Here is a 115,343-nt window from a genome sequence, read left to right on the forward strand (position 1 = left end):
GACGGGACGGGTTCATGACGGCCAAGCGCGCACTGATCACGGGGGTGACGGGCCAGGACGGCGCGTACCTGGCACAGTTCCTGCTGCAGAAGGGCTACACGGTCACCGGGATCGTGCGCCGCTCGAGCCATGCCGGCGTGTTCGACCATCGGTTGAAGTGGCTCGACATCCTGGACGACGTCGAGCTGGTCGACGGCAACCTGCTCGATCAATCGGCGCTGCTGCGCATCGTCCAGGCCGCAAAGCCCGACGAGATCTACAACCTCGCCGCCCAGTCCTTCGTGACCTCGTCCTGGCAGCAGCCGCTGCTCACCGGGCAGGTGACGGGGCTCGGCGCCGTGCACATGCTGGAGTGCCTGCGCTCGGTGGCGCCGCACGCGCGCTACTACCAGGCCTCGACCTCGGAGATGTTCGGGCTGATCCAGGAGGAGCGCCAGAGCGAGACGACGCCGTTCTACCCGCGCTCGCCCTACGGCGTGGCCAAGCTTTACGCCCACTGGATGACTATCAACTACCGCGAGAGCTTCGGGCTGCACGCCTCGAACGGCATCCTGTTCAACCACGAGAGCCCGCTGCGCGGGGTCGAGTTCGTGACCCGCAAGGTCACGGACGCGGTGGCCCGGATCAAGCTCGGCAAGCAGAAGGAGCTGCGGCTGGGCAACATCGACGCCAAGCGCGACTGGGGCCATGCCCGGGACTACGTCCAGGCGATGTGGCTGATGCTGCAGCAGGACAAGCCGGACGACTTCGTGATCGCCACCGGGCGGACTACGACGGTGCGGGACATGTGCGCGATCGCGTTCAAGCATGTCGGGCTGAACATCGACGACCACCTGATCGTCGACCCGGCCCTGTTCCGCCCGGCGGAGGTCGAGGTGCTGCTCGGCAACCCGGCCAAGGCCAAGGCGACCTTCGGCTGGGAGGCGCAGACGAGCCTGGAGGCGATGATCCAGGAGATGGTCGACGCCGACATCAAGCGCCTCAGCGCCAACGCCTGAGGGGCCCTGCACCCGGCCGGGCTCGCCGCCGGCCGGGTCCCAACCCATATCGCGCGCATGATTGGGAGCCGCCCACCTCGCGACGCGATCGGGGCCGGCACTCGGTTCTTTTGACACGCTCCATGACGCCGGATCGGCATCCAGTCCGGCGGGGAGCGCTGCGGGAAAGAGGTGCGCCGTGAAGACCTATCAGCTCTACATCGACGGCCAGAACGTCGATCCGGTCGAGGGCTCTTGGTTCGAGTCGATCGACCCGTACCGGGGCGAGCCCTGGGCACGGATCCCGCGCGCCTCCAAGGCCGATGTGGACCGGGCGGTGGCGGCGGCCAAGCGCGCCATGTGGGAGGGGCCCTGGGCGACCATGACCGCCTCCGCGCGGGGCAAGGTGCTGCGCCGGATCGGCGATCTCGTGGAGCGCGAAGCGAAGGCGCTTGCCGAGGTCGAGGTCCGAGACAACGGCAAGCTCTTCGCCGAGATGTACGGCCAGACCCGCTACCAGCCGGAATGGTGGTGGTACTACGCCGGCCTCGCCGACAAGGTCGAGGGCGCCCAGGTGCCGATCGACAAGCCCGAGACCTTCGCGTTCACCCGGCACGAGCCCGTGGGCGTGGTCGGCGCGCTCACCGCCTGGAACTCGCCCTTGCTGTTCGTGGCCTGGAAATGCGCCCCCGCGCTGGCCGCCGGCTGCGCCGTCGTGGTGAAACCCTCGGAATTCGCCTCCGCCAGCACCCTGGAATTTGCCCGGCTGACCCGAGAGGCCGGGCTCCCGGACGGGATGTTCAACGTCGTCACCGGCTATGGCGGCGAGGCGGGTACGGCCATCGTGGAGCACCCGGATGTCGCCAAGATCACCTTCACCGGCTCGGACGTGACCGGCGCCAAGGTCTACGAGGCGGCCGCGCGCCAGATCAAGCGCGTGTCGCTGGAGCTCGGCGGCAAGTCGCCCAACATCGTCTTCGCCGATGCCGACCTGAAGGCCGCTGCCGCGGGCGCGATCTCGGGCATTTTCGCGGCGACCGGGCAGACCTGCATCGCCGGCTCCCGGCTGCTCGTGCAGAACAGCATCCGCGAGGAATTCGTGGCCCGGCTGATCGAGCTGGCCGGCACCGCCAGGCTCGGCGACCCGATGGCGCCGGAGACCAATATCGGCCCGATCACCACACCGCCGCAATACGCCAAGGTGCTCGACTACATCGCCCTGGCCAAACGCGAGGGCGCGCGCTGCGTGCTCGGCGGCAATCCCGCCTCCGGGCCCGGGGTGCTCGGCGGCCAGTTCGTCGAGCCGACGATCTTCACCGGCGTTACCAACGATATGCGTATCGCCCAGGAGGAGGTGTTCGGCCCGGTGCTGTCGATCATCGGCTTTGAGGACGAGGCCGAGGCGCTGAAGCTCGGCAACGACGTGATCTACGGCCTCGCCGCCGGCGTATGGACCCAGGATATCGGCCGTGCTTTGCGCATGTCTAAGGGGCTGCGTGCCGGCACGGTCTGGGTGAACACCTATCGGGCCGTGAGCTACATGATGCCGTTCGGCGGCATGAAGCGCTCCGGCATCGGACGCGAGAGCGGCATCGAATCGATCCGCGAGTACCTGGAGACCAAGAGCGTCTGGATCTCGACGAGCCGCGACGCGCCGGAGAACCCGTTCGTGATGCGGTGATGTGAGCGTCCCGTTTCGCCCGGCCGGGTCGGAGCCGAGACGGTCCGGACCGCGTGGCCGGGCGCGCCTGTTTGCGCTGGATCAAGGTTCGTCGTCCGGCGGCCGCTGAGACTGCCTTCCGAGCACGCGGTCGCGCGTTTCGAGGAGGCCGACATGAGCTACGCGAACATTCTGGTGTCCCTCGACTTCTCCGAGGCCGCGCCCGATCGCGTCCGGCTGGCCGCCCATCTGGCGAGCCGCTTCGACGCGACGCTGACCGGCGCCGCAGCCGCGGAGGTGCCGGCGCCGCTCTACGCGCGCGACATCCACGACGCGACGGCCCAGTACGACCGGTCCAAGGACGAGATCCTGCGCGAACTCGACCGGGCGCGGGATATCTTCGAGCGTTGCGCGGCCGAGGCGCCCCGGACCGAGTGGCGCAGCCTTGCAGATCGGCCGACCCTCTACTTCATCGAGCAGGGCCGCGCCGCCGACCTGCTCGTCGTGTGTGCCCCCGGAAAGGGCGGCGTCGATCCTGGACCGTTCGGCGTGGTGCCCGGCCCGGTGCTCATGGAAGCCGGCCGGCCGGTCCTGGTGGTTCCACCCTCGGTCACGCGTCTGCAGGGTTCCCGCATCGTCGTGGCGTGGAAGGACACACCCGAGGCGCGCCGCGCGGTGTCCGGGGCCCTCCCATTCCTTCGGGCGGCTGAGCAGGTCTTCATCGTCACGGCGGGCGAGGGGGCCCGGTTCGAGGGAGCGCAGGACGTGGCCTGCCATCTGGCGCGCCACGGCGCCTCGGCGACCGCGCACCTGCTGACGACGGCGGTGAGCGACGGCGACGAGCTCCTCCGATTCGCGCATAAGCACGAGGCCGATCTCATCGTCATGGGCGCGTATGGCCATTCGCGACTGCGGGAATGGGTGTTCGGGGGCGCGACCCGCGACGTCCTGGAGGCGCATTCGGTCTGCTGCCTGATGGCGCATTGATGGCCGGGGTGCCTCAGCAGGAGCGCCCAAGGACGTTCTGCTCGATCAAAGCCGTCGTGGTGCAACGGTGACGCTTTTCAGCGGGCCGGTCACCCTATCGGCCCTCGAGGCGGCGATCCTTTCCGGGCGCACCTCAGCCCTGGACGGGGGGCGGACCATGGCGCCGCGCGGCGAGCCGCATCAGGCAGCCGGGCTCGAACAACCGGACGCCGCCCGGCACGATCGGGATGGTCATCTCGCGGTCGAGGCGCCGTGGACCACGTCGCGGATGCGGTCTCGCCTGCGACCGCAGCACGAAGCGGACAGGGGACGTGGGGATTGACATGACGGCGTCCCGGAGCCTTCTCCGCGACCCGGACGAGGCGTCTGTCGCTCCGCCGATTCCTATTTCGAGAAGTGGGTGGTCGACATCCGGTCCGTGACCAGTTCGAACGGCGCCCAGTCGTATTGCTGTACCGGCTCGTGCCTGATCAGTTTCAGGGCATCATCGACGGCGCGGCGCCCCTGCAATCCCGCATCCTGATGGATCGTCACGGCCATGCGCTTGTGCTGCATCGCCATCAGGCCGTCGGGCGTCGCATCGATGCCGCCGATCAGGATCCGGCCGGACGGAAGCCCGGCCGCTTCGACCGCATCGGCCGCGCCGATCGCCATCTCGTCGTTGTTGGCGACGATCGCATCGATCGCGGTGCCTTTCGCGAGCCAGCTGGAGACGAGGGAAGCGGCCTTCTTGCGATCCCAATCCCCAGCCGCTTCCTCGACCACGCGGAGCCCGGGGAACTCCGCGATCACTTCCTTGACGCCCTGCGTACGCAGCGCAGAGGCCGAGTGGGCCGGGTGCCCCATGACGATGGCGACCCGACCGAGGCCATCCAGCATCTGCGCCAGTTTCCGCATCTGCAGCCGCCCGGCCACGAGATCGTTCGGCAGGACGAAGGCCACACGGCCGGCAATCCAGTCCTCGCGAACACCGTTGTTGACGTAGACGATGGGAATGTCGGCTTCCTGCGCGAGGCGTGTGATCGTGGCGCTCGCCGCTGCATCGACGGGCAAGACCACGAGCGCATCGACCTTTGCGGCGATGAATTGCCGGACCTGCTCGATCTGCTGCTGGCCCGCTCCTTCGGTGGCGTAGGCAAACCGCACAGACACACCCGGGAGGGACTGCGCATAGTCTTGGATCGCGTCCTGCAGCAGCCGCGTGAACCAGATCGGCGGTATCATCGCGACGCCGATGCTGGCCGCGAATGCCGGCGTCGTCAGACAGGCGAGCAAGATGCCGAAGGCTGCCGGCCGCCATCGGGTCGGGCGCATGGCGATCCGGACGGCCCGGCGCCAGTCGGAGCAGGGTGCGCTCGTCGACCCGGGATCGGTTCCGCCATCGCCCGCGGACCCCGAAAGGGGCCGCCGGGCTGAGTCGAGCTTGCGGGCGATCGCCCCCGCGCAGAGCCTTCGAATCATGGCGCTTGCACCTGCTTGGTCGGTGATGATGGCGTGCTGGCTCGCCCGGTCTCCCGGGGAGGCGGCGTCAGGCCGCCCGGATAGTCTCGAGGAACCGCTCGACCTCTTCGCCGAGGCGCGCGGCATCGCTCGACAGCGCGCTCGCCGCGGTGCGAACCTGCCCCGCCGTGGCGCCGGTATTTTCGGCAGTGCTGGCGACGGCGGTCATATGCTCCGTCACCTCGCCAGTCCCGTTCGCGGCCTGAGAGACGTTGACGACGATCGCCCGGGCGGCGGCCCCCTGTTCCTCGACGGCCGCGGCGATCGAGGCGGCGGCACCGCTCATGTCCCGGACCCGCGTAGCGATTCCCTCGATCGACGCGACGGCCTCGGCCGTGGAGCCCTGAATCACGGAGACGTGGCGCGCGATCTCGTCCGTCGCGCGCCTCGTCTCGCCCGCCAGTTGCTTGACCTCGGCAGCGACTACCGAAAAGCCGCGGCCGGCATCGCCGGCCCGCGCGGCCTCGATGGCGGCGTTGAGAGCGAGCAGATTGGTCTGGGCCGCAATCTTGGAGATCAGTCGGACCACGTCGCCGATCCGCGCCGCCGCGCCGCTGAGCGCCTGGACCAGCGCAGTGGTCTGCGCGGCCTCCGCGGCGGCGCCATCGGCCATGGCGGCGGACAGCCCGGCTTGGCGCCCGACCTGCTGGACCGACGCCCCGAGTTCATCGGCGGCAGCGGCGATCATCCGGATGCTGGACTCCGCCTGTTCGGCGGCGACCGCCACTGCGGTCGACTGGCTCGCCGTCTGTTTGGCGGCCTCGCTCATCAGGTTGGCCGTTCCCTGGAGGTCCGTGGCGGCGAAAGCGACCGTGCCGACGATGCCGCCGACCGCCTCTTCGAAGCGCGCCGCCATGTCGCGCATCGCGACCTTGCGTTGCTGTTCGGCCTCCGCACGGATTCGGGCCGCCGCGCCTTCAAGAGACTTGGCGTGCAGCAGGGTGTCCTTGAAGACCTGCACGGCCCCCGCGATGGTGCCGATCTCGTCCTGCCGGTCGCCGCCGGGGATCGCGACGGACAGGTCGTTCCCGGCGAGCCGCTCCATCACCCGGGTGATCTTCGCGATCGGCGCGGCGACCCGGCGAACGACGAACCAGCCGGTCGCCAGCGTCAGGAGGGCGGCGATGCCGAGGGCCACGCTCACCGCCAGCCGGGAGGTCGCGCCGACGGCATCGGCGGCCTCCGTCTGCGCGAAGGCTCGTGCCTGGCGATGGACCAGCACGGTGTCGACGGCCTTCGTGAAGGCCACCGCCTCATTCTGGAACGGTTCCGCGAACACCGAATCGGCCAGCTCGCGCTCGCCGGCTCGATCCAATGCGGTCGCTTCGGCCTCAACCGCCAGGAAGTGCTGCCAAGCTTGACGCAAACGGTGCGCCAGGTTCTGCTCATCCGACCCGATGATGGTCGGTGCATAGGCGCTCCAAGCCGCGGAGAACGCCTCCTGCGCCGCGAGGCTCTCGCCCAGATAGCGCCTGCGATCCTGGTCCCCGCGCGCGTTGTGAGCCAGAACGTCCAGGGCCCGCGATGCCTGACTTAGCTCCTTCATGTGGCCCAGGATCGCGACCGCTTTCATCTCGCTGGCGACGGACCGGCTCATGTCGTTGATCAGGCCGATGCGGAGGACTGCAAATGTTCCTATGGCCGCGGTTACGAGAAACAGCGCGACCGAAGATCCGATTACAACCGACCGCAAATTGATAGATAACATCAAATTTCGAACCGACAATAAATTACCCATTATAAATCACCCGGTAGAAGCATCATTATCAGTGTGCCGATTGGATAAATTTAATCACTTGTATGATACTGCGATATTTTTAATTGACGATGACAAAATATAATCTATCGCAATAAGGGCGATTCCGGAATGATTGATATTTTATTTTACGGGCGCCCATCGGTTGCATACACTTAAGTCTCGCGATCGATAATGGAATGCATTCCACCGGGACGTGGCTTCCACCCAGTGGTTCGGTTCGCTGTGCGCCCGGTCCTTTAGGCTGCCGCGACAGGCAGGCCCACGCCGGATGCGCCGAATCAGCTCGGGAGCGCAACGGCTATGCCTCGATCTGGGCTGTCGCGGAGCACCAGCCCCGCGCGGAGAGACGCCACATCGCAGGGCATTCAGCGGGCGCGGACGCGATGCGCGAGCACGACCAGGACAGTCGGCGTCTCGGTCGCGGATGCGCCGGCTGCATTTGCTAGGCCTGTACAACCGCTGGCAGACGGCCGCGCGGAGCCGCTCGCCCCGGACACGACCTACCGTCATCACAGGGCGGAGGACTGCCAAGACGGGCTGTATTCCGAACTATACGCCGAGTGATTAGAGCCCCAGACCGGATCCAGCATCTTGTCGAGTGCGCTTCTGGCAATCTTGACGCTTTGTGGTCGATCTTCCGCCGGCAGGTCGGAACCGTCAAGAAGTTCAAGACAGGCACTTAGTGATGCACGATACTGTCCGGTGTTAAGAGCATTGATCGAATACTCTTTCCGCATTCCGTATTGATACATCCACGGCTGAAGGAACAACCCGTCGCTCGGGAGCGCCTGAGCGAGACCGGCCTCCGCAATGTGGAAACCCTCGACGAAGCGCATCTTGCTTCGGCAATACCGGCTCGCGTGATAGCGTGCCTCGACCCTTCGGGGATTGACTGCGATCGCTTGCTCGAAGGTGGCGAGCACCCGGTCGAACGGCTCGTCGAGGGCCTCCATCAGCAGAGCGGCGCTCAGGAAGCTGATGTAGATCTCCTCGATCCAATAGCCGAGCTCCGTCCGCTTCAAGTAGTATTCCACCGCCTTTCGGCAATCCGAGCAATCACGGTAGCTCTGAGCGAGATAGAACGTATAGCGCGAAATCAGGAACGGGTCCGTCTCCTTGATCAGCGCTCTCTCGAGGATCTCGGCATCGCGCTGGTAGGTCGTCGCATCGCGACGGCGCGCCCCGTCGTGCCCCCGCCGCATCGCGATCGGCAAGTTGCCCGTCCAGACGATCTCTTTGCATTCCGCGAACTCGTGCAGGACTCCACGGTAACGCCAGGAAAAGGCATTGTTGAACAGTTGCGGACGATGGTACCGGGTGTTCTCGTCAAGGATCTGAACATTACAGCCGCCAGCGTCGAGGCTCGGCATCATGAAGCCGGCCGGGATGATCAATTCGTCGTCCGCATCGATCACCAACGTATAGGCGCCGCGTGGTCGTGCGAGATTCAGGGCCTCGGTCCGATTGAAGGCAAAATCGACCCAGGGCCGCTCCACCAAAGTCCCCGGCAGGTCCGCTAGGGCTGCGCGGACGAGGTCCTGCGTTCCATCGGTTGAGCCGGTGTCGACGATAATCCAATGATCAATAATCGGCCGGACAGATTCCAGACATCGACGGATAACAGGAGCCTCGTTTTTGACAATCATTGAAAGACAGATCGCCTGACCAGAATTAGTCATAGTCTAAAAGCCTTCCGAAGGCCATCCGCAGCAAAGATTTTTAGCATCGGATCCAGTCCATACCGTGCTCTTTCCGCCTCCGCAAATGCCCTGATGGTAAATTTGGAATCTTTCTACGAATATAAAATATATTTAGACACAAGCAATCGATGATTCAATCAAATATTATATTATTATCACGCATATTTTCGCAATTACTGCGAGAATATCTGAACGTATTTATAATTTACAGATCTATAGTTTACATTGATACAATACAGCTCTGCAGGGTATCGGATCCTTAAAGATGCTTCCCGGCAGACGACCGTTGCCCTCCGCTTCCGCGTTCGGCGAAGACGTCGTCGACGTACTCCGGGACAGGGTCGGCGACCACGAAGCGCGCGTGTACTTCGGCCGGGGCGTACTGCTGGAGGCCGCCGATGGCTGTGAAACGCGTTTACCATCCGGCAGAAAGGGACCTCACCCGACACGGAGCCCTGAGCGCCGCTATCGCAGCTTCATAGGTACGCTGCGCGCGCGAGACAGGCGGGAAGGCCTATGAAGCGGCGCTTGCCGGCTATCGGACTGCCGAGGGACTCGGTCACGACGGAGGGCGTTTGGCGGTCGAAGGCGACCGTGAGATCTGCATTCCCGAGAGAGTAGGTCTCATGGTCGATGGTCCGTCGGCCGCAGGCGATGTCTCGATCGACCAAGCTTCGTACCGGCCCGAGACCTCGGACGCCGAGCTGACTCCGTCGGCGGAAGTCCCTGGGCCGGAGAGGCAATTCCGGAATCGGGCTTGCCCCGGCTTGATCGCTCTTGCTCTCTCTGCGGTGACGGCAGCGGACGGGCTTGGGCGGGTGCTGCCCCGAGCGGCCTTCACCATTGCAGAAGTGGGGCCGATTCGCTTCGCGATGCCCGGGTCCAGCCAATCCAGCCGATGACGGCGGCCAAAGCCCGCGTCCTCGCTCCGGCCGACTCACCTGCACCATGCCGGGGCCTTGGCACGGGCGAACGATCTCGACGCGGATACCGACGGGCTGCGGAGCTCGCGATCGATCGCGAGGCTCTGCGGGTTTTCTCGCGGCGGATGTACCGCTGTGCATCGTCAAGCCGCCGGAAAAGCTCTCCAGCGTTCGACAGGCGACCTCACAAAAGCGTTTCGAAATCTCAACGCGCGCGTCGCAGGCCTAATCGATGTCGCCAGTCACCACGATAAGCTCATACAAGAGCCGGCTTTTATTATCGTGAGCTTCGCCGTTCGCTCGCGTGCCCCAACGAAAGCGGCAGCTCAAGTCATTTGCCGCCCAAGTCGCCGGATATTGTTGCGGGGCGGCAACATCGCGCAGGAACCACCGTGGCAGGCGAGAATCTGCGTTGCCCGTGGAAACCCATTCGCACATGGTGAGCGTGCACGGGGGCATCGCCAAGCGAGAGCCCGCAGGAGCCTGCCACCCAAGACGCGGGCCAAATATAAAAAACATGCGGCCAGATCCGGAAAACCGGACACGTCCGCATCATCGGGTCTCGAAGCTTTGGAGATGTCTATGAAGCTCTTGAAGAGCTCACTGCTCGGATCTGCCGCCGTGTTCGCCGCGGTCGGATCCGTTCACGCTGCCGACCTACCGGTTAAGAAGGCGGCTCCGGTCGAATTCGTCCGGGTGTGCAATGCCTACGGCGCGGGATTTTTCTACATCCCGGGTACCGACACATGCCTCCGGCTCTCCGGCCGGGCTCGTATGGAATACCTGTACCAGAACAGCGGAAACCGGAGCGGCACCAACGGTGACGTTTCGGGATTTCGTTCCATCGCGCGCATAAACTTGGATGCGCGGACCCAGACCGCGTATGGAACGCTCCGTGCTTTCACCCGCATTGAGGTTCAGAATCGGACCGGGCCATACTTCACCTCCGGCTCTCGCCAGAGAGAGGGTCTCGCGTTTGCTGCTCTCGGCGCGGACGCGTTCGGCCGGGCTCAGACCTACGTCGACATCGACAAGGCCTTCATTCAGTTCGCCGGCATCACGGCCGGTCGCGCGTCGTCCTTCTTCGACTTCTATGCTCACGATTTTGAGTTCATCGGCGGCACGACGGGCTCCGATACGTACAGCACCAACCTCCTCGCCTACACCGCCACGCTCGGCGGCGGACTGAGTGCGACGATCTCGGCCGAAGATCCGACCTACCGGCGCTACCCGACGTTCGGCAGCGGCTCGAACTCCGCCGCTGCCCCGCTCGCCTTTAGCGGCGGCTTCGCGCCGTTCGGGTCTGCGACGTTCCTCGCTCCGATCGTGGTGGGCACGAACCAGATCGCCCTTGTCGACGTCACGCAGAAGAACCGTGTCCCCGACGTCGTGGGCGTTCTCCGCCTCGACCAAGCCTGGGGTTCGCTGCAGCTCTCGGCTGCGAGCCATGAGATCAACGGCGGCAACGCGTCCTTCGTGTCCACGAGCAACACCGGTGGCCTGACGATCGCCTCGGCGGGGCGCGCGCCGACGACCTATGGCTGGGCCGTGCAGGCCGGTGGCAAGTTCAACCTGCCCTTCATCGCCCCCGGCGATGCGCTGTATCTGCAGGGCGCCTACAGTGAGGGTGCCAACGCCTATACCGGCATGGCCAACTACACCTATCCTTACGATGCGCAGTCTGCCGGTCCGTTCTCCGGTGCGTCGTTCATCACCTACAACAACGACGCCGTCATCAATCCGGCGACGGGCAAGTACACCTTGGCGCAGAGCTTCACGGTGGTGGCCTCCTACCTCCACTACTGGAGCCCTGAGTGGCGGTCGGCCTTCTACGGCAGCTACGGTGAGGTGTCGTACAACAAGAGCGCCCGCGCGGCACTCGGCACGATCGGCTTCGGCTTCAACCCGACCAACAGCGGCGCCAACGCCAACGCGTTCGTCTACAGCCCGACGCTTCGCGACAACAACCTCATCGTCGCCGGCGCGAGCCTGATCTGGTCGCCCGTCAAGGATCTCGATATCGGTGTTGAGGGCGCGTATATCCGCGCTGCTCTGAACAACGGCCTGACGAACGACATCAACAAGAACCCGTCGGGCCTGAACGTGAACGGTGTTCCAGTGAAGCTGATCGGGGCGACCGATACCTTCCAGACCCGCTTCCGGATCCAGAGAGACTTCTAAGACCTACCATAGGGCAGACATGCCGTGCGGAGCGCTCGCTCCGCACGGTTTTTCGTTTGAGCACTACTTTGATTGCGTCCCCTATTATTGCATCGGCCACCGTCACCGGTGATCGGCGAGCCTGTCGGATATTCTAAAGAATCCCGCGTTTCGGGACCCTGCATAATCTCGATTTGCTGTCGATTGTCGGGAGCCACGTCGCAGCCGTCGACTGGCCTGGACCTCGGCTCGAGTCATCCACGCGTCAGTGATGGACAAGCCTTATTTCGAGGCGACGGGATACCATCGGCGGCCTTTGGATAAGAGCCCGTGATCCAGGTGCTGTCTGCCATGGCGGCAACCTGCCGAATGTTCGACGATTTCGCCCGGATGGCTTGGCGCAACTGGCGCATTGCTCGAGACGCGGTCAGGCGCCGCGGCCCTCGAACATCCAGTGCGCCATGTACATGATTGGCGACCCGGAGCAGTTTCCCGCTGGGGCCGGTCAGCAGGGTTAAAGTCGACCCTTGCGCCTAAATGGATCGAAGGCCTTACACGGTTCCGGTCGAAGGAAGCGCGGCGCCTGTCACGGTCTCTGCGAGCGCAGCGAAGCAATCCAGCGATTTGCGCGGTCGCCGAACGGGGTGGGTCCCTGGGTCGCTTCGCTGGGCTTGCGATGACGGCGCGAGACAATAGGCCGAGCGAATCAACCAGAAGATGCATCACAAGGCGACCTCGCCACCCGCCGGATCGATAAGGCAGACGATGCTTCCGAGCCCGTCCAGAAAGGCGAAGCGCGGGCCACGATTCGGTCGCGGCCAAACCGCCGATGGCGTCTACGTCGAAGGCGAGCTGCTTTGCCGCCACTTCCTGCGGGAAGCGGCGCGTCGGCCTTTCGAGGGCGGCGGGCAAACCGAGGAGGACTCGAATAACGGGCGGCCGGCGTACGGCCGATCGGGTGTGTCGTGGATGGCGGACCGCTCCGGATCCGGACCATGATTCGACTTAGGATCACCTCACACGCCCAAACGGCTCGGCATTGGCGGGCTTGGGGCGGATTTCGAGGATGAGAGACGGGCATCCTCGTCCCGGCTTCGAGCGCGCGGCCATGGCCTTGCTGCCGAGCGGGATTCCCGCGGATGAAGATCGCGGGCGAGGAAAGGACCAAAAGGGGTCCAAGCTGACAGTGGCACGACCTCGTCGCGCACGCCGCACCCATCGACTGGCTGCACCACACACCTGTCTCGGCCATGAACTGCCACCGAATGACGCCGACGCGCACCGGCATAGCTGACCTTGTCGCCATCGAAGGTCATCCGATCGAGCCGGCATCGCTCGGGCGAAGCCAGCCCTCCATCTCAGTCGCACCAATACGCGGTTGTGCTTCTGGCCGGTGCTGCAACAGGCTCTCCAACGGCCCATTCCTCGACCGCGCCAATCACTGAAATTCAGAGGTGGACGAGAATTCGACAGTTTTCGGGCTGCATCGAAGTAGATTTTCGTAAAAATCACCGGGCCCAGAAATCGAACGTCGCATTCATATCTGACGCCCGAAGCGCTCTCACGTCGGATACTGTTATCGGTGGAACCGAGCGCCCCGGTCGCAGGACCGAAATGTTTTAATTTTAGTTTAGTTGCACAAAAAACAGGGAAGCTATAAACTCTTTCCGTTCCTAGTATGCTGCCGTCTGACCTGACGATACACTTTAAAAAATGTGACCATATACCTAAATCCGAGCTAAGCTTCGTCGTAGTTGCGGTCAGGACGCCACTAAACCAACTTTACGCCGTTCGAGATCGCCAACACGAGTTAGGGTCGAGCCGAATTGATTGCCATCGTACGTCTTGCACTCCATAGGCCTTACACGTTTGTCGTGATGGCCATGTTGATCATGATATTCGGTATCATGTCGGCGCTCCGTACGCCCACCGACATTTTCCCAAATATTGGGATCCCGGTCATTAGTGTGGTCTGGAGCTACAACGGCCTGCCGCCGGATCAGATGTCCGGACGGGTGATCTTTCCCTATGAACGATCTCTCACCACGACGGTGAACGACATCGACCACATCGAGTCCCAGTCCTTGGCCGGATACGGGATCGTGAAAATCTTCTTTCAGCCCTCGGTGAATATCAATGCCGCCCAGGCTCAGGTGACGGCCATTTCTCAGACAGTCCTGAAGAGCCTTCCCGCCGGCATCACACCTCCATCGGTCCTGACATACAACGCATCGAGCGTGCCGATCATCCAGCTCGCGCTCTCCAGCAACATCCTGTCCCAGACACGCCTGAACGATCTCGCCGGCAACTTCATTCGGCCGCAGCTCACGTCCGTGCCCGGTGCGGCATTGCCGTCGGCCTACGGCGGTGCAGTCAGGCAGGTTCAGGTCGATCTCGATCAATCAGCGCTGCATTCCTACGGCCTCTCGGCGCAGGACGTCGTCAACGCCCTATCGGTCCAGAATCTCATCACCCCTGTCGGGACGCAAAAGATCGGGGCGTTCGAGTACACGGTCAACCTCAACAACTCGCCCCAACGCATTCGCGACTTCAACGATCTTCCCGTCAAGACGGTCGGTGGGGCCGTCATCTACATGCGCGACGTGGCATACGTGCACGACAGCAGTCCGCCTCAGACGAACGTCGTCCAGGTGGATGGTCACAAAGCCGTGCTCATGAGCGTCCTGAAGGCGGGTTCCGCTTCGACCCTCGACATCATCGCCGGCGTGAAACGCCTGCTGCCCGGGATCAAGGAGACGCTCCCGAGCGGCGTCGATGTCACGCCGGTCGGCGACCAATCGGGCTTCGTCAAGTCAGCGGTGTCGGGCGTCATCCGTGAAGGCGTGATCGCGGCGGCCTTGACCGGTCTCATGATCCTCCTGTTCCTGGGAAGCTGGCGCTCGACCCTCATCATCACGGTATCCATTCCGTTGGCGATCCTGGCCTCGCTGACGACGCTCTCCATAATCGGCGAGACGATCAACGTGATGACGCTCGGGGGCCTGGCTCTCGCCGTCGGCATCCTGGTCGATGATGCGACCGTCACCATCGAGAACATCAACTGGCACCTGGAACACGGCAAGCCGATCGAGCGCGCGATCCTGGACGGGGCCGAGCAGATCGTCGTGCCGGCGACCGTGTCGCTGCTTTGCATCTGCATCGCGTTCGTACCGATGTTCGGGCTCGGAGGTGTCGGCGGCTTCCTGTTTCGACCTTTGGCCGAAGCGGTCGTGTTCGCCATGATCGCGTCGTACATCCTATCCCGCACCCTCGTGCCGACGATGGCGAACTTCCTCCTCCGCAATCAGGTCCACCATCATGCCGAGCACGACGCGCCTCCGAGCCGTAATCCGCTCGTCAGATTTCGGAACGGTTTCGAACGTGTTTTCGAGTCGATCCGGAGCGGCTACGTCGGCCTTCTCCAACTCGGGCTTAAATATCGCGCGATCCTCGTGACGATCTTCCTCGTGCTGCCGCTCGTCACGTTCGGGTTGGCGCCGTCTCTCGGCCAGAATTTCTTCCCGGAAATTGACGCCGGCGCGATCAAGATGCACGTGCGAACGCAAACGGGAACCCGGATCGAGGAGACCAATCGCACGATCAATCAGATCGAGGAGGCCGTCCGCAACATCATACCCGCCGAACGTCTGGAAGGGATCGTCGACAACATCGGCATGCCGGTCAGCGGTTTGAATATCGCCTACGGCAACTCCGGAACGATCGGCGTGAGCGATGCCGACGTGATGATCTCACTGAAGGGCGAGGGTGAGGGATTATCTGCGGCCGATTACATAAAAATTCTTCGCGAAAAGCTTCCGGATTTGTTCCCGGGTACGACATTCGCGTTCCTGCCCGCCGATATCGTCAGCCAGATCCTGAATTTCGGCGCTCCTGCACCGCTCGACATCCAGATTGTCGGCAGCGATCTTGCCGGAAACCGGAACTATGCCAACGCGCTGATCGCCCGCATCCGACGTGTGCCCGGCGTCGCCGATGCTCGCATACAGCAGGCATTCCAAGCGCCGGCACTTGGCGTGCATGTCGATCGCTCGCTGGCGAGTCTCGTCGGTCTCACCGAGCGTGACGCGACGACCAGCATCCAAAATACGCTGGCAGGAAGTACGCAATCGTCTCCGACCTTCTTCCTCGACCCGAAGACCGGTGTCTCCTACCCGATCTCGGTCCAGACTCCTCAATACCGGATGGATACCCTTAGCAACCTCCGAAACCTTCCGGTGGTATCGACGGAGTCCAGCCAATTGCTGGGTGGCATCGCCCACATCGAACCCGAGCCCGCGAATGCATTGGTGTCCCACTACAATGTCCGGCCCGCAGTCGACATCTACGCGACAGTGCAGGAGCGCGACCTCGGAGGCGTCGCCGCTGACATCCAGGAGCTCATAAGCGACACGAAGGGCGATCTTCCGAAAGGCGCCAAGGTCGAGATCCGTGGCCAGGTCTCGATCATGAACAGTGCCTACCAGCAGTTGTTCGTCGGCCTCGCCTTTGCCATCGTTCTGATCTACCTGCTCATCGTCATCACCTTCCAGTCCTGGATCGATCCGCTCGTCATCGTCATGGCGTTGCCGACTGCCCTGGCGGGCATCGTGTGGATGCTGTTCTGGACCCACACGACCCTGTCGGTCCCAGCGCTGACCGGTGCGATCATGTGCATGGGCGTGGCGACGGCAAACAGCATTCTGATCATCAGCTTCGCGCGCGAGCGCTTGGCGGCCGGGGCCGATGCTCTGACCGCGGCCATCGAGGCGGGGAGCACCCGCTTCCGCCCCGTGATGATGACTGCATTGGCCATGGTCATCGGCATGGCCCCAATGGCGCTCGAGCACGATGCGAATGCCCCCCTCGGACGCGCGGTCATCGGCGGACTGATCTTCGCCACCTTCGCGACCCTCTTCTTCGTGCCGACGCTCTTCAGCCTGTCCCACGGCCGCAAGGCATCCAGCGCGTCGCCCAAGTCCGCAGCAGGACCCGTTCATGCTTGAGAGCAATCAGGGCGTATCGAAAACGCCGCACTCGCACCCGCGCCCATCCCGAGTCGCAGCTTTCCTTGTCGTCGTGCTCATCGGTTTCGGAGTCAGCGCCTACCATGGTCTGCGAATTCGGTCCGCCAGCCACGAGGATATGATCACCTGGGCCGACCGGCAGGCCACGACGCGCGTCTCCCTCATCGAACCCGAGCGCTCGCCCGATGAGACGACGATCCGTCTGCCCGGCACCGTCAGCGCGTTCTACACGGCCACGATCTACGCCCGGGCCAGCGGCTATGTCGGGAAGTGGTTCAAGGACATCGGTGCGACGGTAAAGAAGGGCGAGATCCTGGCCGTTCTCGATTCGCCGGAACTCGATCAACAATTGGCGCAGGCCCATGCCGATTTGACGAGCGCTCAGGCGAACGAGACATTGGCGCAAACGACGGCGCAGCGCTGGAACGCGATGGCGAGCAAGGACATCGTTTCCCTGCAGGCTCGCGACGAGCGGCAGGGCGATTATGATGCCAAACACGCCGCCCGCTTGGCGGCAAAAGCGAACGTCGATCGCCTGGAGGCGCTTGCAGCCTTCAGGAACATCGTCGCGCCCTTCGACGGCATTGTAACCGCTCGATCCCTTGACGTGGGTGACTTGGTCACGGCCGGCAGCACGTCCGGGAAGGCGTTGTTCCAAGTCTCCGACACGCACAGGGTGCGCATCTACGTGCGCGTGCCGCAGGCTTTCCTGGGGAGCCTGGGACGCGGCACCAAGGCGACGCTCAAGCTACCTCAGATGCCGGGCAGGACCATAGATGCGGTTCTGACGACCACATCCGATGCGATCTCGGAGAAGTCGCGGACCGCTCTGGTGCAGTTGCAAGCCGATAACCCGGACAACCTCCTGTGGTCCGGCGCGTTCACGGAGGTCACGTTCCACATTCCGTCGGATGCAAACCAGCTCCGTATTCCCGCCACGGCCCTGATCTTTGCAAAAGGTGGCATGCGGGTCGCCACCGTGAAAGACGGCAAAGTCGCGATTTCCGAAGTTCGTCTTGGCCGTAACATCGGACGTACCGTCGAGATCCTGTCGGGTCTCGACGCTTCAGACAAGGTCGTCGATCATCCGGCTGAGACTTTGGTCGCGGGTGAGAATGTACTCGTTGTCAACGGCCCTAATTCGGGCAAGCCGGTATCCACGCAGATTTCGAAGCGATGAGCCGTATTCCCGTCATGCCCTTCGAGCCACCCAACCCAATGCGCGATAACAGCCCGAACCAGCCTTCGCCCGGACGTGTCCGGTCGAGACGGCGCGCCATCGCCTGCTTCGGGTTGGTCCTGCTGGCCGGCACCGTGGTGGTGATCAGGAGCGAAGAACGTGCCGCGCCGCCTGAGGATCTTCTCACGGCAGCGGCGGAGCCGACCAAACCCAGTGTCAACCTGATGCGGCCCAAAATGGGAGAAGGCGCGACCGATGTACGCCTACCTGCCACGATAGAGGCATACAACGCCGCCAAGCTTCACGCTCGCGCGGGCGGCTACGTCCGTGAATGGTTTCACGACATCGGGGACCACGTGAAAAAGGGAGACATTCTCGCCAGCATAGATAGTCCGGACCTGGATCAGCAACTTATTCAAGCCCGGGCCGACCTGGTTAAGGCAAAGGCGGACGCTGATCTTGCAGATACGACTGCTGACAGATGGAAGACACTTGCCGCGAAGAGCTTTGTTTCACAACAGGCAAAGGACGAGAAAGTTGGCGACGCCGCTTCCAAACAGGGAGCGCTGCGAGCTGCGCAGGCGAACGTGAGCCGACTGGAAGCCCTGTCTGACTACAAGAACATCGTCGCACCCTTTGATGGTGTCGTCACGACCCGACAGATCGACGTCGGCGATCTGGTCGGCATGGGCGCGACGAGTTCCAAGGCACTGTTTACAGTTGCCGACATCAAACAAGTCCGAGTCTATCTTCGTGCGCCGCAAGGTCTCTCGGATAGCCTGAAGCCGGGATTGAAGGCTTCCCTCGCAATGCCTCAATATCCAGGGCAAACGTTCGATGCGACGCTCGTTTCGACGTCGAATGCACTCTCGGAAGAGTCGCGCTCGGTGCTGGTGCAACTGCAAGCCGATAATCCGAGCGGCAAGCTCTGGCCTGGCGCCTATGCCGAGGTGACGCTGCACATTCCCTCTGCGCCCTCGATCCTGCATGTACCCTCAAGCGCACTGATCTTCGATGGCCGCGGCATGCAGGTTGCCGTGGTGCGCGACGATCGGGTCGATCTCGTAACCGTCAGCCTGGGACGCAATTTCGGCGACGAAGTAGAGATTCTGTCCGGGCTTCCCAGCGGCTTGGAGATCGTCAAGAATCCGCCCGACACGCTCAAGGATGGCGACACCGTGCAAGTCGCATCGACGCAGCCGACCAACGGCGCACCGGTCCATCAGGCCCTTCAGTAGCGGTCGACCTCCGAACGGCGGCAGGGAGATGCGGATCGTTGTACGCTGTGTCGCGCGTGCTCTCGCCTCCGATTACTGATCCAGGTATTCCTTGAGGGCGGTCGTTGTTGGCGTCATCCGGCGCGACGATACCCGCCGTCTTTCTGCGAGCGATGCGCCATGGGTCAGCGTCCCCGCTGCGGTGCCGGAACTGAGGCAGCGCAGCGTATGATCCCCTCCTGTCATACGAGCACCGAACAGTCGATGTCGCCGTCCAGTACTGTCTCTACCGAACATCAGACGGAGAGACGGTACGTGGGCGACAGGGCTGACGGTTCAGTCCCGACGGATTTCCCGACACGTGTGCTAATTGCGCCCGTCGAGGTTCGCACCTTGAGCACACGCTGGTGCACGCGGCTGAGCCTGGGTCGCTCTCACTATGTCCTGTCCGTTACCGTGCCACCTTCGATACGCGCCTGCGCGCGGGATCGAATCGAATGGAACGCGGCCAGACCGACCTCCCGACTTGCGTACGACGGCCCCGACACGGGTCGAAGTACAACGGCGTCGAATAGTTCCGTTCGGTTTGACTTTCGCTCCAACAGGACGACAGACGTTGAGACCAACCAGGTTAGAACGATCGATCGCTGCATGATCCCCGCAGTCGTGCAGTCATCTGAAGCCACCTACGGAGTGCCCTATTGGCGCCTTCCGTACAAATTCCTCAAGAACTCGGTTCGTTCGGTCCGGACAATGGCTCGCAAGGCAACAATAACAAGCCGCATGGTTGTGCTGCCGCTCTGGATCTGCGGTGGTTTTTCGACCGCAGAAGCGCGCGAGACGCTCAACGGGTCATTGCTGCTGGCATATCGCGGCAATCCCGATCTCAATGCACAGCGCGCCAATTTGCGCGTCGTCGATGAAAATGTCGCGCAGGCGCTTTCCGGCTACAGGCCGAAAGTCAACATCGGGGTCAATGCGGGTATCGCGCAGTCGGATGGATCATTGTCTGGCGCCCAGATCCAGTACAGAACCATTCCGATGCAGGCCGGACTGACAGTCTCACAAACGATATTTGACGGGTTTCGGACGGACAACAAAACCAGGATGGCCGAGAGTCAGGTCTATTCGCAACGCGAGACACTTCGAGGCGTCGAGTCCAACGTCTTATTCAGCGCCGCCGTCGCGTATATGAATCTCCTCAGGGACACCGCGATCTATGCCCTGCAGCAGAACAATGTCGAAGTGATTCAGGAGCAGCTGCGGCAGACGCGCATTCGGCTCGACGAGGGGCAGGTGACGCTGACGGACATATCCCAGGCGGAAGCTCGTTTGGCGGTCGCGCAGGCGCAACTCAGCACCGGGGAGAGTACACTTCAAACAAGTATCGGCTCCTTCCGGCAAATCATCGGCGTCGATCCCCATGATCTTGCGCCCGGCCGGCCGATCGATCAATTTATACCGCCCGATCGGGACAGCGCAATCGCCACCGCTTTTCGCGATCATCCTGGCATCATTGCGGCACGTCACGATGTCGATGTTGCCGAAGCTCAAGTAAAAGTAGCCGAGGGCCAGCTCTATCCCCAGCTTACGGCCTCGGCCTCCGTCGAAGGCAACCATGACTTACCACCGTTGAGCAGCAGCCCTCGACCCAATAGCAGTTCTCTCAGTGGTATCTTCCAGGGACGCCTCACGATTCCGATCTATGAGGGCGGCCTTGTATATTCAGACATCCGTCAAGCCAAAGAACGGGTCGGCCAGCGCCGGATCGAAGTGGAATCGATCCGCGACCGCGTGCGTTTCAACGTCGTGACCGCTTGGGGCGTTCTTGAGGCGTCAAAAGCCGCCGTCGTTGCCTCCCAGAAGGCGGTGATTGCGAACGAGAGAGCGTTGGCAGGTGTTCGAGAGGAAGCGGCCATCGGACAGAGAACGACGCTGGACGTCCTGAACGCACAGCAGGAACTCCTTCTTGCTCGGGTGGGCTTGGTTTCTGCGCAGCGCGATCGTGTCGTCGCATCCTACCAAGTGCTGTTCAGCATGGGCCAATTGACGGTTAAGTTTCTCAGCCTGTCTGATGATCTGTACGATAAAAAAATCCACTACGATCAAGTCAAAGACCTTTGGTTCGGCGTCCGATCACCGGATGGACGCTAGTAATGCCGAATTTGGCAGCCGATATAACGAACGGGATGACGACCTTCGCGGCTGCGCACAAAGTCGTCTCGCAATTTGAAGTTGGTGAATTGCAAATATCTTTTTGCTGACGCCAACTGGCCGGCGGCGGCGTCATTTGCAGGATCAGCACTTCGGACGTCGGAGGTCGAAGGGCGTAGCGCCCGAAGGCTAGATCCTCCGTCGGATTCGACGCCGGCTCCGACGCTACGAATATTGGGACGAAATCCTTCCCACATCGAGCGCCCCTCAGCGCGCTGCCACTTCGCGAGTCACGACCCGGGTAATCCGTACCGGCGAAGGGGTGGGCGAACTGACCTGCGACGACTGCGAATGTACCAGCACGATGCGGTGCGTCACGTCTTCGAAGCAGCAACGGAGCCGGACGGCCGCGACTTCAATCCAAACGCTAAGTACTGAAAATGAGCTTGACCCTGCAGCCAGGATTAGCATTTTCGAATTCAAGCCGAAAATTATGAAGCCTCGCGATCGAATCGACGATACTCAGACCGATACCGAAGCCGGCAGATTGATATCGATAACCCTTCTTTTTGTATCGTTCTTTCAGTATCTCGACGTCATCCGGATGGATCCCAGGCCCGAAATCTCTGATTTCGAGTGCAAGCGGACTCTCGGTGACGCTCACCTCGATAGATTCATTCTCACGGCTGTATTTTAACGCGTTGTCCATCAGGTTGCTTATTGCCTCAAATATCAAACTCCGATCCGCTTCGATCATTGAAGACGCTGTCGTATCGTAGAGCACGATCCTGACATCCTTTTCATGCGCCAGAGGTTCGTAAAATTCGACGGCGTCACGAACGATCCCAAGGACATCGACGCTCTTGAATTCTGACCGTCTTAGCCTGTCCTCCAGTTCCGATATCCTGAGCAGCGCTGAAAATCGATAAACGATCTGTTTGATGTCAGAGGCCGCCTCACTGTTCAGCTCCTTCATCTGTTCAAGATCACTTACGCTCCGGATCGACCTTTCCAGCTTCGCCAGAACACGGGTGAGCGGAGTCCTGAGATCGTGTGCAATGTTTTCACTGGAATTCTTGACCTCGAGCATAAGACGCTCGAGTCGAGACAGCATCTCGTTGACCACTTCGGCGAGATGTCGCAGATCCCCGAACAGGTGGGACAATGACAACCGGCCGCTCAGATCCCCTTTCATGATCGTCTCGACAGAGGCGGTGATGGACTGGATCTGCCGAAGCGACAGCAGGCCTAAGACGACAGACGCGATGACGCCTATGAAAAAGATGGCTGCAATTCCCAGGGACAGCGCCTTTTTGAAGACTTGCTCGATATCGGATATCTCTCTCGATGATCGACAGACCAACAGCACTCTGTTGGGCTCACGCGGCGCGGCGAAGCAGTATAGACTCGGATCGTCTTCCGTGATGGTCGCTTTTAATTGGAAGGGCTGGGCCACCTTCTGGTCCGCCGGCAGCGAAAGATCGGCGCCAGCAATCCGCGTTCCTTCGTTCGTGTAAAGTGTAATTAGGCGGCCATCCTGCTCCAAGTCCTGCGAAATGTCCGTGCGCTCTCGCAAAACCGAATCCGGCAAATGATTGAGACGCAAGGCCTCTCTCTTAACGGCCCTATAGAGGGAATCGATAGTGCTCTGCCTTACTTCTATGTAAAGAAATAGACATAGACACAGGGACGCGGCGCCAAAAGTCGAGAAAAACAGCACGGACAGACGAAAGCCGCTGGTCTTATTCAAACTCTTAAGACGCACGGAAGACGAATCCCACGTTCCTGACGGATTGAATCATCTGCCCTGCGTCGCAGGAATCCATCTTCTTTCGAATTTTGCTGATATGAACGTCGAGAGCCGCAGATTCATGATTGAAGCTATACCCCCAAACGGCCTCAAATATCATCTTTTTACTCAGCGGCACTTCATGGTTCTTCATAAGAAATTCGACAATGGAGAATTCCTTCGGAAGGAGCTTGATAACCTCGCCATCGATTTCAAGGTGCCGTCCGATCAGGTCAAGTGAGGCGCGGCCGACGGCAATCTTCGTGACATCCCGGACGGTGCGGCTCCGTCTGGCCAGCGCGTGGATCCTCGCACTCAGCTCAGAGAACTCGAATGGCTTGGACAGATAATCATCGCCCCCGGCTCGCAAACCCTCGACCCTGTCATCGACCGCCGACAAGGCACTCAATATCAAAACTGGCGTAACGACCCCCGCGTCTCGCAATTTGGCCAAGACCGTCAAGCCGTCCATGGACGGCAACATCCGGTCGAGAACGATGACGTCGAATTTGACCGAACAGGCGCGCGCCAGGCCGGTCGGCCCGGTCAGCTCGACATCGACCTCATATCCCGCGTCATCCAAGGCGTGCCGTATCTCGGCGGCATTCTTCTCATCGTCTTCGACAACCAAAACGCGCAAGAATTCCTCCTCTTTTGCTTGAGGTTATGCGGACAGGGGCTGATATAGCGCGGTGAAGCTCGCCGTGATGTCGGTGGAGTTTCGCGCCTCCAGAGCAAGTCCGATCGGCTGAATCCGGGCCGAAGAGGTCTCCGGTTTCGCTCGGCGCTGTCAACTTCTGCGGAGGGGCAGGCGTATCCCGTTTCCGTCGACCGCCGCGGCCCGCCATCGGTGCAAGGCGGTTGTCACCTACGACAACATACCGCGCAAGCGCGGTTTGCCGGTCTTGATCGGCCGGCGCGGGCAAATCGGCTGCACGGCTTCGTTCAGAGCGCGTCATGCCGTGTTCCGTCGGCAGCTTGCCGCAGAGCGGGACCCGGCGTTCTCGCGGCAGGCCACAGGGTCCGAAAGGGCCGCAGGTTGGGTGGCTCTGCCCCGAACCGATCCGCGCGGGGTGGCAAGCCGCTTGACGGCTTCGGCCATGGTCGAGGCGCGGCTGTGACGCCGCCGCTTGAGATCGAAAGCCGGCGCGCCGTCGCGGCGCGCGCCGGGCCGTGCGCCGGCTTCGGCAGTGGATGGGCGGATGTTCCTCGCACGTCGCCGTTCAGCGCTCGCTGCGGCGCACAGCGCGCGACCGATGCAGGGATCGGGGCAGTGCGAGAGCAGGTGACGCCTGCGGCCGGCGTAGCCGTTCCTGTACAGGCGGCCGCGTGATGCCCCGAGAATGATCGCGCTCCGCCATGGCCCCGGCTTCTCGCGATGCAGGGCGACGCACGCTAGACCGCTTTCACCCGCACCGCTTCGACGCATCCGCAGATCCGCCGACCGCACGCGTCCCCTGCGCGACCGCGTCCAGGTGTTGGCCTACGGCGCCCGCATCTTTAGAGTGGTGGCAGGGGCGCCGCATCGAGCGGCGGAGGGGGGATTGCGATGCATTACCTTACGGACGGCGCTGCCGGCCGCGATCGGAGCTGAAGAGCACGGCTTGCGCGTGTCCGCTCGTTCGGGTCGATCGATCGTTTCCGGTGCGCGCCGAGCGCTGCCGCGGCTATCGCTTGCCGTGACGGTGGCGCTGCCGATCTTCGCCGCATTCCCTGTCCCGGCGCGCGCCTTCGACCTGTTCGGCCTGTTCGGCTCGGAGCCCGAGCCGCCGGCGCCCAGTCCGGCCGCGCTGCCGTATAACGTACGGATCACCGGCACGGACGATTCCGATGTGCTGCGCGCGCTCCAGGACATCTCGACACTCTACCGCCTCCGCCAGGAACCGCCGCCGGACGGGGAGGGGCTTCTGCGCCGGGCCGAGACCGACCTGCCCAAGCTCGCCGACGTCCTTTCGGGCTACGGCTATTATCAGGGCACGGTGGCGATCCGGATCGACGGCGCCCCGGTGGCGGGGGAGGCCGTTGCCGCGCCAGCCGTGCGCGCTGCGGAGGCCTGGCGCAATCGCGGCCTTGTTCCGGTCCGGATCGGCATCGATCTCGGCCCGCTCTATACCTTGCGCCGGATCGCCGTACGGGATCCCGCGGGACGCCCGTACCCGGAAGCGGCGCTGCCCGCGCGCATCACCCGGGTGGACGAGGATGTCCCGGCGCGATCGGCCACGGTCCTCGCCCGCGAGGCGCAGATCGTCGACCAATTCCGGGCGCAGGGACACCCCTTCGCCAAGGCGATCGCGCGCGATCCGGTGGTGGACGATGCCGCCCATGTGATGGACGTGACCTTCACGGTCGATCCCGGTCCAAAGGCGCGGCTCGGTCCCGTGACGGTCAGCGGCGCGCCCGGGATAAACCCGGCGACGATCCGCTCCTTCATCTACGCCGAGCCGGGCGATCCATACGCACCCCAGGCGGTGGCGGCGATCCGCCGGTCGGTGGCACGGATCGAGGGGATCGGCGGCGTGCGGGTCCGCGAGGGGACGGCCCTCGACCAGGACGGCAACCTGCCGCTCTTCGTCGAATTGAGCGAGCGCGAGCGCAACCTCGTCGGCATTTCCGCGCGGTACTCCACGGTCGACGGGCCGGGGGTCCGCGCATACTACGCGAACCGTAATCTCTTCGGCGGCGGCGAGACCTTTCGGATCGATGCCGACATCTACTACCTCGGGTTGGGCAACGACCCGTTCGCGATTCAGCGCAAGATCGCCGGCATCGGGACCAACGGCCTGGGAGGCCGCCTCTCGGCGACCTACGTCCAGCCCGCCCTGTGGGGCAGCCGGAACGACCTGCTCGCCAATGCCTTCGTCACCCGCGAGGTGCAGCAGAGCTATCTGGTAGATGGCGGCGGGATCTCGGCCGCGATCCGGCACCGCTTCTCCGACACGTTCTCGGCGCAGGTCGGGCTGGACGCGCAGGCGGGCCGCTCGAAAGACGCGCTCGGTGCGGTCAAGTATCGGCTGATCGGCCTGCCGGCTTCGGCGACCTACGATTCCACCGACAGCCTCCTGGACCCGACCCGGGGCGTGCGCGCGATCGCGTCGCTCGCGGTCTATCCCGGGGCGATCTCGTCGCCCGGGATCGTCGTGGCCAAGGCGCAGGGATCGACCTACTATTCTCTCGACGAGGAGTCCCGTTACATCCTGGCCGGGCGCGTCGGCTTCGGCTCGGTCTCCGGGGCTGCGCTCGCGGATATCCCCGACAATTTCCGCTTCTTCGCGGGCGGCGGAGGCTCGGTGCGCGGCTATCCGTACCGGACGCTGGGGCCGATCGGGCCCTACAATCTGCCGATCGGCGGGCGTAGCCTGCTGGAAGCGTCGCTGGAGGCCCGCATCAAGGTCACCGACACGATCGGGGTGGTGCCGTTCTTCGACGCGGGCACCGCCTTCGCCTCCGCGCTGCCGGATTTCGACGAGAAGATCCGGAAATCGGTCGGCATCGGCCTGCGTTACTACACCGGCGTCGGTCCGATCCGCGCGGATCTTGCCTTCCCGCTCGACCCCTACAAGGGCGGCCATGTCCGCCCGGCCGTGCTGTATCTGAGCCTGGGGCAGGCGTTCTGAATGGAGTCCCGCATCGGCCACCGCCATCACGCCGCTCCCTCCACCCCCCGCGAGGGAGGGTGGCCCCTGCATCGGCGGGGGTCGAGTCGAGGCCGCGCGCTATCCGGAGGAAGCGCCACAGGCGGGAAGTTCCGCAGCGTCACACTGGCCCTCCTGCGCGAAGCGGGGCGGGGATCGGCGCGGGCCCTGATCGCCCTGTTCGTTCTCCTGGGATGCGCCGTCCTCTCCGGTGCGCCGACCCTGACCCGTGCCGACGACGGCGACAAATCCGTGCTCGGCGGGCTGCTGTCGCGGGCGCTCTCGACGCCGTCGTCCCGGGTGGCGATCGGCGCGGTGGACGGCGCGCTGTCCTCGGACGCCACCATCCGCGACGTGGCGGTGGGCGACCGCGACGGCGTCTGGCTGAAGCTCGACCGGGCCCGGATCGTCTGGCGCCGCCTCGCCCTGCTGTCGGGGCGGCTGGAGGTGGACAGCCTTGAGATCGGGCGCCTCGAAGTGCTGCGCCGGCCGGTCCCAGGCCCGACCCCGCCGGAGGCTAAGCCCGACGGCAAGCTGCTGCCCGACCTGCCCGTGAAGGTCGAGATCAAGGGGTTCAAGCTGGCCGAACTGGTGCTCGGCGAACCCGTTGCCGGCCAGCCGGCCCGGCTCTCGGCCGAGGGGAAGGCGCGGCTCGGCGCCGCGAGCGAGGGACTCGACCTGCAGGCGCGGGCCCAGCGCCTCGACGCCGCCGGGCGCTTCCTGCTGACGCTGCTCTACGTGCCGAACGGCGACCGTCTGGAGCTGAAGGCGAACCTGATCGAGCCGGCGGGCGGCCTGCTGTCGAAGGCGGCCGGCATCCCGGGCACCCCGCCGATCGATTTCGATCTCGCCGGCACGGGCATGCTCGATGCTTGGACCGCCAAGCTCGATTTCGCGGCCGGCCCCGAGATCGGCGCGAAGGGCGGGGCGAAGATCTCGCGGATCGGCGCCGAAAGGCGGCTCGCCCTGGACCTCGCGGCGCGCATTGAGGGCCTCGTGCCGGGGCCCGCCGCCTCCGTGTTCGCCGGCACGACCAAGCTCGACGGCGGACTCGCGTTTGCCGACAGCGGCGCCTTCCGGATCGACCGGTTGGAACTGACCTCGCGTACCGCCCGTCTCGCCGCAGGCGGCAGCCTGACCAGGGACCGCGTCGCCGACCTGACGCTCCAGGCCCGCGCGCTGCCGACCGAGGGGGCCGTGACCAAGGCCGGCGAGGCCGAGATCGGGATGCTCGTCTTCGACGGCAGCCTCAAGGGAGCCATCACCGCACCGACGATCCGGGGCAACCTCGACGCGGCGGGCCTCCGCAGCCGCGAATCCGGGCTGGACCGGATCGAGGCGCATCTCGGGGTGGCACCCCAGGGTGATCCGGCGGCCCAGCGTTTCGCGATCACGGCGGACGGCACGGTCGAAGGCCTGCGGCTGGCCGACCCGGCCCTGCGCCGGGCGGTCGGCAGCCGGGCGCAGATCACCCTCAGGGCCGCGTCCGGACCGGACGGGGTGATCGACATCTCCACCCTCCGGCTCGATTCCGAGACCGCTCGGGCGAGCTATGCCGGCCGCGTCGGCCAGAATACGCTGACCGGCACCGTGGACGCGGCACTCCCGGATCTGGCGGTCTTCTCCGGACTCGCCGGGCGCGGCCTCGCAGGCAGCCTGGATGCCAAGGCGCGGCTCAACGGCGATCCGGCGCGCAAGGCGTTAGCAGCCGACCTCACCGTGACCAGTGCCGGTCTCGCAACCGGGATCGCGGCGGCCGACCGCGTCCTGGGGCGGGCACCGTCGCTCCAGGGGCGGCTCGCGCAATCCTATGACGGTTACGGATTCGACCACCTGCGCTTGGAGGGCGCGGGTCTCACGGCGACGCTGCAGGGCGAAGCGACCTCGTCCGCCGCGGATGTCACCGGCCGCCTCGACCTCAAGAGTCTTGCCGATCTCGATGGGCGCCTGACCGGGCGTGCCGGGATCGATGCGCGCATGACCGGCTCCCTGGAGCATCCGCAGATCGCCGCGACGCTGACGGCGCCGGCGGCCACCGCGGACGGGAAGCCGATCCGCAACCTGCGCGCCGAGGCCCTGCTGAGCGACGCTCTCCTGGCACCGGACGGCACCTTGCGGCTTTCCGGCGACGTGGCCGGCAAGGTGCTGACCGGGGGCGCCCATCTGGCGAGAACCGGGGCGGACTGGGTCCTCGACCGGCTGAGCGTCGATCTCGGCTCTGTTGCCGTGGAGGGCAGCGCGACTGTCGCAGCCGACTCCTGGCTCACGGCGGGCTCGCTCTCGGTGCGGGCCGGGAACCTGGACGATATCGCCCCGCTGGCTCCGGAGCCGATGGCCGGGCGCCTCGACGCCGCCGTGACCCTCTCGCGCGACGGCGGGCGCCAGGACGCCGCGATCCGGGCGACCGGCGCGGCCCTGCGGTACGGCGCCTACGCCCTCACCCGCCTGGACGCCGACCTGAGGGGCCGCGATTTGCGCGCCCACCCGGTTCTCGACGGCCGCCTCGAAGCCGACCGGCTGCTCGCCGCGGGCCAGCAGATCGACGCGGTTCGGCTCGCCGCGAACGGCAGCCCGGCGGGCAGCGACGTGACGCTGACGGCCAAGTCCCGCGGATTCGGTCTCGACGGGGCGGTTCGGATCGTGCCCGCGGACGATACGCGCATCGAGATCCAGCGCCTCTCCGCTGCCCGCGGTAGCGACCGCTTCGCTTTGACCGGGCCCGCCACCGTGACCTTGCGCGACGGCGGCGCGGAAATTGACGGGCTGTCGATCGGTGCCGACTCCGGCCGCGTCACGGTGACGGGCCGGGCCGGGCGGGACCTCGATCTGCGGGTGGCGATCCGCGCGCTCCCTCTGTCGCTGGCCCGGATCGCCGCGCCGGATCTCGCCCTGTCCGGCACGCTCGACGGCGAGGCGGACTTGCACGGGTCGGCGGCGCGGCCGGAGGGCCGCTACGCGCTCACCGTCTCGAAGCTCGTCACGCCTCAGACACGGCAGGCCGGCCTGCCGCCGGTGGATGCCAGCGCCAAGGGTACTCTGGCCGACGGAAAGGCCAGCCTCGACGGCCGGGTCACGGCCGGACGCGGCGTCGCCTTGACGGTGGCGGGCTCGCTGCCGGTCGAGACCGGGGGCCCGCTCGACATCCGCGCCCGCGGAACCCTCGACGCGTCCCTGGCCAACTCGCTGCTCAGCGTGGGCGGGCAGAGCGTCGCCGGGCGGATCGCCATAGACGGCGGCGTCACCGGCACGCTGGCGGCGCCACGGGCCCAGGGCTCGGCGGCACTGACCGGCGGACGCTTCAACGACCCGCTCAACGGCATCCGCCTCACCGACATCGACGGCCGCGTCACCGGCCGCGGCGACAGCCTCGTGGTCGAGCGCCTCACCGCGGCGACCCGCAACGGCGGCCGGCTCTCGGTCACGGGGCGGGTCGCCCTGGAGCCGGATTTCCCGGGCCAATTCCACGTCACCGCCGACAAGGCCGAGCTGGTGTCGAGCCCGTTGATGACGGCGGTGTCGAGCGTCGATCTGACGCTCGCCGGCCCGCTCGTGCGGACGCCGCGGGTCGCCGGCCGGATCGATGTCGTGTCGATCGACGTGGCCGTGCCGGACCGGCTGCCGGCCACGATCCGGCCCCTGCCGGGGGTGCGCCACGTCAACACTCCGCCCGACGCCCGGGTGCGTTTGGCGCAGCGGGCGGATCGGAAAGCGGCGGCCGCACCCAGCCGGCGTCCGAAGAAGCCCGCCGTGCCGTTCGACGCCACCCTGGATGTGCGGGTCGATGCGCCGAGCCGCATCTTCGTGCGCGGACGCGGCATCGATGCGGAGCTCGGAGGCTCCCTGCGGGTCACCGGCACCTCGCGCGCGCCGAATGCCGTAGGCGCCTTCGCGATGCGCCGCGGACGCCTCGAACTCGTGGGGCAGCGCCTCGATTTCAGCCGCGGCCGGCTGACCTTCGCGGGCAGCCTGACGACGCCCGATCTCGACTTCGCGGCGGAGACCAAAGCCGGGGACGTCACCGCCCGGGTCGCTGTGAGCGGCCCGGCGGATGCGCCGCAATTCGCCCTGACCTCCGATCCGGTGCTGCCGCAGGACGAGATCCTGTCGCGCCTGCTGTTCAAGAAGGCGGCCGGCGGATTGTCGCCGTTCCAGGCCCTCCAGCTCGCCCAGGCCGTCGCGCAACTCTCCGGCGGTGCCTCCGGGCCCGACGTGTTCGAGCAGGCGCGCAAGGGGCTCGGGCTCGACAGCCTCGACGTCTCGACCGGGGCGAGCGGCGGACCGGCGCTCGGCGCGTCGCGCTACATCTCGGACCGTGTCAGCGTCGGCGTGAAGGCCGGCGCCAAGCCCGCCGACACGGCGGTCGGGGTCGATTTCGACGTCACCCGGCGGATCAAGCTGAAGGGCGAGGCCGGCAGCGACGGCCGCACCAGCTTGGGCGTCGGCGCCGAGTACGAGTGGTAGGCCGCACTGGATGCGCGATCACGCGTCGCGGATCCGGTGCGGCCGGTGACCTTGCGCGATCGACACGATCGGCCAATGGTCTAGGTGTCGGCGCACGCGGCTTCGCGCGTCGCCGTTCGGGGCGGGACACACGAAGGGCGATGGACGACCTTTTCGAGACGGACGACGATCCCCCGGTGCCGGAAGGCGGCCTCCTGCGGATGTTGCCGATCATCAACAAGCGCGGCCTCCACGCCCGCGCCTCGGCGAAGTTCGTGCAGACCGTGGAGCGCTACGCCGCCGCGGTGGAAGTGACGCGGGCGGGCGAGACGGTGGGCGGGCGCTCGATCATGGGCCTGCTGACACTCGGCGCCGCCATGGGCACCCGCATCGCCGTCACGGCGGTCGGTCCGGATGCGCAATCCTGTCTCGACGCGATCGACGCCCTGCTGGCCAACCGCTTCGGCGAGGACGAGTAGCGACGCTCAGACTTCCTTGCCCGGCCACGCGCACAGGTCCGCTACCGGGCAGCGCATGCAGGCGGGCTTGCGCGCCGTGCAAGTGTCGCGGCCGTGCCGGAACAGCCAGATATGGGCGCCGTCCTTGAAGCGCTCCGGCACCGCCATCGCGAGCCCGTTGGCGACCGCATCGACGGTGGCTCCCGGTGCCAGCGGGATCCGGTTCGAGACCCGGAACACGTGCGTATCGACCGCGATCACGGGCTCGTGGAAGGCGAAATTCGCCGTCACCTCGGCGCTCTTGCGGCCGATCCCCGGCAGACGGCGCATCTCGGCCGAACTGCGCGGCACAGCGCCGCCGAACGCCGAGATCAGGGTCGCCGACAGCTTGACGATATTGCGCGCCTTCGAAGGCCCGAGCCCGACCGGCCGGATGATCTCGGCGATCCGCGCCTCGCCCAGGTCCAGCATCCCGGCCGGATCCCGCACCCGTGCGAACAGCGCCTCGGCGATGCGCGAGACGGTGGGGCCTGTCGACTGCGCCGACAGCAGCACGGTCACGAGCAGCCGGAACGGGTCGGTGCGGTCGAACCCCGCCTTCGGGTCAGGATCGGCCTCGGCCAGACGGGCGAGCACGGCCTCGGCGCGGCCGGCGCCGGCTGCGACAGGCGAGGCGGCCGCCGTGCGGGCGGAGTTCCGGGGCGGTGGCGGAGGGATGCCGTGGAGGGTGTCGCGGGCCATCACGGCGAGCTAGGGCCGCGGGGGGCGGCCGGACAGGCGGCGGCCGCGCGGCGGATTGACGAGGCCCGGATCAGGCCCGCGCCCGCCGCCACGCCACCGAGGCAGGCCCGGCACCGAGATGGAGCGTGCCGGCGACGATTTCGCCGGCCCTGCGGAGGAACTCGACGCGCAACGCGCCGCGGCGGCCGAACAGGCGGCTCACCACTCGGACCAGCGACGCCTCGGACGGATCCGCGACGATCGGGCGGCGCGCGGTCCGGGCGTCGAGGGCGAGGAACGTCTCGACGGCATCGCGCACGGCCGCCGGCTCGTGCACCGCGAGGATCTCGGAGGCGGCCGGCGCATCCCAACCCTCGGGGCGCACGCCGAGAAGCGCGTCGGCCGGAATCGCGCGCGGCCAAGCCGGCCGGTCGACCGCGCGTGTCGGGCGGCCCGGTGCCGGGACGCGCGCGGTCTCGACCGATCCGACGAGACGGATCGGGCGGCGCAGTGCGGCCAGGCGGGCGCGCAGGGCCCGGTCGACGGCCTCGGCGGCCGTCATGTCGACCAGCCCGGGCGGATCGGCCTCGGCTGGCTGCCAGGGCTCGGCGCGCCGACCCCAGACCGGGTGCGGCATGGCGAGCGGCACCACGCCGCGCAGGATCTCGGGGCCGGTGGCCGCATCCCGGCTCCAGGCGAGGGCTAGGGCGATGCGCCGGCCGGCCGGGCGATGCTGGGCCAGGGGCAGCAGGTGGTCGGGGTCGCGCAGCGGATCGACGATGGCGTTGCGCGCCAGCAAGGCCCGCCAAGCGGCAACCGCGCCGTCCTCCACCGCGCCGGGCCGGTGGAGATCGACCCGCCACTGCGTCGCTTCCGGTGCGAGCGGCGGGGGTCCGGGCTCGCTCCCGGTGGCCCCGGCCTCGGACAGGCCGCCCTGTATCACGGTGAAGCGTCGCGCCATCGCCTGTCCCGACCTCTCGACGATCCGTCCCATTCCGGGACGGACGGGCGCTTCAAACGCGCCGCTCGGCTCGCACGGTTCAAGGACGGTGCCGCCCGGACAGGCCTTCAGAAGCCCGGAATGGCCAGCGGGTTGTCGGTAAGCGCGGCGGCGTCGGGGGTGTCCACCTGCGGGCGGCCCAGGAAGGCGTCCCAGAGCCTGCGGACGAAGGCCGGATCCAGGTCGCGCAGGATCAGCACGAGGCGGGAGGTGTGGTCGGGATCGGGCCAGGCGGGCAGGGTGAGGGGCGCGTGGAACACGTGCTGGACGCCGTGCACCACGATCGGGTGCGCCGGGTCGTCGGCCAAGGCCACGATGCCCTTGAGCCGGAGGAGCTTCGGCCCGTGGCCGGAGCGGAGCAGGTCCATGAACATCTCGAAGGCCGGCCGCGGCACCGGCGCCGCGCTGGTCAGGCAGATGGCCTGGATCGACGCATCGTGCCGGTTCACGTCCGCCTGTGGATGGTCCGCGTTTGCCAGGGCCGCGTCGCCGAGCCAGGCGCGCACGTCCTGACCCTTGCCCTCGAGGCCGAACAGGCCGCCGAGCAGTTCCTCCGCAGGGACGTCCGGCGCGACGACCGGGGCCGCCGGGTTGAGGGTCGCGAGGCGTGCCCGGATACCAGCGGTGTCGCCCGCGAGGTCGACCTTGGTGAGGACGATCCGGTCGGCGATGGCGGCCTGCCGCAGGGCTTCCGGATGGGCATCCAGGGTGTCGGCGCCGGTCGCAGCGTCCACCACCGTCACCACGGCCTGCAGGCGGTACCGGAGCACCAGGTATGGGTGGTAGATCAGGGCGTGCAGGATGGGGGCCGGGTCGGCGAGGCCCGTGGTCTCGATCACCACCCGCCGGAACGGCCGGATCCGGCCGTTGTCGCGCTTGCGCAGAAGGTCTTCCAGCGTCGCGATCAGATCGCCGCGCACCGTGCAGCACAGGCAGCCGGCGCCGAGCAGCACCATGTCCTCGTCGACGGTCTCGATCAGCAGGTGATCCAGGCCGATCTCGCCGAACTCGTTGACGATCACCACCGTATCGGCGAGCGCCGGGTCGCGCAGCAGCCGGTTCAGCAGCGTGGTCTTGCCGGCGCCGAGGAAGCCGGTGAGCACGGTGAGCGGGATCGGCTCCGGGCGGCGCGGATCCGGAGCAGGCGAGGCGGCGTATGACATCGTCGCCGAAGTGGGGGCGAACGGCCTCCGGGACAACGCGCCCCGGCGCGCGAGATGCCGAAAACCCGCTCGGCCGCTACTCCTCGGCCGCCGCCTTCCTGGCGGGAGCCTTTCTGGCGTCTGCCTTGGCGGGGGCCGCCTTGTGGGCGGCCGCCTTCGCGGCGGGCTTCGACAGGCCCTTGCCGGGCTTGGCCTCCGGCATGGTCGGGGTCTCGACGGCCGTGTAGGCGCTCGCGCTCCGGGGCAGTGCGTGGGCCGGTTTCGCGGCGACCTTCGCGGTCGGCTTGGCCGCAACCTTGTCGGCATGGGCGGCCTTGGCCCGCTCCAGCTTCGCCTCGCGCGCCTGACGGGCCGCCTGCAGCGCAGCCTCGCGCCGGGCCTTGGCGGCCTCGAGCTTGGCGGCGCGGGTGTTGGCGGCGGCGGCCTTCTCCTCGGTCTCCTGCGCCTCCAGGATCTGCTGGCCCTCCGCGGGATTATGGCCGATCCACACGGCGATCGGCTGGAGCGGCGCGCGCGGCGGGAGGGTCCGGGCGCGCATCGCCGGGTTCGAGAAGGCGGCCAGCGCCAGCGCCGGGGAATTGGCCGCGGACCCGCCGATCAGCTGCGCCGCAGAGGCCGGCGCGCTGATCGCGCCCGCGCCGTCCTCGATCGCCGGGGGCTTCTTGCCGCCGCAGACGTAGGCGCGCATGTCCGGCGGTGCGCCGAGCGCTGAGGCCGGGAGCGCGTCGAGGGTCGGGCTCGTCCAGCCGGCGTCCTGGGTGAACGCGTAGTCGAACAGGTCGGCGGCCTTCACGTCGCGCTCGCGCGGGCTCGGCTGGCCCATCACGATCGTGATGACACGGCGGCCGTTGCGGCTGGCGGTGGCGACCACGTTGAAGCCACCCGAGCAGATGAACCCGGTCTTCATCCCGTCCGCGCCGGGATAGCGCCCGAGCAGGCCGTTGTGGTTGGGCATCACGGCGCGGCCGAACTGGATCGCCGAGATCGAGAACAGGCCATGGGAATCCGGGAAGTCCCGGATCAGCGCCCGGGCGAGCACCGCCATGTCGCGGGCCGAAGTCCACTGGCGCGGGTCGGGCAGGCCGTTGGGATTGTACCAGCGGCTGTCGCGCATGCCGATCCGCTGCGCCGTCGCGTTCATCAGGTCGGCGAAGCCCTCGATCGAGCCGCCGAGATTCTCGCCGATCGCGTAGGCGATGTCGTTGGCCGACTTGACCATGATGATCTTGAGGGCGTTGTCGAGGGTGAGCTGCGTACCCGGCTTGAAGCCCATCTTGGAGGGCGGCTCGGAGGCGGCGGCCGCCGAGATCGTGATCATGGAGTCGAGCGAGACCTTCCCCTGCCGCACCAGGTCCAGGGCGACGTAGGTGGTCATCAGCTTGGTGATCGAGGCCGGATACCAGGGATCGGTGGGGGCCTGGGCGTAGATCACCTTGCCGGAATCGACGTCGGCCACGAGGATCGGCACCGTCACGGCGCTGGCGGCCCGGATGCCGATCAGGCCGGCTCCGAGGAAACCCGTCAACGCCACGAATCCGACGGTGACGCGCCGGAGGAGAGAAGAGGACATTCGAGCCCGACTCGTCAGAGGATCGCCTGGGTCGACACCGCGAGGCGCCGGTCTCCGGCCGTCTGGCCGGGTTCGCACAACCCGGTCGGCCGGGTTCGGTCGCCGCGCTGCATCACGGCATGAACGTGTCTTCCGTGGCAAGAGCAAGGCGAGGCGGCAAAGCGGCCTGCGCGGCTGGGTTGTCGGTGGTCCACAGGCCGCGGACAGCTTATGTGCTTGGCGAGGGTCCGGCGAGGCGGAAGTTTGGGAAAACGGTGGCTTACGCGGTCAAGGAGATCTTCCACACCCTGCAGGGGGAGGGCGCGCAGGCGGGACGGGCGGCGGTGTTCTGCCGGTTCGCCGGCTGCAATCTCTGGTCGGGGCGCGAGTCGGACCGCGCGGCGGCGGCCTGCCGCTTCTGCGATACCGATTTCGTCGGCCTGGACGGGGAGGGCGGTGGTCGCTTCGCCGATGCCGCTTCGCTCGCGGACGCGATCGCCGGCACCTGGATCGGCGGACCGGAGCGCCGCTACGTGGTGTTCACGGGTGGCGAGCCCCTGCTCCAGCTCGACGCAGCCCTGATCGGAGCCGTGCACGCGCGAGGCTTCGAGATCGCGATCGAGACCAACGGCACGCTGCCGGCTCCTCCGGGGATCGACTGGATCTGCGTCAGTCCCAAAGGTGGCAATCCCCTCGCGCAGGAGAGCGGTCACGAGCTGAAGCTGGTCTACCCACAGGAAGACGCCGATCCCGCGGATTTCGTCGGCCTCGCGTTCCAGCACCGTTTCCTTCAGCCGATGGACGGGCCTGACCGGGCCGCCAGCACCCAGGCCGCGATCGAATACTGCCGCCGGGACGCCCGCTGGCGCCTGTCGCTGCAGACCCACAAGATCATCGGCATCCCTTGAGCAGATCAGCGCAAGCTGGGGCGGGGCGCACGGGCCGCGCTCTTCCCATCGTGCAAAAAATCGGAAACGATCGCGGTGACGTTTCAGCCTCGGAACCTTGCCCTTGAGCCTGGACGATCCATCGCCGCTCGCTCAGGGTCGGGCCGAATCGTCGGCCGCCCTCGAGCGTGGCGCCGACGGCCTCTGGCCGATCGATCCGGACCCGCGCTTCACGAGTCTTCCCGGTCGCCAGCGCTGGCGCTTCGCGGATGGACGGCCCGTTGCGGCCGAGGTCGCGGGCATCCGCATCGCCGCGGACGACGCGCGGATCGCCCATCTCGGCATCCGCCGGGACGCGCGAGGCCATCCGTTCCCGGCCGCCTTCGCGCACGCGCCGGAGACCGGTGGCCGGCTGGGGCCGCCCGTGCCTGCACCGGACCCTGATATCCTCGACATCGATGCGGAGAGCGCCGCCGAGGTGCCGCTGCCGAGCGGCGTGCCGGTGCTGGTGCGCGCCGGGCATCCAGCCACGCTCTACTTGTACCAGGAGAACCTGGGCGCGTTCGAGGTCTGGGACGGGCGGGCGTTCGCCGCCATGGGCCGCTTGCCGATAGGCTCGGCGGGATCCGGTGTCGCGGCGAGCCGCCATGGCATGGCCTACACGACCTCCGATGCGCTGGTCTCGCTGCCGCTGCCGCAGCTCGGCCCGCCGCTCGGGCATGCCGAGGCCCGAGCGGCGGGCCTGCGCTTCCTGTCGGCCCCGTGCTGGCGCGGCGCGGAACTGCTCGCCCTGGGCGAACGGGACGGTCGCCTCTCCCTCTGCCGTGGCGCCGCTGGCTCGGACTCGCTCGACCTGCGCGACCTCGGCCGGGCCGCGCCCGGCGGCCGTTTCGCCGGTCCCTGGACGAACCGCCTCGGCGACGCGTTCTGGACCGGCGCTGAGGGCTTCGTCTCGTGCCGGACAATCGGCGACGCGACGAGCTTCAGCCCCTGGCCCCCCGGCTTCGCGGCGATCAGCGCCCAGGCGCCCTGGTGCGATCGCGCCGACATGCACCACCAACTCGGCATGGTCGCGGGCCGCTATTACGTCGCCGCGCTGTCGCCGGATCCGCTCCTCCACCGCCTCGACGGACCGCATCTCGCGGCAGGCAGCGTCACGTATTCGGGCGCCGAGCGCTTCGACGTGCCGTGGCTGGCAGCCGCGGAGGTGCTCAACCTCGGCGTCCATGCGGGCAATCTGATGGTCCCCCTGCTGGCGATGCCGCGCGACACCGTCCTGCTCGCCCTCGACATCGCCGGCCCACGCGGCGGCTTCCTGCGTGGTGAGAGCCTGCCGGCGCCTGTGACCGGTCACGTCCTCCACCACGCCCACGGGGCCGGGCTGCGCCGCCTGCCGATCGGCCTCGCGGTGTCGGCGATCGGCGACGCGCGGGCGCTTCTGCACGACGGGGCGCTCTATCTGTGGAGCTGTTCCGAACGCCGCTGCCACGCTCTGCGGCTGCGCATGTCATGAGACGGACGGTGCTGCAGGCCTTGCTGGCGCTCGTCGCCCTGATGGGCGGCCCTGCGCTCGGGGACGCGCCGGCGCGGCAAGTCTTCCTCGTACAGGATTCCGGCTGGATGGAGCCGTTCCTGACCGCAGGGGGCTCGCAGTTCCGGCCGCTCGTCGAGGCCCTGGTGGACGCCGCCCGCGTGCAGGGCGGCGAGGTGGCCATCGCCAGCTTCGACCAGGACGGGCAGGTCCCCGGCCGCACCTCGCCGCGCATCCTGTACGACGGGCCCTACGAGGCCACGCGTGTCCGGGCGGCGATCACGGCGATCGACCTGCCGCGCAAGGCCGGCAGTTCGGCCTATGCCGACGCCGATTTCAACGGGGCGCTGCTCGGCGCGATCCGCACCGGCCTGCGGCGGCGGGACGGCGTGATCTGGATGGTCACGAACAACAAGAATGCGCCCGGCAACAGCGCCGAGGTCGAGCGCAACACGGCGGCCTTCTACGCGGCGCTTCGCGACTCGGCCGCGATCAGCCGGATCGTCGCCTATCCCGTGCGGATGCCCCTCAAGGGCCGCAACTTCTCGGAGGGCGGCTTCGTCGTCTACGGCATCGGCTACGGCGCGGGCGGGGGGCGGGCGCTCGCGGCCGCCGTGGGATCGCCGGGCCTCAAGGCCCTGTTCAGCCATCCGCCGGTGAGCCTGAAGCCGGTGCTCGCCAGCGGCCTCACACTGCGCTTCGATCGCCTCGATACCGGCGGCCTTCAGGCGGCCCTGGAGAACGGCGTGCTGGTGGTGCGCGGGGCGGATGCCGCCGCCGGGACGGCCCTGCGCCTCACCGCCCACCTGCACAACGGGCTCTATCCCCAGCGCGTCGCCGGTGCGCGGCTCGACCTGCGCTGGAGCGAGGTCGGCGCCGAGGCCGGGCTGGCGCGGGCCGCGGTCTCGCCGGCGGAGATCGCCGATCTGGCGCCGCAGGCCGAGAGCGGTCCCCTCGCCGTGGTGCTGAGCCTGCCGCCGATCCCGCGGCCGAACGGCCTCGCCGGGCTTCTATCCGACCGGCGCGACGTGGACGGCACGCTGACCCTGCGACTGGCGGACTTGCGCCTGGCGCTGGAACCGGCCTTCCTGGAGCGGGTGCGGCCGATCTTCGGCAGCGGCCTCTTCGCCGGGGACCAGATGACGGGGCAGCTCGGGGATGCGAACGCGGTGGAGGGCCGGCTGCCGGGGCTGTTCAGGGACTATCGCGGCGTCTCCGAGGCAGCGGTGAGCCTTCCGGTGCGGATCGAGGTCGCGTTCTCGCCCTGGCCGCTCGTCGTCGCCTCCGCGGGCGCCCTCATGCTCGTCGGTGGGGCCGGCCTCGGGGCGGCGGCCGCCAACCGGGCCAAGTCACACACCGTGATGCTCGGTGCTTTCCCCAAGCGGGCGACCCTGCGGCCGTACCGGGCCCAGGTGTTCCGCGCGCCGGACGGCAGCCGCTGGCAGGTGCGGGCGGGCCTGTGGGGGCCGGCCCGCGCCACCCGCGTGCAGGAGCCCGGACCCGGAGCATGATCGGATTCCTCATCGCCAGCGTCCGGCATCCCGGCGCGATCCGCGTCCAAGCAGGGAATGGGCAGGATTTCACGATTCCGCCGCCCCGGAATCCGGGCTCGCCGGCCGAACCGATCCAGGCCGCGCCGCCTCCGCCGGCCCGGACCGGCACCGGGGCGAGCCCGTTCACAGGCCTCGAGCGGGCGGCCACCACCACGGAGATCGCGATCGGAGCCGCCGCGCTGGTCGTGCTGGCGGCCCTGTTCCTGTTCGTGCGCCAGGGCGTGCGCGCCCACCTGATCAACCGCCGCGCGACGATCGACGCTGCGGACGGCGCGAGCTGGATGCTGTTCTCCGCGCTGATGCTCACCGGGGCGATCCTGGTAAGCGCGACCGTCGGGCGCCTGTGGCAGGCCTGGGCTGGGCTGGCGGCGGGCTTCGCGCTCTGCGCGATCCTGTTCGGCGCAGCCCTGGTGCTGTTCCTGCGCGCACCCGAGCGGAGGCGCTGAGTCGATGACTGACGTGCGGGCCACCGAGACCGAGACGCTCCTGAAGGTGCGCCCGACCGTGTTCGTAGCGCTGGGCGGCACGGGGATGGAGGTCCTGCTGCGCCTGCGCCGCCGCATCCTCCAGGCCGATTGGCACGGGGCGCGGATCAACGGCCTCGACCAGTTCCCGGCCGCCGCCTTCCTGTATTTCGACACCGACACCCTGGAGGCCCGCGAGGCCGGTCGCGCCGCCGCAACCGACGCGCTCTCGGCCAAGGTCGCGTTCCGCGAGGGCGAGACCCTGCAGAAGGCTGTCAACCTCACCCGCTACCAGGCCGAGCGGCGCAGCTACCCGCATATCGACGCGTGGCTGCCGGCCCGTGACCTCTCGCGCATCGACGCCTCGAAGGGCGCCGGGCAGATCCGCGCCATCGCGCGCCTGCTGTTCTTCGATGAGGTGCGCAACTTCCTGGACCGACTCACCGCAAAGGCCGGGGCGGTGCTTGCCAACATGTCCAACGAGGCGCAGCTGCGCGCGCTCGGCCTCGACACCGCCTCGGACCTGCGCGTCGTCGTGGTGGCGTCGGTGGCCGGGGGCACCGGCTCGGGCGCGGTCATCGACGCCGGCTACGCGATCTCCTCGCTGGAGACTCCCAAGCGCCCCGACGCGGTCGACCTCTTCCTGGTCCTGCCTTCGGGCTATGTCGGCGCCAACAAGGACCGCGTCTTCGCCAACGGGGTCGCGACCCTCTCCGAACTCGAATACGCGATGCGCGGCAACCCCGAGCCGCCCTACGTGGAGAGCTGGGGCGACCACGCCCGCGTGGGCCGCGGGGTCGAGCGGCCGTTCACCGACGTCTACCTGTTCGACACCCACAACCTCGCCGACCAGCGCACCGCCGCGATCGGCGACCTCTACGACATGATGGCGGACGTGCTGTTCGAGGATTTCGGCAATTCCGAGTTCTCGGGGCGCAAGCGCTCCACCGGCGTCAACCAGACCCAGCACAAGATGCGCAAATGGGCCCCGCCGAGCCCGGACCGCGCCGGCCGCACCGCCCTGTTCTCGCTGAACTACTCGGCCCTGGGTCAGGCGGTACTGGCCACACGCGGCAGCCTGGAATTCGAGGAGCAGGCCGCCAGGGCCGGCCTGGGCATGGTCGAGGCGTTCTTCGGCGTCGCCCGCGGCCAGGCCGAGCGCCACATCCCCACCGTGGAGGAGCGCGACCGCTTCGCTGCGGACCGGCTTGCCCTGCGCTTCTCGGCCTTCGAGGCCTTCCCGAAGGTGCTCCAGCCGGTCCCGCCCGGCATCCCCGAATACGACCTCGTCGGCACGCTGCTCCAGCGGGCGGACGGCTCCTCGATCCAGGAATCCGTGGCGCTCGCCGTCGAGGAGGCGGTGGACGCGATCAAGACCGAGATCGCGAGCCCCCGGGACTGGGCGCCGAACCTGCGCAAGGAGGCTGAGCGCCTGCGCGATGACATCCTGGGCCGCACCGGCTCTGGCGCCGTCTACGGCCCACGCGGCGCCGAAATCCAGGACGTGCGCGCCAGGCTCGAAGCCACTTGGCTCGCGGGCCGGGACGGCACGCTGCCCGCCGCGCTGTACCGCCTGCTCGACGACCAGGAGCGCGGCGGCCTCGACTACGCCCGCGCGCTGATTGAGGGGGTGACGGACCTGATCGAGGCGGATGGCGGCGCGCTGGCGCGGCTCACCGCCGCAGCCGACACCTACGCGCGGCTCGCCGACGAGATGCTGGCGGAGCATTTCTCCGCCTCGCTCAGCCGGCTCGATCAGGTCCGGCCCGGCCTGATCTTCTCGCACCGGCGCGACGCCGAGCGCTATCTGGAACAGGCACGGGAGGATCTGCGCGGATCGTGTGTCCTGCGCATCCGGTCGGTGGCCGCCCGGGAGGCCGCTGAGCTGCTGCGCCGGGTCTCGGCCAAGCTCGGGTCCCGGATCGGGCGCGACCCGGAGACCGGGCTCGCCCGCTACGACGGCCTGCTCGGCGCCCTGAACCAGGGTCACGACGACGTCGCCCGGCTGATGCGCGAGCTGCGGCTCGACATCGCGGAGATCCGCAACGCCATCGAGCGCCCGTCCGGCGGCACCTTCCTGGTCCTGCCCTCGGGCGACCTGCCCGAGATCGCCGTGGCGCCCGGCGAGCGCCTCGCCTGGGCGCGCGAGGCGTTCCGGGCCTATGGCGGCTCCCGGGCCATCTTCGCGTTGCTGCGCGAGGAGGAAAGCCGGGCCGACCTTCTGAACGCGGTACGCGCCATGGCCCGGCGCCGGCTCGCACCGCACCGCGCCCGGATCCCCTCGGCGCTGGACGCCCTGCGCGAGTTGCCGCCCGCCCGTCAGCGCGAGACCCTGGAGCAGATGCTGCTGCGCTGCATGCCGTGGATCTACGCGCGCTTCGACGCCTTCAGCCCGGGCGGCGACCAGTTCAAGACGATCCTGGCGGTGGAGGGCGCGCGCGCCTTCCAGGCCGAGTTTGGCCCGATCCTGCGGGCGAGCCTGCCGCCGGTGCTGGGCGCCGGCGAGATCGGCTTCCTGGAATCGAGTCAGCGCGGGCGCATCGTCTGCTACTGCGAGTTGTCTGGCGTACCGCTCGACGTGCTCGGCCCCCTGCGGCGCGACTGGCGCAATGCCTACGCACAGGAGCTCGACCGCCTCGACGCGATCCCGCTCCACAACCACAAGGACTATCTCCGCTTTCCGGATCCGGTCGCGCCGTCCGCCGACGAGACCGAGGCACTGCGCGAGACCCTGTCGCTGTTCCTGCGCGCCGCCTGCCTCGGCCTGCTCGAGCGCGCGCCCGAGACCGGGCTTTGGCGTTTCGAGTTCGAGCCCGGCGACTGGCGCAGCATCGGCTCGGAGCGGACCCTGCGGCGCAAGCTGTTCGACCGCATCCAGCGCGAGGCCATCGCGGCGCAGGTCGCCCGAGCCGAGGCGGCGCTGTCGCCGGTCCAGACACTGGCGATGGCCGCGCTCTTCGCCTGGACCGCCAAGCGGGCCTACGCGCCGCGGCGGGAGACGGTGAACTTCGACGCCGAGGCACGGGTGGGCGGAATCGGCCACGCGGTGGCGGAAGCGCTCGCCCGGAGCTGGCGGCGCTCGGCCCCGGAGGCTGGCGGCCTGCCCGGCGATCCGGATCGGCTCCACGACGCGCTGCTGGCCCGCATCGAGGACTGGACCCGGCCGGTCCCGGGCAGCCTCGGCGACGTCCCCCCCGAGGAGGCCAACCGCGACCCGGCCGACCCGCCGGCCCTGCGGGCCGTGGACAAGCGGGTGATCGATCCTTCGGCCTTCACGTCGGAGGGCCTGCTGCGGCTCGCGGGTCCGGAAGCGCCGACCCCGCCACCGCCGCCGGCCGCCCTGTTCTACGTGTACCGCGACGCGGTCGAGGGCCCGTTCCCGCTCTCCGATCTCGTCGCGATGGCGCGGGCAGGTGCCTTGAGCGCGGCCACGCAGATCCACCCGCAGGGCGGCGCCTGGATGTCGGCCGGCGACCACCCGGCGCTGGCCCCGCTGCTCGCGCCGCCACCGCCGCCGCCGGTAGGGTGAGGACTCGCGCTCGGACACGCGGGAGCATGCTTCGGCGATGGGCCCCGCCGGCTGTGCCGACAATGGCACATGAGACGCAGGTCGGAACCGAGGCACGGATCCCCTGTCGGGGAAGGCTACGGTCGATTCGGATAGGCTCGAAACGGAGATGTTCGGCCGCGCCGCGCGCCCTCTGCCCAGCGGAAGAGGGGTGGGGTCAGGGAGGAGCGTCTGTGGCGTCTCGCTCAGGGAGATGTGCGAATACGTCAGCCCGAACTGTCGAGGGAGCCGGCCGCGCCGAGGGAGCCCGAGATGAGAATCCGGTTTCTCATTACCCGCCCATGGCTCGCACCTGCGCGCGCGCCGCCCGGATTGCCGAGCGCGCGAAGCGTCCGTCCGCCAGGTCGGGATCGGGCTCACGGCCTGCCAGCACCGCGCGCCGGAGCGCGACAAGCGCCGGATCGCCCCAGTTGTCGAGCAGTCGCCCGAAGGCGGCGTGACGCGCGCGGTCGAAGGAAGCCGGGGGTCCAGTCCCGGCCCTGCACGGATGCGCCGGATGCAGGATTGCGCAGGGCACCAGCTCCGTCGGGATCGGCGCGGTAGCCGCATGGGTCCGGCCGAGGCGCAGAAGCTTTGGCAGGATATGGGTGTGCGGCCCGGGGGCGGTCGCACCGCCGGCCGGCGGGATCCGCGTGTAGACCTCGATCCGGCCCAACCGGGCCACGAACACCCGGTGGAGATTCCTTTCGAAGAGCGCGGCCGCAACAGGCTGACCGGGCGCGAAGACCGGGCGGCCGATCTCGGCCCGGAAGCGGTCGATCAGGATCGGATCGGCCACGCGCACGCACGCATCCACCGCGCCGAGCCCGAGGCCGAGATCGAACAGGATCGCCGTCCGGTCCCTCGGCCGCGCGGCGGCAGCGTCCGGCCCGAGTTCCGTCAGCACGGTGCGCCGGCCCATCGCACAGGCCGCCGCGGGTAGGCAGAGGGCGACCGCCTGGCTCCAGCCTCCGGAGAAGCCGGTCTCGTAGGCGAACGGCACCAGATCCGGCTTGGAGTCCAGCGCGATCGCGCCCCGGGCCGTCGCCAGCCCGATCCGTCGGTCGTCGAGAAAGCGGGCGGGCTCGTCGGGATCGCGCGCGAAGCCCGCGACCGCACCGTAGCTGCCGAGGCTCCAGGTGCAGGCCGGATCGGTAAGGTGATCGCGCAGCAGGGCCTCCACCGATCCGTCGGTCATCGGCCCCTCTCACGATCAACACCGCAGGCGCCACGCCTTGACACGGCGGGCGAATGACCGGAAGTCGCTGACCGATCATCGAGGTTGGGTTCGGCGAGGCGGGCGTATGGCCCGGGACGACCGAGGCGGAGACGTCCGCGGGACCTCGCGACCGGATCCGCGGGGAAGGACGCGTTGGCATGGACGTGATCGAGACCGAGATTCCGGACGTGAAGCGCATCAGGCTGAAGCGCTTCGGCGACGCGCGCGGCTGGTTCTCCGAGACCTTTCGGGCCGACGTTATGGCGCGGGCCGGGATCGCGACCCCGTTCGTGCAGGACAACCAATCCTTCTCCGCCCCGCAGGGCACGATCCGGGGTCTGCACTTCCAGGTCGCGCCCCAGGCGCAGGCCAAGCTGATCCGCGTGCTCCAGGGCGCGATTCTCGATGTGGCGGTCGATATCCGCAGCGGCTCGCCGACCTACGGCAAGTACGTAGCCGTGCCACTCGACGCCGATAACGGCGATCAGCTCTACATCCCGCACGGCTTCGCCCACGGCTTCTGCACGCTGACCCCAGACGCCATGGTCGCCTACAAGGTCGACGCCTACTACAGTCCCGAGCACGACCGCGCGCTCGCCTGGGACGATCCAGAGATCGGGATCCCGTGGCCGGTCTCGGGCGAGGCGGCGATCCTGTCCGACAAGGACCGTCGCGCGCCCCGGCTCGCAGACCTCGGACGGGTGTTCTGAACCCGTTCGACCGGCCGTGATGCGGCCGGGCCGCATTTTCGTCACGCCGGGCGGTCTTTAGCTGTCCGCGCCCATCCTGCCATCGACCGATCCGAAGAGGTAACCCGCCATGCGCATCCTGGTGACCGGAGGCTGCGGCTTCATCGGCTCGGCGCTGGTGCTGCACCTCGTCCACGATCTCGGCCACGAGGTCTGCACGCTCGACGCGATGACCTACGCGGCCAACCCGGTTTCGCTGGCCTCGCTCGCGAACAATCCCCGCCACCGCCTGGTCGAGGCCGATATCTGCGACCGTGCCGCCGTGCAGGCGGCCTTCGCGGAGTTCCGGCCCGAGACCGTGATGCACCTAGCCGCCGAGAGTCACGTCGACCGCTCGATCACCGATCCGGGCGCCTTCGTGCGGACCAACGTCATCGGCACCCAGACCATGCTGGACGGCGCCCGCCAGCATTTCGAATCCCTGCCGGAGGCGGGGAAAAAGGCCTTCCGCTTCCTCCACGTCTCCACCGACGAGGTCTACGGCTCGCTGCCGCCGGGTGGCTTCTTCACCGAGGAGAGCCGCTACGACCCGCGCTCGCCCTACTCGGCCTCCAAGGCCGCCTCCGACCATCTCGCTCGCGCCTGGCACGAGACCTACGGCCTGCCGGTGCTGGTGACCAACTGCTCGAACAATTACGGCCCGCGCCACTTCCCCGAGAAGCTGATCCCGCTGATGATCCTCAACGCGCTGGAGGGCCGGGCCCTGCCGGTCTACGGCGACGGGATGAACGAGCGCGACTGGATCCACGTGGAGGACCACGCCAAGGGCCTCGTGGCCGTGCTGGAGCGCGGGCGGGTCGGCCAGACCTACCTGCTCGGCGGGCGCGCGGTGCGCAACAACCTCGCGGTGGTCAAGGCGCTGTGCGCGGCCTTCGATCGGCTGCGCCCCCAGAATGCCCCCCACGACAAGCTGATCAGCTTCGTCGCCGACCGGCCGGGCCACGACCGCCGCTACGCCATCGACTGCACCAAGGCCGAGACCGAGCTCGGCTGGCGGCCGCAGAAGACCTTCGAGCAGGCGCTGGAGGAGACCGTGGCCTGGTATCTCGACAATGAGAGCTGGTGGCGCCCGATCCGCGAAGGCCGCTACAAGGGCGAGCGCCTGGGGCTGAACGCCTGATGGAGATCCTCGTCCTCGGCGGCGCCGGGCAGGTCGGCACCGAGCTGCGGGCCCTGTCGTGGCCGGAAGGCGTGTCCGTGCACGCGCCGGGCCGTGCCGAGCTCGACATCACCGATGCGGATGCGGTCGCCGGCGCCCTCGAGGCGCGCGATTACCGGGCGGTGATCAACACCGCCGCCTACACGGCCGTCGACAAGGCCGAGTCCGACGTGGTCGAGGCGTGGCGCCTGAACGCGCTCGCCCCTGCGATCCTCGCGGCCGCGACGGCCCGGAGGAAAATCCCCCTCGTGCAGGTGTCGACCGACTACGTCTTCGCCGGCACGAAGCCGGACGGAGCCTACGCGCCCGACGCGCCGATCGAACCGCAGAGCGTCTACGGGGCCAGCAAGGCCGCCGGCGAGTTGGCGGTGCGCACCGCCAACCCGCGTCACGCGATCGTGCGCACCGCCTGGGTGGTGAGCCCACACCGGGGCAACTTCGTCAAGACGATGCTGCGGCTGGCCAGCGAGCGCGACGTCCTGACGGTGGTCGACGACCAGCACGGCTGCCCGACCTCGGCCGCCGACCTCGCGGCCGCGCTGGGGGCGATCGCCCTACGCATGGCCGGAGACGAGGCCGCGCCCACCGGCACGTTTCACTGCGTGAATGCCGGCTCGACCACGTGGTCCGGCTTCGCCGAGGCGATCGTGGCGGGCGCGGCCCGGCGCGGCGGGCGCACCGTGCCGGTCAAAGGCATCCCGACCTCGGCCTATCCGACCCCGGCCCGGCGACCGGCCAATTCGCGCCTGTCCACCGACAGCCTCACGGCCGCCTACGGAATCGCGCCGCGACCCTGGCAGGCTGCGCTCGACGACATCCTGGACCGGCTCGTGGGGCCGGTCCAAAACGGACGTGCGTGAGGCGATTCCGCTTCGATGATCGAGTCTGCATCGTTTTCGCCGCCGAGGCGGGGGTCGCCTCGGCGGCGAAAACGATGCCTGGAAGGAGTTTCTACGCGATGAAGGGCATCGTTCTGGCAGGCGGCTCCGGCACGCGGCTGCACCCGGCCACGCTGTCGATCAACAAGCAGCTGCTGCCGGTCTACGACAAGCCGATGATCTACTACCCGGTCTCGGTGCTGATGCTCGCCGGCATCCGGGAGATCCTGATCATCTCCTCGCCGGAGCACCTCGACAACTACAAGCGCCTGTTCGGCACCGGCGAGCAGTTCGGCCTGACCTTCTCCTACGCGCTGCAGCCGCGGCCGGAGGGCCTCGCCCAGGCCTTCGTGATCGGGCGCGACTTCGTCGGTGACGACGACGTCGCGCTGATCCTCGGCGACAACCTGTTCTTCGGCGCCGGCATGGGCGACCTGCTGGAGCGCGCGCGTGGGCGCAAGGAGGGCGCGACGGTGTTCGCCTACCACGTCGACAACCCGCAGGCCTACGGCGTGGTCAGCCTCGACAAGACCGGGCGCGCGACGCGCATCGTGGAGAAGCCGACGAAGCCGGATTCGACCTGGGCGGTCACCGGCCTGTATTTCTACGACAATCAGGTGCTCGACATCGCCGCCGACGTGAAGCCATCGGCCCGGGGCGAACTCGAGATCACCAGCGTGAACGAGGCCTACCTGCAGCGCGGCCAGCTGCATGTCGAGCGCATGTCGCGCGGCTACGCATGGCTCGACACCGGGACCCACGACAGCCTGCTGGAGGCCAGCGAGTTCGTCCGCACCCTGCAGAACCGCCAGGGGCTCCAGGTCGCCTGCCTGGAGGAGATCGCCTACCTCCAGGGCTTCATCAACCGCGCGCAGCTCATCGCCCGCGGCGAGATGTTCGCCAAGACCAATTACGGCCAGAATCTGCTCAGGCTCGCCCGTGAGAGCGAGGACGAACTCCGGCTGCGCTGAAAACCGGACGATCGGGCCGGCCCATCGCCGAAACACGCAGCCTATTTCGGGCTGCAGCCGATACAGATCCCGCGGGAAATCTTGTCGTCCTGCACCTGTTCCTGGGTCCGGTCGCGTCGGTCCCCCGGGGTGGCGGCGCCCGCTCCGGCGCCCGGCGGCATGGTGCGCCCGACCGTCGAGGTGTGCGGGGCCGTGACCGTCGATGTCGGACCGCCGCCGGTGCCGGTCTGGGCCTGCGCCGAGGCGGCCGTCGTGCCCAGCGCCGGCATCAGGATCGAGAGGCCGAGGATCGTGATCGCGCGGTTCATCGTGTCGGAATCTCCTTGTCGGGGCCTAACGCGAGCGTGACCGCCCGGTTCGCGCGACCGCGCGATCTCTCCGTTTGTTCGCCTTTGCAGACCGGGTACGTGGCCGTATCAGAGGGCCGCACGCCTCCTTCCAGAGTCGAAACCCCGGAGCCGCCGCAACAATGCGGGACCCCAACGCGATCGACTTCTGGCGCGGCTTCGCGCTCGTCACGATCTTCATCAACCACGTGCCGGGCAACGCCTTCGAGCGCTACACCTTCTCGCAATACGGCATCTCGGACGCGGCCGAGTTGTTCGTGTTCCTGGCGGGCTGGTCGATCGGCATCGCCACGAGCGGGCGCGACGGGCGACCGGAGCCTCCGGGCCGGAGCGTGGTGCGGCTGCTCGCCCGCACCGTGGAGGTCTACCGGGCCCAGCTCACGGTCATGCTGCTCGCGCTGGCGATCATCGCCGGCTCGGCGCTGCTGCTCGACAACCCGCTGATCCTCGAATGGCACAACGCCGGCGGCTTCTTCGCCGACCCGATCCAGTCGGTCTGCGGCATGGCGCTGCTGACCTACCAGCTCGGCTACTTCAACATCCTGCCGCTCTACGTGGTGCTGCTCGGCGTCGCCCCGCTCTTCGTGCTGGTCGGACGCGTGAGCCTGCTCGCGGCCCTGGCCCTGTCCGGGTCGGTCTACCTCGCGAGCCTTGTGTTCGAGTGGAACCTGCCGTCCTGGCCCGGGGAAGGAGACTGGTTCTTCGATCCGCTGTGCTGGCAGGTGCTGCTGGTGCTGGGTTTCGTGCTGCAGGGCTGGAACCGGCGCTCCGATGCCCTGCGCCGCTGGTCGCGCCGGCTGTTTCCCGCCGGTCTCGTGATCGTCTGCCTGGGGATCGTGCTCGCCGTGACCGGCATACGACCGGATCCGCTGATCGTGCCCGAGCCGCGCCTGCTGTTCACCTTCGAGAAGACCTACCTGACGCCGGCCCGGCTTCTCCATTTCCTGGGGGTATTGCTCGCGTTTGCCCCCGTCTACGCAATCCTGGCACCCCGAATCGGCGCTATGGTCGGCTATCTGACCCAGCTGGGTCGAAACTCCCTGGCCGTCTTCTCCATGGGCTCGATCCTGAGTCTGATTGGGCAGCTCGTGCGTTTTCAGACTGGCGGCGGCTTGCTGATCGATGTGCTGGTGGCCAGCAGCGGCGTAGTCGGACTGGGGTTCACCGCATGGTTCGTCGAATGGCGCACCCGCAGCAAGTCGTCCCGGGCCCGCGCGTGAGGCCCGCGCACCGGCGAGCGCCGATCGGTCATGGCGCTTCGGGTCGCCGCTGGGGCGTCGCCGCCCTGCTCCTGGCCGTCCTCGCGCCGCCAGCGGCCGCGGAGCAGCCGGTGGATCCGGGATCGGACGGGATGAGCCTGTCGCAGGAATGCCGGGTCCCGGGTGCGCAGCTCTACACGGTGGCCAAGCTGCCGGCGGTCAGGGCAGCCATGGACGAGAACCGCCCGCTGAAGCTGCTGGCGATCGGCGGCAGCGCGGCGCCGGGCGCGTCGGCCTCGTATCCGGCCAAACTCGAGGCCGCCCTGGAGCACACGCTGCCGAAGACCGATGTGGTGATCGACCATCGCGGCCTTCCGGGCGAGATCGCCTCCGGGGCGGCCGAGCGCCTGCGCACCATGGTGGCGGAGGCCGAGCCCGACCTGGTGATCTGGCAGGTCGGGACCCACGACGCCATCGCCCGGGTGGATGCCGATGCGTTCGCGAGCGCGCTCAGCGAGGCGGTGGCCTGGATCCGGTCGCACGGGATCGACGTCGTACTGGTCGATCCGATCTACACCGCCAGCATGGCGGCGGATGTCGACTACAACCGGATCGTCGACGCGGTCCGGACGGTGGCCGGGCAGCAGCAGGTGCCGCTGGTGCGGCGCTACGAGGCCCTGCACTACCTGTCGAGCCGCAGCGACAAGGGCGAGGGGCATATGCTCGGCCGTCAGTTTCGGCTCAACGATCTCGGGCTGCGCTGCATGGCCGAGCATGTCGCGCTGACGATCGCCACCTCGCTGATGCGCACCGAATCCGGCACAAACCCGAAGGCCGATCCCGGCGCGCCGCCCTTAACCGTGCCGCAACGCGCGCCAGGCTAGACCGGGCCGGCCTCAGACCGGCGTCCCGCGGTCCTACGGCCAGGCGCGGAGCGCTTAGTGACAGCCACGGCTCTCCCGGCCCTCGTGTTCAGCCGCCTGCATGCGCTGCGGGCCGGGCCGGCGCGGACCGCGCTCACGGTCTTCGCGATCCGCGTCGGTTCGGCCGGTTTCGCCTACGGCACGCAGGTCCTGGCGGCACGCCTCATGGGCTGGGACGCGTATGGTGTGTTCGCCTCCGTTTGGGTCTGGACCGCGATGCTCGGCCACACGCTGACCCTCGGCCTGTCTCAGGGCGCCTGCCGGTTCGTGCCCGGGGATCAAGCCCGGGGCGATCTCGACCTCGCCCGCGGCTATATCCGGGCCGGCGCGCTGGTCACGAGCGGCGCGGCGCTAGCCGTGGCAGGCCTCGGGGCGGCGCTGCTGGTGCTGGAGCCCGGCCTGTTCGCGCCGGACTACCGGGCACCGATCGCGGTCGCGGCCTGCGTGATGCCGCTCTTCGCGCTCCAGGACTTTCTGGAGGGCGTGGCGCGCAGCCAGAACTGGCTCGGGCTCGCCATCGCGCCGCCCTACCTGCTACGCCAGACCCTGCTCATGGCCTGCATGGTCGGGGCCGTCCTGGCCGGGGCACCGCCTCGGGCCGAGGTCGCGATGGGCTGCATGCTGGTCGCGGCGGCTATCGCCACCGCGCTTCAGGCCGGCCTTCTGGCGGCGCGCCTCCGGGTGGACCTGCCTCCCGGACCGCATCGCTATCACTGGCGGACTTGGCTCGGCACGAGCCTGCCGATCGCCGGGATAGACCTGTCGAATGCCGGTTTCACCTTCGTCGACGTAATCGTGCTCGGCGCCCTGGTGAGCCCGGCTGAGCTCGGCCTCTACTTCGCGGCGACGCGGATCCAGCAATTCGTCGTGTTCGTGCATTTCGCCGCCAGCGCCGCGACGCTCCAGCGCTACAGCGCGGCTCAGGCGGCGGCCGACCGCCCTCTGCTCGCCGATCTCGTGCGTCGGCAAGGCCGCCTGACCGCGGCCGCCACCATGCTCGTCGGCTGCGCAATCCTGGCGGCAAGCCCGCTGCTGCTGGCCATGTTCGGTCCGGGTCTCGGCTCGAGCGTGCCGATCCTGTGCGTGCTCGTGGCCGGAAGCGTCGCGGCGAGCCTGTTCGGGCCGGGAGAAGACCTCCTGACCATGCTCGGCGGCGAGCGGCTCTGCGCCGGGATTACCGCGGGGATGCTGCTCGCCGCCGCGGCCCTGTGCCTCGCGCTGGTCCCGTCCCTGGGGACCCTGGGCGCGGCGCTCGCCGTGGCGGTGGCGACTGTTCTGCGCGCGCTACTTCTGGCCCGCGCCGCGGGCCAGCTGCACGGCCTCACGACCCCGATCTGGTCCGCGGGAGCGACCCGATGAAACTGCCGGCCTTCGCCTCGCGCGGCCTGTCCGACCTGTCGGTCTCGGTCGACGACGCGCCGGATCCTGCGGCCTGGGACGCCCTGTTCGCGGAAGCGCGCGCGCCGCACCCGCATTTCGGCCGCCACGTCGTGGAGGCGCACCGGGCCGCCGGCCTGCTGCCTGAGGCCCTGCGCTACGTCACGGTCCGGCGCAGAGACCGCCTCGTCGCGCTCCTGCCCTTCGCGCTGCGGCGGGACCTCACGGGGCTCGGGGGCCGGATCGCGCGGCCGTTCCTGTCCCCCTTCGTGACCGCCACCGCGCCTCTCGTCGCCGACGATCCGGAGCGCGCAGCGACCGCGCAGGCGCTCGTCGCAGGCCTGGAAGCGGCCTGCGATGGCGGGGCCTGGCGGTGGCCGCTGCTGCCGATCGCGGAGGGTGCCGTCCCGGAGATGCTGACGGCTATGCACGCGCGCGGCTGGACGACCGGCACCGTCGCGGCCTTCGAGCGCCCGATCCTGGAGCGCCGAGCCGACCAGGAATGCTTCCTCGCCGGGCACCCGAACCGGTCCAGGTTCAAGGACCTGCGCCGCCGGAGCCGCCGCCTGGCGGAGACCGGAACCCTCGCCCATGTCAGCGCCGAGAACGGACCGGATCTCGGCCGCCTCGTCGCGGCCTTCCTCCGCCTGGAGCGTGCGGGCTGGAAGGGGGAGGGCGGCACCGCGATGGCCTGCAGGCCGGAAACCGCCGCGCTCGCTCACGCCCTGTTCGCCGAAGCGCCGGGGCCCATCCGTGTCCGCGCGGATGCACTCACCCTCGATGGGCGCCCGATTGCGGTCAGCCTCGCCCTGCTCGGCGGTGGCACGGCGACGCTGCTCAAGACCGCTTACGACGAGAAACTGCGCAGCTACGCCCCGGGCCTGCTGCTGGAGGCGGAGATCGTACGCGCCTGTCACGAAACCGGATTTGCCCAACGGCTCGATTCGGCGACGCTGGAAGGCTCGGCGCTGGAGAGCCTCTATCGCGAGCGGACATCGGTGGTCGAGATCATCGCCCTGCCGCCCGGCCGCCGGGCGATCTCCCTGGAGCGGCGCCTGCGCCTTGCCCGGTTCGAGGGCGCGGCGCGCGCCGCCGCCAAGCGCGCGTTGCGGCGGCAGTAGAGCCGGCCGGGGCCTATCGTGTCCGGTACCGGCCGTCACCCTCGACCCGGTCGTACACCCCGTGACCGGTCCGGGCCCGATAGGCGTGGCCGGCGATGGCTCCAGGGGTGGGCGGCGTGCCGGGCTGGGCGAAGCTGGTCTCCGGACGATAGGCCGGTCCCCAGCCGATCTCCTCGTCTCCCGCGGGATCCTTGCCGGGGAAACCCGTGACGTAGCCCACGCTTTGCGCCAGCGCGGGGGCAGCGGCCAGCCCCAGTAGGGCCGCGAGGGTGAGGCGGAGTGTCGTTCTGGATCGCATCGATCGTATCCCTGAATGTCGGTCCGCAAAGCGGATCAGCTGTCGGAGAAACGCAGATCCCGGGCAGCGGTTTTCCGGGCGCGCATCCATGTCGCGGGCACCGGGGCGTTCGGGGCGCCTGCATCCCGTGCAGGATCCTGTAACGTTGGCCATCGGCCGCCAGCCGATCGAGCATGATGGGCCGCCAGACGGACGGCGCATCATGCCGTTGCCGTGAAACAGCATCCTGCTCGGGAAGTTCACCGCGGAGGCCCGTGGCGCCATGGAGGATTGGAAGGCCGGCTTCCGGGCCGAATTGCGGGCCATCGAGATCGCCACGGCGGACGCGGCGTCGGCGCAATTGCCGGACCTGTTGCGACGGCTGAGCCGTCATCAGGCCGGGTTGGGCGGCAATCCGGTGTTCACGCTCTACCGCCGCTGGCGCATCCGGCGCCTCGCCCGCGCCGTCGCAGAGGCGCGCTGGCAGGTCGAGCAGGGCCGCCTCGCGCGACTGGGCGGCCTGGATCCCCGCCGGGGATGAGGCATCCGCCTCAGGCCGCGACCGACCGGCGTGCGCCCGGGCGCATGCCGGCCCGGACGGCGTGAGCCGAGACGGCTTCGTAGTCGAGCCGCTCCGTCTGCTCCGGGGTCGGCGCCGGCAGGCGCACGAGGACGATGGTGCCGACCGATTCCTCGGAGCGGATGCGCAAGGAACCGCCATGCAGCTCGACCATCGAGCGGGTGATCGCGAGCCCCAGCCCTGAACCCTTGTGGCTGCGGGTCATCTGCGCCTCGACCTGGGTGAACGGCCGGCCGAGCCGGGCGAGATCGGAGCGCGGGATGCCGATGCCGCTATCCTCGACGAACAGGTGGGTGCTGGCGCCCGCGCGCCGGACGCGCACCGCGACGCGCCCCCCTGCTGGGGTAAACTTGACGGCGTTCTGGATCAGGTTGGCCAGGATCTGCTGCATGGCGGTGGGGTCGGCCAGCAGATCGAGCCCGGGCGGCATGTCGACGCCCACGGTGATCGCCTTATCCCGGGCGGCAGCCTCGACGTGCCCGAGGGCGGCGGCGACGGCCGCCTCGGCGGAGATCGGCCGGGGACTCAGCCGCACCCGGCGCGCTTCGAGGCGGGCCATGTCGAGGATGTCGTCGATCATCGAGAGCAGGTGGGAGCCGCTCTCGCGGATGTCTCGGCAATACTCGGTGTAGCGGGGCGTCCCGAGCGGGCCGAGGACCGCGTTCTCCATCACGTCGGCGAAGCCGATGATCGCGTTGAGCGGCGTGCGCAGCTCGTGGCTCATGTTGGCGAGGAACTCGGACTTGGCTTGGCTTGCGGCCTCGGCCGCCGCCTTCTGGTCGAGGTAGCGCTCGGCGAGATCGGCGAGCTGCTGGGTCTGGAGTTCGAGGGTGCGGCGGGAGCGCTTGAGATCCTTGACCGTCTCGATCAGCTCGCGCTCGGAGGCCAGGAGCTGCTCCTGGTGCCGCTTCAGGCTGGTGATGTCGGTCCCGACCGAGACGTAGCCGCCGTCCTTGGTGCGGCGCTCGCTGATCTGGAGCCATCGGCCGTCCGTGAGTTCGGCCTCGAAGGTCCGCGCTGCCATGTCCCCGGGGGCCATGCCGGCCTCGGGCGATTCGCGCCGGACCTGCGGCAGCACGCCCCGTCCCATCACGTCGGCGTAGCTCCGGCCTGCGTGCGCATCCTCGGGGCTGAGGGCGTGGAGGTGGCGGAACTTCGAATTGCACAGGACAAGCCGGTTGCCGGTGTCCCAGAGGACGAAGGCCTCCGAGATCGCCTCGACGGCATCGCGCAGGCGCATGTCGGCCGCCGCGTTGGTTTCCTCGAGGGCCCGCTGCTCCGTGATGTCGGTGGCGATGCCGACGAGATGGCGACCACCGTCGGCGGCGTCCGGCACCACCTCGGCCCGGGCCCGCAGCCAGACATAGGCGCCGTCGGCGCCGCGCATGCGGAACGCGTGGTCGATGAAGATCTGGTTGGCCGCCAGTCCCCGCGCGAGGCTGTAGAGATCGCCGTCGTCGGGATGGACCAGGGCGTTCACGGCCCCGAAGGAAAGGTACTCGTGTTGCCGGCGGTAGCCGAGCAGGGCGTACATGGAATCGGACCAGTAGATCCGGCCCCGGGCGATGTCCCAGTCCCACAGCCCGCAGGCGCCCCGGCGCAGGGCCGTCTCCAGGCGGCCGCGGATCTGCTCGCGGGCGCGGTCGGCCCTGGCCGCCTGACGGCTCTGGAGCCCGTAAGCCAGCCCGACGCCGACGATGACCAGGATCGCCGCGGCGACCAGGACGATCTGGTCCCGGGCCCCCGCGCTCCAGCCGCGCATCAGCGGCTCGATCGGCTGGAGCACCGCGACCTGTCCGGTGCCGTCGGGCAGGCTGTGCATGGCGGCCAAAACGTTCTCGCCGCCGGGCAGTTCGAGGGCCAGGGCGCCGGCCCGCTCGCCGAGGCCTGAGAGCGGCTCGCTCTCGCCGAGCACCTGGGCCAGGGTGGTCGTATCGAGCGGAAGCGGCGGGTGGGCGGCGGCGATGCGCGTGTCGGGCCGCACCAGCAGGAGGCGCCGGCCCGGATGCCGCTCGCTTTCCGGCATGAGCGCACGCAGATCCGTCGAACCGCCGCCGGGCAGGGCGATCACCCGAGAGGCGAGGCGGGCGAAGCCCTCAACCTCGGCCTTGGCGCCCGCCAGGATCTCGGCCCGCTGGCCCTGTATGTGGAGCGCCGCGAGACCCACCAGGCAGGCTAGGAACACGGCCAGGATGCCCGGCACGGCGTAGCGCAGCCAGCGCTCGGCCTGACCGAGCCGCGGATCCCGGGCGCGCATCGGCCAGGAAACGGCAAGACTCGAGTCCGCACGCGCGGAGAAGGAAGCGGAAGCCGCCTCCGGCATGGCCGAACCTCACCCGTGGGAGATGCGATCCGTTCGTCGCGTCCCGCGCCCCCCGAATCTGATTGAATACAACCATCTCCGGGGGGAGCTTGTCCACGGTTTTTTTACCATTCGGGCTTGACGCGCTGGGGTGTTGCGGCTCCGCCGCCGGAATCATTTTCTACCGCAAGTTCAAGAACTTAGCCGCCTCCCAGCGTGCGCGCGACGATGTCGGCTGTGTCCCGTGACAGGCCCGGGATCGCCTTGATCCGATTAAGCATTTCGGCGGCACCGGCGGCCCGTGCGTTTTCTAGCCGCCGCCAGGATCCGAAGGCCGTGAGAAGCCGGGCGGCAACCTGCGGGTTGGTCGAATCGAGCGCCGCGACCGTGTCGCCGACGAGGGCAAAGCCCGCGCCGTCGCGCCGGGTGAACTGGGTCGGGTTGCCGAACGCGAAGCTCCCGACGAGCGCGCGGACCCGATTCGGGTTGGCCATGCTGAAGGCCGGGTGTTCCCGAAGCCGGGCGATACGATCCAGGGTGTCCGGCTCGGGGATCTGGGCCTGGATTGCGAACCACTTGTCGAGGACGAGGGGCTCGTCGGCGAAGCGGGTGCCGAAATCCGCCAACGCATCTTCCCGTGCTTGACCGGGGATCAGCGCCAGTGTGCCGAGCGCCGCAAGGCTGTCGGTCATGTTGGTGGCGCTCGTCAGGCGCTCTGCGGCGCGAAGCGCGCCCGTCGCCGGATCGCCCGCCGCGATCAGGTCGAGGGCGGCGTTGCGCAGGGACCGGCGCCCCGCCGAGGCCGCATCGGGACTGTAGGTCGCGCCTTCGGCAGCGGCGAGAGCCGCGTCGAGCCGCTCCAGTCGCGGCCGCAGGGCCTGTCCGAGGCGTGCGCGCAGGTCGCGCCGTGCCCGGTGGATCGCATCGGGATCGACGTCGGCCGGAAGGGAATCAGCGGCCTCGCCCTCGCTCGGAAGGGCCAGGACCAGGGCGGCGAAAGCCGGATCGGCCAGGGCCTCGCCGTCGAGGAAGCGCCCCAGCGCCTCCGCGAAGGCGTCGGCGCGCTCGGAATCGGGGTCGAGGATCAGCCGCAGGGCGACGTCCTGCGCCGCCTGCCAGCGGTTGAACGGGTCGCTGTCGTGCGCGAGCAGCCGCATGCGCTGCGCGTCGGTCAACTCCAGATCGAGCCGAACCGGCGCCGAGAAGTCGCGCAGCAGCGACGGCACCGGCACCTCGGTGACGGCCTCGAACGCGATCTCGGCCTCGGCACGGTCGAGGACGTAGATTCCGTCCCGCACGTCCGGGCAGATGGCCCCCGCGAGCGGCCCCGATGCTCCGATGAGCCCAAGCGCCACCGGGATCACCAGGGGCGGCCCGTCCTGGCCCGCATCCCCCGGCAGGCTCTGGGCGAGGCGCAGGGTGCAGCGGGCTGCGTCTCGATCGTCGGTCATCGTGACGGTGAGGCGCGGCGTGCCGGGCCGCTCATACCAGCGGGCGAAGGCCGCGAGATCGCGCCCCGTCACCGCCGCGAAGGCGGCCAAGAAATCCTCGACGGTGGCGGCGCGGCCGTCATTGTCGGCGAAATAGCGGTCCATGCCGGCCCGGAACGCCTCGGGGCCGATCAGGGTGCGCAGCATCCGGACGATCTCGGCGCCCTTGTCGTAGACAGTGGCCGTGTAGAAGTTGTTGATCTCGGCATAGGCGGCGGGCCGGACGGGATGGCGCAGCGGCCCGGCATCCTCGGGGAACTGGCGCGCCCGCAGGGAGCGCACCTCGGCGATCCGGTGCACCGGCCGGGAACGCATGTCGGAGGAGAATTCCTGGTCTCGGAAGACCGTCAGCCCCTCCTTCAGGCAGAGCTGGAACCAGTCCCGGCAGGTGACCCGGTTGCCCGACCAATTGTGGAAATATTCGTGGGCGATGATCGCCTCGATGGCGGCGTAATCCCCGTCGGTCGCGGTCTCGGGGCTCGCAAGCACGTATTTGTCGTTGAAGATGTTGAGACCCTTGTTCTCCATCGCGCCCATGTTGAAATCGGACACGGCGACGACGTTGAACACGTCGAGGTCGTAGGCACGCCCGAAGGCGGTCTCGTCCCAGGCCATCGAGCGGATCACGGCGTCGAGGGCGTAACCGGCGCGCGCCTCCTTGCCCGGCTCGACGTAGACCGCGCAGGTGACGGCGCGGCCCTCGCGGGTGGTGAACCGGGTTTCGACCTTGCCGAGCCGGCCACCGACCAGGGCGAACAGATAGGCGGGCTTCGGGTGCGGGTCGTGCCAGACGGCGAAGTGCCGGTCGGCGCCTGCGGGCCCCGTCTCGACCAAATTGCCGTTGCCGAGCAGCACCGGCGCCTCGCCCCGGTCCGCCTCGATGCGCGTGGTGTACACCGCCATGACGTCGGGACGGTCGAGGAAATAGGTGATCCGGCGGAAGCCGTCGGCCTCGCACTGGGTGCAGTAGACGCCGTTCGACCGGTAGAGGCCCATCAGCTTGGTGTTGGCGGTCGGGTCGACCTGCGTGACGAGGCGCAGCGTGAACGGCCGCGCCGGCGGCTCGAGCAGGCTCAGGCCGGTCGGCGTCGCCGTGTAGGCGTCCGCCGCCAGCACCGCGCCGTCGAGCGCGACCGAGACGAGCTGGAGGTCGTCGCCGTCGAGGCGGAGCGGCGCCCCCGCCAGACCGTCGGGATTCGGACGCAGGGCCAGCGTCGCGTCGATCCGCGTCGCGTGCGGGTCGAGGCGGATGTCGAGGTCGACGCGGTCGATCAGGTAGTCGCTCGGCCGGTATTCCTCCAGGCGGATCAGCGGCGGCGTCTCGGTGCGCATTCGGCTCTCTCTCCGGGTCCGGATCGGGTCCGTTCTGGTCCCTCGCGCCGCCCGGCGCAACGCGTCCGACTGGCCGGGACCGGCGGCCTGTGCGCCCCGATCAGGCAGCCAGTGCGGCGCGGCCCTTCTGATGCCACAGGCCGCCGATCAGGCCGAGGTTGATCACCGCGAGCAGCGCCAGCACGCCCCAGAGGGCGTCGGGCCCGATCCGCGCCAGCAGGAACGCCCCGAGCGGCGGCGCGAGGGCCTGGGCCACGAGCCCCGGCCGGGCCAGCCGGCCGACCAGCCCGGCGTAGTGGTCGGGACCGAACAGCGCCAAGGGCACCGTGCCGCGGGCGATCGAGTAGATCCCGTTGCCGGCACCATAGAGGGCAAGGGCGAGGCCGATCTCCGGCAGGTGGGTCGCCAGCAGCAGCAGACCGAGGGCGACGAGGGTGAAGGCTGCCGTCAGCGTCCAGAGCGGGTGGTACCGCCCCTTGCCGGCCATCTCGATCAGGCGCGCGCCTACCTGCGCCGGACCGATCAGGCCGCCATACGCGACGGCCGAGGCGAGGGCGACGCCCCGGGTCTGGAGCAGCGTGATCAGATGGACCGAGATCAGCGCCATGATGGCGCCGCCGAGGACGAGCACGCCCGCCATGATCAGGAAGGCCCGGTGCTGCCACGGCGCCAGCGCGGCGACCGGCCGCGCCCGTGCGCCCGCCGTCGCCGCGAGGGGCGGCGCCGGCGGGATCAGGCCGAGCACCAGCGGCAGCGTCACCGCCAGATGCAGGGCCGCGTAGGCGAAGCAGGTCCCCCGCCAGCCGACATGCGCCACCAGGAAGGCCGAGAGCGGCCAGCAGACGGTGCTGGCGAAGCCGCCCCAGAGGGTCAGAGCCGTGATCGCCGGGCGCGCCCCGGCCCCGTAGAGGCGGCCGAGCGTGGCATAGGCGGGGTCGTACAGGCCGCAGCCCATGCCGAGCCCGATCAACAGCCAGCCGCCGAGGAAGACCAGCAGGGTCGGGGCGAGGCCGAGAACCGCGAGGCCGGCGGCCAGCAACAGGGCCGCGCAGGCGAGGACCGGCCGCCCTCCGTGCCGCTGGATGATCCTCCCGACCCGCGGCGACGCGAAGGCTGCGACCAGCAGGCCGAGGGACAGGCCGCCGACGATCCAGGGCAACGGCCAGGCGGTGTCCCGGGCGATCGGCTCCGCCAGCACGGCGGGGAGGTAGTAGGACGAGCCCCAGGCGAGGATCTGCACAACGCCCAGGGCCGAGATCACCGGCCCACGGCGCCCCCGATCGGTCACCGGATCACCGGGTCCCGAGCAGGGGCAGCCATGCGCCTAGAGCCAGCAGCGCGGCGAGCAGCACCGGCACGGTGACGACGAGGCCGACCCGCATGTACTGGCCCCAGCCGATCCTGTGGCCCTTGCTCGCCAGAACGTGCAGCCACAGAAGCGTGGCGAGGCTGCCGATCGGCGTGAATTTTGGACCGAGGTCGCACCCGATCACGTTGGCGTAGATCATCAGCTCGCGCGTCAGCGGCGACAGGTCCGGAGCCTGCTGGATCGCCAGCGCACCGATCAGCACGCTCGGCATGTTGTTCATGACAGACGACAGGATCGCGGCGCCGAAACCGGCTCCGACCGTCGCGGCGAGCGGCCCGTAACCGGCCAGCCAGACCAGGCCGCGGGCGAGCGCGTCGGTCAGGCCGGCATTCTTGAGCCCGTAGACGACGAGATACATCCCGAGGCTGAACAGCACGATCTGCCAAGGTGCACCGGCCAGTACCTTGCGGATCGGGATGAGGCCGCCCCGCCGGGCCAGCGCCAGCAGCACCGCTGCGCCCGCGCAGGTGACGACCGAGACCGGCACGCCGAACGGTGCCGTGACGAAGTAGGCGACGAGCAGCAGGCCGAGCAGCGGGAACGCGGCACGGAAAAGCAGCGGATCGCGGATGGCGTCGCGGGGCGGTTCGAGCTGGCCGACCGGATAGGAGGCCGGCACCGCGGTCCGGAAATAGGCCCCCAGCACCACCAGCGTCGCCGCCAGTGACACCAGATCCACCGGCACCATGACGGCGGCGTAGCGCCCGAACGTCACGTCGAAGAAGTTGGCCGAGACGATGTTGACGAGGTTGGAGATGACCAGCGGCAGGCTGGTGGAATCCGCCACGAACCCGCAGGCGATGATGAAGGCCAGCGCGGCGGGCGGCCCGAATTCCAGCCGCAGCAGGATCGCCAGCACGATCGGCGTCAGCAGGAGCGCCGCGCCGTCATTGGCGAACAGGGCCGCGATCGCTGCGCCGAGCAGCACCACCAGGGGGAAGAGCCGCCGCCCCCGTCCGCCGCCCCAACGGGCGACGTGGAGCGCCGCCCAATGGAAGAACCCGGCCTCGTCCAGCAGCAGCGAGATGATGATCAGGGCGACGAACGTGACGGTCGCATCCCACACGATGTGCCAGACCACCGGCACGTCGGCCGCCTGGATGACGCCCGTGGCAAGGGCGATCGCCGCCCCGATCAGGGCGCTCCAGCCGATCCCGAAGCCCCCGGGCTGCCAGATGACGAACACCAGGGTGACGACGAAGATGGCGAGCGCGAGCATGCGGGCGACTTCTCGTTTCCCGGCCGAAGGTCTTGGCAGTTCTCGGTGATCCGTCCCGGCTCAGGCCGTGCCGACGCGGCGTCCGTGCTCGTCCACGACCCGCTCCCCGTCCTCTTTGACGAACTCGCCCTGCTGCACCGGCAGCAGGTCCAGCACGGCCTCGGAGGGGCGGCACAGGCGCACGCCCCTGGGGCTCACCACCAGCGGCCGGTTGAGCAGGATCGGGTGCGCCGCGATGGCGTCGAGGAGCTGGTCGTCGGTCAGCGCCGGATCACCCAATCCGAGTTCTGCGTAGGGCGTGCCCTTCTCGCGCAGCACGTCACGCACTGAGAGTCCGGCCCGCGCCAGAAGCTGACGGAGCAGCGCCCGCGCGGGCGGGGTCTTCAGGTACTCGACGACATGCGGCTCGATGCCGGCGTTGCGGATCATCGCCAGCGCGTTGCGCGAGGTGCCGCAGTCCGGGTTGTGGTAGATCACCACGTCGATGGCGCGATCAGGCATGGTCCAGCTCGTTTGCCTCGGTGCAGGAGGCTGACAGGGCGGCCAGCGCGGGCGCGCAGACCTCGGGACGACCCTGGCAGCAATCCGTCATGATAAATTCGATCAGCCCGGACAGGACCGGGTAGGCGACGCTGTAGACGATCGAGCGCCCCGCGCGGCGCGACTGGATCAGGCCGGCCTGCTGCAACTCCTTCAGATGGAAGGAGATGGTGGAGGCGGACACGCCGATCGCGTGGGCCAGAACACCGGAGGCCATGCCCTCGGGGCCGGCTTTCACGAGCGCCCGGAGCGCCCGCAGCCGGTGCTCCTGGCCCAGGGCGATGAAGGCCGCGAGGGCTTGCGGTTCGTCCATTTTCGTTTCAACATTCAAACGATCGTGCAAATATACGAGAAAGCGGAACCGTGGACAAGCCCGACCAGCCCTTCGCAGACGGGCTACCCAACCTCAGCACGCCGCATTTCGTGGTGCCGACCGTCGCGCAGCTGGAGGCGGCGCAGCCGTTTACGCACGCTCCGCGCTTCCTGATCCTGTACGGGTCCCTGCGGTCGCGCTCGTTCAGCCGGCTCTTGGGCTACGAGGCGGCGCGGCTCCTCGAAGCCATGGGCGGCGAGGTGCGGATCTACCACGCCCACGGCCTGCCGCTGCCGGACGACACGACCCCGGACCACCCGAAGGTGCAGGAGCTGCGCGCGCTCTCGCTCTGGTCGGAGGGTCAGGTCTGGGTCTCGCCGGAGCGCCACGGCAACCTCACCGGGGTGATGAAGAGCCAGATCGACTGGCTGCCGCTCAGCGACGGCTCGGTGCGCCCGACGCAGGGACGCACTCTGGCGGTGATGCAGGTGTCGGGCGGGTCGCAGAGCTTCAACGCGGTCAACAGCCTGCGGCTGCTCGGCCGGTGGATGCGGATGATCACCATCCCCAACCAATCCTCGGTGCCGATGGCCTACCGGGAATTCGACGAGGCCGGACGCATGAAGCCGGGCCCGCTCTACGAACGCGTGGTCGATGTCTGCGAGGAACTGATGAAGTTCACGCTGCTGACCCGCGGACGGGCCGACTACCTCGTCGACCGCTACAGCGAGCGCAGGGAACGGGAGCCGGAGCGGCTCCAGGCCGTGGCGGCCGATATCGGCTTCTCGAAACCCTGAGGCGGTTCGGATCCCGGGGAGCGGGATTGCGGACCGCCCAGACTACTCGGTCGCCGGCGAGGCCCTAGCTAGGGCAGCGATCGACCGGTCGCCCGGCAGGGCCGATCGTGTCCGTTTCCGCTGGGGGCGCCGTGACAGCCCTCGCCACCACAGAGGGATGCCGCCTGATGGAATTTCTGCACACCATGGTCCGGGTGGCCGATCTCGACCGGGCGCTCGCCTTCTACGTCGACACGTTCGGCCTCAAGGAAGTCCGCCGGATCGAGAACGAGAAGGGCCGCTTCACCCTGGTCTTCCTGGCCGCGCCGGGGGACGTCGAGCGGGCACAGGCGACGAAGTCGCCGCTCATCGAGCTGACCTACAACTGGGACCCGGAGACCTACTCGGGCGGCCGCAACTTCGGGCACTTGGCCTACCAGGTCGACGACATCTACGCCTTCTGCGCCAAGCTCAAGGACAGGGGCGTGACCATCAACCGTCCTCCGCGCGACGGCCACATGGCCTTCGTCAAGTCGCCGGACGGCATCTCCATCGAGATCCTGCAGAAGGGTGGCGCGAAGGAGCCGCAGGAGCCGTGGCTGTCGATGGAGAATACCGGGACCTGGTAACGGGCGCTCCGCCCTTGACCCGGACGGCGGTGCGGGCCCATCTGCCCGTGGATCAGCCGGCCGGGCGGCCGCTCCGGAGGCGCGAGCGTCCGGGGAGGAAAGTCCGGGCTCCATGGAGAGACGGTGCCGGATAACGTCCGGCGGGGGCGACCCCAGGGACAGTGCCACAGAGAGCAGACCGCCCCGGATGCGTCCGGGGTCAGGGTGAAAGGGTGCGGTAAGAGCGCACCGCGGACGCGGCAACGCGGACGGCACGGCAAACCCCACCGGGAGCAAGACCGAATAGGGGCGGCGCGCCCTTCGCGAGAAGGGCAGGCCCGCTCTCCAGGCCAGTCGCCCGGGTTGGTTGCTCGAGGCGGTCGGCAACGACCGTCCCAGAGGAATGGCCGCCACGTCGGCGCGCGCGAGCGCACCGGCCCTACAGAACCCGGCTTACAGGCCGGCTGATCCCCCGATACTTAAAAACTGGGCGGTCCCAGGATCCTGGCCGCCGCACACGGGCCGCCCGCAGCGACAACTCGGCAAGGGCCGGAATTCACGCGCGGCAAAAACCTTCGGTTAACCTTGCCGGGGTCAGATCGGTCCGCGCGGCAGCGCCAAGCTCGTGCGTTGACGATCCTCCGAGGCCCATGATACCCGGCATCCTCCCGTCAACGGCGTGTATCGGATCGCCGGGCGCAACCTGCACAGGTGCAGGTCTCGTCCGTGCGCGGCGTTTTGCGCCCTCAGCATCCGGCGCCGTTCCCGTCACGCGCGCCGCCCTCGCGCGGCCCGGCACAGGGCACCATGAGACGCACGAGCCGCATCCGCGCCCGGGTTCCCGAGGCGCGCAGACATCCCGCCATTCCCTGCAGCCGCCCCGCGAGGCGCGCATGATCCGGCGCCGCATCCCCGCCGAGGTGCCCACTGCGCCACGACAGGCTTCCAGCGGCGCGCCTGCAGCCCAGCCCCACGTGCCGGTGCTGCTCGCCGAGGTGGTCGAAGCGCTCAAGACCGAGGGCGGCCTGGCCGTCGACGGCACCTTCGGCGCCGGGGGCTACACGCGCGCACTCCTGGCCGCCGATTCGGGCGTGCGGGTGATGGCCATCGACCGCGACCCGGAGGCGATCGCCCGCGGACAGGCGCTGATCGACGAATCCGGAGGACGCCTGCGCCTGCTGCCGGGCCGATTCGGCGACCTCGACACGCTGCTTGCCGAGGCTGGCGAGGCCCGGGCCGATCGGGTCGTGCTCGATATCGGCGTCTCGTCGATGCAGCTCGACGCGCCGGAGCGGGGGTTCTCGTTCCGCAACGACGGCCCGCTCGACATGCGCATGGGCGCAGACGGGCCGAGCGCGGCCGACCTCGTGAACGAGGCCGACGAGACGGTGCTCGCCGACATCATCTACCATTACGGCGAGGAGCGGCGGTCGCGCGCCGTCGCGCGCACGATCCACGAGGCCCGCCGCCGCGGCCGGATCGAGACCACCGGGCAGCTCGCAGAGCTGGTCGCGAGCGTGGTGCGGGTCGAGCCCGGCAGCCACATCCACCCGGCGACGCGGACGTTCCAGGGCCTGCGGATCGCCGTCAACGACGAGCTCGGCGAGCTCGTGCGCGCCCTGCACGCGGCCGAGCGCGTGCTCGTCCCGGGCGGCCGGCTCGCCGTGGTGACGTTCCACTCGCTCGAGGACCGGATCGTCAAGCAGTTCTTCGCCGCCCGCAGCGGCCGCTCCGCCCAGGGCTCCCGCCACCTGCCGGGCGCGCCCGCGGAGGCCGTCCGCAGCTTCCGCCTGGTGACCAAGGGGCCGGTCCTGCCGGGCGAGGCCGAGACCGCGCGCAACCCCCGCGCCCGCTCCGCCAAGCTCCGGGCCGCCGAGCGCACCGAATCCGACGTGCCCGAGCCGCTCGCGGCCCTGCACGTCCTGGCGGGCCTGCCAGACACCGCCCGTGGGGGCCATCGCCGATGATCCGCCTGCTGAACCTCCTCGCGGTGGCCGGCCTCGTGGCTTCGGCGATCTACGCCTACTCGATCAAATACGACACGCTCTACCAGGGCGGGCAGGTCTCCAAGCTGCAGACCGCGCTCCATGCCGAGCGGCAGGCGATCGCGGTGCTGCGCGCCGAGTGGCAGCTCCTGACCCGGCCGGACCGGCTGCAGGCGGCGGTGGACAAGCATCTCGCCCTGGAGCCGATCGGCACCAGCCATCTCGCCCGTCTCTCGGACCTGCCGGGCCGGCCCGAGCGCGGCGACGAGATCGGCCGGCTGCTCGCCGCGACGGCGACGCCCAAGGACAAGGGCACGATCGAACCCCGTACCACCGGATCGATCACCCGCACCGTCACCACGACCCGCACCCCGACGACGGCTTCGAGGTAAACACCCGTGTCCGAAGACGCCGACCAGACCTTCGACCCGGCAGCCGAGGCGCAGGCGGCCGACGCACACGTGTCGGAACATGAGGCCGCCGTGCTCGAGGCTGCCGCGCGCGCGCATGCCGCGATTGCCCCGCGCGTCATCGAAGAGAGCGAGCACGCGCCGGTGCCGCGCGCCGAGCGCGCCGTGGCCTTCGTGCGGAGCATGTTCCGGCTGGCCATAGAGCGCTCGCACATGCGCGTCGCCGTGGTCGGGCTGGTCTTCGTCGCGGTGTTCGGGACAATCTCGACCAAGCTCCTGATGATGGCGATCTTCGGGGATCCGCCCAGCCAGGAGCACCGGGTCGCGGCCGCGTCCGCCACGGCTTTCCGCCCCGACATCGTCGACCGCAACGGCGAGATCCTGGCCACCGACATCCGCACCGTGTCGGTCTTCGCCGAGCCCGGCAACATCTACGACAAGGACGAGGCGGTGGAGCTGCTCACCGCCGTCCTGCCGGAACTCAACGCCTCCGAGCTGCGCGCCAAGCTGTCCTCCCGCAAGGGCCGGAGCGGCGCGGGCTTCGTCTGGGTCAAGCGCGAGCTGACGCCCAAGCAGCAGGCCGAGGTCCACCGGCTCGGCATCCCGGGCATCGGCTTCCTGCCCGACCACAAGCGGGTCTACCCGAACGGCGTCGCCGCCGCCCACATCCTGGGCGCGACGAACCTCGACGGCGTCGGCATCGCCGGTATCGAGAAGTACATCGACTCCACCGGGATCCAGGCGCTCAACAGCTTCGGGCTGGTCAACAAGCAGGCCGACCTCAAGCCGGTGCAGCTCTCCATCGATCTGCGCGCCCAGTTCGCGGTGCGCGACGAGCTGGCCTGGGGCATCGACCACTTCAAGGCCAAGGCCGGCGCCTCGATGATCCTCGACGTGAAGACCGGCGAGGTGATCGCCCTGGTCTCCATGCCCGATTTCGACCCGAACGACCCGAAGGACGCGCTCTCGCCCGACCGCATCAACCGCATGAACGTCGGCGTCTACGAGATGGGCTCGACCTTCAAGGCGATGACGCTCGCCATGGCGCTCGAATCCGGCAAGTACAACGTCAACTCGACCTTCGACACCCGGGGCGGCGTGCTGAACTGGGGCCGCCAGAAGATCCACGAGTATCACGGCACCAACCGCGTTATCACCATGCCGGAGGTGTTCACGCATTCCTCGAACATCGGCTCCGCCAAGATGGCGCTCGGTGTCGGTGTGGCCGGGCACAAGGCCTTCCTGAAGAAGATGGGCCTGCTCGACCGGCTGCGCACCGAGCTGCCGGAGAGCGCGGCCCCGATCGTCCCGGCGCGGTGGAGCGAGATCAACACGATCACCATCGCGTTCGGTCACGGCATCGCGGTGGCGCCGATCCAGGCGGCGGCCGCGGTGGCGGCGATCACCAATGGCGGCGACCTGATCACCCCGACCTTTCTCAAGACCAATCCAGACGACGCCAAGGCGCACGCCACGCACGTGCTCTCGGCCCAGACTTCCGAGGCGATGCGCTTCATCATGCGCCTCAACGCGGTCGAGGGCTCGGCCAAGAAGGCGGCGATCCCGTACTACTTCGTCGGCGGGAAGACCGGCACGGCCGAGAAGGTGATCGGCGGGCGCTACATTCACAACCGCCTGTTCACCACGTTCATGGCGGCGGCGCCGATGAACGACCCGAAATACCTGTTCGTCACGATCATGGACGAGCCGCAGGGCCTGCCGGAATCGGGTGGCTACGCCACGGCGGCCTGGAATTCCGGCGTGGTGACCGGCAAGGTGATCGAGCGCGTGGCGCCGATCCTGGGTCTGCCACCGCAATTCGAGCCGCCGGTGAGACCGTTCCCGCAGATGGTCAAGCTCAACGCCTACCACGCCAACCAGCTCGGCGGCCCGTGATCGCCCGGCTCGCCGATCTGTTCCCGGAGGCCGCGGGGCCGGCCGCCGACCTGTCGGTAACGGCTCTCACCGCCGACAGCCGGAAGGTCGTGCCGGGAGGCGTGTTCGTCGCGGTGCCTGGAACGATGGCCGACGGCCGCCTGTTCGCCGCCCAGGCGGCCGAGCGCGGCGCCCTGGCGGTGGCCGGGGAGGGCGCGCGGCCCGCCGACCTGCCGGAGTCGGTCGCCTGGATCGCCGTGGCGGATGCCCGCCGGGCGCTGGCGCTCGCCGCCGCCCGCCTCGCGGGCGCGCAGCCCGGTACCGTGGTGGCCGTCACCGGCACCGCGGGCAAGAGTTCGGTCGCCGATTTCGTGCGGCAGATCCTGGCCCGGCTCGGCCGCGACGCGGCGAGCCTCGGCACCGTCGGGATCGTGACCAAACGCGGGGCGCAGTACGGCTCGCTCACCACTCCGGATCCGGTGACCCTGCACCGGACCCTGGCGCGGCTCGCCGCCGAGGGCGTGACGGAGCTGGCCATGGAGGCCTCTTCGCACGGCATTGAGCAGCGCCGCCTCGACGGCGTGCGGCTCGATGCGGCGGCCTTCACAAATCTCGGACGCGACCACCTCGACTATCACGCCAGCATCGAGGAGTACCTCGCGGCCAAGCTGCGCCTGTTCACCGACCTGCTGCCGCCGGGCCGTCCGGCGATCGTGAATGCCGACGGCGCCTATGCGGACCGGGTGATCGCCGCGGCGGTCGAAGCCGGGCGGCCGGTTCGCACGGTCGGACGCGCGGGCCGGGATCTCTGCGTCGAATCGGTGCGGACGGAGGGATTCGCGCAGGCCGTGAGGCTCGCGTTCGGCGGCGCGGTCTACGATGTGCGCCTGCCGCTCGTCGGAGAATTCCAGGTCGAGAACGCTCTCGTGGCGGCCGGCCTCGCGCTGGCCACCCCGGCGGGTGCCGCCGACCCGGCCGGGGTCTTCGCAGCTCTCGACCACCTCACCGGCGTGCCGGGCCGCATGGAGCGGATCGGTGAGGCGCGGGGCGGCCTCTGCCTCGTGGACTACGCGCACAAGCCCGAGGCCCTGGAGAGCGTTCTGACCGCGCTCCGGCCCTTCGCGGCCGGCCGCCTCGTCGTGGTGTTCGGGTGCGGCGGCGACCGCGATCGGGGCAAGCGCCCGCTCATGGGCGCGATTGCGGACCGGCTGGCCGATACGGTCATCGTCACCGACGACAACCCGCGAACCGAGGAGCCCAGCGCGATCCGGCGGGCGATCCTGGCGGCGGCCCCGAAGGCGGAAGAGATCGGCGACCGAGCCGAGGCGATCCGCGCGGCCGTGCGGCGGCTCGGGCCCGGCGACGTTCTGGTCGTGGCTGGCAAAGGTCATGAAACCGGCCAGATCGTGGGAGATCGCACCCTGCCGTTCTCGGACCACGACGTCTTGCGCGCCGCCATCGCCGAGGCGACGCTCTGAGCGCGACAGGGGGCTGACCATGACCGCACTCTGGACCCGGGAGGAACTCGAGGCCGCCACCGGGGGCCGCCTGATCGGCGAGGCCCGGACGATCCGCGGCGCGTCGATCGATACCCGCACCCTCCAACCGGGCGATCTGTTCTTCGCGATCCGAGGCGAGGCTCGCGACGGCCACGACTTCGTCGCCGACGCCCTCGGGCGCGGGGCCGGCGTCGCGGCGGTCAGCGAGGCTCGTGCCGGGGAGCTAGCGGCGTTCGGTCCCGTCCTGGCTGTGCCCGAGGCGGGCGCCGACCCGGTGCTGACGGCGATGATCCGCCTCGGCGCCGCCGCACGGGACCGCACCAAGGCCCAGGTCGTGGCGGTGACCGGCTCCGTCGGCAAGACCGGGACCAAGGAGGCCCTGCGCCACGTGCTCGCCGAGCAGGGCGAGACCCACGCCTCGGTGGCCTCCTACAACAACCACTGGGGCGTGCCGCTGACCCTGGCGCGGATGCCGCGATCCACGCGCTTCGGCGTGTTCGAGATCGGCATGAACCACGCGGCCGAGATCGTGCCGCTGACCGCCCAGGTCCGTCCCGACATCGCGCTGATCACCACGGTCGAGCCGGTGCATATCGAGCATTTCGCCTCGCTCGCCGCCATCGCGGACGCGAAGGGCGAGATCTTCTCCGGGCTCCGGCCCGGCGGCGTCGCGATCATCAACCGCGACGCGCAGCATTTCGACCGGCTGGTCGCCCACGCGCAGGCATCCCGGGCGGGCCGGGTGATCAGCTTCGGCGAGCACCCCGAGGCCGACGTGCGGGCCCTGAGGATCGTGCTCCGCCCCGACCTGTCGGTGGTCGACGCCAGCGTGATGGGGCAGCCTGTCACCTACAAGCTCGGCACGGCCGGACGGCACGCGGCGCTGAACTCGCTCGGCGTGATGGCGGTGATCCACGCGCTCGGTGCCGATCTCGCCCGGGCCGCGCTGTCGCTCGCCGGGCTGACCCCGCCGGTCGGGCGCGGCGAGCGCACCGCCCTCGAGATCGCCGGGGGCACCGCCTATCTCGTCGACGAGAGCTACAACGCCAATCCCGCCTCGGTCCGGGCGGCGCTGGCGACGCTGGCCGGCATCGAGACCGGCCCGCGCGGCCGCCGCATCGCGGTGCTCGGCGACATGCTGGAACTCGGCACGGCCTCCCCCGATCTGCACCGCGGCCTCGCCGAGGCGGTCGAGGCCGCACATGTCGATCTCGTCTTCGCCTCCGGGCCGCTGATGCGCCACCTGTTCGAGGCGCTGCCAGTGAGCCGCCGCGGCGGCGTGGCCGACACCGCCGCCGACCTGATCGAGCCGCTCGCCGGAAGTCTCCGGGCGGGCGACGCCGTGATGGTCAAGGGATCGAACGGCAGCCGCATGGGGCGGATTGTCGAGGTGCTGAAAGCCCGCTACGCGGTCGACCCGACGCGGCGCGGATTGGCCGCCGCTCCATGATGGGCACGCCCGAGCGTTCGGAACGATCGGTGCCGCTCCCCGAAACCCGCGCCTGAACAAAAGGGGCCGAGCGCCCGGATGCTGTACCTTCTCTCGGACCTGAGCAGCGCCTTCACGCCGTTCAACGTGTTCCGCTACATAACCTTCCGCACCGGCGGCGCGCTGTTCACGGCGGGCCTGTTCGTGTTCTGGTTCGGACCGTGGATCATCTCGCTGCTGCGGCTGCGCCAGGGAAAAGGCCAACCGATCCGCGAGGACGGGCCGCAGACCCATCTGCTGACCAAGCGCGGGACGCCGACCATGGGCGGCCTGATGATCCTGGCAGGCGCCGTCGTGGCGATCCTGCTCTGGGCCAACCCGCGCAACCACTATGTCTGGATCACCCTGACGGTGACCCTCGGCTTCGGCGCCATCGGCTTCTACGACGACTACCTCAAGGTCACGAAGCAATCGCACAAGGGCTTCTCGGGCAAGTTCCGCCTCTCCCTGGAGGCGCTGATCGCGATCGCGGCCTGCACGACCATCGCGGTCTATTCGCCCGCCTCGCTGCAGAACCAGCTCGCCTTTCCGGTGTTCAAGGACGCGCTCCTGAACCTCGGCTGGTTCTACGCCCTGTTCGGCGCCTTCGTGATCGTCGGCGCGGGCAACGCCGTGAACATGACCGACGGTCTCGATGGGCTGGCGATCGTGCCGGTGATGATCGCCTGCGGCACATTCGGGGTCATCGCGTATCTCGTCGGCAATTCGTTCACCGCGAGCTACCTCCAGGTGAACTACGTGCGCGACACCGGCGAGCTCGCCGTCGTCTGCGGCGCGGTGATCGGGGCCGGCCTCGGCTTCCTGTGGTTCAACGCGCCGCCCGCGCAGATCTTCATGGGCGATACGGGTTCCCTGGCGCTGGGCGGCCTCCTCGGCGCGGTTGCGGTGGCGACCAAGCACGAGATCGTCCTGGCGATCGTCGGCGGCCTGTTCGTCCTGGAGATGATGTCGGTGATCATCCAGGTCGCGTCGTTCAAGCTCACCGGCAAGCGCGTCTTCCGGATGGCGCCGATCCATCACCATTTCGAGCAGAAGGGCTGGAAGGAGCCGCAGGTGGTGATCCGGTTCTGGATCATCGCGGTGATCCTGGCGCTGGCGGGCCTGGCGACGCTGAAGCTGCGCTGAGGTTTTATGTTAGACGGCTCTCGAGTATGGCCGATCCCACCCGGGCCCTCATCCTGAGATGCGGCCGCGAAGCGGGCACCTCAGGATGCAGTAATCGGGTGGGATCGGCGGCCTTCCCGCATCGCATCTTGAGTTTCTCATGACACCCGTCACAGTCTTCGCGGGCAAGAAGATCGCCCTGTTCGGGCTCGGCGGCTCCGGCCTCGCCACCGCCCGCGCGCTGAAGGCCGGAGGCTCCGACGTGCTCGCCTGGGATGACGGGGCGGAGGGCGTGTCGCGCGCGGCCGCAGAGGACATCGCCACCGGCGACCTGCGCGAGGCCGACTGGTCCGGATTCGCCGCCTTGGTGCTCAGCCCGGGTGTGCCCCTGACCCATCCGGAGCCGCATTGGAGCGTCAGGCTCGCCCGCGAGGCCGGCGTCGAGATCATCGGCGACATCGAGCTGTTCTGCCGGGAGCGCCGAGCGGTGGCGCCTGCGGCCCCGTTCGTGGCGATCACCGGCACCAACGGCAAGTCGACCACCACGGCGCTCATCGCCCACGTGCTCGCGCAGGCCGGGCGGGACGTACAGATGGGCGGCAATATCGGCACGGCGATCCTGTCGCTGGAGCCGCCGGCCGAGGGCCGCGTCCACGTGATCGAGATGTCCTCGTTCCAAATCGACCTGACGCCAGGCCTCGACCCGACCGTCGGCGTGCTGATGAACATCACGCCGGACCATCTCGACCGCCACGGCACCATGGAGCAATACGCGGCCATCAAGGAGCGCCTCGTCTGCGGCGCCGGACTGGCGGTGATCGGCGTCGACGACGGGCCTAGCCGGGCCATCGCCGACCGGCGGGACGGCGAGACCGTGCGCGTGCACGTGCCCTCCGGCGAGGTGCTCAGCACCGACGCCCTGACGGTGCGCGACGGCGTCGTCCGCAATCCGGACGGCACGGCGCTCGCCGACGTCAACGGGATCGGGTCGCTGCGCGGCGCGCACAACTGGCAGAACGCGGCCGTGGCCCTGGCGGTGGCGCGGGCCCTCAGACTGTCGGGCGAGGAGATCCAGGCAGGCCTGACCTCGTTCCCCGGCCTGCCGCACCGGATGGAAGAGGTCGGGCGGCGCGGAAACGTGCTGTTCGTGAACGACTCGAAGGCGACGAACGCGGATTCGACCGAGAAGGCGCTCACCGCCTTCCGGGACATCCACTGGATTCTCGGCGGCAAGGCCAAGGAGGGCGGCATCTTCCCGCTGGTGCCGTATTTCGAGCGGGTCGCCCATGCCTACCTGATCGGCGCGGCCTCGGACGCCTTCGCGGCGACCCTCGAGGGCGTCGTGCCCTACACCCGCTGCGAGACCCTCGACGTCGCGGTTCCGAAGGCCGCCGAGAACGCCGCCGCCTCAGGTGCGCCCGAGCCGGTGGTGCTGCTCTCGCCGGCCTGTGCCTCCTACGACCAGTTCCGGAACTTCGAGATCCGGGGCGACCGCTTCCGCGAGCTGGTGCGGGCGCTGCTCTGACGGGGCGCCCACGGGCACCTCAGCGTGCCAGCACCTTGGCGGCATCCCGGGTTGTCCCCACCGCCTGCGAGACGTCGGCCACCGATTGCGCGATCGCCCCGATATTGCCGGTGATCGCCGTGACCGCGCCGGCGGCGCTCTGCATGTTCTCGGCGAGGTCGCGGGTCACCGCGCTCTGCTCCTCGATGGCTGCGGCGGTGGCCACCACGGTCTCGCGCATCACCGAGACAGAGGCACCGATAGAGCCGAGCGCCTCCACCACCTCGTGCGAGACGCGCTGAATGCTTGCGATCTCGCCGTTGATCTGCCCGGTGGCGCGGGCGGCCTGATCGGCCAGCGCCTTCACCTCGGACGCAACCACGGCGAACCCCCGGCCCGCCTCGCCGGCCCGGGCCGCCTCGATGGTGGCGTTGAGCGCCAGCAGGTTGATCTGTCCGGCGATGTTCTGGATCAGGCTGACGATGCTGGTCATCGCCGTCGCGGTGTCGGCGAGCCGCTTGGTGTGGCTGTCGGCATCCTGGACGCAGGCATAGGCGGTGTCGGTCGCGCCCTGAGAGCGCACGATGCTCCGGGACATCTCTGCGACGGAGGCGGCGAGTTCCTCGGCGGCCGCCGCCACGGTCTGCACGTTGCCGGAGGTCGACTCCGCTGCCGACGAGGCCAAACGGGCAGCCTGGGTCGAATGCGTGACCGCGTGCTCGATCTCACCGAAATTCTTATCGATCAACGTCCGCAGATCGGCCAGCAGGCGAACTTGGTCGGTGATGTCGGTGGCGAACTTCACCACCTTGTAGGGCCGGCCCGCGGCGTCGAGGATCGGGTTATAGGACGCCTGGATCCAGACCTCGCGTCCGTTCTTGCCGAGGCGCCGGAACTGGGCAGCCTGATGGGTGCCGTTCCGCAGGGCCGCCCAGAACGCACGGTACGCCTCGCTGTCCCGGTAGGCCTGCTCCACGAACATGCCGTGGTGACGCCCGATCACCTCGGCGCGTTCGTAGCCCATGACGGTGAGGAAGTTGTCGTTCGCCTCGATCACCGTACCGTCGAGATCGAACGCGATCACCGCCTGCACCTTGTCGATCGCCGCGATCTGGCCGGCCCGATCCGCCTCCTCGGCGCGCTGCTGGGTGATGTCCGTGGCGAACTTCACCACCTTGTAGGGCCGCCCCCGCCCGTCGAAGATCGGGTTGTATGAGGCCTGGATCCAGATCTGGCGGCCGCCGCGGCCGATCCGCCGGAACTGACCCGACTCGAACGCGCCGCCACGCAGGCGCTCCCAGAAGGCCCGGTACTCCTGGGAATCCCGGTAGCTCGGGTCGACGAACAGGCTGTGATGCTGGCCGACGATCTCCGGCAGGGTGTAGCCGACCGCGTCGAGGAAATTGCCGTTCGCCGACAGGATGCGGCCGTCAAGATCGAACTCGATCAGCCCCTGAACGCGATCGAGAGCCGCAAGCTTGGCGTGCGCTTCACGGGCCTTCAGGGCAGCAAACATGGCGGTTCGGTTTCCGCTTGGCGGATCGGCATGACAAGGCGGCGCTCCGGATTGGCCACTGTCCGATCCTGGGGGAATACATAAAATTGTTGCGCTGTAAAAATTAATATACGATGACTTCAACTCCAATATAGAAGATCAGAATTTGGGATCCTTCTGGAAACGGGGATCGCCCGGCGCGGCCGGACATAAGGCTCCGTTTACCATTCGTGCACAGGATCTGACCCGACCCGCGCGGACCGGCCTCCGCGCGGCCTGGAGTCGTTGCCCGGCATGATCTCACGCGCGGAACGCACACCCCTCACCGACTGGTGGTGGACGGTGGACCGCGGGCTGCTCGCGGCCCTGTTCGCGCTGATGGTGGCCGGACTGGTCTTCCTCATGGGCGGCGGCCCGCCGGTGGCCGAGCGCATCGGCCTGCCGACCTTCTACTTCCTCAATCGGCAGGCGATGTACCTCGCCCCGACCATCCTGCTGATCTGCGCCGTCTCGTTCCTGTCCCTGCGCGGCATCCGCCGGCTGGCGCTCGTCACCTGGGTCTGCGGCGTGGCGCTCTGCCTTCTGGCCGGCAAGTTCGGCCCCGAGATCAAGGGTGCGCACCGCTGGATCCAGTTCGGGTCCTTCGGCCTTCAGCCGTCTGAATTCGTGAAGCCGGCCTTCGTGGTGGTGGCCGCCTGGGCGTTCTCGGAAGGCGCGCAGCGGCGCGACATGCCGGGTGGTATCCTGGCGCTGCTGCTGCTGCCGATCACGATCGTGCCGCTGCTGCTCCAGCCCGATTTCGGCCAGACCATGCTGATCACCATGGTGTGGTGCGCGCTGTTCTTCGTGGCCGGCCTGCACCTGATCTGGGTCGCGGTGCTCGGCGTGCTCGGCCTCGGTGGCGTGTTCGCGGCCTACCTGTTCTTCCACCACGTTCGTGAGCGCTTCAACAAGTTCCTCGACCGCGATTCCGGCGGCGGGTTCCAGGATTTCTGGTCGCGGGAATCGTTCCGCTCGGGCGGCTGGTTCGGCACCGGACCGGGGGAGGGGGTGGCCAAGCGGCACCTGCCCGACGCACATACCGACTTCATCTTCTCCGTCACCGGCGAGGAGTTCGGCGTGATCGTCTGCCTGTGCCTCGTGGCCCTGTTCGCCTACATCGTGCTGCGGGGCCTCAAGCTCGCCCGCCGCACCGACGACACGTTCTCGCGCTTGGCGATCACGGGCCTGACCACCCTGTTCGGGCTCCAGGCCTGCATCAACATGGCGGTGAACACGCAGCTGATGCCCGCCAAGGGCATGACGCTGCCCTTCGTGTCCTACGGCGGCTCCTCGCTGATCTCGCTGGCCCTCGGCACCGGCTTCCTTGTGGCGCTGACCCGCAAGCGGCCCCGCACCGTACTGCTCAGCCAGAAGCCCCCCGGTACCGCGCCGGCCACCGTCGCGGGAGTGATGCGGTGACGGTCTTCACGCCCACGATCCTGCTCTGCGCGGGCGGCACCGGCGGACACCTGTTCCCCGCCGAGAGCCTCGCCCACGCGCTGCGCGCCCGCGGGATCCGGGTCGCGCTCGCCACCGACGCCCGGGTCGACGCCATCGCGGCCGAGTTCCCGGCCTCCGAGGTGATCACGATCCCGTCCGCGACGCCGTCCGGGCGATCACCGCTGCGCCGGGCGAGTGCCGTGCTAACCCTCGGCCGCGGCTTCGGCATCGCCGTGAAAGAGATCCGGCGGATCAACCCGGCCGCGATCGTCGGCTTCGGCGGCTACCCGACCGTGCCGCCGGTGCTCGCCGGCCAGCTCCTGAAGGTGCCGACGGTGCTGCACGAGCAGAACGCCGTGATGGGCCGCGCCAACGCCTTCCTGGCCCGCGGCGCCCGGACGATCGCGACCGGCTTCAAAGAGGTGCGCGGCGTGCCCGACAAGGCCCGCGCTTTCCGCATGCACACCGGCAATCCGCTCCGCCCGGCGGTAATCGAGGCGGCGAAGATCCCCTATCCAGCCTTCGGCGAGGGTGCCACGCTGCGGCTCCTGGTGTTCGGGGGCAGCCAGGGCGCCCGCGTCATGGGCGAGGTCGTGCCCGCGGCGATCGAGCGCCTGCCCGCGGATCTCCGGGCCCGCCTGCACCTCGTGCAGCAGGTCCGGCCCGAGGACCTTACGGCGGTGCAAAACCGCTACCTCGCCATGGGACTGGCCGGACTTGAGGCGGCGCCGTTCTTTAAGGACTTGCCGACCCGCATGGCGGCGAGCCATCTCGTGGTCTCGCGCTCTGGCGCCTCGACGGTGTCGGAGCTGGCGGCGATCGGCCGGCCGGCGATCCTGGTGCCACTACCCGGCTCACTCGATCAGGACCAAGCCGCCAACGCTGCGACCCTCGAGGCGATCGGTGCGGCCTTGACCCTGAAGCAGACCGCCTTCACCCCGGACCGCCTCGCGGCGGAGCTGGTGGCGTGCTTCGAGACGCCGGCAAAATTGACCGCGGCGGCCGATGCGGCCAGAAGCGCGGGCATCCACGACGCCGCCGAGCGGCTGGCCGAGGTCGTTATCGAGACGGCCGCGCGCTCCTGATTTTCTGGGAGCGGATTTTCCTGGGATCGCGCAACGGCGCATCCAGCCAACGACGAGGACCCGTGGCGCCATGAAGCTGCCCGACAAGCTCGGCCCCATCCACTTCATCGGCATCGGTGGCATCGGCATGTCCGGTATCGCCGAGGTAATGAGTAACCTCGGCTACACGGTGCAGGGCTCCGACGCCTCCGACAACGCCAATGTCCGTCGGCTCGCCGAGAAGGGGATCCGCACCTTCGTCGGGCATCAGGCGGAGAACGTCGACGCGGCGGCCCTCGTGGTGGTGTCCACGGCGATCCGCCGGGACAACCCGGAGCTCCAGGCCGCCCGCGAGCGTCGCCTGCCAGTGGTCCGGCGCGCCGAGATGCTGGCCGAGTTGATGCGATTCAAATCCTGCGTCGCCATCGCGGGCACGCACGGCAAGACCACCACCACCTCCCTGGTCGCGACGCTGCTCGATGCCGGGAACCTCGACCCGACCGTGATCAACGGCGGCATCATCAACGCCTACGGGACCAATGCCCGGATGGGTGAGGGCGAGTGGATGGTGGTGGAGGCCGATGAATCCGACGGCACCTTCCTCAAGCTGCCCGCCGACGTCGCCATCGTCACCAACATCGATCCCGAGCATCTCGACCATTTCGGCTCGTTCGAGGCGGTGAAGGACGCCTTCCGGCGCTTCATCGACAACATCCCGTTTTACGGGTTCGCAGTGATGTGCACCGACCATCCGGTGGTGCAGGACCTCGTCGGCCATATCGAGGACCGGCGCATCATCACGTACGGCGAGAACCCTCAGGCGGACGTGCGCCTGCTCGACGTGGACCTGAAGGGTGGCCAGAGTCGCTTCCGCGTGATGATCCGCGACCGGCGCCCCGGCTTCCGCCTGGAGATGGAGGACCTCGTCCTGCCGATGCCGGGCAAGCACAACGCGCTGAACGCCACCGCGGCGCTGGCTGTGGCGAACGAACTCGGCGTCTCGCACGACGCCATCCGCAAGGCCCTGGCCGGGTTCGGCGGGGTCAAGCGCCGCTTCACCCGCACGGGCGAGTGGAACGGCGCCACGATCTTCGACGATTACGGGCACCATCCGGTGGAGATCAAGGCGGTGCTCAAGGCCGCCCGCGCCTCCACGGACGGCAGCGTCATCGCGGTGGTGCAGCCGCACCGCTACACGCGGCTCGCCTCGCTGTTCGACGATTTCTGCACCTGCTTCAACGACGCGGACACGGTGATCGTCGCACCGGTCTACACGGCCGGCGAGGCGCCGATCGAGGGTGCCGACCGGGACGCCCTGGTGTCCGGCCTGCGCTCCCGCGGCCACCGCGACGCCCGGCCCCTGGACCGGCCCGAGGAGCTGGCCGGCATTGTCGCCGAGCTCGCCAAGCCCAGCGACTACGTCGTGTGCCTGGGCGCCGGCACGATTACCCAATGGGCCTACGCGCTCCCGGGCGAACTCGCCGCCCGGGGCCGGTGAAGGCGATGCGGAGAGCCGAGCCGGAACGCACACGGCATCCGCGGCGTCGGCGCCGGCCTCGAACGGAGGCGGCGTCCCGTCACCGGTACCGCCTGCGTGATGCAGGGGCTCTCACGGAGCCGCCACCCCACCCGCGGCTGTCGCCGCGACGCGACGACAGGGTCGTCACAGTCCTCTCCCTTCAGGCGGGGCGAGGGGAGATCCCCGCATGACCGCATCGCTCCACGACCGCATCCGTGCCGCTGCGCCGGCGCTGCGCGGGCGCCTGCTCGCGAACCAGTCGCTCGCCGACCTGACCTGGTTCAGGGTCGGCGGCCCGGCGGAGGTGCTGTTCACACCGGCCGACGAGGAGGATCTCGCACACCTCCTCGCCGCCCTGGAGCCGGACGTGCCGGTCACAGTGATCGGCCTCGGCTCGAACCTCATCGTCCGCGACGGCGGGTTGCCCGGCGTGGTGATCCGCCTGGGCGGAAAGGCCTTCGGCAGCATCGCGATCGATGGCGATACGCTGCAGGTCGGCACCGCCGTGCCAGACATGCGCCTCGCCAAGACGGCAGCCGCAGCGGGTCTCGACGGGCTCGCCTTCTACCGCGGCATCCCGGGCTCGATCGGCGGCGCCCTGCGCATGAACGCCGGCGCGCATGGCGGGGAGACCACCGACGTCCTCGTTGAGGCGCACGGCATCGACCGCCGGGGCGAACGCCGCAGCTTCAGCCACGCCGCGATGGGCTTCTCCTATCGCCACGCGGAGGCGCCCGAAGACGTGATCTTCACCCGCGCGCTGTTCCGCGGGAAGCCGGGGGACCGCACCGCCATCGAGGCGGAGATGGAGCGCGTGACCGCGGCCCGGGAAGCCGCGCAGCCGATCCGCGAGCGCACCGGCGGCTCGACCTTCGCGAACCCCGCGGGTGGCAAGGCCTGGCAGCTCATCGACGCGGCCGGATGCCGGGGCCTCACCCGGGGCGGCGCTCAGGTCAGCGAAATGCACTGTAACTTCCTGATCAACACCGGCGATGCCACGGCTGCGGACATCGAGGGATTGGGCGAGGAGGTTCGCCGCCGAGTGCGCGAAACCAGCGGCGTCGAGCTGCGCTGGGAGATCCGGCGGATCGGCATCGCCCCGCCGACGGTCCGTCAGTAAGGCATAAGCCGATCGGGAGGCGCGCCGGCGATGATCACGAGCGCCAGAAGCACGCACGCGTCAGGCGACATCCAAATCGCGGATCCGAAGGCGGCCCTCGGCGTCGCCTCCGCGGGCCAACCGCGCAAAGTCGCCCTCATCGAACCCGGCCGGAGCTTCCACCGCGTCGGCTCTCCGCGCGCAGGCGCCGCAGCGGCCGTCTACGCCGCAATCCATGGCATGATCGGCGACCTGTGAGCCGACCCTCGACCCAGCATTCCCCGGAGTCCACCATGTCCAAGCACGTCGCCGTCCTGCTGGGCGGCACCTCCGCCGAGCGCGAAGTGTCGCTCAATTCCGGCGCGGCCTGTGCGGATGCGCTGGAAGGAGAGGGTTACCGGGTTACCCGGGTCGATGTCGGGCCCGACATCGCGTCGGTGCTGACCGGTCTGAAGCCGGACGTGGCCTTCAACGCGCTGCACGGCCCGGATGGAGAGGACGGTACGATCCAGGGACTGCTGGAGATCCTCAAGGTCCCCTACACCCATTCGGGCGTGCTCGCCTCGGCTCTTGCCATGAACAAGGAGAGGGCGAAGACGGTGATGCGGGCGGCCGGTGTCGACGTGCCCGGGGGCCGGATCGTTAACCGTCATGAGGCTGCCAAGACACACCCCCTGCCACCACCGTACGTGGTGAAGCCCATCGCGGAAGGCTCGTCCATGGGCGTCATCATCGTGCGCGACGGGCGCTCGCACCCGCCCCAGATCCTCAGCTCCGAGGCGTGGAAGTTCGGCGAGCAAGTCCTTGCGGAACCTTACATAGCGGGCCGCGAACTCACCTGCGCCGTGATGGGCGACAGGGCGCTCGGGGTGATCGAGGTGAAGGCCGCCACGGGGGAGTGGTACGACTACGACGCCAAGTACGCCCCCGGGGGTTCGGTACACGTGCTGCCGGCCGAACTTAAACCAAATGTTTACCAGCGTGTCCAAGAGTTGTCGTTAACGGCGCATCAAGCACTGGGCTGCCGGGGCGTCAGCCGTGCCGACCTTCGCTACGACGACACACCGGGTGGAACCGGTCTGCTCGTCGTCCTGGAGGTCAACACGCAACCCGGCATGACTCAGACGAGCCTTGTGCCGGAGATGGCGGCCCATGCGGGCCTGAGTTTCGGTGAGCTCGTCCGATGGATGGTGGAGGACGCTTCCTTGAATCGCTGAGCGGCGGCAACGCCGCCGGTCGTAGCCTTCCCGCGCGCCTCGTCGGCGCCGCGCTGGGCCGGGTCTCCGGGCGCCTTCCATCGCGCGCCCTGTCGGTCCGCCGTTCCCGCCCGGGCCAAAGCCTGATCGAGCGCCTGCCGCGCGGCGTCGGCACGGTCGGCATTTCCCTGTCCTTCGCCGCGGCGGCGCTGGCCGGCTTCGTGGCGAGCGGGCGCTACGACGCCTTCGTGACCGAGCAGGGTCGCCCCCTGGATATCGCCGCGCGGGTCCTCGGCTTCGGCGTCGAGCGTGTGACCATCTCGGGCATCTCGCGGATGTACGAGCGCGAGGTGCTGGCCGCCGCCGGCATCGACTGGCGCACCTCGGTCCCGTTCCTGGACGTCAACGCGGTGCGCGAGAAGCTGCTGCGGGTGCCTCTGATCGCCCAGGCTTCGGTCCGGAAGATCTACCCCAACGAAATCGCGATCACCCAGGTCGAGCGCGAGCCCGCCGCCCTCTGGCAGAAGAACGGCGAGATCGACGTGATCGCCGCCGACGGCACCGTGATCGACGCCATGCGGGACGATCGCTACGCCAGCCTGCCTCTGGTGGTCGGCGAAGACGCCAACACCAAGCTGCCCGAATACCTCGCCCTGATCGCGGCCGCAGGGCCGCTCGCGGAACGGATCAAGGCCGGCACCTACGTTTCCGGCCGGCGCTGGACGCTCAAGCTCGACGGCGTCGACGTGCGCCTGCCCGAGGTCGACCCGGCCGCGGCGCTTGCCCGCCTCGTCCGGTTCGAGCGCGACGCCGGCCTGCTCGAGAAGGACATCATCGCGGTGGACCTGCGAATGCCGGACCGCGTCGTGGTGCGCCTGACCGAGGAGGCCGCTGCCGCCCGCGCGGAAGCCCAGAAGGCGAAGAAGAAGGGCGCAGCCAGCTGATGCCCTTCCTGTCGATCTCCGCCCGTCCCGCATCCCGCGTCCGGTAGTGTCAATGCACAGCCAACACGGCCTCACGCCGCGCCTGAAGCCGCTCTCGGCCCGACGCTCGACCACCCTGTCGGTGCTCGATATCGGCACGAGCAAGGTCGTCTGCCTCATCGCCGAGCTGCAGCCCGCCGAGGCGCTCTCGACCCTGCGCGGCCGCACGCATCTCGCCCGCATCATCGGCATCGGCCACCAGCGCTCGCTGGGCCTGAAGGGCGGCGCGATCGTCGACCTCGCCGCCGCCGAGGGCGCGATCCGCCAGGCGGTGCACGCCGCCGAGCGGATGGCCAAAGTCGAGGTCCAGTCGGTCATCGTCAATATGTCCGGCGGCCGGCTCGCCTCGCAGCATTTCCAGGCCCGGGTGAACGTCCGTTCGGGCACCGTCACCGGCAGCGACGTCGAGCGGGTGCTGGAGACGGCGAGCGCCCACGGGGTCAGCCCCGGCCGCGCCGTGCTGCACGCGCTGCCCACCGGATACGCGCTCGACGGGCAGGGCGCGGTGATCGATCCGTCGGGGATGATCGGCGAGGCCCTCGGGGTCGACCTGCACGTGGTCACGAGCGAACTCGCCGCCGCCCGCAACGTCATGCTGGCGGTCGAGCATTGCCATCTCGGGGTCGAGGCGGTCATCGCCACGCCCTACGCCGCCGGGCTCTCGGCCCTCGTCGACGACGAGGCGGAGATGGGCGTGTGCGTCGTCGACATGGGGGGCGGCACGACCAGCGTCGGGGTGTTCTCGGGCGGACACCTCGTCCACGTGGACGCCCTCGCGGTCGGCGGCCACCACGTCACCATGGACATCGCCCGCGGCCTCTCCACCCGCATGGCGGCGGCCGAGCGGCTGAAGACGCTCTACGGATCGGCGCTCTCTACCCCTTCGGACGACCGCGACATGATCGCCGTGCACGGGGTCGGCGAGGACGAGGGCGAGGCGCCGGCGCATATCCCGCGCTCGCAGCTCGTGCGGATCATCAAGCCGCGCGTGGAGGAGGTGGTCGAGCTGGTGCGCGACCGCCTGCGAGATGCGGGCTTCGCCGCCCAGGCCGGGCGGCGGGTGGTGCTCACGGGCGGCGCGAGCCAGCTCGTCGGCCTGCCCGAGGTCGCCCGGCGCGTCCTCCAGGGTCAGGTGCGGATCGGCCGGCCGCTGGGGATCCGCGGCCTGCCCGAGGCCGCCAAGGGACCCGCCTTCTCGGCGGCCGTCGGCCTGTTGGTCTACCCGCAGGTCGCCCATGCCGAGCATTTCGAGCCGCGGGGGCACGGCGCCTTCGCGGCGACGGGATCGGACCGGTACATCAGCCGGGTCGGCCGCTGGATCCGGGACAGCTTCTAGGGTTTCACCCCCGCCCTCCGGGGCGGGGGATCGAAAAAAAATCCGGCGCCGCAGCGCCGCACGGAAAGCAGAGTAAGCGAGAGGCTCGACACCATGGCCATTACCCTCCAGGCGCCGGACATCCGGGAACTCAAGCCCCGCATCACCGTCTTCGGCGTCGGCGGCGCGGGCGGCAACGCGGTCAACAACATGATCGAGTCGGGCCTGCTCGGCTGCGAATTCGTGGTTGCCAACACCGACGCGCAGGCGCTCACCTCCTCGAAGGCGGAGCGGGTGATCCAGATGGGCCTGGGCGTCACCCAGGGCCTCGGCGCCGGCTCGCACCCGGAGGTCGGCTCGGCCGCCGCCGACGAGGTGATCGACGAGATCCGCGATCAGCTCTCGGGCGCGCACATGTGCTTCATCACCGCCGGCATGGGCGGCGGCACCGGCACCGGCGCGGCGCCCGTCATCGCCCGCACGGCCCGCGACATGGGCATCCTCACGGTCGGCGTCGTCACGAAGCCGTTCCAGTTCGAGGGCATGCGCCGCATGCGCACCGCCGAGTTCGGCATCCAGGAGCTGCAGGCGGCCGTCGATACACTGATCGTGATCCCGAACCAGAACCTGTTCCGGGTCGCCAACGAGAAGACCACCTTCGCGGACGCCTTTGCGATGGCCGACCAGGTGCTCTACTCGGGCGTCGCCTGCATCACCGACCTGATGGTCAAGGAAGGCCTGATCAACCTCGACTTCGCCGACGTCCGGGCGATCATGCGCGGCATGGGCAAGGCCATGATGGGCACCGGCGAGGCGTCGGGCGAGAAGCGCGCCAACCGCGCCGCCGAGGCCGCCATCGCCAACCCGCTCCTCGACGACGTCTCGATGAAGGGCGCCCGCGGCCTGCTGATCTCGATCACGGGCGGCTCGGACCTGACCCTGTACGAGCTCGACGAGGCCGCCACCCGCATCCGCGAGGAGGTCGACCAGGACGCCAACATCATCCTGGGCGCCACCTTCGACGAGAGCCTCGACGGCATCATCCGCGTGTCGGTGGTGGCCACCGGCATCGAGCCGCTGCTGATCTCGGCGAACTCGCCCAACAACCCGGCGATCGCCGAGACCGAGCAGCGCATCGCCGAGGTCGCCGAGCGCCTGCGTGCCGAGGCCCGCGCCCGCGCGTCGTCGCCGGTCCCGAGCATCCGCACCGAGCCGGCTGGACAGGCCTCGGCGCTCAGCCCGGCTCCGGTCGTTCCGCAGACCCCTGAGATGCGGGCCGAGCCGCGGGTGGACAACCGCATCGAGGCCTCCGCGCCGGTCACGCGCGACGAGGTCGTGCTCGCGCCGGCCCAGCCGCGGGCCGCCGCCCCGTTCGTCCCGGCCCCCGCGCCGCAGCCGGTCGAGGCTGGTCCGCAGTTCCAGGCCGGCCCGTTCGTGCCGCCGCGTCCGGCCGCGCCCGCGGCCGCGCCGCTCGCCCGCGCCCCCCGCATGCCGCAGATCCACGAGCTGCCGCCGATCGCGCAGACCCAGATCATGGCGAACCGGGCGGCTGAGGAGGCGGCTCCGGAATCCAAGCGGACCTCGCTCCTGCGTCGCCTCGCGACTGTCGGTTTCGGCGGCCGCCGCGACGAGATGGAAGGCGTCCCCGCAGCCCGGACGCAGGCTCCGGTCGCGCCGCAGCCGCATCTGGCCCAGCCGCACGTGGCCCAGCCGCACGTGCCGCCGGTTCCGCGCGCGCCGGCCCCTGCGGTGCCGCACTACCGCCCGGCCCAGGGCAGCCTCGACGCTCAGGGCCGCGTCGCGCCGCAGTCCCGGATGATGGACGACGACCAACTCGAGATCCCCGCCTTCCTGCGTCGTCAGGCGAATTGAACGGCTGAAGCTCGAACAGGATGTGTGAGCCGGCGGGAAACCGCCGGCTCTTTGCGCTGCAGAAAACAACCATCGGTTGCGGGTTCACGGATTCCGTTTCCAGCCAGAGTTAATCCATGTGATCATGTCCTCAGGCCCCTGGTGCATCGACGCCACAGAACGGCCGTCTGTTAGCCACGCATTAACCACCCTTTAAGCCCTTGTCGGATTTGGATTTTGATGCGATCGAACGGCAAGCGTGTCTGTAACAGAGCGTAAGAATCCGTGATTTGGCTGGCCTGTGCGGTGCAGCTATAGACAGTTCCAGACCAACGAGACGCGCACCAGGACACAACCTGATAGCGCGGATAGGGGCTTCAAGCAGCGGACGGATCGGACGGCATCCGCACCATCCCTCGGGATGGCGGTACCTGATCGCGGCCGGGGGCTAAGGAATGCGAACGCATAAACAGACGACCCTCAAAGGGCCGGTGACGCTCTCGGGTGTAGGGGTCCATTCCGGGAACCCGGCCGAGATCACGATTCGCCCCGCTCCAGCCAACCATGGCATCGCGTTTCTTCGAACCAGCACCACGAACGGCAACGACCGCCTGATCAAGGCCCATCACGCCCTCGTATCCGCCACCGAGCTCTGCACGGTCATCGGCGACGTCGAGACTGGGGCCGTAGCCACCGTCGAGCATCTGATGTCGGCCCTCTACGGCCTGGGCATCGACAACGCCCTCGTCGAGATCGACGGGCCGGAGATGCCGATCCTCGACGGTTCCGCACTCCAATTCGTCCAGGCGATCGACAAGGCGGGGATCGCCTCCTGCGGGACGCCCCGCCGCTGGCTCAAGATCCTCCGCCACGTCCGCATCGAGACCGGCCGGGCCTTCGCCGAACTCCGCCCGATCGACCGGGGTTTCCGCCTCGACGTGGAGATCGATTTCGACAGCCCGGTGATCGGCCGCTCGCGCAAGGCGATGGACCTCTCGCCCGCAAGCTACCGCCGTGACATCGCCGGCGCCCGCACCTTCGGGATGATGAAGGACGTGGAGCGCTACTGGAAGGCCGGTTTCGCCCTCGGCGCCTCCCTGGAGAACACCGTCGCCGTCGGCGAGACCGCGGTGGTCAATCCCGAGGGCCTACGCTTCCCGGACGAGTTCGTCCGGCACAAGATCCTCGACGCGGTCGGTGACCTCGCGCTCGCCGGCCTGCCGATCCAGGGCGCCTACCGCTCCTATTGTGGCGGGCACCGGATGAATGTCGGCGTGCTCTCCGCCCTCTTCGCCGATCGGTCCAACTACGCGATCGTCGAGGCACAGGGCTCGCGCCGCGAGGCCGTCCTCTCGGAACTCGGCGTCGGCCTCGGCATCGCCGCCTTCGCGAGCGAGCTCTGATCCCCACCCTGTGACCCACAGGACACAGCCGGCCGCCGATCTCGGCTGCCGCAGCGTTGCCGCTTTCATGCCCGAATCGAACGTCACGGTTTAACGGTCCGTGAACGGCGGGCACGACCCGGAAGGGTCTTATCCACCCACGCGATGGCATGACGGCGCGGGACGCGCGCCGGTTCCGGGAAAGAGCGCCAGATGCCTGTCACCATTCGTCACCGCCGGACGGCGGCCTTCGCGGCCCCGCTCGTGGCCGTTCTCGGCCTGGGCCTCGGCGGCTGCGACTTCGACCCGACCAACCTCTTCGCCGAGAAGTACAAGCCCGAGGTCGTGCCCGACGTGCCGGCGGACAAACTCTACAGCGAAGGTTTGGCCAAGCTCGAGGACAGTGACTACGAGGGGGCCATCAAGAAGTTCGACAACCTCGACAAGCAGTATCAGTATTCCGAGTGGTCCCGGAAGGCGCTGCTGATGACGGCCTACTCGAACTACGAGGGCCAGAAATACGACGACGCGATCATTGCCTCGAAGCGGTACCTGCAGCGCCATCCGGCAAGCAAGGACGCCGCCTATGCGCAGTATTTGATGGCGATGTCGCAGTACAAGCAGATCCCGGACGTCACCCGCGACCAGGATCGCTCCGACAAGGCGCTGGTCGCCCTTCAGGAGTTGATCCAGAAGTACCCGACGTCGGAGTACGCCGCCGACGCACGGTCCAAGATCCAGATCACCCGCGACCAGCTCGCCGGCAAGGAGATGGAGGTCGGTCGCTTCTACCTGGAGCGGCGCAACTTCCCGGCCGCGATCAACCGGTTCCGCGACGTCGTCGCCAAGTATCAGACCACCCGTCACGCGGAAGAGGCGCTGGAGCGCCTGACCGAGGCGTACTGGGCGCTGGGCATCACCCAGGAGGCGCAGAACTCGGCGGCCGTGCTGGGGCACAACTTCCCCGACAGCCCCTGGTACAAGGACGCGCACGCGCTCCTGGCGCAGGGCGGCGTCGAGCCCCGCGAGGAGAAGACTTCGTTCCTGTCAAAGATCTATCGCACGGTGACGGGCAAGACAGCCTCGGCCGAGTGACGTACCTGGCGGGCTTCGGCTCGCCGCGCTGCGCCTCGGGGCCCGGAGCCGCCGCTCCGGGCCTTTCTCGTCGCCACGGCCCCGCGGCATTCGGGACGCGGGGCGACGCATTTTTGGGGTGAATCCGAACCGCAGCGGCCTTATGTCTGCGGTCCCGTCCTGAGGAAGCCCCGTCGCCGCATGCTGGCGCAGCTCGCGATCCGCGACATCGTTCTGATCGACAGGCTCGAACTGAATTTCCGGACGGGCCTGAGCGTCCTGACCGGAGAGACGGGCGCGGGCAAATCGATCCTGCTCGACGCATTCGCCCTGGCTCTGGGCGGCCGCGGCGACGGCCGGCTCGTGCGCCACGGCGAGGCGCAGGGTGGCGTCACCGCGGTGTTCGATCTTCCCCTCGATCATCCGGCGCGCAGGATCGCGACCGAGGCCGAGATCGACACCGAGGGCGACCTGATCCTGCGTCGGACTCAGATGGCGGACGGCCGCACCCGCGCCTTCGTCAACGACCAGCCGGTGGGCGTGCAGGTCCTGCGGGCGATCGGCGCGGCCCTCGTGGAGATCCACGGTCAGCACGACGACCGGGCGCTGGCCGATCCGGCCTCGCACCGGGCGATCCTCGACGCCTTCGGTGGCCTGCAGGGCCCACTCGCCAAGGTCGCGGCGGCGGCGAGGGCCGTGCGCACGGCGCGCACCGAACTCGCCGAGCATCGGGCTCGCGTCGAGGCGGCACGCAAGGAGGCCGACTTCCTGCGCCACGCCGTTCAGGAACTCGCGGACCTTGCGCCCCATCCGGGCGAGGAGGGCCAGCTCGCCGAGCGCCGCAGCGTCATGCAGCAATCGGAAAAGGTCGCCCGAGAGCTGAACGAGGCCCTGGACGCGGTGGGCGGGCCCCATTCGGGCGTGCCGCACCTCTCGGCCGCCCTGCGCAAGCTGGAGCGCCGAGCCGCACAGCTCCCGGCCCTAGTCGATCCCTGCGTCACCGCCCTCGATGCCGCGATGGTGGCGCTCGATGAGGCGCGCGCGGTGCTGGATGCGGCGGTCGCCGAGACGGAGTTCGACCCGCGCGACTTGGAGCGGGTGGAGGAGCGGCTCTTCGCCCTGCGGGCGGCATCCCGCAAATACGATGTCGCTGCCGACGACCTCGCCGCCCTGGCGGAGCGCTATGCTGGAGATGTGGCGACGATCGATGCCGGCGAAGCGGCCCTCGACGGACTCGAACAGGCGCATGCGAAGGCCGAGGCCGACTATGCGGAGGCGGCCGAGAAGCTGAGCGCTGGGCGCCGCCGGGCGGCCAAGCAGCTCGATGCGGCCGTGAAGGCTGAGCTGCCGCCGCTGAAACTGGAACGGGCGCGATTCATCACCGAGATCGTCTCCGATCCGGAGGCGCGCGATCCGGCCGGCATCGATCGCGTCGAGTTCTGGGCGCAGACCAATCCCGGGACGAAACCGGGCCCGATGATGAAGGTCGCCTCGGGCGGCGAGCTGTCACGCTTCATGCTGGCGCTGAAGGTGGTGCTCGCCGACAAGGGATCCGCTCCGACCCTCATCTTCGACGAGATCGATACGGGGGTCGGCGGAGCCGTGGCCGACGCGATCGGCGTGCGCCTCGCCCGCCTCGCATCCACAGTGCAGGTCGTGGCGGTGACCCACGCGCCCCAGGTCGCCGCGCGGGCCGGCACGCATTTCCTAATCGCGAAGACGCCCGTTAAAGGCGCCAGCCGCGTCGCGACCCGGGTTGCGACCCTGCCGGTCGCGGAGCGCCGCGAGGAGATCGCCAGGATGCTCGCGGGCGCGACGGTGACCGACGAGGCTCGGGCCGCCGCCGCCCGGCTGCTCCAGGGCGCAGATGCGTGAATTCACGTCAACCTTAACCATTGGTTGAACTTAACAGTTCATTAACCATTCTTGGCGAGAACGATCCTATCCTGGCGCCGTGGATAGGAGTGCGCGGTTGATGGGCGGGAGGAGTTCATGAAGCCGTCAATCATCGAGGCCGATGAGCGCCTGCATCCGGGGCGGTCCCTGAACCGGGCGATCGACACGCGCCATCTCGGGATGACGCTCCGCACCGTGTACGAGGGCAGCGTCGACACCCAGCCGATCACCGACATCCACGTGGAACTGCTCCTGCGCCTGCGCCAGAAGGAGCGGGAGCTGCGCCGAGCGGTGTAGAGCGGTGCTCGATCGCGTCGTCGTCGAGCGCATCGTCAAATCGTTTCCCTGACGCGCTCTCCTTCACCGAACCGGCAAGCGTCTCGGCAGCGCGCGCGATCATGAGCGCCGGTCTCCTACCAGCGCCGCGAGCCCGGCCTTCGGCGATATTCGGCGGCCCGAATCTGCGTCAGGACGCGGTCGAGGCTCACGAGCAGCTCGGCCTCTTCGCGGCGCGCCTGGGCGACAGCCTCTGGATCGGTGCCGAAGCGCTGGCGCGCCTGGGCCAGCGACAGGGCACGCTCCACGGCCTCACGGTCGGCGTGCAATGCAAGCCACGCCGCGTCGGGACCTGCCTCTGCGTCGGCCCCCTCGTCAGCCACGATTCGAACACCCTCTCGATGCCGCGCCCAGCGCCGCCGGCGACGGTCGCCACAGGTGATGAACGCGCGAGCGTCCCAAACCGTGCCGTCGATGCCGCGGCGCGTTGTCATGCCTATGTCATCTCTTTGTCGTAACGCCCGGCCCATCGGGCGGCCCGCGCTGGTTCTCATCGAATGATCGGCCGCAGGGCTCAGCCGCGGGCATGAGCATGCCGGCGGAGCAGCGCAGGCACTCGCCCGACGGCAACGGAGATTCCCTTGAAACCCTTCGCTTACGCGCTCGCCGTCGGCCTCGCGACGGCTCAGCTGGTGTCCGCGGCGCTCGCCGCCGACATCACGGGTGCCGGCGCCACCTTCCCCTTCCCGGTCTACTCGAAGTGGGCCGAGGCCTACCGCAAGGAGACCGGCTCCGGACTGAACTATCAGTCCATCGGGTCCGGCGGCGGGATCAAGCAGATCCAGGCCAAGACCGTCGATTTCGGCGCCACCGACGCGCCGCTGAAGGGCGAGCAGCTCGCCAAGGACGGGCTCGTCCAGTTTCCGACCGTGATGGGTGGCGTCGTGCCGGTGGTGAACATCGCCGGTCTCGAGCCCGGCAAGCTTAAGCTCACCGGTGACGTGCTCGCCGACATCTACGCCGGCAAGATCTCGAAGTGGTCCGATCCGCGGATCGCGAAGCTCAACGAGGGGGTGAAGCTCCCCGAAACGAACATCACCCCGGTCTACCGGTCCGACGCCTCGGGCACGACGAACATCTTCACCACCTACCTGTCCCAGGCCTCGGATGCCTGGAAGAAGGAATACGGTGCGGCCACGACGATCTCCTGGCCGGTCGGTCAGGGCGGCAAGGGCAACGAGGGCGTGACCGCGACGGTGAAGCAGGTGCCGAATTCCGTAGGCTACGTCGAATCGGCCTACGCCAAGCAGAACAAGCTCGCCTACGCGCTGCTGCAGAACAAGGCCGGCAAGTATCCGCAGCCGGACGACAAGGCGTTCCAGGCCGCCGCTGCAAGCGCCGACTGGAAGGCTGCCCCTGGCTTCGGCATCTCGCTGACCAACCAGCCGGGCGAGGATGCGTGGCCGATCACCGCGGCGACTTTCATCCTGGTCCACAAGGATCCGGCCGATCCGGCCAAGGCCGCGGATGTGCTCAAGTTCTTCGATTGGGCCTACAAGAGCGGCGACAAGCTCGCCTCCGACCTCGACTACGTGCCGCTGCCGGACAACGTCGTCGGCCTCATCCATGAGGAATGGAAGAACGTGAAGGGCAAGGACGGCAAGCCCGTCTTCAACATGTGAGTCCGAGGGGGAGGGGACCGGCGGTCCCCTCTCTCGCCTCGAAGACCGCATCGCGCTACCACGTCGCCCTCGGCAGAGAATTGCGGATGCCCACCTTGACAGAGACGATTGCTTTCGCGCGACCGCGTGCCGCTGCCGTGCGGAAGGGGCCGAGCCGGAGCCTGGACAGCCTGTTCCGCGGCTGTGCCTACGGCGCGGCGCTGCTCGTGCTCGTCGTGCTCGCCGGCATCCTCGGTTCGATCCTCTACGGCGGCTGGCCTGCCTTCCGCGAGTTCGGCTTCGCCTTCCTGACCTCAAGCGCCTGGAACGTCGGCACCGAGCAATATGGTGCCTTGGTGGCCGTTATCGGGACCGTGGCCTCGGCCACCCTGGCCCTCGTCATCGGCGTTCCGGTCTCGCTCGGGATCGCGATCTTCCTCACGCAGCTATGCCCCGGCTGGGCGCGCAAGCCGGTCGCGATGACGATCGAGCTGCTCGCCGCCGTGCCGAGCATCATCTACGGCATGTGGGGCCTGTTCGTGTTCGCGCCGCTCTTCGCGCGCTTCGTCCAGATCCCCGTCTCGAACCTCGTCGAGGGCATGCCGGTCATCGGGACGCTGTTCTACGCCCGGGTTCCCTCGGGCGTCGGCGTCCTCACCGCGGGCATCATCCTGGCGATCATGATCGTGCCGTTCATCGCCTCGATCGCCCGCGACATGCTGGACCAGATCCCCACAGTGCTGCGCGAGAGCGCCTACGGGATCGGCTGCACCACCTGGGAGGTCGTGCGCCACGTTCTGGTGCCGCAGGCCGCCGTCTCGATCATCGGTGCGATCATGCTGGGCCTCGGCCGGGCGCTCGGCGAGACCATGGCGGTGACCTTCGTGGTCGGCAACGCCAACCGCCTCTCGGCCTCGATCTTCGATCCGAGTTCCACGATCGCGTCGCGCATCGCCAACGAGTTCAACGAGGCGGACGGGCTCCAGCTCAACGCGCTGATGGCCCTCGGCTGCATCCTGTTCGTGATCACCTTCGTGGTGCTGATCGTCGCCCGGCTGCTGACGCGCCGGGTCAAGGCCGCCTGAGGAGAGCCCCCCGATGGACGCTGCGAACCCGATCGGCGCCGCCGAAGCGGCCCCGCGACGCGGCGGCCGCGTCCGCCCGGGGCGGCGGATCGCCGACCGCCTCCTGCGCACCGCCTGCCTCGCCGCCACGATTGTCGGCGCCGGCGTGCTCGGCTCGATCCTGCTGATGCTGATCGTCCAGGGCGTACGCGGCTTCACGCCGACCCTGTTCACGAATCCCACGCCGGGACCCGGATCCGAGGGTGGCGGCATCGCGAACGCGATCCTCGGCAGCCTCGTGCTGACCGGGATCGGCATCGTGGTCGCCACGCCGGTGGGCGTGATGGCCGGGACCTACCTCGCCGAGTACGGCCGCTACTCGAAGCTCGCGGGGCTGATCCGCTTCCTCAACGACATCCTGCTGTCGGCGCCCTCGATCCTGATCGGCCTGTTCGTCTACACCCTCATGGTGCGCCCGATGGGGACCTATTCGGGTTGGGCCGGCGGCGTGGCGCTCGCCATCATCGCGGTGCCGGTGATCGTGCGCACCACCGAGGACATGCTGCGCCTTGTTCCCGGGACCCTGCGCGAGGCGGGCGCGGCGCTCGGCGCCCCGCTCTCGAAGGTGATCATCAGCGTGACCTGGCGCGCGGCCTCGGCGGGCATCGTGACCGGTATCATCCTGGCGCTCGCACGCATCGCCGGCGAGACCGCCCCGCTCCTGTTCACGGCGCTCAACAACAATTCCTGGTTCTCGCCCGACCTCATCGGCGGCGTCGCGAACCTCCCGGTGATGATCTACCAGTTCGCCCTCTCGCCCTACCCGAACTGGCAGGGCCTCGCCTGGGCCGGCGCGCTGCTCATCACCGCGACGATCCTGGTTCTGTCGATCATCGCGCGCCTCGTGATCAAGCCGCAGATGTCGCGCTAAGACCCTCCTCGAGGAAACGACGATGAACGCCGCCTCCGCGATCCCCACCATGGATTTGAACCGCAACCATGCCGAAGAGGGCAGGGCAGTGCGCATCGCCGTGAAGGATCTGAACTTCTACTACGGCAGCTTCCACGGGCTGAAGAACGTCAACATCAACTTCCACGATCGGCAGGTCACGGCGCTGATCGGCCCGTCCGGTTGCGGCAAGTCGACCCTCCTGCGCTGCTTCAACCGGATCTACAGCCTGTATCCGGAACAGCGCGCGGAGGGGGAGATCCTCCTCGACGGCGAGAACATTCTCGATCCGTCCGTCGACCTGAACGAGTTACGCTCGCGCATCGGCATGGTCTTTCAGAAGCCGACGCCGTTTCCGATGTCGATCTACGACAACGTCGCCTTCGGGCTTCGCCTCTACGAGAAGCTGCCGAAAGCCGAACTGGATATGCGCGTGGAGGAATCCCTGCGCAAAGCCGCCCTCTGGGACGAAGTGAAGGACAAGTTGCGCCAGTCCGGCACCGGGCTCTCGGGCGGGCAGCAGCAGCGCCTGTGCATCGCCCGGACCGTGGCCCAGCGCCCTGAGGTGATCCTGTTCGACGAACCGACCTCGGCCCTGGACCCGATCTCCACCGGTCGCATCGAGGAGCTGATCGAGCAGCTGCGCGACGAGTTCACCATCGTGATCGTCACCCACAACATGCAGCAGGCAGCGCGCATCTCGCAATTCACCGGGTTCATGTACCTCGGCCAACTGGTCGAGTTCGGGCCGACGAATCGGATGTTCATGAATCCGACCGAACAGCGTACGCAGGACTACATCACCGGCCGGTTCGGCTAGACTGCGAGGACGATCGGAGACCGAGGAACACATTTCGGTCTTCTCGACCGCGGCGGCGGGGCGGCGGGTTTCCGCAGACCCCGCGGATCACGGTCCGCGAGACCCTATCGAAGGATCGACCATGCCCGGCCATATCGTCTCCTCCTACGATACCGACCTCGATAACTTACGCCGCTCGATCTCAGAGATGGGTGGCGTGGCCGAGAAGATGGCGGCTGAGGCGACCGATGCCCTGGTGCGTCGGGACGACGGCCTCGCCCAGGCGGTGATCCTCGCCGATAAGCGCCTCGATGCGCTTCAACGCGACATCGAGGAGCGCGCCGTCCTGCTCATCGCCCGGCGCCAGCCGCTGGCGATCGACCTGCGCGAGACGATCTCGGCGATCCGCGTCTCCGGTGACCTGGAGCGGATCGGGGACCTCGCCAAGAACGTCGCCAAGCGCGTCGTAGCGATCTCCGATCAGGCGCCCGCCCAGAAGATCGTGCTCGGCGTGCGCCACATGAGCGACCTCGCGGAGGCCCAGCTCAAGGACGTCCTCGACGCCTATGCCAGCCGCGACGTCGAGGCTGCCCATGACGTGTGGGAGCGGGACGGCGAGATCGACGCGCTGTACAACTCGCTCTTCCGCGAGCTCCTCACCTACATGATGGAGGATCCGCGCAACATCTCGTTCTGCACGCATCTCCTGTTCTGCGCCAAGAACGTCGAGCGGATCGGCGATCACACCACCAACATCGCCGAGACGATCCACTACCTCGCCACCGGCGAGACGCTCGCGGGCGACCGACCGAAGAACGATGCATCGAACTACGCGACGGTCGGCGTTACACCGGCCCCGTGAGTCGCGGGTCTCGAGAGCAGGAGGATCCGGTTTTCCGGGCCCTTCATGCGATCGTAAAGAGATCGGGTCGGTTGCTGTTTCCGTGTGCGGGCCGCGGACTCAAGGCGTCCGGCGCAGCGCGCCTCCCGCTCCATAAGGCGGCGCAAGGGATTTTGAGGGTGCGGGTTTTGGCATCGCGGCGCCTCCCGCGCCATAAGCTCGTCCGCCCTCTTCGTGGGAGGGGCGGTCGAGCCTGCCGGTCCAAGGGCGCCGCTTACCGAACGGGTCATCGAACGTGAGCATGCAGGTCCTGATCGTCGAGGATGAGGAGGCGCTGACCACGCTGCTGCGCTACAACCTGGAGGCCGAAGGCTTTCTGGTGGACTCGGCCGCGCGCGGCGACGACGCGGAACTGCTCCTGGCCGAGCGGACCCCCGATCTGGTCCTGCTCGACTGGATGCTGCCGGGCCTCTCCGGGATCGAGCTGTGCCGCCGCATCCGCGCCCGGCGCGAGACCGAGCGGCTGCCCGTGATCATGCTCACCGCCCGCGGCGAGGAGGGGGACCGGGTTCGCGGCCTAGGCACGGGAGCGGACGACTACATCGTCAAGCCGTTCTCGGTCCCGGAGCTGCTCGCGCGGGTGCGGGCGCTGCTGCGCCGCGCCAAACCCGCCCACGTTTCCGACCGGCTGGCGGCCGGCGATATCGAGCTCGATCGCACCGGACATCGCGTCCGCCGCGCCGGCGAGGAACTGCATCTCGGGCCGACCGAGTTCCGGCTACTCGAGTTTCTCATGCTCGCGCCGGGCCGGGTCTTCTCCCGCGAGCAGCTCCTCGACGGTGTCTGGGGCCACGACGTCTACATCGACGAACGCACCGTGGACGTTCATGTCGGGCGCCTGCGCAAGGCCCTGAACGGTCCGCGGCAACCTGACCCGATCCGCACGGTGCGCGGCTCCGGCTACGCCTTCGAAGAAACGTTTTCGCTCGACGCGTAACCCGATTCAGGGCTCGATCAGCGCGAGAGCGCCGCGCTCTTGCCCGCGGAGGCCGGGAGCACCTCCAGGGCCGCCAGGACCGTCCCCTCGGTGAGGATCTGCGGAAGCACCTGGGGGACCCCGGTTCCGGCAAAGAGCAGGTACAGCGGCACGCCGCTTCGCCCGTGCTTCTCCAGCAGGCGCGTGATCTCCGGGTTCTGGTTGGTCCAATCGCCCTTCAGGTAGGTCACGCCGCGGTTCGCCATCGCGGCCCGCACCGCTTTCGTCGAGAGCGAGGTCGTTTCGTTGACCGCGCAGGTGATGCACCAGGCCGCCGTGAGGTTCACGAAGACCGGCCGGCGCTCATTCACCAGGGCGTCGAGGCGTGCCTGCGTGAATGGCTCGACGCCGTCGGCGGCCGCCTGCGCGGCGGGTCTGGCCCGGTTGTGATCGAGGGTCAGCGCGACCGCGGCGACCGCGACGAGCGTCAGCACCGCGAGACCTTGCGCGACCCGCCCGGCCCTCGGCCCGGCCCCGCGCCCGTGCTCCCAGGCCCATGCAGAGAAACCCACCAGCACGAGGCCGATCAGCGCCGCCAAGAGCCCGCCCGCATCGACCTGCTGCGCCAGAACCCAGACCAGCCACGCCACCGTGGCGTAGACCGGGAACGCCAAGACCTGCTTCAAGGTGTCCATCCAGGCGCCCGGCCGGGGCAGCGCCCGCAGGGCCGGAGGCCAGAGGGTCAGAGCCAGGAAGGGGAGGGCGAGTCCGAGCCCGAGGCTGGCGAATACGGCCAGCGCCACGCCGGCGCTCTGTGTCAGCGCGAAGCCAACCGCCGCCCCCATGAACGGAGCCGTGCAGGGGGTCGCCACCAGAGTGGCGAGCACACCCGTGAAGAACGAGCCGTTCAAGCCTGATCGCCGCGCGAGTCCGTCGCCGAAACCGGTGATCCGCCCGCCGAGATGGAACGTGCCGGACAGGCTCAGGCCCATCGCGAGCAGCAGATAGGCGAGCGCGGCCACCACGGGCGGCGACTGCAACTGGAAGCCCCAGCCGATCGCCGCTCCACCGCCTTTGAGGGCGATCAGCAGGGCGGCGAGGCCGAGGAAGCTCGCAAGCACGCCGGCCGTGTAGGCGAGACCGTGCAGGCGGACACGGGCGGCGCTCTCGCCCGCGTGCCGCACCAGACCGAGCACCTTGATCGACAGGACCGGGAAGACACAGGGCATCAGGTTGAGGATCAGGCCGCCGAGGAAGGCCAGACCCGCCGCTGTCGCCAGCGTCAGCGCATCGAAGGCCGTCGCGACCGGCGGGGCCGCGGCGGCCTCGCCCGAGGCCGTCGGCGCCGGCAGCACCGGCTCGTCGCCATACGCGAAGGCAAGGCGGCTGGTGCCGGAATCGGTCGCCTCCTCGACGATCAGCACGCCCGGCAGGGCAGTCGGCGCCGCCTCGGCCGGATTGCTCCGCGCCAGGGTGAGGTGCAGGCCGGATTCGTCGACCGTCATCACCTGCGTGGCGGCGTTGTCGATCGCGGTCTCGGAGTAGGGGAAGAACGCGGCGCCCCTGACGGTCTCGGGCTTGAGGCCCGGCGCGGAGATATCGAGCCGCAGGGTGTCGCCGAGGCTCGACAGGCGCAGGGGCCAGATCGCCGGGACGGGGAGGACCGCCCGGGCACGGTCGAACAGCGCGGCATTGGCCGGGTCGGGCCGGGGCTCGCCCACCGGCAGGGTCAGGGCGAGATCGGCCGAGCCGGGCACGCACTCGGTTTCGCAGACGAGATAGGTCAGCTTCGCCCGGATCCGAACCGGGTCGGCCGGGTCGAGGCTCGGCGGGGGCGTAACGGGCACGAGCAGCGTGACCTCACCCTCGTAGCCGTAGTTCATCAGCGTCGCGATCGGGATGCGCTTGGGCGCCGGCCACCGGATCGCACCCGCGTTGAAGCCTGCCGGCAGCGTCCAGGTCACCTCCGGCGGGAGGCCGGAATCACCCGGATTGCGCCAGTAGACGTGCCAGCCGGGCTTCACCTGCATCCGTACAGCCAGGGTGAAGGGCTGCGCGCCCGCCACCGCGGCGGGCTCGGCTAAGAGGCTCGACCGCACGAGGTCGGGCGGGGTTCGAAACCCCTGCTGAAGCCCTTGCGCCGACGCAGCCGACAGGCTCGCGGCGAGCGCCATGACCAGGAAGGCGAGGCGGCGGATCATGCTGTCCCTTCGCGCGCAGGGCGGTCGCGGTTACATCGCGGTGTCTTCGGGCCCGGCGCGGGCTTTTCCGTGACGTGCGATCGTAGCACGGTCGACGCCTCGGATCGCGGTCGGGCGATCAGGCCGGTAGCGGCGCCGTGGCGCATTCCAGCCAGAGGCGTGCCCCGGAATCCAGGGCGGGCGCCAGGGTCTCGCGCACCCGCGCATGATAGGCGTCGATCCAATCCCGCTCCCCCGGGTCGAGCAAGTCGGGATCGATCAGCCTGCGATCGTAGGGGGCGAGCGTCAGGGTCTCGAAGCCGAACATCGGTCGCTCGCCGCCCGGAATCTCGCGCGGTTCGACCAGGACCAGATTCTCGATCCGGATGCCGTAGGCGCCGGGCGCATAGTAGCCCGGCTCGTTCGACAGGATCATGCCGGGCTCCAGAGGCACGGTGCCGGTCTTGGCGATCCGTTGCGGCCCCTCATGCACCGACAGGAAGGCGCCGACGCCGTGGCCTGTGCCATGATCGAAGTCGAGCCCCGCCTGCCAGAGCGGCGCCCGGGCGAAGGAATCGATCTGAGCGCCGGTGGTGCCTTTCGGGAAGACCGCCCGGGCAATGGCGACATGCCCCTTGAGAACCCGGGTGAAGCGGTCGCGCATCGCCGCGCTCGGTTCGCCGATCGCGACCGTGCGAGTGATGTCGGTGGTACCGTCCGGGTATTGTGCGCCGGAATCGATCAGGAACAGCTCGCCGGGACGCACCGTCCGGTCGCTCGCACGGGTGACGCGGTAGTGGACGATCGCTCCGTTCGGGCCTGATCCCGAGATGGTCGGGAACGACACGTCGCGCAGATCCCCGCCGGCGGCGCGGAAATCCTCCAGGGCCTCGACGGCGGCGATCTCGGTCAGCCTATCGGCGGCGGCCGCGCCGTCGAGCCACGCGAGGAAGCGCACGACGCTCCCGCCGTCGCGGATATGGGCGGCACGCGCGCCGGCGATCTCGGCGGCGTTCTTGACCGCTTTCATCCCGGTGATCGGGTCCTTGCCGATATCGGCGGTCCCGCCAGCGGCCTCGATCTTCTCCTTGAGGGCGACGGCGCCCGTGGCCGCGTCCAGCCGGACGCGCACGCCGCTTAGGGAGCCGAGCCCGTCGTCGAGGTCGGCACGCGACAGGATCTCGGCGACCGGAGCCAGGGCCGACCGCAGCGCCGGATCGACGTTGGGAGAGACCAGGAACAGCCGCGCACGCCCCTCCCGCGGCAGGATCGCATAGCCGAGCGCCAGGGGTGTATGGCCGGTATCGGCCCCGCGCAGGTTGAAGACCCACGCCAGGTTGTGCGGATCCGAGATCACCAGAGCGTCGCAGCCGCCATCGGCCAAAGCCACCCGAACCCGGGCGATCTTGTCGGCGACCGGCTCGCCCGCCAGCGCCACGGGATGGACCACGACCGGGCCGGCGGGCGGCTTCGGGCGCCCGGCCCAGACAGCGTCGACGAGGTTCGGGACGGCCCGCACCGAGCCGCCGGCCTTGGCTGCAGCGCGCTCCAGGCGCACGAGACCGTCCGGCGTGTGCAGCCAGGGGTCGTAGCCGAGCACTTGGTCGCGCTTGAGATTGGTGCCGATCCAGGCCTCGGGCGTGGATTCGGCCAGCGGCACCACCGTGACGACTCCGGTGTCGACCTGCTCGGGTGCCTGCAGCGTGTAGCGCCCGTCGACGACCAGCGCCGCCGAATCGGCGAGGATCACCGCGGTCCCGGCCGAGCCAGTGAAGCCGGTGAGCCAGGCAAGCCGCTCCGCGTCAGCGGGCACGTACTCCGACTGGTGCTCGTCGGCCCGGGGAACGACAAACCCGTCGATGGCAGTCTCGCGCAATCCCGCACGCAACGCCTCGATCCGCTCGGCCCCCTTGCGGTGACTCGGATCGTCGAAGGTCTGAAACCGGTGGCGGGGCCGGGACGGACGTGGCTCTGTCATGGAGAGAGCCTATCGCCGGGCGGTCCAACGTCGCAACTGCCCGGGATGGTATGGACGAGCGCCGACCTTGAGCTACAAGATCGCGGGCAATCTTATCACGTCACTTCCTTGTCCTATATCTCAGGTTATGCCGCGCCGCGTCTTCTTCAGGATCAGCGACAGATCCGATGGCCTCTTCGACGCCATCACAACGATCGAGCCGGACACGGTGATCCGGCGCGACGGCTTCGCTTCGCTTGCCGAGGCCGAGGAATGGGTGGAGGGTCTCCGGATCCTCATGGCGGCTCTGGGCGCCCCGGTCGCGCAGGCGGACGGAGCGGGGACGGCCGACACGACACGGCGGAGCGAGGATGTTCCGGGGGAATCGTCTGAGCCCGGGCGGCTGCGCACGGCCCGTTGAGAAAGCGTCAGCCCGTCACTGCGCATGTCCGTGTGATCGCGGCGGATCGCGTGGACCCGGTGCCGGAAGGCTTCAGGCCACAAAAGCGGGAGACACCGTAGGGCTCGCCCGAGAAGGCCTCCTCGGGTCGGTGCCCCCCCTCAGGTGTCGTGCCCGGGTTGGCCCGGTCGGTGGGTCGCAGGGAGGCCGTCATAGCCTTCGAGCCACGCAACGCGGGCGGCCGAATTCACCGGGTACGGGCAGGCATCCTTTGGCCGGCCTAGAGCGCGCGCGCGAGCCCCCTCGGCAATCGGATCCGGCGGCGGATCGTGAAGCGGAACCTGGCTCATGCCCGGAAAATGCGCGGGCCGGACTCCGGTTCAGTGCCGCGGCCGCTGCGCCGCGCCGCCTCGCTTCAGGACGAGTGCGACCCACCCTTCGATCAAACCGTGGCGCACGAGGTGGAAGCCCCGGTGGCGGTAGGCCGAGAGCACACCCGGCACGTCGCGCTCGATCAGGCCCGAGAGGACCAGCACGCCCCCCGGCGCGACAACCCCGGTCAGGGTCGGTGCGAGCCGGCGCAGGGGCCGGGCCAGGATGTTGGCGAAGACGAGGTCGAAGTGCCGCGGCCGGTCCGCGAGCCGGTGGCGCACCCCCGGCCCCTCGTAGAGCTTGAGATAGGGCCCCAGGCCATTGAGCCGCGCGTTCTCGCGGGCAGTGCGCACCGCCTCGCCGTCGAGGTCGCCGGCCACCACCGGACGCCGCAACGCCTTGGCCGCCGCAAATGCGAGGATTCCGGTCCCAGTGCCGACATCGAGGACATGTACCGGGCGCCGCCGCTTCAATTCGGACACCAGCGCCCGCAGACAACCGAGGGTGGTGCCATGATGCCCGGTGCCGAAGGCCAGCGCCGCCTCGATCTCGATGGGGAGATCGTTGGCACGCACCGCGCCCCGGTCGTGGGAGCCGTGCACAAGGAAGCGGCCGGCGCGAACCGGCTTCAAGCCTTCCAGAGAGGCGCGGACCCAGTCCTGCTGCTCGATGGTGCGGAACTCCGCGACGTCGGCCTCGTCACCGATCACCGGGCGGATGAGCGCCCGGATGTAGTCCTCGTCCGGCGCGTCGGCGAAGTAGGCTTCCAGCCGCCACGTGCGGCCGTCCAGGTCCTCGAACGCCGCCACCGCGGTCTCGGTGGGGTCGAACATCTCGCCCAGTAGGTCGGTCATCGCCCGGGCCGACCGTTCGTCGGTCGAGAGGCGTAGGACGTGAGTCGGGCGGTGGGGCGGCAGACCTTCTAGCATGATGCCGGGCTGTAGCGCCCGGGCGCGCCGCATCACAGGGGCCAGCGTGAAAAAAACCGCGACCCGTGCGGCGAATCGGGCCGCACGGGTCGCGCTCGTCGCGGACAACGCATGCCGCCCTCGGCCAGGAGAGCCGGTTTGTTGCTGACCAGACACATCTCACAATCCGCGTGATCAAAACTGGCTAATTCAGTTTCCGCACGCCTAATCTGCGATTACAACAGTTTCGGCCTCCTCAAGGCCAGACCCTCAACTCAGGCGCGCCGCTCTTCGTGATCCGGCGCGCCCGTTTTGACAGATGACAGCGCCGTCATGAACTCGCCACTCCTCGTCAGCGTCGCCGTCGCGCTCGTAACAACGGGCATGGCGTCGGTCTGGGCAGCCCTGGTCGCAACCGGCATGAGGCCTGTTGCGGATACCGAGCCGGCCGAGCGGCGCGACATCCGGACTTGGTGACGCGAGCCATCCGGATCGCCTGATGCCGGAGCATTTCCGATTCGCGACGAGAGCCGCACAGGATTGCGGCAGAGTGTCTGCGCGTTAACCACCGAATCCACGGATTGCCCACGGAACCGGCTGCGGAGGTCGGCGTTTTTGCGGGCTTTCATCGAGAGGCCTGATTGAGCAAGGTGCGTGCAGCGTGACCAAGTCCAGGCGTTCCGCCCCGCGTGGGCCCATCGTCGTCAGCGACGTTCCCGACGTTTCTCGGCCCCGCGAACGGACGTTCGGTGGTCCGGCGCCCGACGGCCCGCTCCCTGGCCACCTTCTCGTCTTGTTGAGCCGGCTTCACCGTGCGGAAGCCGCGCCGAAGGAGCCACGTGAGACGACGCAGCCGTGAGCGTGACGGGCGCCCCGTGACGCGCGGACCTTGGCCTGCCTGATCGCCGGTCCTATGATCTGCGTCGTACCCGGCCGGATATAACGGGTCGCGACAGGGAATACCCGAACCGATGCGACTCACCCGACGGATCTGGACCGTGCTCGCGCTCGCGGCATCGGTTTGCGTGCCCGCGGCCCGACCGGCCCGGGCGGCCGACTCGGTCCTCGTGTTCGCTGCGGCGAGCCTGAGGAATGCCCTCGACGACGCTTCCGCGGCCTGGAAGAAGGAGACGGGCAAGACCGCACGGATCTCCTACGCGGGCTCGAACGCCTTGGCCAAGCAGATCGAGGCCGGGGCACCGGCCGACCTGTTCATCGCGGCGGATGAGGCCTGGATGGACTATGCCGACCGGGCCGGAACCCTGAAGCCGGGCACGCGCGTCGATCTGCTACGCAACACGCTGGTGCTGATCGCGCCGGGGCCTACGAACCCCGCATCCGAGCCGCAGGTTGCCCTGGCGCCCGACCTCGGCACGACGCTCACCCATATGCTCGGGGACGGCAAGCTAGCGATGGCCACGATCGATGCCGTCCCGGCGGGGAAATACGGTAAAGCCGCCCTGGAGAAGCTCGGCGCTTGGAAAGCCGTCGAGGGACAGGTGGCCCAGGCGGAGAACGTGCGCGCCGTCCTGCTGCTGGTCGCCCGCGGCGAAGCGTCCCTCGGCATCGTCTATGCCACCGACGCCGCCGCCGATCCGCGCGTGCACGTGCTCGCGACCTTCCCGTCCGACAGCCACCCGCCGATCATCTACCCGGCGGCCTTGCTGAAGGATTCGCGCAATCCGGATGCCGCGTCCCTGCTGGCGTACCTGAGCGGCCCGGGGGCTCGGGGCTTCTTCGAGCGCCAGGGTTTCCGGGTGATCGAGAAGCCCGGCGCCAGCCAGTAGCCTGCGCCATTGCCCGGCCTGACGCCAGACGACTGGAATGCCGTCGCCCTGAGCCTCCGGGTGGCGAGCGTGGCGACGCTGGCGAGCCTTGTGCCCGGGCTGGCCGTCGCGTGGCTGCTCGCGCGGCGCCGATTCCCCGGCCGCGCGCTGCTCGACGGGCTGGTCCATCTGCCGCTGATCCTGCCCCCCGTGGTGACCGGCTACCTGCTGCTGCTTGCGCTCGGCCGGCGCGGCTTCCTGGGCGCTCCGCTCGCCGAGATAGGCATCGTCTTCGCCTTCCGCTGGACCGGGGCGGCGCTCGCCTGCGCGGTGATGGGGTTCCCCCTCATGGTGCGGGCAATGCGATTGTCGATCGCGGCGGTCGACCCGCGGCTGGAGCAGGCCGCCGGCACCCTCGGTGCGAATCCGCTTGCCGTATTCCTCACCGTTACGCTCCCCTTGAGCCTGCCCGGATGCATCGCGGGCGCCGTGCTGGCCTTCGCCAAGGCGATGGGCGAGTTCGGCGCGACGATCACCTTCGTGTCGAACATCCCGGGCGAGACCCAGACCTTGCCGTCGGCGATCTACACGCTGACCCAGGTGCCCGGTGGGGAAGGACCGGCCATGCGCCTGACCCTGATCTCCATCGCCGTGTCGGTGACGGCTCTGCTGGTCTCGGAATTCCTGGCCTCCCGGGCCGCGCGACGGCTGGGGGCAGGCTGAATGGCGGCACGCCGGAGGCTCGGTGCGCGCGCGCCGCATTCAGGCATAGGCGTAGGGTCCGCCCCGCTCCAGCGCCCTTCGATAGGCGGGGCGCGCGTGGATGCGCGCGAGCCACGCGGTGGCGTGCGGCCCGGCGCCCGTGCCGCGCGCCGCGAAGGCTTCCAGCGGGAAACTCATGATGATGTCGGCGGCCGTGAAGTCCGCGCCGCAGACATAGGGCCGGTCTGCGAGTTCCCCCTCCCAGAACTTCGCAGGCCGCCGCAGGTCCGGATCGACGAAACGCTCCAGCACGGTGTCGGCGACCCGGCGGACCAGGGGATGCAGGAGCCACGGGCTCCCCGGCGCGAGGCGGGAGAAGATCAGCTTGAGCAGCAGCGGCGTCATGGCCGAGCCCTCCGCGCAGTGCAGCCAGTAGGTGTAACGCGCGCGCTCGACCGTCCCTGGGGCGGGAACCAGGGTGCTGCCCGCGCGCTCGGTGAGATAGGTGACGATCGCGCCGGTCTCGGCGACCACGGTCCCGGCCTCCGTGATCACGGGCGACTTGCCCAGCGGGTAGATGGCGACGAGCTCCGGGGGCGCCCGCATGGTCCGCTTGTCGCGCTCGTAGCGCTTCACCGTGAAGGGCGATCCGAGTTCTTCGAGGAGCCAGAGCACGCGTTGCGAGCGGCTGTTCCCGAGGTGATGGACCGTGATCATCGCGAGCATTCCCGGGCGGGCGGCACACGGAGCCGCGGCCCGTCTTACCGGAGGCGCGCGGCGTGAGCATTCAGGTCGACGTGCACCTTCGCCGCGGCGCCTTTGCCCTGGAGGCTGCATTTCAGGCCGGACCGGGGCTCACCGCCCTGTTCGGCCGCTCGGGCTCGGGAAAGACGACGCTGATCGACCTGATCGCGGGCCTCGCCCGCCCGGACCGGGGCCGGATCGTCGCCGACGGCGCCACACTCGTCGACACGGCGGCCGGCGTTTTCCTGCCGCCCCACCGGCGCCGGGTCGGGGTGGTGTTCCAGGATGCCCGGCTGTTCCCGCATCTCAGCGTTCGGTCCAATCTCGGCTTCGGCCGCGTCTTCGCGCGGCAGCCCCGGGACCCGGCGGCGTTCCCCGCGGTGATCGAGATGCTCGGCATCGGCCACCTCCTCGACCGGCGGCCCGAGGGCCTGTCCGGCGGCGAGCGCCAGCGGGTGGCGATCGGGCGCGCCCTGCTCGCCAGGCCGCGCCTGCTTCTGATGGACGAGCCGCTGGCGGCCCTGGACGAGGCCCGCAAGGCCGAGATCCTCCCCTACATCGAGCGCCTGCGCGACGAGGCCGGCGTGCCGATCGTCTATGTCAGCCACGCGGTCTCGGAGGTCGCGCGGCTTGCCACCACCGTCACCGTGCTGGAGGCCGGGCGCGTGGCCGCCTCCGGCCCCGCGGAGGCGATCCTGCGCCGGGCGGACCTCGTGCCGATCCACGAGGCCGAAGCCGGCGCTCTCCTCGACATGGTGGTGGAGGGGTCGGACCCGGAAACCGGGCTCACGCGCCTCGCGGGCCTTGCCGGGCGGCTCCTGGTGCCGGGCCTGACACGCACACCCGGGACGCGGCTGCGCGTGCGGGTCCTCCCCGCCCGCGACGTGCTGGTGGCGACGGAGCGCCCCAGAGGGCTCAGCGCGCGCAATGTGCTGTCGGGCGAGGTCGCCGCGCTGACGGTCTCTGGGTCGGAGGTATCGGTTGAGATCAACTGCAACGGTGCGATCCTCGCCGCCCGCATCACGGCGGCGGCGGTCCGCGAACTCGGTCTGGCGCCGGGATCCCCCGTCCACGCGGTGATCAAGAGCGCGGCCTTCGACCCCGCGGGCATCGGCCTGTTACGGCGACCGGTCGAGATCTGACGCCGCCGACAGGCGCGCGAAGGCGTGCCGGGCCGCCGGACTCAGCCGATCTGCGTGACCAGCGTGAAGGCGCCGAAGATCAGCACGGCGCTAACCGCAGCAGCGAGCAGGATGAGAGCGGCACGCGATTCCCGCAGTTCCGGCGACATGGGGCTCCCCGATCACGGCGCTCGCTCCGAACACCGGCATTGCACAAGGCGTCGAGGACGAGAGTTGCACCGATCCGGCCGTCTGTCGACGGTGCCCAAGCCGAGGAGGATACAATGCAAGGCCGCCCCCGATCGGTCCAAGCCAGCGCACCGACGAGCGGCGATTTGACAGGATAGGGCGGAAAGCCCATGTCTTTGTACCGATCGGTACAAACCCACCCTGGAACGCGCCCATGTCCGACCGCCCGCCGCTTCCTCCCTTCACCGGGGAGACCGCCGCCCAGAAGGCTCGCATGGCCGAGGATGCCTGGAACGGGCGCGATCCGGAGCGTGTGTCGCTGGCCTACACGCCCGACAGCGTCTGGCGGAACCGCAGCGAATTCCTCGTAGGACGCGAGGCCATCGTGGCCTTCCTCCAGCGCAAGTGGGCGCACGAGCTCGACTATCGGCTGATCAAGGAGGTCTGGACCTACGGGGGCGATCGCATCGCGGTGCGCTTCGCCTACGAATGGCACGATGCGGCGGGGCAGTGGTTTCGCTCCTTCGGCAACGAGAACTGGGCGTTCGACGCCCAGGGGCTGATGCGGCGCCGGATCGCCAGCATCAACGACCTCGCGATCGCCGCGGCTGACCGAAAATTCCATTGGCCGCTGGGACGGCGCCCGGACGATCATCCCGGCCTGAGCGACCTCGATCTCTAGCCGCGTTGCCGAGTGCGATGGATCGGGCGGCGGTGCTGCCGGCGCTGGCGGAGGTCTTCCGCGAGCACGGCTATGAGGGTGCCAGCCTGTCGTTGATCAGCAAGGCGACGGGCCTGGGCAAGGGCAGCCTGTATCACGTCTTTCCAGGCGGGAAGGCCGAAATGGCTGCCTGTGTGCTCGATGAGATCGACAGCTGGTTTGAGACGAACGTGTACGCGCCGCTTCGGGAGGGGGAGCCGCCCGGACGGGCCGTCTCGGACATGTTCGAGGCCGTCGCGGGCTATTTCCGGTCCGGACGTCGGGTATGCCTGGTCGGGGTCCTCGCGCTCGGGACCGGGCGCGATCACTTCGCCGAGGCAGTGCGGAGCTACTTCGCGCGCTGGGTCGCAGCCCTCGCCGAGGCCCTGCGGCGATCGGGACACGGCGACATGGCGAGCGCAGCGCTGGCGGAGGAGACGGTCGCCCAGATCCAGGGGGCGATCGTCCTGGCGCGGGCTCTCGACGAGCCCGAGGTCTTCGCCCGTGCCCTAGCCACGCTGCGGGCGCGGATCGCGGCCGCAACGGGCTGAGGCACCCCCTTCAGGCGGCGGTGCGACGCTCGACCATGCGCGCCAGGAAGGCGCTCCCGATCGGGATGATCGAGTCGTCGAAGTTGTAGCCGGCATTGTGCAGGCCCGGGCCGGGGCCGGCACCGAGCCAGACATAGGCACCCGGCACCGCCAGGGCCATGTCGGCAAAATCCTCGCTGCCCATCTTCGGAACGGCGTTCGGCTCGACATTCTCGGCGCCGAGCAGCTCGGTCGCCACCTCGGTGGCGGCTGCAGCCTGCTCGGGGGCGTTCTCCAAGACGGAGAAGACGTCCTGCAGGTCGACCGTGACCTCGGCGCCGTAGGCGGTGGCGAACCCGGCCGCGAGCTCGCGCATGCGGGTGCCGGCGAGAGCGCGGATGTCCTTGTCGAAGGTGCGGATCGTCCCGGCCAAGTGCGCCGTCTCGGGGATGACGTTGTAGGCGGATCCGGCCTCGATCCGGGTGATCGACAGCACGATCGACTTCAGCGGGTCGGCGTTGCGCGAGACGATCGACTGGAGCGCCTGGGCGAGGCCGGTAGCGATCACGATCGGGTCTGTGCCCCGGTGAGGCTGGGCTGCGTGGATGCCCTTGCCGCGGATATGGATGTCGAAGAAGTCGGCCGCCGCCATGATCGGGCCGGGACGCAGCTTGATCCGCCCGTGGCCGCCGCCCGGCTGGTTATGCAAGCCGTAGATCTCGTCGCAGGGGAATTTTTCGAACAGCCCGTCCTTCAGCATTGCCCGCGCTCCGCCGCGACCCTCCTCGGCCGGCTGGAATACGAACACCGCAGTGCCGTCGAAGTCGCGGGTCTCCGCGAGGTAGCGCGCGGCGCCGATCAGCATCGTGGTGTGCCCATCGTGGCCGCAGGCGTGCATCTTGCCGGCATGAGTCGAGCGGTAGGGGAGGTTGGTCTCCTCCTCGATCGGCAGGGCGTCCATGTCGGCGCGCAGGCCGATGCGCCGGCCGTTGTCGGTCCGGCCCTTCAGGATACCGACGACACCGGTGCCGCCGATGCCGCGATGCACCTCACAGCCGAACTTTTCCAGCAGGTCGGCGACGATCCCCGCGGTCCGCACCTCCTCGAAGCCGAGTTCCGGATGGGCGTGCAGATCGCGGCGCAACGCCGTCAGTTCGTCGGCATAGGTGTTGATGTGGTCGATCGGACTCATGTCTTCTGGCTCTCGGAGGATTGTCGCTTGGCATGCGCCGCCCCGTCACAGGCGCCGCTCTCGTCCGTACGCCGAAACGGCGTCAGCGTGTCGAGGACGTCCACCGCCTCGGCGACGTGGGCGCGCTCCCGCTGCAAGTAGTCGGCCACCGCGCGGCGGAGGGCCGGGTCGGCGATGTCGTGGGCCGAGTGCATCAGCACCGGCCTGTAGCCGCGGGCGAGTTTGTGCTCCCCCTGCGCCCCGGCCTCGACGCGCTTCAGACCCCGCGCGATCGCGAAGTCGATCGCCTGATAGTAGCAGACCTCGAAGTGCAGGAACGGATGGTCCTCGATGCAGCCCCAGTTGCGTCCGTAGAGCGCCGCGTCGCCGATCAGGTTGATCGCTCCGGCGATGTAGTCGCCCGCCCGCCGCGCCATGATGAGCAGCACGCGGTCTGCCATACGCTCGGTCAACAGCGAGAAGAACCGGCGGTTGAGGTAGGGGCGCCCCCATTTGCGGGCCCCCGTGTCCGTATAGAAGGCGTAGAACGCGTCCCAATGGGCCTCTGTGATGTCCGAGCCGGTCAGGTGCTCGACGGTGATTCCGGGCGCGAGCGCATCGCGCCGCTCCTTGCGGATGTTTTTTCGTTTCCGTGACGCTAGGGCGCCCAGGAAATCATCGAAGCTCCCGTAACCGTCGTTCTCCCAGTGGAACTGCTGGTCGGTGCGCTGCAGGAAGCCTGCCGCGCCGGCCCGATCCCACTCGGCCTCGCGCATGAAGGTGACGTGAATCGAGGAGGCCTTGGTCTCGGCCCGGAGCGCCTGCAGGCCGGCGACGAGGCCGGCGGTGGCCTCGTCCGGGTCGGCCCCTGGCGCGATCAGGAAGCGCGGGCCTGTGACGGGGGTGAACGGCACGCTCACCTGAAGCTTCGGATAGTAGGACCCGCCGACCCGCTCGTAGGCGTCGGCCCAGCCGTGATCGAACACGTACTCGCCCTGACTGTGGGATTTCAGATAGCAGGGCGCGACGCCGAGCAGCGTGCCCTCGCGCTCCACCGCCACGTGGAGGGGCAGCCAGCCGGTCTTGCGCGAGACGCAGCCCGACTCCTCCAGCGCCGACAGGAAGGCGTGTGAGACGAAGGGGTTGTGGGTCTCGTCGCCGGCCGCCAGGGTCTCGGGCGAGAACGCGCACGCATCCCAGGCTGCTGCGCCAATCTCCTTCAATCCGGGAAGCGCCCGCACGGTCAGTGCGGCGGCCTCCGGCGGCGGCCCGGGTGCTTGCTTCATGGGTACCAATCTAGCCGGGGCGGGTAGAGGGGCAAGCGGGCGGATGCGCGCGGCTGCCGTGTCGGAGGGCTCGCGGAAGTGCATCATCCGGTCTGCGGGGTGCGTTGGGCAGGAAGGATAGAGGCGTCCTTGGTCACGGAGCAGATCTCGGGATCCATAGGTCCGCTGACCGGCGGCCACACGATTCTGCCGAAGACATCCTGTGCAAGACGGGCAATCTCGACACACTGGACACGAACGCCTCCGGCACACTGTTCGGCTCGACGGCGCACGGCTCATATGGGCCGCGGGTGAGCTGATCTGCGGATCGCACCGGACGGACGCGCCCTGCCTGATCGTCTCGATCGAAGCCGATCCGAAAGTGCGGGAGGATTTCGTCCAGAGCCGTGCATCGCGCGCCGCGACGCCGTACGCCCCCTCGTGGGACCGCCGCGAAGTCGCTCGCGCTGGACGAACTGCGGGCGCTTCCTTGAGGCCGACCCGACCGACGCAGGTCAGGTGATCCTCCCCGCACTCGACGTATCCCTTCGGGACCTCGATCCGCTCATCCGTGAGTCTCTTGAGGCATCCGACATACGCGATCCGGTAGGCGGATTCCCGTGCGGGCCCTTCGATCCGAGCGCGCAGGTCCAGCCCCCGAACGGCGGCCCTGTCGTGCGCTCGGCGCGCAAAGTGTCCTTAGCCTTCGGACAGTTCGGCTTCATCAGCCGGGAAAGACGGCATTCGACCGCACCTCGGTCGCTCGATACCCTGCTCCCGGACAGGCGTCGAGGCATCCCCTCGGGCTTCGCCTCTGAACGGGTCCCGATGCCGGGACCTTAGATTCTGGGGCCCCCTTCAAAAGGCAAAACGGGTGCAGATTCGCGGGCATTGCGGGATTGCCTCAACGCGCGGAGATCAACCGGCTGCGGCGGAAGGAATGCCGCAGCCATCAGCCTCATTCAGCTCCAGACGGTCCAGCTCTCCAAAAGCATCGGAATACCGCCCATCACCGCCACAGAGGACTAGGACCAGCGCCCGTCAGCTGGCCAGCCGCGCATTCTGACGCTTGGCCACTTCGAACGCCTGTAGATCGAGCGCGAGATCGACGATCTGCTTGCTTTTCAGACGGGATGGCTCGAGCGGTCCACCGAAGCCATGCTGCAGATAGATCTCCTGCACTTCTGGCGTGCGCATCGCGCCGCCCATGGTCCAGTTCGGGAACAGCCGCGCCTCGACATCGCTGACGTTGATGATAGCTGCGGCCGTGTGGCGTGGATCACGCGCGATACGGTTATAGGTCCCGGTCACCATAGCGCGTTCGCCTTCGAGGATCTGGACGAACCAGGTCTTGTCGAAGATCAGGAAACCGGTGATCCCGTCACGGCTGTTATTACGCTGAGAGGCGGAGAGGATCTCGCGCATATTCGTTAGCATGGCCCGGCCGTCACCGGGGACCGTATTGCGGCTGTAATAGACAAGCTGGTGGATCATCAAATCGCGCCGTACCTTGAGCGGGAAGGGTTGGAACGACGACTGCCAGTCACGCTGCTGCGAAGAGCGGTACCACCAAGCGTCGAAGCGCACTGTGCACCGCGAACCGATAAGGCTTCTTGAATTTATTCGCACAGTGCGGCTGGTATCGACCGCGACGAGAAGGAATCAGTTAAGATTTGATGATTCAGGGCGGGTTGGAAAAAAGGATTTCCCTGCCCGGCGTGGAACTCGTCGGGCTGTTTGCAGAGCCGCCCTCGGTCCAACAGCGCCGGGCGCACGGCATCCCAAAAGCGCTCACGGGATGAAGCCCTCGAACACCATCTGGTCGGCGTACGCGCCAGCGCGGGTGCGCTGATCTTCGTTGCGGACGGTCCAAGCCATCACAGGGATGTTGCCGAGGAGCCGGCACAGGTAGGTCGGCGCGCAGGGCAGGTCCTCGACCCGCCAGGACAGGAAGTCTGGCCGGGTGTCGGCGAAGTGCAGCAGGTTGGACAGCGCCCGCCGGGTCGCCCAGGGCATGCCGGCATAAGCTGGGTCGTCCTGGGTAGTCTCGGCCACGATCCCGCGGGGCATCGCCTTCGGGCATAGGTCGCGCAGAGCCGCAACCACCTGCGGATCGAAGGATTTCAGCGCCACGGGGCCGTCATAGGCGGCGGCGATCTCGACCGTGCGGGTCGTCAGCCGCAGGTCGCCGTCGTAGCGGGACTTCACCTCGATCACCACGGGCACCGCCCCGGCCACCGCCTCCAGGAAAGCCGGCAGGGTCGGGATCGTCTCCGATGTGCCGGCGATGGCGAGGGTGCCGAGCTCGGCCGCGGACTTTGCCGCGACAGACTCGTGCGCCCCGGTCAGCCGACCCAGGGCGGTATCGTGGAACACCATCGCCTCGCCGTCGGCGCTCGCCTGCACGTCGCACTCGATGGCGAAGCCGCCGGCCACCGCGGCCAGTGCGGCCGCCAGCGTGTTTTCCGGCCGGCCCGCCGCCCGGTCGTGAAGCCCGCGATGGGCGATCGGCCGCGCGGTGAGCCAGTCGGGGGCGGCCACCGCTAGCGGACCTCGAAAATCGCTTCGACCTCGACCGCCGCGTCGAGAGGCAGCTCCGCGACGCCGACGGTCGAGCGGGCGTGGCGGCCCCGGTCGCCCAGCAACTCGACCATGAGATCGGACGCGCCGTTCATCACCCCGGCCACCGCGGAGAAGCCCGGCGCGGCATTGATGAAGCCGCCGAGACGCACGCACTGGACGACTGCGCGGTCGAGGTCGCCGACCGCGGCCTCGAGCTGCGCGAGGACGTTCAGGGCGGAGAGCTGGGCGGCCGCCTTGCCGGACTCCGCCGAAACGCTGCCGCCGACCTTGCCCTTGTGCTCGGATGCGATGGTGCCGTCCGCCCCGAAGCAGATCTGGCCGGAGATGACCACGAGGTTGCCGGCGCGCACGAACGGCACGTAGTTCGCCACCGGCGCCGCGGCCTTCGGCAGGGCGAGACCCAGCGCTTCCAGGCGTTCCTTGACCGTGCTCATGGGGGTCTCCCTCGCTGCCTCAAATCCGCCAGAGCTGGAGCATGGCCGCCCCCCGCCGCGCAAGGGGGGATCGGGCGTCAGCAGCGGGTAGAAGTCGGGGCCGCCGGGGCCTCGTGCAGACCGGCCGCGCGCGCGGCACGGACCCTGCAACGTTGACAGGGGCCGGCCGTTTCATAGTAATCGCGCGCGTGCCGCCCATGACGAGGCGGCACTTTCATTTGGAGCCGGCTAACGCTTGCTCCGGGACCCTACTGAGAGACGGAGACGGGACCCGTGACGTCAGCCCTTCTGCCGACCTACGTCCGCGCGCCGCTCGCCTTCGAGCGCGGCGAGGGCGCCTGGCTCGTGACGGAGGCTGGGGAGCGATACCTCGACTTCGGTTCCGGCATCGCGGTCAACGGCCTCGGCCACGCCCATCCTCACCTCGTCGGCGCGCTGACCGAGCAGGCGGCCCGACTCTGGCACACTTCGAATCTGTTCGAGATTCCTGGCGGCGAGCGCTTCGGGCAGCGCCTCGTGGACGCGACCTTCGCGGACGTGGCATTCTTCTGCAACTCGGGGGCAGAGGCCAACGAGGCGGCGATCAAGATCGCCCGGAAGTACCACGCGGCCGGCGGCCACCCGGAGCGGTACCGGATCATATCCTTCGCGGGCGCCTTCCATGGGCGCACCCTGGCGACGCTCGCGGCCGGAGGCCAGCAGAAGTACATCGAGGGCTTCGGCCCCAAGGTCGAGGGCTTCGATCAGGTCCCGGCCGGGGATTTCGCCGCGCTCGAGGCCATGATCGGGCCGGAGACGGCCGCGCTGATG

At 68.8% G+C, this 115,343-nt stretch carries 91 protein-coding genes and 1 other RNA gene (1 of these 92 running past the window's edge); 62 read left to right on the forward strand and 30 right to left on the reverse strand.

The annotated features are described in order from the left end of the window. Positions 1-14 precede the first annotated feature (14 nt). From gmd to Q8W67_RS06475, 3 genes are all read left to right on the forward strand, one after another. Complete coding sequence (gene gmd / locus Q8W67_RS06465; protein WP_305542981.1) at positions 15-998, forward strand: GDP-mannose 4,6-dehydratase; 984 nt, start codon at positions 15-17, stop codon at positions 996-998. Between the two features lie 178 nt (positions 999-1,176). Further along, complete coding sequence (locus Q8W67_RS06470; RefSeq protein WP_305542508.1) at positions 1,177-2,658, forward strand: aldehyde dehydrogenase; 1,482 nt, start codon at positions 1,177-1,179, stop codon at positions 2,656-2,658. Positions 2,659-2,811: 153 nt separating this feature from the next. Beyond that, entirely contained in the window at positions 2,812-3,624 is an 813-nt protein-coding gene (locus Q8W67_RS06475; RefSeq protein ID WP_305542511.1) for a universal stress protein, read from the forward strand. A 384-nt stretch (positions 3,625-4,008) separates the two neighbouring features. Here the strand turns inward: Q8W67_RS06475 and Q8W67_RS06480 are convergent, their stop codons facing one another. The 3 genes from Q8W67_RS06480 to Q8W67_RS06490 all read right to left on the reverse strand — a co-directional run bounded on the left by Q8W67_RS06480 (position 4,009) and on the right by Q8W67_RS06490 (position 8,529). Next, entirely contained in the window at positions 4,009-4,938 is a 930-nt protein-coding gene (locus tag Q8W67_RS06480) for a substrate-binding domain-containing protein (protein WP_305542514.1), read from the reverse strand. 214 nt (positions 4,939-5,152) lie between these two features. Then, positions 5,153-6,862 (reverse strand): methyl-accepting chemotaxis protein, encoded by a 1,710-nt coding sequence (locus Q8W67_RS06485; protein ID WP_370693827.1) that lies wholly within the window; start codon positions 6,860-6,862, stop codon positions 5,153-5,155. 530 nt (positions 6,863-7,392) lie between these two features. Next, positions 7,393-8,529: a glycosyltransferase gene (locus tag Q8W67_RS06490; RefSeq protein ID WP_305542520.1), complete on the reverse strand. Its 1,137-nt coding sequence runs from the start codon at positions 8,527-8,529 to the stop codon at positions 7,393-7,395. A gap of 1,559 nt (positions 8,530-10,088) precedes the next feature. Between Q8W67_RS06490 and Q8W67_RS06495 the strand changes: the two genes are divergently transcribed. The 5 genes from Q8W67_RS06495 to Q8W67_RS06515 all read left to right on the forward strand — a co-directional run bounded on the left by Q8W67_RS06495 (position 10,089) and on the right by Q8W67_RS06515 (position 21,241). Next, positions 10,089-11,687 (forward strand): porin, encoded by a 1,599-nt coding sequence (locus Q8W67_RS06495; RefSeq protein ID WP_305542984.1) that lies wholly within the window; start codon positions 10,089-10,091, stop codon positions 11,685-11,687. A gap of 1,805 nt (positions 11,688-13,492) precedes the next feature. Next, complete coding sequence (locus Q8W67_RS06500; RefSeq protein ID WP_305542523.1) at positions 13,493-16,669, forward strand: efflux RND transporter permease subunit; 3,177 nt, start codon at positions 13,493-13,495, stop codon at positions 16,667-16,669. After that, positions 16,662-17,870, forward strand: coding sequence for an efflux RND transporter periplasmic adaptor subunit (locus Q8W67_RS06505; RefSeq protein WP_305542526.1), 1,209 nt, complete (start codon positions 16,662-16,664; stop codon positions 17,868-17,870). Before Q8W67_RS06500 ends, Q8W67_RS06505 begins: the two co-directional genes overlap by 8 nt. Then, positions 17,867-19,108, forward strand: a complete 1,242-nt coding sequence (locus Q8W67_RS06510; protein WP_305542529.1) for an efflux RND transporter periplasmic adaptor subunit — start codon at positions 17,867-17,869, stop codon at positions 19,106-19,108. Before Q8W67_RS06505 ends, Q8W67_RS06510 begins: the two co-directional genes overlap by 4 nt. Before the next feature lie 630 nt (positions 19,109-19,738). Further along, positions 19,739-21,241, forward strand: a complete 1,503-nt coding sequence (locus tag Q8W67_RS06515) for a TolC family outer membrane protein (protein ID WP_305542533.1) — start codon at positions 19,739-19,741, stop codon at positions 21,239-21,241. 427 nt (positions 21,242-21,668) lie between these two features. Here Q8W67_RS06515 and Q8W67_RS06520 read toward each other — a convergent pair whose 3' ends face one another. Beyond that, positions 21,669-22,847, reverse strand: a complete 1,179-nt coding sequence (locus Q8W67_RS06520; protein ID WP_305542536.1) for a HAMP domain-containing sensor histidine kinase — start codon at positions 22,845-22,847, stop codon at positions 21,669-21,671. A 148-nt stretch (positions 22,848-22,995) separates the two neighbouring features. Next, the gene (locus Q8W67_RS06525; protein WP_305542539.1) at positions 22,996-23,670 is read right to left on the reverse strand and encodes a response regulator transcription factor; all 675 of its coding nucleotides are present in this window, start codon (positions 23,668-23,670) and stop codon (positions 22,996-22,998) included. A gap of 1,039 nt (positions 23,671-24,709) precedes the next feature. Between Q8W67_RS06525 and Q8W67_RS06530 the strand changes: the two genes are divergently transcribed. From Q8W67_RS06530 to Q8W67_RS06540, 3 genes are all read left to right on the forward strand, one after another. Beyond that, complete coding sequence (locus tag Q8W67_RS06530) at positions 24,710-26,644, forward strand: autotransporter assembly complex family protein (RefSeq protein ID WP_305542542.1); 1,935 nt, start codon at positions 24,710-24,712, stop codon at positions 26,642-26,644. Further along, entirely contained in the window at positions 26,645-31,123 is a 4,479-nt protein-coding gene (locus Q8W67_RS06535) for a translocation/assembly module TamB domain-containing protein (protein WP_305542545.1), read from the forward strand. A 140-nt stretch (positions 31,124-31,263) separates the two neighbouring features. Next, on the forward strand, positions 31,264-31,581 hold the full coding sequence (locus Q8W67_RS06540) for an HPr family phosphocarrier protein (RefSeq protein WP_305542548.1): 318 nt from the start codon (positions 31,264-31,266) through the stop codon (positions 31,579-31,581). A gap of 6 nt (positions 31,582-31,587) precedes the next feature. Here the strand turns inward: Q8W67_RS06540 and nth are convergent, their stop codons facing one another. From nth to Q8W67_RS06560, 4 genes are all read right to left on the reverse strand, one after another. Then, the gene (gene nth / locus Q8W67_RS06545) at positions 31,588-32,301 is read right to left on the reverse strand and encodes an endonuclease III (protein ID WP_305542551.1); all 714 of its coding nucleotides are present in this window, start codon (positions 32,299-32,301) and stop codon (positions 31,588-31,590) included. A 70-nt stretch (positions 32,302-32,371) separates the two neighbouring features. After that, positions 32,372-33,241 carry a hypothetical protein gene (locus Q8W67_RS06550; protein ID WP_305542554.1) on the reverse strand — a complete coding sequence of 290 codons (870 nt, stop codon included), beginning with the start codon at positions 33,239-33,241 and terminating at the stop codon, positions 32,372-32,374. A 107-nt stretch (positions 33,242-33,348) separates the two neighbouring features. Then, complete coding sequence (locus tag Q8W67_RS06555) at positions 33,349-34,443, reverse strand: GTP-binding protein (protein WP_305542557.1); 1,095 nt, start codon at positions 34,441-34,443, stop codon at positions 33,349-33,351. A gap of 76 nt (positions 34,444-34,519) precedes the next feature. Next, on the reverse strand, positions 34,520-36,013 hold the full coding sequence (locus tag Q8W67_RS06560) for a D-alanyl-D-alanine carboxypeptidase family protein (protein ID WP_305542560.1): 1,494 nt from the start codon (positions 36,011-36,013) through the stop codon (positions 34,520-34,522). A 254-nt stretch (positions 36,014-36,267) separates the two neighbouring features. On the opposite strand from Q8W67_RS06560, the gene queE reads away from it, so the two are divergent. From queE to Q8W67_RS06585, 5 genes are all read left to right on the forward strand, one after another. After that, positions 36,268-36,900 (forward strand): 7-carboxy-7-deazaguanine synthase, encoded by a 633-nt coding sequence (gene queE, locus Q8W67_RS06565; RefSeq protein WP_305542563.1) that lies wholly within the window; start codon positions 36,268-36,270, stop codon positions 36,898-36,900. Between the two features lie 103 nt (positions 36,901-37,003). After that, positions 37,004-38,392, forward strand: coding sequence for a hypothetical protein (locus Q8W67_RS06570; RefSeq protein WP_305542566.1), 1,389 nt, complete (start codon positions 37,004-37,006; stop codon positions 38,390-38,392). Between the two features lie 8 nt (positions 38,393-38,400). After that, positions 38,401-39,921: a hypothetical protein gene (locus Q8W67_RS06575; protein ID WP_305542569.1), complete on the forward strand. Its 1,521-nt coding sequence runs from the start codon at positions 38,401-38,403 to the stop codon at positions 39,919-39,921. Beyond that, entirely contained in the window at positions 39,918-40,409 is a 492-nt protein-coding gene (locus Q8W67_RS06580) for a hypothetical protein (protein ID WP_305542572.1), read from the forward strand. The genes Q8W67_RS06575 and Q8W67_RS06580 overlap by 4 nt, the downstream gene beginning before the upstream one ends. Before the next feature lie 4 nt (positions 40,410-40,413). Next, complete coding sequence (locus Q8W67_RS06585) at positions 40,414-43,956, forward strand: tubulin-like doman-containing protein (RefSeq protein WP_305542575.1); 3,543 nt, start codon at positions 40,414-40,416, stop codon at positions 43,954-43,956. Positions 43,957-44,266: 310 nt separating this feature from the next. Here Q8W67_RS06585 and Q8W67_RS06590 read toward each other — a convergent pair whose 3' ends face one another. After that, positions 44,267-45,172, reverse strand: a complete 906-nt coding sequence (locus tag Q8W67_RS06590; RefSeq protein ID WP_305542578.1) for a hypothetical protein — start codon at positions 45,170-45,172, stop codon at positions 44,267-44,269. Positions 45,173-45,351: 179 nt separating this feature from the next. Between Q8W67_RS06590 and rfbC the strand changes: the two genes are divergently transcribed. From rfbC to rfbA, 4 genes are all read left to right on the forward strand, one after another. Further along, positions 45,352-45,903: a dTDP-4-dehydrorhamnose 3,5-epimerase gene (gene rfbC, locus Q8W67_RS06595; protein ID WP_305542580.1), complete on the forward strand. Its 552-nt coding sequence runs from the start codon at positions 45,352-45,354 to the stop codon at positions 45,901-45,903. A gap of 109 nt (positions 45,904-46,012) precedes the next feature. Next, positions 46,013-47,062 (forward strand): dTDP-glucose 4,6-dehydratase, encoded by a 1,050-nt coding sequence (gene rfbB / locus Q8W67_RS06600; RefSeq protein ID WP_305542584.1) that lies wholly within the window; start codon positions 46,013-46,015, stop codon positions 47,060-47,062. Next, positions 47,062-47,961 carry a dTDP-4-dehydrorhamnose reductase gene (rfbD, locus tag Q8W67_RS06605; RefSeq protein ID WP_305542587.1) on the forward strand — a complete coding sequence of 300 codons (900 nt, stop codon included), beginning with the start codon at positions 47,062-47,064 and terminating at the stop codon, positions 47,959-47,961. The genes rfbB and rfbD overlap by 1 nt, the downstream gene beginning before the upstream one ends. A 98-nt stretch (positions 47,962-48,059) precedes the next feature. Continuing rightward, the gene (rfbA, locus tag Q8W67_RS06610; protein WP_305542589.1) at positions 48,060-48,950 is read left to right on the forward strand and encodes a glucose-1-phosphate thymidylyltransferase RfbA; all 891 of its coding nucleotides are present in this window, start codon (positions 48,060-48,062) and stop codon (positions 48,948-48,950) included. Between the two features lie 41 nt (positions 48,951-48,991). On the opposite strand, the gene Q8W67_RS06615 is transcribed toward rfbA, so the two are convergent. Then, positions 48,992-49,258 carry a hypothetical protein gene (locus tag Q8W67_RS06615; RefSeq protein WP_305542592.1) on the reverse strand — a complete coding sequence of 89 codons (267 nt, stop codon included), beginning with the start codon at positions 49,256-49,258 and terminating at the stop codon, positions 48,992-48,994. 161 nt (positions 49,259-49,419) lie between these two features. Between Q8W67_RS06615 and Q8W67_RS06620 the strand changes: the two genes are divergently transcribed. The 4 genes from Q8W67_RS06620 (at position 49,420) to Q8W67_RS06635 (ending at position 53,917) form a co-directional block, all read left to right on the forward strand. Then, positions 49,420-50,517 carry an OpgC family protein gene (locus tag Q8W67_RS06620; RefSeq protein WP_305542595.1) on the forward strand — a complete coding sequence of 366 codons (1,098 nt, stop codon included), beginning with the start codon at positions 49,420-49,422 and terminating at the stop codon, positions 50,515-50,517. A gap of 110 nt (positions 50,518-50,627) precedes the next feature. Continuing rightward, positions 50,628-51,380: an SGNH/GDSL hydrolase family protein gene (locus tag Q8W67_RS06625; RefSeq protein WP_370693828.1), complete on the forward strand. Its 753-nt coding sequence runs from the start codon at positions 50,628-50,630 to the stop codon at positions 51,378-51,380. 57 nt (positions 51,381-51,437) lie between these two features. Further along, positions 51,438-52,778, forward strand: a complete 1,341-nt coding sequence (locus tag Q8W67_RS06630) for a lipopolysaccharide biosynthesis protein (protein ID WP_305542600.1) — start codon at positions 51,438-51,440, stop codon at positions 52,776-52,778. Then, positions 52,775-53,917 carry a GNAT family N-acetyltransferase gene (locus Q8W67_RS06635; protein ID WP_305542603.1) on the forward strand — a complete coding sequence of 381 codons (1,143 nt, stop codon included), beginning with the start codon at positions 52,775-52,777 and terminating at the stop codon, positions 53,915-53,917. Before Q8W67_RS06630 ends, Q8W67_RS06635 begins: the two co-directional genes overlap by 4 nt. Positions 53,918-53,930: 13 nt before the next feature. On the opposite strand, the gene Q8W67_RS06640 is transcribed toward Q8W67_RS06635, so the two are convergent. Further along, positions 53,931-54,215, reverse strand: a complete 285-nt coding sequence (locus Q8W67_RS06640) for a hypothetical protein (protein WP_305542606.1) — start codon at positions 54,213-54,215, stop codon at positions 53,931-53,933. Between the two features lie 262 nt (positions 54,216-54,477). Here Q8W67_RS06640 and Q8W67_RS06645 point away from each other — a divergent pair, with 262 nt between their 5' ends. Beyond that, positions 54,478-54,735 (forward strand): hypothetical protein, encoded by a 258-nt coding sequence (locus Q8W67_RS06645; RefSeq protein WP_305542609.1) that lies wholly within the window; start codon positions 54,478-54,480, stop codon positions 54,733-54,735. A 10-nt stretch (positions 54,736-54,745) separates the two neighbouring features. Here Q8W67_RS06645 and Q8W67_RS06650 read toward each other — a convergent pair whose 3' ends face one another. The 6 genes from Q8W67_RS06650 to Q8W67_RS06675 form a co-directional block, all read right to left on the reverse strand. Next, positions 54,746-57,097 carry a PAS domain-containing sensor histidine kinase gene (locus tag Q8W67_RS06650; protein WP_305542611.1) on the reverse strand — a complete coding sequence of 784 codons (2,352 nt, stop codon included), beginning with the start codon at positions 57,095-57,097 and terminating at the stop codon, positions 54,746-54,748. A gap of 179 nt (positions 57,098-57,276) precedes the next feature. Continuing rightward, on the reverse strand, positions 57,277-59,898 hold the full coding sequence (pepN, locus tag Q8W67_RS06655; protein WP_305542614.1) for an aminopeptidase N: 2,622 nt from the start codon (positions 59,896-59,898) through the stop codon (positions 57,277-57,279). A 100-nt stretch (positions 59,899-59,998) separates the two neighbouring features. Next, the gene (locus Q8W67_RS06660) at positions 59,999-61,186 is read right to left on the reverse strand and encodes an MFS transporter (protein WP_305542617.1); all 1,188 of its coding nucleotides are present in this window, start codon (positions 61,184-61,186) and stop codon (positions 59,999-60,001) included. 4 nt (positions 61,187-61,190) lie between these two features. Beyond that, on the reverse strand, positions 61,191-62,486 hold the full coding sequence (locus Q8W67_RS06665; protein ID WP_305542618.1) for an arsenic transporter: 1,296 nt from the start codon (positions 62,484-62,486) through the stop codon (positions 61,191-61,193). A 60-nt stretch (positions 62,487-62,546) separates the two neighbouring features. Next, complete coding sequence (arsC, locus tag Q8W67_RS06670) at positions 62,547-62,987, reverse strand: arsenate reductase (glutaredoxin) (RefSeq protein ID WP_305542620.1); 441 nt, start codon at positions 62,985-62,987, stop codon at positions 62,547-62,549. Further along, the gene (locus tag Q8W67_RS06675; protein WP_305542623.1) at positions 62,980-63,339 is read right to left on the reverse strand and encodes a helix-turn-helix transcriptional regulator; all 360 of its coding nucleotides are present in this window, start codon (positions 63,337-63,339) and stop codon (positions 62,980-62,982) included. Before Q8W67_RS06675 ends, arsC begins: the two co-directional genes overlap by 8 nt. Positions 63,340-63,389: 50 nt before the next feature. Here Q8W67_RS06675 and arsH point away from each other — a divergent pair, with 50 nt between their 5' ends. From arsH to murD, 10 genes are all read left to right on the forward strand, one after another. Beyond that, positions 63,390-64,136 (forward strand): arsenical resistance protein ArsH, encoded by a 747-nt coding sequence (gene arsH, locus Q8W67_RS06680; RefSeq protein WP_305542626.1) that lies wholly within the window; start codon positions 63,390-63,392, stop codon positions 64,134-64,136. 167 nt (positions 64,137-64,303) lie between these two features. Continuing rightward, positions 64,304-64,744 carry a VOC family protein gene (locus Q8W67_RS06685; protein ID WP_305542629.1) on the forward strand — a complete coding sequence of 147 codons (441 nt, stop codon included), beginning with the start codon at positions 64,304-64,306 and terminating at the stop codon, positions 64,742-64,744. 52 nt (positions 64,745-64,796) lie between these two features. After that, positions 64,797-65,195, forward strand: an RNA gene (rnpB, locus tag Q8W67_RS06690) — RNase P RNA component class A. A 448-nt stretch (positions 65,196-65,643) separates the two neighbouring features. Next, positions 65,644-66,690 carry a 16S rRNA (cytosine(1402)-N(4))-methyltransferase RsmH gene (rsmH, locus tag Q8W67_RS06695; RefSeq protein ID WP_370693832.1) on the forward strand — a complete coding sequence of 349 codons (1,047 nt, stop codon included), beginning with the start codon at positions 65,644-65,646 and terminating at the stop codon, positions 66,688-66,690. Continuing rightward, positions 66,687-67,100, forward strand: a complete 414-nt coding sequence (locus Q8W67_RS06700; RefSeq protein WP_305542643.1) for a hypothetical protein — start codon at positions 66,687-66,689, stop codon at positions 67,098-67,100. Before rsmH ends, Q8W67_RS06700 begins: the two co-directional genes overlap by 4 nt. Positions 67,101-67,106: 6 nt before the next feature. Further along, a complete protein-coding gene (locus Q8W67_RS06705) occupies positions 67,107-69,014 on the forward strand; it encodes a penicillin-binding protein 2 (RefSeq protein WP_305542646.1) in 1,908 nt (635 codons plus the stop codon). Next, positions 69,011-70,471: a UDP-N-acetylmuramoyl-L-alanyl-D-glutamate--2,6-diaminopimelate ligase gene (locus Q8W67_RS06710; RefSeq protein ID WP_305542649.1), complete on the forward strand. Its 1,461-nt coding sequence runs from the start codon at positions 69,011-69,013 to the stop codon at positions 70,469-70,471. Before Q8W67_RS06705 ends, Q8W67_RS06710 begins: the two co-directional genes overlap by 4 nt. A 19-nt stretch (positions 70,472-70,490) precedes the next feature. After that, entirely contained in the window at positions 70,491-71,942 is a 1,452-nt protein-coding gene (locus Q8W67_RS06715; protein ID WP_305542652.1) for a UDP-N-acetylmuramoylalanyl-D-glutamyl-2,6-diaminopimelate--D-alanyl-D-alanine ligase, read from the forward strand. A gap of 78 nt (positions 71,943-72,020) precedes the next feature. Continuing rightward, the gene (gene mraY / locus Q8W67_RS06720) at positions 72,021-73,106 is read left to right on the forward strand and encodes a phospho-N-acetylmuramoyl-pentapeptide-transferase (protein ID WP_305542654.1); all 1,086 of its coding nucleotides are present in this window, start codon (positions 72,021-72,023) and stop codon (positions 73,104-73,106) included. A gap of 139 nt (positions 73,107-73,245) precedes the next feature. Next, positions 73,246-74,610: a UDP-N-acetylmuramoyl-L-alanine--D-glutamate ligase gene (gene murD, locus Q8W67_RS06725; protein ID WP_305542657.1), complete on the forward strand. Its 1,365-nt coding sequence runs from the start codon at positions 73,246-73,248 to the stop codon at positions 74,608-74,610. A 19-nt stretch (positions 74,611-74,629) separates the two neighbouring features. Here murD and Q8W67_RS06730 read toward each other — a convergent pair whose 3' ends face one another. Beyond that, entirely contained in the window at positions 74,630-76,105 is a 1,476-nt protein-coding gene (locus tag Q8W67_RS06730; RefSeq protein ID WP_305542660.1) for a PAS domain-containing methyl-accepting chemotaxis protein, read from the reverse strand. Positions 76,106-76,378: 273 nt separating this feature from the next. Here Q8W67_RS06730 and Q8W67_RS06735 point away from each other — a divergent pair, with 273 nt between their 5' ends. The 13 genes from Q8W67_RS06735 (at position 76,379) to Q8W67_RS06795 (ending at position 91,242) form a co-directional block, all read left to right on the forward strand. Further along, positions 76,379-77,545, forward strand: coding sequence for an FtsW/RodA/SpoVE family cell cycle protein (locus tag Q8W67_RS06735; RefSeq protein WP_305542663.1), 1,167 nt, complete (start codon positions 76,379-76,381; stop codon positions 77,543-77,545). Continuing rightward, positions 77,542-78,651 (forward strand): undecaprenyldiphospho-muramoylpentapeptide beta-N-acetylglucosaminyltransferase, encoded by a 1,110-nt coding sequence (gene murG / locus Q8W67_RS06740; RefSeq protein ID WP_305542666.1) that lies wholly within the window; start codon positions 77,542-77,544, stop codon positions 78,649-78,651. Before Q8W67_RS06735 ends, murG begins: the two co-directional genes overlap by 4 nt. A gap of 70 nt (positions 78,652-78,721) precedes the next feature. Beyond that, entirely contained in the window at positions 78,722-80,128 is a 1,407-nt protein-coding gene (gene murC / locus Q8W67_RS06745; RefSeq protein ID WP_305542668.1) for a UDP-N-acetylmuramate--L-alanine ligase, read from the forward strand. A gap of 208 nt (positions 80,129-80,336) precedes the next feature. Next, positions 80,337-81,269, forward strand: a complete 933-nt coding sequence (murB, locus tag Q8W67_RS06750; RefSeq protein WP_305542671.1) for a UDP-N-acetylmuramate dehydrogenase — start codon at positions 80,337-80,339, stop codon at positions 81,267-81,269. Between the two features lie 30 nt (positions 81,270-81,299). Then, the gene (locus Q8W67_RS06755; protein ID WP_305542675.1) at positions 81,300-81,506 is read left to right on the forward strand and encodes a hypothetical protein; all 207 of its coding nucleotides are present in this window, start codon (positions 81,300-81,302) and stop codon (positions 81,504-81,506) included. Between the two features lie 35 nt (positions 81,507-81,541). After that, a complete protein-coding gene (locus tag Q8W67_RS06760; RefSeq protein ID WP_305542678.1) occupies positions 81,542-82,465 on the forward strand; it encodes a D-alanine--D-alanine ligase in 924 nt (307 codons plus the stop codon). Next, entirely contained in the window at positions 82,432-83,388 is a 957-nt protein-coding gene (locus tag Q8W67_RS06765) for a cell division protein FtsQ/DivIB (protein ID WP_305542681.1), read from the forward strand. Before Q8W67_RS06760 ends, Q8W67_RS06765 begins: the two co-directional genes overlap by 34 nt. Positions 83,389-83,440: 52 nt before the next feature. After that, complete coding sequence (gene ftsA / locus Q8W67_RS06770; RefSeq protein ID WP_305542684.1) at positions 83,441-84,763, forward strand: cell division protein FtsA; 1,323 nt, start codon at positions 83,441-83,443, stop codon at positions 84,761-84,763. Between the two features lie 93 nt (positions 84,764-84,856). Continuing rightward, positions 84,857-86,614 (forward strand): cell division protein FtsZ, encoded by a 1,758-nt coding sequence (gene ftsZ / locus Q8W67_RS06775; RefSeq protein WP_305542687.1) that lies wholly within the window; start codon positions 84,857-84,859, stop codon positions 86,612-86,614. 434 nt (positions 86,615-87,048) lie between these two features. Further along, positions 87,049-87,996, forward strand: coding sequence for a UDP-3-O-acyl-N-acetylglucosamine deacetylase (gene lpxC / locus Q8W67_RS06780; protein ID WP_305542689.1), 948 nt, complete (start codon positions 87,049-87,051; stop codon positions 87,994-87,996). Between the two features lie 192 nt (positions 87,997-88,188). Then, the gene (locus Q8W67_RS06785; RefSeq protein ID WP_305542691.1) at positions 88,189-89,070 is read left to right on the forward strand and encodes an outer membrane protein assembly factor BamD; all 882 of its coding nucleotides are present in this window, start codon (positions 88,189-88,191) and stop codon (positions 89,068-89,070) included. Positions 89,071-89,250: 180 nt separating this feature from the next. After that, complete coding sequence (gene recN, locus Q8W67_RS06790) at positions 89,251-90,924, forward strand: DNA repair protein RecN (protein ID WP_305542694.1); 1,674 nt, start codon at positions 89,251-89,253, stop codon at positions 90,922-90,924. A gap of 117 nt (positions 90,925-91,041) precedes the next feature. Beyond that, positions 91,042-91,242, forward strand: a complete 201-nt coding sequence (locus tag Q8W67_RS06795) for a hypothetical protein (RefSeq protein WP_305542696.1) — start codon at positions 91,042-91,044, stop codon at positions 91,240-91,242. Positions 91,243-91,358: 116 nt separating this feature from the next. On the opposite strand, the gene Q8W67_RS06800 is transcribed toward Q8W67_RS06795, so the two are convergent. After that, on the reverse strand, positions 91,359-91,604 hold the full coding sequence (locus tag Q8W67_RS06800; protein WP_305542699.1) for a hypothetical protein: 246 nt from the start codon (positions 91,602-91,604) through the stop codon (positions 91,359-91,361). Positions 91,605-91,862: 258 nt separating this feature from the next. Here Q8W67_RS06800 and pstS point away from each other — a divergent pair, with 258 nt between their 5' ends. The 6 genes from pstS (at position 91,863) to phoB (ending at position 97,532) form a co-directional block, all read left to right on the forward strand. Beyond that, complete coding sequence (gene pstS, locus Q8W67_RS06805) at positions 91,863-92,903, forward strand: phosphate ABC transporter substrate-binding protein PstS (protein WP_305542703.1); 1,041 nt, start codon at positions 91,863-91,865, stop codon at positions 92,901-92,903. A gap of 86 nt (positions 92,904-92,989) precedes the next feature. Continuing rightward, on the forward strand, positions 92,990-93,967 hold the full coding sequence (gene pstC / locus Q8W67_RS06810) for a phosphate ABC transporter permease subunit PstC (RefSeq protein WP_305542706.1): 978 nt from the start codon (positions 92,990-92,992) through the stop codon (positions 93,965-93,967). 13 nt (positions 93,968-93,980) lie between these two features. Then, positions 93,981-94,877, forward strand: coding sequence for a phosphate ABC transporter permease PstA (gene pstA, locus Q8W67_RS06815; RefSeq protein WP_305542709.1), 897 nt, complete (start codon positions 93,981-93,983; stop codon positions 94,875-94,877). Between the two features lie 49 nt (positions 94,878-94,926). Next, the gene (gene pstB, locus Q8W67_RS06820; RefSeq protein WP_370693833.1) at positions 94,927-95,715 is read left to right on the forward strand and encodes a phosphate ABC transporter ATP-binding protein PstB; all 789 of its coding nucleotides are present in this window, start codon (positions 94,927-94,929) and stop codon (positions 95,713-95,715) included. A 121-nt stretch (positions 95,716-95,836) separates the two neighbouring features. After that, positions 95,837-96,556: a phosphate signaling complex protein PhoU gene (gene phoU / locus Q8W67_RS06825; protein WP_305542715.1), complete on the forward strand. Its 720-nt coding sequence runs from the start codon at positions 95,837-95,839 to the stop codon at positions 96,554-96,556. Positions 96,557-96,836: 280 nt separating this feature from the next. After that, entirely contained in the window at positions 96,837-97,532 is a 696-nt protein-coding gene (phoB, locus tag Q8W67_RS06830) for a phosphate regulon transcriptional regulator PhoB (protein WP_305542718.1), read from the forward strand. Between the two features lie 17 nt (positions 97,533-97,549). Here the strand turns inward: phoB and Q8W67_RS06835 are convergent, their stop codons facing one another. After that, the gene (locus Q8W67_RS06835) at positions 97,550-99,712 is read right to left on the reverse strand and encodes a protein-disulfide reductase DsbD (RefSeq protein ID WP_305542721.1); all 2,163 of its coding nucleotides are present in this window, start codon (positions 99,710-99,712) and stop codon (positions 97,550-97,552) included. Positions 99,713-99,830: 118 nt separating this feature from the next. Beyond that, positions 99,831-101,669, reverse strand: a complete 1,839-nt coding sequence (locus Q8W67_RS06840) for an aminopeptidase P family protein (protein WP_305542723.1) — start codon at positions 101,667-101,669, stop codon at positions 99,831-99,833. A gap of 67 nt (positions 101,670-101,736) precedes the next feature. Between Q8W67_RS06840 and Q8W67_RS06845 the strand changes: the two genes are divergently transcribed. Continuing rightward, the gene (locus Q8W67_RS06845) at positions 101,737-102,069 is read left to right on the forward strand and encodes a hypothetical protein (protein WP_305542726.1); all 333 of its coding nucleotides are present in this window, start codon (positions 101,737-101,739) and stop codon (positions 102,067-102,069) included. Between the two features lie 140 nt (positions 102,070-102,209). On the opposite strand, the gene Q8W67_RS06850 is transcribed toward Q8W67_RS06845, so the two are convergent. Together Q8W67_RS06850 and Q8W67_RS06855 are read right to left on the reverse strand one after the other, a co-directional pair. Then, positions 102,210-102,398, reverse strand: a complete 189-nt coding sequence (locus Q8W67_RS06850; RefSeq protein ID WP_305542728.1) for an Rmf/CrpP family protein — start codon at positions 102,396-102,398, stop codon at positions 102,210-102,212. Positions 102,399-102,428: 30 nt separating this feature from the next. Next, entirely contained in the window at positions 102,429-103,349 is a 921-nt protein-coding gene (locus tag Q8W67_RS06855; protein ID WP_305542987.1) for a 50S ribosomal protein L11 methyltransferase, read from the reverse strand. Positions 103,350-103,661: 312 nt separating this feature from the next. Between Q8W67_RS06855 and Q8W67_RS06860 the strand changes: the two genes are divergently transcribed. The 3 genes from Q8W67_RS06860 to modB all read left to right on the forward strand — a co-directional run bounded on the left by Q8W67_RS06860 (position 103,662) and on the right by modB (position 105,817). Then, positions 103,662-103,805, forward strand: coding sequence for a hypothetical protein (locus Q8W67_RS06860; protein WP_305542730.1), 144 nt, complete (start codon positions 103,662-103,664; stop codon positions 103,803-103,805). Positions 103,806-104,299: 494 nt separating this feature from the next. Continuing rightward, positions 104,300-105,115: a molybdate ABC transporter substrate-binding protein gene (modA, locus tag Q8W67_RS06865; protein ID WP_305542732.1), complete on the forward strand. Its 816-nt coding sequence runs from the start codon at positions 104,300-104,302 to the stop codon at positions 105,113-105,115. Between the two features lie 9 nt (positions 105,116-105,124). After that, positions 105,125-105,817, forward strand: coding sequence for a molybdate ABC transporter permease subunit (gene modB / locus Q8W67_RS06870; protein WP_305542736.1), 693 nt, complete (start codon positions 105,125-105,127; stop codon positions 105,815-105,817). A gap of 39 nt (positions 105,818-105,856) precedes the next feature. Here the strand turns inward: modB and Q8W67_RS06875 are convergent, their stop codons facing one another. Then, positions 105,857-106,513 carry a glutathione S-transferase gene (locus tag Q8W67_RS06875; protein WP_305542739.1) on the reverse strand — a complete coding sequence of 219 codons (657 nt, stop codon included), beginning with the start codon at positions 106,511-106,513 and terminating at the stop codon, positions 105,857-105,859. A 62-nt stretch (positions 106,514-106,575) separates the two neighbouring features. Here Q8W67_RS06875 and modC point away from each other — a divergent pair, with 62 nt between their 5' ends. The 3 genes from modC (at position 106,576) to Q8W67_RS06890 (ending at position 109,101) form a co-directional block, all read left to right on the forward strand. Beyond that, entirely contained in the window at positions 106,576-107,682 is a 1,107-nt protein-coding gene (modC, locus tag Q8W67_RS06880; RefSeq protein ID WP_305542742.1) for a molybdenum ABC transporter ATP-binding protein, read from the forward strand. 382 nt (positions 107,683-108,064) lie between these two features. Then, positions 108,065-108,532, forward strand: a complete 468-nt coding sequence (locus tag Q8W67_RS06885; RefSeq protein ID WP_305542745.1) for a nuclear transport factor 2 family protein — start codon at positions 108,065-108,067, stop codon at positions 108,530-108,532. 17 nt (positions 108,533-108,549) lie between these two features. After that, the gene (locus Q8W67_RS06890; RefSeq protein WP_305542747.1) at positions 108,550-109,101 is read left to right on the forward strand and encodes a TetR/AcrR family transcriptional regulator; all 552 of its coding nucleotides are present in this window, start codon (positions 108,550-108,552) and stop codon (positions 109,099-109,101) included. A gap of 10 nt (positions 109,102-109,111) precedes the next feature. Here the strand turns inward: Q8W67_RS06890 and Q8W67_RS06895 are convergent, their stop codons facing one another. The 5 genes from Q8W67_RS06895 to Q8W67_RS06915 form a co-directional block, all read right to left on the reverse strand. Then, positions 109,112-110,272, reverse strand: coding sequence for a M20 aminoacylase family protein (locus Q8W67_RS06895; protein WP_305542750.1), 1,161 nt, complete (start codon positions 110,270-110,272; stop codon positions 109,112-109,114). After that, positions 110,269-111,537, reverse strand: coding sequence for a GNAT family N-acetyltransferase (locus Q8W67_RS06900; protein ID WP_305542753.1), 1,269 nt, complete (start codon positions 111,535-111,537; stop codon positions 110,269-110,271). The genes Q8W67_RS06895 and Q8W67_RS06900 overlap by 4 nt, the downstream gene beginning before the upstream one ends. A gap of 1,020 nt (positions 111,538-112,557) precedes the next feature. Next, on the reverse strand, positions 112,558-113,103 hold the full coding sequence (locus Q8W67_RS06905) for a BLUF domain-containing protein (RefSeq protein WP_305542756.1): 546 nt from the start codon (positions 113,101-113,103) through the stop codon (positions 112,558-112,560). Between the two features lie 204 nt (positions 113,104-113,307). Then, entirely contained in the window at positions 113,308-114,057 is a 750-nt protein-coding gene (locus Q8W67_RS06910) for a glycerophosphodiester phosphodiesterase family protein (RefSeq protein WP_305542759.1), read from the reverse strand. Between the two features lie 2 nt (positions 114,058-114,059). After that, positions 114,060-114,533 carry a RidA family protein gene (locus Q8W67_RS06915; RefSeq protein WP_305542763.1) on the reverse strand — a complete coding sequence of 158 codons (474 nt, stop codon included), beginning with the start codon at positions 114,531-114,533 and terminating at the stop codon, positions 114,060-114,062. A 273-nt stretch (positions 114,534-114,806) separates the two neighbouring features. On the opposite strand from Q8W67_RS06915, the gene Q8W67_RS06920 reads away from it, so the two are divergent. After that, positions 114,807-115,343 carry the 5' end (the start) of an aspartate aminotransferase family protein gene (locus tag Q8W67_RS06920; protein WP_305542766.1) on the forward strand. It continues 654 nt past the right edge of the window, so 537 of the gene's 1,191 nt are visible here — the first part of the coding sequence; it begins with the start codon at positions 114,807-114,809; its stop codon lies off the right edge, out of view.

This window comes from Methylobacterium sp. NEAU K (assembly GCF_030700285.1).
GTDB lineage: Bacteria > Pseudomonadota > Alphaproteobacteria > Rhizobiales > Beijerinckiaceae > Methylobacterium.

Excerpts from the sequence above, each read along its gene's own strand:
- gmd (WP_305542981.1), top strand. The coding sequence starts at position 15 with ATGACGGCCAAGCGCGCACTGATCACGGGGGTGACGGGCCAGGACGGC.
- Q8W67_RS06475 (WP_305542511.1), top strand. The coding sequence starts at position 2,812 with ATGAGCTACGCGAACATTCTGGTGTCCCTCGACTTCTCCGAGGCCGCG.
- Q8W67_RS06480 (WP_305542514.1), bottom strand. The coding sequence starts at position 4,938 with ATGCGCCCGACCCGATGGCGGCCGGCAGCCTTCGGCATCTTGCTCGCC.
- Q8W67_RS06485 (WP_370693827.1), bottom strand. The coding sequence starts at position 6,862 with ATGGGTAATTTATTGTCGGTTCGAAATTTGATGTTATCTATCAATTTG.
- Q8W67_RS06490 (WP_305542520.1), bottom strand. The coding sequence starts at position 8,529 with ATGATTGTCAAAAACGAGGCTCCTGTTATCCGTCGATGTCTGGAATCT.
- Q8W67_RS06495 (WP_305542984.1), top strand. The coding sequence starts at position 10,089 with ATGAAGCTCTTGAAGAGCTCACTGCTCGGATCTGCCGCCGTGTTCGCC.
- Q8W67_RS06505 (WP_305542526.1), top strand. The coding sequence starts at position 16,662 with ATGCTTGAGAGCAATCAGGGCGTATCGAAAACGCCGCACTCGCACCCG.
- Q8W67_RS06510 (WP_305542529.1), top strand. The coding sequence starts at position 17,867 with ATGAGCCGTATTCCCGTCATGCCCTTCGAGCCACCCAACCCAATGCGC.
- Q8W67_RS06515 (WP_305542533.1), top strand. The coding sequence starts at position 19,739 with ATGATCCCCGCAGTCGTGCAGTCATCTGAAGCCACCTACGGAGTGCCC.
- Q8W67_RS06535 (WP_305542545.1), top strand. The coding sequence starts at position 26,645 with ATGGAGTCCCGCATCGGCCACCGCCATCACGCCGCTCCCTCCACCCCC.
- Q8W67_RS06540 (WP_305542548.1), top strand. The coding sequence starts at position 31,264 with ATGGACGACCTTTTCGAGACGGACGACGATCCCCCGGTGCCGGAAGGC.
- nth (WP_305542551.1), bottom strand. The coding sequence starts at position 32,301 with ATGGCCCGCGACACCCTCCACGGCATCCCTCCGCCACCGCCCCGGAAC.
- Q8W67_RS06550 (WP_305542554.1), bottom strand. The coding sequence starts at position 33,241 with ATGGCGCGACGCTTCACCGTGATACAGGGCGGCCTGTCCGAGGCCGGG.
- Q8W67_RS06555 (WP_305542557.1), bottom strand. The coding sequence starts at position 34,443 with ATGTCATACGCCGCCTCGCCTGCTCCGGATCCGCGCCGCCCGGAGCCG.
- Q8W67_RS06560 (WP_305542560.1), bottom strand. The coding sequence starts at position 36,013 with ATGTCCTCTTCTCTCCTCCGGCGCGTCACCGTCGGATTCGTGGCGTTG.
- Q8W67_RS06580 (WP_305542572.1), top strand. The coding sequence starts at position 39,918 with ATGATCGGATTCCTCATCGCCAGCGTCCGGCATCCCGGCGCGATCCGC.
- Q8W67_RS06585 (WP_305542575.1), top strand. The coding sequence starts at position 40,414 with ATGACTGACGTGCGGGCCACCGAGACCGAGACGCTCCTGAAGGTGCGC.
- Q8W67_RS06590 (WP_305542578.1), bottom strand. The coding sequence starts at position 45,172 with ATGACCGACGGATCGGTGGAGGCCCTGCTGCGCGATCACCTTACCGAT.
- rfbC (WP_305542580.1), top strand. The coding sequence starts at position 45,352 with ATGGACGTGATCGAGACCGAGATTCCGGACGTGAAGCGCATCAGGCTG.
- rfbB (WP_305542584.1), top strand. The coding sequence starts at position 46,013 with ATGCGCATCCTGGTGACCGGAGGCTGCGGCTTCATCGGCTCGGCGCTG.
- rfbD (WP_305542587.1), top strand. The coding sequence starts at position 47,062 with ATGGAGATCCTCGTCCTCGGCGGCGCCGGGCAGGTCGGCACCGAGCTG.
- rfbA (WP_305542589.1), top strand. The coding sequence starts at position 48,060 with ATGAAGGGCATCGTTCTGGCAGGCGGCTCCGGCACGCGGCTGCACCCG.
- Q8W67_RS06615 (WP_305542592.1), bottom strand. The coding sequence starts at position 49,258 with ATGAACCGCGCGATCACGATCCTCGGCCTCTCGATCCTGATGCCGGCG.
- Q8W67_RS06620 (WP_305542595.1), top strand. The coding sequence starts at position 49,420 with ATGCGGGACCCCAACGCGATCGACTTCTGGCGCGGCTTCGCGCTCGTC.
- Q8W67_RS06635 (WP_305542603.1), top strand. The coding sequence starts at position 52,775 with ATGAAACTGCCGGCCTTCGCCTCGCGCGGCCTGTCCGACCTGTCGGTC.
- Q8W67_RS06640 (WP_305542606.1), bottom strand. The coding sequence starts at position 54,215 with ATGCGATCCAGAACGACACTCCGCCTCACCCTCGCGGCCCTACTGGGG.
- Q8W67_RS06645 (WP_305542609.1), top strand. The coding sequence starts at position 54,478 with ATGGAGGATTGGAAGGCCGGCTTCCGGGCCGAATTGCGGGCCATCGAG.
- Q8W67_RS06650 (WP_305542611.1), bottom strand. The coding sequence starts at position 57,097 with ATGCCGGAGGCGGCTTCCGCTTCCTTCTCCGCGCGTGCGGACTCGAGT.
- pepN (WP_305542614.1), bottom strand. The coding sequence starts at position 59,898 with ATGCGCACCGAGACGCCGCCGCTGATCCGCCTGGAGGAATACCGGCCG.
- Q8W67_RS06665 (WP_305542618.1), bottom strand. The coding sequence starts at position 62,486 with ATGCTCGCGCTCGCCATCTTCGTCGTCACCCTGGTGTTCGTCATCTGG.
- arsC (WP_305542620.1), bottom strand. The coding sequence starts at position 62,987 with ATGCCTGATCGCGCCATCGACGTGGTGATCTACCACAACCCGGACTGC.
- Q8W67_RS06675 (WP_305542623.1), bottom strand. The coding sequence starts at position 63,339 with ATGGACGAACCGCAAGCCCTCGCGGCCTTCATCGCCCTGGGCCAGGAG.
- Q8W67_RS06685 (WP_305542629.1), top strand. The coding sequence starts at position 64,304 with ATGGAATTTCTGCACACCATGGTCCGGGTGGCCGATCTCGACCGGGCG.
- Q8W67_RS06700 (WP_305542643.1), top strand. The coding sequence starts at position 66,687 with ATGATCCGCCTGCTGAACCTCCTCGCGGTGGCCGGCCTCGTGGCTTCG.
- Q8W67_RS06715 (WP_305542652.1), top strand. The coding sequence starts at position 70,491 with ATGACCGCACTCTGGACCCGGGAGGAACTCGAGGCCGCCACCGGGGGC.
- mraY (WP_305542654.1), top strand. The coding sequence starts at position 72,021 with ATGCTGTACCTTCTCTCGGACCTGAGCAGCGCCTTCACGCCGTTCAAC.
- murD (WP_305542657.1), top strand. The coding sequence starts at position 73,246 with ATGACACCCGTCACAGTCTTCGCGGGCAAGAAGATCGCCCTGTTCGGG.
- Q8W67_RS06730 (WP_305542660.1), bottom strand. The coding sequence starts at position 76,105 with ATGTTTGCTGCCCTGAAGGCCCGTGAAGCGCACGCCAAGCTTGCGGCT.
- Q8W67_RS06735 (WP_305542663.1), top strand. The coding sequence starts at position 76,379 with ATGATCTCACGCGCGGAACGCACACCCCTCACCGACTGGTGGTGGACG.
- murC (WP_305542668.1), top strand. The coding sequence starts at position 78,722 with ATGAAGCTGCCCGACAAGCTCGGCCCCATCCACTTCATCGGCATCGGT.
- murB (WP_305542671.1), top strand. The coding sequence starts at position 80,337 with ATGACCGCATCGCTCCACGACCGCATCCGTGCCGCTGCGCCGGCGCTG.
- Q8W67_RS06755 (WP_305542675.1), top strand. The coding sequence starts at position 81,300 with ATGATCACGAGCGCCAGAAGCACGCACGCGTCAGGCGACATCCAAATC.
- Q8W67_RS06760 (WP_305542678.1), top strand. The coding sequence starts at position 81,542 with ATGTCCAAGCACGTCGCCGTCCTGCTGGGCGGCACCTCCGCCGAGCGC.
- Q8W67_RS06765 (WP_305542681.1), top strand. The coding sequence starts at position 82,432 with ATGGATGGTGGAGGACGCTTCCTTGAATCGCTGAGCGGCGGCAACGCC.
- ftsA (WP_305542684.1), top strand. The coding sequence starts at position 83,441 with ATGCACAGCCAACACGGCCTCACGCCGCGCCTGAAGCCGCTCTCGGCC.
- ftsZ (WP_305542687.1), top strand. The coding sequence starts at position 84,857 with ATGGCCATTACCCTCCAGGCGCCGGACATCCGGGAACTCAAGCCCCGC.
- lpxC (WP_305542689.1), top strand. The coding sequence starts at position 87,049 with ATGCGAACGCATAAACAGACGACCCTCAAAGGGCCGGTGACGCTCTCG.
- Q8W67_RS06785 (WP_305542691.1), top strand. The coding sequence starts at position 88,189 with ATGCCTGTCACCATTCGTCACCGCCGGACGGCGGCCTTCGCGGCCCCG.
- recN (WP_305542694.1), top strand. The coding sequence starts at position 89,251 with ATGCTGGCGCAGCTCGCGATCCGCGACATCGTTCTGATCGACAGGCTC.
- Q8W67_RS06795 (WP_305542696.1), top strand. The coding sequence starts at position 91,042 with ATGAAGCCGTCAATCATCGAGGCCGATGAGCGCCTGCATCCGGGGCGG.
- pstC (WP_305542706.1), top strand. The coding sequence starts at position 92,990 with ATGCCCACCTTGACAGAGACGATTGCTTTCGCGCGACCGCGTGCCGCT.
- pstA (WP_305542709.1), top strand. The coding sequence starts at position 93,981 with ATGGACGCTGCGAACCCGATCGGCGCCGCCGAAGCGGCCCCGCGACGC.
- pstB (WP_370693833.1), top strand. The coding sequence starts at position 94,927 with ATGGATTTGAACCGCAACCATGCCGAAGAGGGCAGGGCAGTGCGCATC.
- phoU (WP_305542715.1), top strand. The coding sequence starts at position 95,837 with ATGCCCGGCCATATCGTCTCCTCCTACGATACCGACCTCGATAACTTA.
- phoB (WP_305542718.1), top strand. The coding sequence starts at position 96,837 with ATGCAGGTCCTGATCGTCGAGGATGAGGAGGCGCTGACCACGCTGCTG.
- Q8W67_RS06835 (WP_305542721.1), bottom strand. The coding sequence starts at position 99,712 with ATGATCCGCCGCCTCGCCTTCCTGGTCATGGCGCTCGCCGCGAGCCTG.
- Q8W67_RS06840 (WP_305542723.1), bottom strand. The coding sequence starts at position 101,669 with ATGACAGAGCCACGTCCGTCCCGGCCCCGCCACCGGTTTCAGACCTTC.
- Q8W67_RS06850 (WP_305542728.1), bottom strand. The coding sequence starts at position 102,398 with ATGAGCCAGGTTCCGCTTCACGATCCGCCGCCGGATCCGATTGCCGAG.
- Q8W67_RS06855 (WP_305542987.1), bottom strand. The coding sequence starts at position 103,349 with ATGCTAGAAGGTCTGCCGCCCCACCGCCCGACTCACGTCCTACGCCTC.
- Q8W67_RS06860 (WP_305542730.1), top strand. The coding sequence starts at position 103,662 with ATGAACTCGCCACTCCTCGTCAGCGTCGCCGTCGCGCTCGTAACAACG.
- modA (WP_305542732.1), top strand. The coding sequence starts at position 104,300 with ATGCGACTCACCCGACGGATCTGGACCGTGCTCGCGCTCGCGGCATCG.
- Q8W67_RS06875 (WP_305542739.1), bottom strand. The coding sequence starts at position 106,513 with ATGATCACGGTCCATCACCTCGGGAACAGCCGCTCGCAACGCGTGCTC.
- Q8W67_RS06885 (WP_305542745.1), top strand. The coding sequence starts at position 108,065 with ATGTCCGACCGCCCGCCGCTTCCTCCCTTCACCGGGGAGACCGCCGCC.
- Q8W67_RS06890 (WP_305542747.1), top strand. The coding sequence starts at position 108,550 with ATGGATCGGGCGGCGGTGCTGCCGGCGCTGGCGGAGGTCTTCCGCGAG.
- Q8W67_RS06895 (WP_305542750.1), bottom strand. The coding sequence starts at position 110,272 with ATGAGTCCGATCGACCACATCAACACCTATGCCGACGAACTGACGGCG.
- Q8W67_RS06900 (WP_305542753.1), bottom strand. The coding sequence starts at position 111,537 with ATGAAGCAAGCACCCGGGCCGCCGCCGGAGGCCGCCGCACTGACCGTG.
- Q8W67_RS06915 (WP_305542763.1), bottom strand. The coding sequence starts at position 114,533 with ATGAGCACGGTCAAGGAACGCCTGGAAGCGCTGGGTCTCGCCCTGCCG.